This is a genomic window from Spirosoma aureum (assembly GCF_011604685.1).
GTDB lineage: Bacteria > Bacteroidota > Bacteroidia > Cytophagales > Spirosomataceae > Spirosoma > Spirosoma aureum.
In genome coordinates this window covers 3410735-3526077 of the sequence record NZ_CP050063.1, presented here as the reverse complement: position 1 = coordinate 3526077, position 115343 = coordinate 3410735, and the positions used below count along the sequence as shown (strand labels likewise).

The window sequence follows — 115343 nt, the reverse complement described above, 5'->3', positions numbered from 1 at the left end:
ACGTCCTGCACTTTATCGAAAATGACATAGTGGTTCTCCCACTGATAGAGCGCATTGGGATTTACTTTAGCCCGAATCAGCACTTCTCTGAGCCGTTGTTTGTCAATTGGCTTATCGGGGTTGGCAACCAACTCAACGATGACCGGATTTTCCTTATTGATACCCCACTTCGAATCTGGCTTAACCCTGTCCTTTAGCAAGTGCTGATAGAGTGGCTGAATACCCGCTTTTGTCTTTAGGCTATCGGCTACCTGCGGGCCATTGTGCTCCCAGACGTTGTTCGGGCCATTGGCGTTTTGCAGATATTTTTCGGAGGGTGTCCAGTTATCCTTTATCGTAAAATACGACGAACCTTCGTCGGTATACAGGTAAAACCAGTGGGCGGGAAGGTGCGCATAGGGCGCTTTGTAGACACTGTCAATGTAGTTTTCTGCAATGGTCGAACCCGGTTGCGCCGACAACGTATAAATGGCCGCAGCATCGTACATGTGTTTGGCGAAGTGATGAATTCTGTTCCCTATCACTTTATTATTCCGCATGGCATTAATGGTTTTAGTCCACCCCCATCCCATGCTGATGCCACTGTAAGAGACATCACTGATTTCGTTATGTTCGATAGAGATTCCCCGAACATAGCCAGCTCCAATGCCGACGCAACCCCAGTCTTCATTCGTTACATTGGTAATCAGGTTGTTGCTAATGAGCATATTGCTACACACTTCCCGCTCATCAGCTGGATTATAAGGAAGATGGATCTCCGTCGATTCGTCGGCAAAAACACCGGCCATAATGCCAGTGCCGCCAATGTCTCTGAACAGATTCCCACGAATGGTATTGTCCTGTACGCCTTTATTGTAATCCAGTCCGGTTGCCGCCAGATGCTCAAACCGGCAATTGTCGAAACCGGTATGGTTGGCAAATGACACCTCCACAGCCGCTGCCGGACGGCCCACCCAGGCTTGATTTTCCAGCGATTTTTTATCGGGTGTACCCGGAATTTTCAGCTTGTAGGCGTCCAGCATATACAACCCTGCCTGGTGCGGAACGTGCCCATGCTGCGAGGGCCTGAGCCAGCCCGTATGCTGAAATGAGACTCCCTTAAAAATTACATTTGATACCGGACTATCGACCGTTCCTGCGATACGAACCAGCGTTTCGAGTACAGGCACCATGACCTGAGCAGTAGCCAGGTTGTCGGTCAGATGAGGAATATAGTAAACCTTTTCGGCTCTGGTATCTAAAAACCACTCCCCCGCCTGATCCAGAAACTGGATCGCATTGCTAAGGTAAAATGCCGAATTCCCGGTTTCTTTCGACATCCAGGGAGCGGGCCAGGGGTGCTCGGACTGAATGCGACTTTCGGGCTGATGAAAGCTTATCCTAGCACTATCGCCCTGTATATCAATTTGTTTGACGCGCAAATTGGCAACTGCCCACCATTGATGAATGAGCATTTCAAGGCCATAAGCTTTCGACAAATCACCAAATTTTGGAGTCGGAATCCAGCAGGTTTGCTCCTGTTTGTTCCATGACAAGATGCGATTCATCAATGGGTAAGGTGTGTCTTTTGCCCGAGTTGCTTTCTCCCCGTTTACCCAGAGCTGTCGGAATTCGACCAATCGCCCTCCTACCCTCGGCGCATCGGCTACCCATACCTTTCCAACAGCCTCCTTCGGCAAACCAGTTACGTTACCCTTAACCTTCTGCCAGTTAGTAATTGGTATTCCACCACTTAAAATTGGGGTTTCATTCGGAGCGGCTTCAATGATCGTAGGACTAGCAGTTGTACCAGAATCTTCCGGACGAACAAAAACAGGCTCGACCAGCGAATACAGGCCGTTTTTCAAATAGATATGCGCTCCATTCGCAATACCCGGATCGGCCAGCCGACGTAGTTCACGAACCTTACGAAGCGCCATCGGCAAACTGGCCAGCGGCTTTTCTTTCGTTCCGGCGTTGGCATCCGACCCATCCGGCGCAACCCAGATTTCGGTCTGTTGTGCGAAAACGAGTGGAGACAGGCAGGAAAGTAAAAACGTAATTAAGGCTCGATTCATGCAGGAATTATTTGTCAGGATTTTCGCCTGGAGGTGTGCCACGGTTGCTGCCCACAAATAGAAACCGCGATCCGCCATACGGTGGCACAACTCCAGGTGAGAAGTTTGCATTAACTAGTGGCAGTTGTGCACATTTTTGTCATCCTGCCAAAAGATAGCTATCAAAAACGGCTTCATCGACCCGAAAAATCAAAAAACAACGTCAGCTCTTTGGCGCGAGCGGGTTCTTTTTCATAGTCGTAAAAAATGTTTTTCATGCCCATTGGGCCAGTCGTTTCGTTGCGCTGCGTTTTGGTGCCAATACTACTGATTCCCTGCATGAAGGAAATGTCGCCGGATGGAAAAATTGGTTCGTAATTGTGCCACTGATCGGTTTTCCAGGCGGGGGTGAACAGGCGAAAGAAAACGTCTTCATTTTCGGTTACAACGGCAAACGGATTACCTGTTGCCTCAAACCGGCACCAGTACATGTTGGCGTGGTAACCTTTAAATTCGGGGTAAACAAAGGGAGTCTCGCCCGTTTCTGTGTTGTTATAGGCTTTGCTCCAAACCCCTAAAGCGCCCCCTTTCATCCGGTTTTTCCAGACCCGATACGGGCCTTTTCCCATCCATTTTACGCCCTTCATACTCGCTTCCGGAAACGAAAAATTAACGCCATCCATCATGGTAAAATAACCGTCGGGGAAATAGCGAACCCGCATCTTGACCCAGCCCGACGGATAAATAGTCCATTGCAATGTATTATAGCTCGTTTTTCGGTCGAAGGTCGATTCGAGGATGATAGCCTTACCGTCTTTACGGTGCGTGAAGTTTTTGAAATTGTTGACACCTTCCTGTAAAACGGGGCCATTCGTAAACGGAATTGTTCCAGCGCTGTTCGCGACCTGTTTTAAGATGCCGGTTTGCTTGTTGAATGACAGGTGAATGTTATTCGCCGTTATGGTATAGAGCGAATCGGCTTCGGTTAAAACTACCTCATTGCCGCCCTCTGTTTTGATGATCGACGACGCAATTTTGTTTGGTAACGAAATCGGAAAACTCCACGTAAACAGCTCCCGTTTATGCGGATCGGTGGCCGTGATGTACAGAAAATCGTAGTCTTTCCAATCGGCGGGGAGGGCTGCTTTCAAGGCCCCTTTTTCGAACGGTTTCAGATTCGGTGCCGACACGGTGAACGTCTTTTCGAGCGGTTTTTCAAGGGTATAGGGTCCGTTAACTCGGGTCAGTTTTCCCGTAAAAGAGCATTGGCCGGTGTTGGTAAAATAATATCGGTTTTCAACCGGGAAATTTCCGTCGAAGGTTGGCGTAATTTCGCGACGTTCCAGCTTAATCGGCGACCATACTTCCTTGACGGTAAAAAAACTCCCTTCCTTTTCGCGGTATGGCCCTACAATACCATCGGCTCCGCGATTGCCATCGGTATCGATAGCCCCGTTTCGATCCGTACGGACCACGCCTTCGTCGGAGAAATCCCACAGAAAGCCGCCTGCCGCCAGTGGATCATGCCACATGGCTTCCCAATAATCTTCCAGACCGGCACCATGCCCGCCGTCGTAAAGACCATGCAGGAATTCAGTTGGCAGTGTCATCGAATGGCCGTGATTGTAGTTGCCGATGCCGTAGTTGTACTCCCGGTAATGCTGTGTATCGAAACCGCCGAAATCTTCCCAGGCATGAATCACGTGTCGTTTCTGAATGTCTTCTTTGGCAAACAGCGGGTCGAGGTCGTAGTTATGACCACCCTCGTTGCCATTGATCCAGAAAATGACCGACGGATGATTTACGTCGTGCGTGATGAGTTCCTTAAGCCGTTTAGTGCCTGTTGGCGTATCGTAGTGGCCGTGCCAGCCTGCCAGTTCATCGAATACATACAGTCCCAGCGAATCGCAGACGTCCAGAAAATGATCGTCAGGCGGGTAGTGCGACATTCGAACTGCATTCATGTTCATGTCTTTCATCAGGTTCACATCGAGCACACTTAGCTTTTTGCTGAGCGCCCGGCCCGATGAAGGCCAGAATGAATGACGATTGACGCCCTTGAGCTTAATCTTGGTGCCATTGACGTAGATACCATCCCGTTGTTTCACCTCAACGGTTCGGAAACCGAAATACCGGCTTAGTACATGAACGGGTTTCCCTGCCTGCAATAATCTGAACTCTACTTTGTATCGATTGGGTGTTTCCGACGTCCAGAGCAACGGGTTCGGAATCGATTTCGTCAATGTAACGAACTGGTTTTCGTTCCCAGTTTTTGCCGTAAATGGCGCACCAACTTTTTGACCGGAGAGGGTATATATCTGCGCTAAAACGTTAGTTGCTTTTACCTTCGTATTAAGCTGAACCTGAGCCGAAAACGTACCGTTTGCTTTCGCATCAATTGCAATGTGGGCAATATGTTCAGCGGGGAGAATTTCCAGATAAACAGGGCGAAAAATGCCGCCAAAAATCCAGAAATCACCTTTACGCTCGGCTTCATTTACGGATGCATTCGCTGAATGTTTCGATACGGTAGCTTCCAGCAAATTACCCGAACCGTATTTGAGCAAAGCCGAAATGTCGTATTTGAAGGCGTAGTACGAGCCCTGGTGTGTTTCTCCTGCCGATTGGCCGTTTATCTTGACATCCGTATCGGTCATGGCCCCCTCAAACACAAGATTTATTCGTTTGCCTTTCCACGACGCCGGAACCTGAAATTCGTGCTTGTATAATCCCTGCTCTTTCCCTCGGGCGCTATCTTTAGCAAAGCCATAATTGTATTTCCCAAAACCCTGTAATTCCCAGTTCGAGGGTACCGGAATAGTCGTCCATTTGCCCGAATTCTGGCCTGCGGTGCAGTAAAACTGCCAGTTTACAGTGTTGTCATTTCCTGTACCCGACAGATAGCGCTTTTCGGTTTGCTGCGCTACTACGGGTAGCGCAGGTAAAACCAACAACAGGAATGCAGTCAAAAATCTATACTTCATTGTATTCAAATTCTGGAACTCAGGCCGTTCGCCAAATTTCGTGGCACGGAGTTTGGCGAACGGCCTGACACTATTCTGCCCAGGCTGGAGACAACAGCCAACAGCTTACGAATGCATAACCCAATTCTAGGCAACCCGCAACGCCAGTTGCTCCTGCAAGCGCGTATAAGCCGCAAATAAGCCGTCGACCTGTTTGGCTATATCCGGCGTAAACGTGCCCACATTCCGCCGGGTAAAAGTCGAAATATCGAATCCCCGGAGTTGCAAAAAGTATTTTGAAACAATCGGATAGACATTGTGCATGACATCCATATGATCGACCAGAAACTGCTGAACCATAGCGACTTCCTCCTGCTGATCGGCATTATCGTAGTTTTGACAGATCCAGACGATGAGTTCCGGAAAGTAATTACCCTGAATGCAGGAAAGGCCAGCCGAACCCGCTTTAAGTGATTCGACAGCATGAACCATATACGCATCATAAAGCCCGAAACCGGGGCCCGATGCCAGTCGCAGTTTCTCCCTGATCTGTTGTAGGTCCAGACAGGTATCCTTATGGTAAATTACACGTCCGGTCGCCACAAATTGCTGAAGCTGCCGGGGTGAAAGCAGGCGCTTGTAGGGAACGGGGCATTCATAAAAACCAACCGGAATGCTGTCAGTCTGGTCCAATAGCTGATAAACCCGCTCATTGAATACGTCGTCGGAATCGGTTTCATCGGCCAGCAGGCCCGTGATCAGAATGACCGCGTCAGTACCCTTATCGTTTACCCGTTTCACAAAATCAGCCTGTTGCTGAATCGGTCCACCGAAAGTGCCCGTAGCCACAACGGGCACCGCGCCATTCGTGGTTTTTATTACATGAGCAATGATCGCCAGCCGCTCGGCTTCGGTCAATTCAAACATTTCGCTCGACAGGCAATTGGCAAAAAGCCCAGCCGCCCCCGCTTCCAGATAAAACTCAGTCAGCCGGGTAAGTGTATCGAAATCAATAGCGCCACTGTCGGTAAATGGCGTAAGCATAACAGGAATAAAGCCTTTCGAAGTTGTTTTCACGATGGTATTGGTCATTGGGTTACAGACGAAATTTTGCGGGTTGATTCGGGCCGATGGCCTTTACGTTTTGTCAATACTAATCCCGTCAGAAATATGGTAAGCGTACCCACCACAATAATCATATTACTGTGAAGCGGATTGCGGAGGTAGCTGTATTCATCGGGGAGATTACTCGAAAAGGTCATCCAGAGAATCACCAGAACGCCAATAGCGGTGGCCGTCAGGGCTTCATGACTTTTGGTTTGTCGGCTGATCAGCCCCAGCAAAAAGAGGCCAAGCATACCAGCCGCAAAAATGCCGGATAAGGTCCACCAGGCGTCCAGAATGCTTTTGACACCGATCATGGCCAAGCCCGTTCCCAGGCCCAGTAGACCAACCACTACCGTTGTCAGGTGCAACAGGGTGAGCAGTTTCCGATCCGATACGTGAGCATTGACGTACCGCTTGTAAATATCTTCGGTAAATACAGTGGCTGATGCGTTCATTCCCGAGCTGATCGTGCTCATGGCTGCCGACAGAATTGCCGACACGATCAGTCCCATCAGGCCCGGTGGAACTTTGGTCACCATAAAATGAGGCATCACTTTATCGCCATAATCAGCGGGTTGTAAGGTCGCTATCAATCGGGAAACTTCGGCCGCCGACGCCGTTGCGGGCAAGCGATCCAGCGCGACTTTTTGCTTAATGGCTTCAATAAATTCGGGGTGCAGCTGGTAATAGGCAAACAGACAGGAGCCAATCACAAAAAACAGCAACGAGGCCGGTACATACAACCACACGCAGAGCCACAGCGACTTCGATGCTTCTTTCTCGGAAGCCGTTGTATGATAACGCTGGATATAATTCTGATCCATACCAAAATTATTCAGGTTGATGAAGAAGCCATAGAGCAACACGACCCAGAACGTCGATTGGGTAAAATCGAGGGAATAACTACCCAGGCTGAATTTGTCGTTGGCTTTGCCGATGGTTACGATCTCAGATACACCTCCCGGCATTTCCTCAACAATCAGGTAAAGGATCAGGAGGGCGCCAAAGGTTTTAATGACCGCCTGCACAACCTCCGTCCAGATCACGGCTTCCATGCCGCCTAAAACGGTGTAGAAGATAATACAAACGCCCATCACGATCATGATCATTTGCATCGAATAACCCGTCAGGGCCTGTAAACTCAGGGCAATTCCCAGAAAAATCGACCCCATCCGGGCCAGTTGGGTGAGCAGGAAACAAACAACGGCGTAGGTTCTGGCCCAGGGACCAAACCGATGTTCAAGGTGTGTATAGGCCGAAATTTCGCCGGTACGACGATAGAACGGCACAAAAAAGCGGGCGGCCATGTATGCGGCCAATGGCATCGATAAACTAAAGACAAAAGAATTCCAGTTGCCACCAAATGCTTTGCCCGGAACGCCAAGAAACGTATTGCTGCTCAGGAACGTAGCATAGATGGACAGGCCCGTCGCCCAACCCGGAATCAGGCCCGATGCTTTTGTGAATTGAGCGGCACTATGGTTTTTCCGGGCGAAATAAAGCCCAACTAAAACCATCGCTACGAGGTAAGCGGCAATAATGGCAAGATCAAATAAGGGCAGGTTTTTCATGGGTTTATTTTTTTACCATTCCAATCAGGACACGGGGTCGAATGGCAAACGCACGGGCGTTCTCTAGAACTTTCGAATCGTTACTGGCGCTGGCTTTTCTCTCTTTAGTACTGGTTTCCCATCAGAAAAGACTATGAAGCCCTTCCCTTTTCCGTAATGGGTCCCGGTTTTATCGAACAGAACGGTTAGAATTTTTCCGTGATACAGAACATTGTCGAGGCAAAACCAATCCCATTTACCCTCAGGAATTAGTGGATGGATTTCCAGCGTATTGTCGGCGTGTGGTTTAAGGCCGATCAGGTCACTGATAATTAAATCGGCAAAGCCCGAATGATTGTAAAATTTACTCCTTGGGTTATCGCCTTTGAGCCATTCGCCCGTTTTTTCGTCCTGATATTCGCCCAGATACAACTGGCCGTTCATGGTATGTGACCGGGCGTATTTCTGCAACTCATCGTAAAAAACGGTCTTCGTCATGCGGCCCTGGTTTTTGTAATCCGTGAGCAGGTTAGCCAGTCCTTTCAGGGTTTGCGTGGTGGCAAACGGCCAGACAGGCCCATCCCACTCGCACCCATGCCCAGATCCATGCGTACGGAAAAGCGGGTGCCTTCGTTCGGCCGTCGTGATACCCCAGGGAGCGTCGAAACCCGTGGTATCGGTCAGTTGATCCCATTGACGGGCATACTCCGCTTTGTCGTCGGGAAGGTTAAAATACCAGGGAATAAATCCAATGGCTTCGCGGGCTTTGGCAAAGCTCCCATTTTCATGCTTTACCTCAAAAAAGAGGTCGTCCTTGTTCCACAAACTATCGAGTGTCAGCTTTTTCAGTTCAGCAGCCTGCCGTTGATACAGCCGTTGAAGCGTATCGTTCTTTACCAACGCAGCCATTTCCGCTAACGCTTTTGCATTGCCGTACATGTAGCTGTTAATGGTAGGCCGGCGGTTTTTCTCTTTCCGCGATCCGCTGATGGACTCTTCCATCGCATCGCGGACGTCAAATTGCCAGAACAGGCCATCAGGTAGTTGTTTTTCCTGCTGCCACTTGCGGTAGTCGGCATCTAAAGCCAGCAGGTTTTTCTGAATAAACGGTTTGTCCAGATTGACGAGGTAACGGTTATAGACTGCATCGTCTACCCAGCTGCTGAACGCATGAAATCTCTGGACCGTATGTTTCGGATCGACATAGAGCCAGAATGAAATGTAGTCGTCGATATACTGCGGATTGTGTAGCCAGCGACCTTCATAAATGTGATGACCCAATGCGCTGCTGATAGCATTGTATTTTCCCGCATGGTTCATTTTCGTAATAAATTCCGTAAAGATATACCCCTCCGGCGTTTCTTTCAGATGCTTCCGAAAAGCCCACCAACGGTAGTAGTAGATCTCCCGCAAGGCCGAATCGGGGCAGTCGAACAGCGGGATATTTTTGGCAAGCCACTCAAATGACTGGTCATTAGGCACGTAGTTTTTGACGGCTTCTTCCTGATCGATGGTGTTAAACAGGCTTACGTATTGCCTGAGTTTATCAGTAGACAGCACATTGGCCGACTGTGCCCGGCAACGGGTTGTTTGCAGGAGGCATAGGGTCAGGATGACTATATAATGCTGAATTGACTTCATTGGTGACTGTAAGTTCCCGAAATCAACAAGCCATTGGCGGTCGTTTCGGGAAGCTGATTAATGCTAAATTGGAAATTAACCCATAAACTCCCTACCGAATCAACGGAATCCAGACCGACATTTCGGAGCGCCCACGATTACTCCAGGCATAATATGGAATCAGCCGAACGTTCGTTGAAGCCGGCGTTTTGTCCGATACTTCGCGGTAAAGCTGGTTCGACCAGGTTCCATTCTCGACCTGCTGGGCTTCGCCTTCCAGCGCCATCACCTCACTATTTTCGATCACGATGCGGGTTGGCTTCAACTTGTTTCTGGGCGACAAAGCAAGCCCGGTTATCTTTTTATTCTGATTGTCGATCGATTCCAGGCAATACACAACCGGCCCCCGTTTGACCGCCACCTGATTGCGGGTCTCTTCGACCAGTGGATTCGCTTCGATCAGTTTTACTGGCATCGGCAGGTTGATTTCTACTTTATCGCCTGCCTTCCAGCTCCGGTTAAGCTCAGCATAGTCGCCCGATTTGATCACTGCTGCTACTGGCGAACCATTTATTTTTATTGTTGCGCCCTGACACCAGCCCGGTATACGAACAAACAGCGAAAACGATTTAGCGGGTACTTGCTCCAGACTGAGTTTAATGGCTCCATCCCAGGGGTAAGCCGTTTCCTGCGTCAACCGAATGGGTGAACCATCTTCGAGGGTAGTAGACAACTGGTTAGCACCGAATAAATTCAGCCATAGTCCCTTGTCCGACACGCTGTAGGCATAGTTGCTCACTTCGGCAAGGGTACGCACGGTGTTGGGCGGACAACAGTTCGACAATCGGATGTATTTCTGCCGCCCTCCCATCCAGCGCATATGGTACGGATAATCGTCCGATGCACTCAATGGATTGGTATAGAAGAACTTGTTCCCATCCAGGCTTATACCCGACAAAATGCTGTTGTAGAGCGCCAACTCCATCACGTCAGCGTATTTGGCATTGCCGGTAATTTGCAACATCCGGTAATTCCAGAGCAGATTGCCAATGTTGGCACAGGTTTCGTTATGGGCCGAGTGATTCGGCAGCTGATAGGCTTTACCATAAGCCTGGTGAATTTTCTGCACGGTATCGGGTTTATACGAAGTGCCTTCCGGCGAAACGCCATCGTACAAAGCACCGCATCCGCCTGTTACGTACATTTTGTGATTGACCACATCGTCCCACATCAGATCGAGCGTAGACAGCAGCGTACTATCACCCGTTTCGGCAAACACATCGGCAGCGCCCGCAAATAGGTAATTTGCCCGAACCGCGTGACCGATCACTTTTGTCATTTTACGGAATGGCACCCGGTCGGAATTATCATCGGTACCTTCCGAAAGTCCACGAATATCGATCAGCTTTTGAGCCAGCGCCAGGTAAGCGGGATCGCGGGTGGTGCGATACATTTCAATAACGCCCATGTAGTGTGACGGACAAATCGCATTCCGAGCCTGCTCAGGGCTTGCATTGTTGTAAAAGCCAATCAGAAAATTCGTTGCCTTCTTGGCAATATCCAGCAATGACGTTTTACCCGTTGCCCGGTAGTGAACACAGGCGGCTGTCATCAGATGGCCGAAATTATAGGCTTCGAAACTAAGCTTATCATCGAACATCTTTTTCTCGCCCGTTTTCTTTTGCTGGATAATGGCTTTTGTATAAATGTAGCCATCGGGCGTTTGTGCCTTACCGATAACGGCAATGGCCTCGTCCATCATCGCATCGAGTTTTTTGTCTCGGGTCAGGGCATACATGCCCGCCAGCGATTCCAGTGTTTTATAAAAATCGCCATCGTGAAACGACGGTCCTTTAAAATTTCCCGCGCTAAGGCCAGCCGCTACTTTAAAGTTCTCGAACGAATGACTAAGATTCGGATCGGTATAGGTTTGCCACAGATGCGGCACCATCGAGTCACGACAAACCTTAAAACGATCCGCCCAAAAGCCTGTTGTCCAGGTCACATCGCTCATGTTCACCCCCTGCAACCGGGCAAACTTACTCTGCGATGTATTCACCAATCCCTTGGGTTGAGCGCAGACGGTCAGACTGCCGAGCATTGAAGTCAGCCCCACGCATGCGTTTATCAGAAATTTTCTTTTCAGGTTCATTGGGCCTATTAGTTCAAACTTCCTGTTAGTGTAGAACGATCAGGAAGTGGAGTCCTGGATGTTCTATGAACGTCTTTGATCTTCCTGGCTATTGCGCCCGGTTCTTCTTTCGGTTTCGTAAGCGGTAGCAGGTAAAAACGATACTGATAGGGTTTTGCCTTAATCTGATACTGATCGAGTGGGGCAGCCACATCGCTCCAGCTATCATTACCGCCTACGCCCATCTGCATCAAATCGATATTCAGGGTGATATACCCCGCATCCTGTAGTTTGTTGGTATGCTTTGCCGACTGAATGCTGGCTTCTGTGTATGGCCACGCACTCATGCTCAGCAGACTATCCGCTACCACCAGTAAGCCGCTTTTAGTACCTGAATTACTCAAATACATCCATCTTACGTCGGTTCGGTTCCCATTTTCCTGGGGTACAACATAGGGTTCCATGAAGTCAGTCAGCGTTTTCGAATAAACACCCGCATCAAAACCATACCGCCGGTCCACATAATTTTCCAGTGGCCCACGCCCATACCACGTAATGGATTCATAGCTCCGTTCGATACCACCCTGCATACCGACTTTAGGCATATTTGGCAGTGGGAACGTTGGTTTTATCGCAAAATCAACGCCAACAACACCATCGCCCCGAACCAGATAATTGACCTCGACACGGGCACTGTCGTTAATGAGCGAGTACGTACTGGTCAATTTAATCGAGCTCTTGTCGATTGTCTGCACGGTGAGTGTTTTTAGCGCTAACTGAGGATCATACCAGGGTTTCAGCTTTCGCTGGGGTTTCCAGCCGCGTTTGTCATTATCGGTCAATGGGCGGGAGAAATGGGGCAATAAAGGCGAAAAAATCTGTTCTTTCCCGGCGAGTTTATAGGAACTTAATGCCCCGTTTGTTTTATTGATTTCAACGGCGAAACCATCTCCCTTTACGGTATAAATTTTACCATCTTCGCTCAGCGAAACAGCAGCGCCCGATATCTTTCGAATGGGTTCTGTGCTGGTTTGAGGAATGGGTAACTGATTGGAAGCAGCGTCAAAACCTTTTAGAGCCCAGGGAGCATCGGCCGCCAGCGAAAACTGAATATCAGCCAGGTATTCAGAACCGTTTTTCTGCTTCGGCAAGAAGGCTGAAATATTGAGGACCGTGTCGTGACCCGCAGCCAGATTCAGGATGGGCAGCGGCTGCGTTGCGGTAACACGACCATCCTCACGGATACTGATCTGGCCAGAATAGACGCTGGCATTTTTCACCGCATGACGATTCGTGATGTGTATCAAGCCCTTTTGCGCATCCTTCCATTCGGATTCGATACCCTGAAAAACGCGTTTGCATTCGTACATGGCCGCTTTAGGGCGACCATCGGCCGCCACAACGCCCTTGATGGTGAAGTTGTCGAAATACTTCTCTCCATAATCGCCACCATAGGCAAAAAAGGGCGTTCCCTGCTCATCTTTTTTCAACAAACCCTGATCTTTGAACTCCCAGATACAGCCGCCAATAACGCGTTTTGTCCGACGGAATAAATCCCAGAACTCACGGATATTTCCAACGGAGTTACCCATTGCGTGGGCGTACTCACAAAAGAAAATCGGTCGTGTATCGCCATTGGCCTGACTGGCCAGCAATTCGGGCGTATACATTGCCGGATACATGCGGCTTACCATATCCACATAATACTGATCCTGAGGATTTTGAATGCGATGTGAATGATCGTTTGGCTTCAGATAACGCGGATCTTTGTTATCCATATATCCGGCCATAGCCGGGCTTCCCATTGCCGGTTCGTAATGAACGGGGCGGGTGATATCAAAATCATGAATCCAGGCCGCCATAGCCGCGTGATTGGGGCCCCGGCCCGCTTCATTACCTAAACTCCAGAAAATGATCGACGGATGGTTTTTGTCGCGCAATGCCATACGGCTGCTTCGTTCCAGATACGCGCCCGTCCACATGGCATCGTTGCTGAGTTTGGAGCCCAGTCCGTGCGTTTCGAGATTAGCCTCATCGATGACCAGAATGCCAAATTCATCGCAGAGATCGTAGAGATAGGGATCGCTGGGGTAATGGCTGGTGCGAATACAGTTGAAATTGAAGCGCTTGATGGTCAGCACATCCTGCAAGAGATCCTCACGAGTCAGGGCTTTACCTTTTGTGGGGTGATGATCGGGACGATTGACCCCGTAGAGGTAGGTCTTTTTCCCATTGATCAATAGCTTACTGTCTTCTTTGGAGAACTCGATCGATCGAAAGCCAAGCTTGCAGCTTTTTGCTTCCAGCAGTTTTCCGGTACTGTCTTCCAGCGACAAAACCAGCGTGTATAAGTTCGGCTCCTCATCGCTCCATTTGGCCGGATTTTTAACGGTGGTTTCCAGAATTCCGAACTTGGCGTTGTCGAGACGTGGATAAATTTCGTTGATAATCGACTCAACACTAGTCTGTAGCGGCTTCTCAAAAACAGGTTCGTTTTGTCTGGTGTACAACTGAGCTTTGAGTTGGTAACCAGGCACTTCTTTCCCGGTCATATTCTCGATACGGGGGCGAATGCTGAGCAACGCGTCTTTGTATTCACCGTCCAGTTTGGTCTGATAAAAGAAGTCGGCAATGCGCAGTTTAGGTTCAGCCATCAGCATCACTTCCCGGTGGATACCACTCATTCGCCATTGATCCTGATCTTCCAGAAACGACCCGTCACTCCAGCGAATGACCCAAACAGACAACACGTTTTCGCCTTTCTGTAAATAGGGAGTAATATTAAATTCAGACGACAGAAAGCTATCTTCAGCATAGCCGACGAACTTCCCGTTCAGCCACACTTTGTAAGCCGAGCTGACACCCCCGAAATGAAGCGTAACATTCATGTTGCTCCAGTCGGTGGGGACCGTAAAGGTGCGCTGGTAACAGCCGACGCCGTTGTAATCCTGCGGTACGTGTGGCGGGTTGACGGGGCGAAACGGATATACGGCGCTTTTGTAAATGGGTTTATCGTATCCCTGCATTTCCCAACTCGACGGCACCGGTATTTTCTTCCAGCCGCTAACCCGTTTTGTATAAAAATCAGATGGAGCATCGGCAGGTTTTAGCGAAAACGCAAAATCCCATTCACCGTTCAGGGAAAGGTTTCGGGATGTTTTATCCCGGTTGACGCTGAGCGCATCGTTTACAGTAGCAAACGAATAAGCTGTGGCTCTTGAGGCATCCCGATTGATACCACTAACCAGTGGATCTTCGTAAGGCTCAGACTGATAGATACGCGGTTGGTTGGGTATAGCCGCCGGAGTCTTGTCAACTAACTGGGCATTGCCAATGACCGGAATAAGCAGACAAAAAGCGATTACCTTATAAAGCATATCGGATCGGAGGGTTCAACGGAAAGCTCAAAATTAATAGCAATAAACCGCTACAAAATATGCTATTTTCCCAAGCCATTGTAGGATCTTAGCCTATTTATGGGATTGATCAGGAGCGTCCACTAAAATCTGAACTGGCCCCAGCAAGCCCGCTTTCAGTAGTGGTTTCCCCTGTAATCGGAACGGCGCCGTAGTTCGGGTGATGCGCCTGGATTCGGGCCGCAACTGATCGCCAATCAGGCGATTGGCCCAGGTATTGCTAACGTCGATGGTTAGCCGGTTTTCGCCGGTTTTGAGTACGTGCGTGATCTCAATCCGATACGGAGCCGTCCATGCAACACCACAGGAAACGCCATTTAGTTTGACATCGGCGATGTTGGCGATGTTGCCTAAATCGAGCCAGAAACGCTGTGGCGAAGTAGCGGATGGAGGAGCCCAGTTAACGATTTTCGAGTACGTTGCCGTACCTGAATAATAACGAATGGACGAGTCAGCTGATTGGCTCCAGTCGGTGAGTTGAGCAAAGGTTTGGGGTTGTTTGGGGCCGCCATATGCCGTATCAAACTGCACTTCCCACGAACCTTCCAGCGTTTTTACTGGCCGAAAATCGGTCCAATTCTTACCCGAATAGGCAGTTAGTTGAGCCGGTTTGCGAAAGAGTACGAATAGCGATGAGTTGGGTTCTAACCGTACCGATAATTGCGTTCGGCCCTGTTGATTGCTCCACTGTTTCGCTTCGGTTAATTCATCCGTAACGGCGTTGTAAAGCTCTGGTGCTCTTCCCATTTGCCGAAACGAAACTGTAATGTCGCGTTGGATGGCCTCCTGATTGGCAATGAAATAAAGATCCATCTGCCCATCTGTCCGATGTGTCCAGGCAATGTTGCGGGCGTACTCGCCAGTCGTTTCGGTGAAATCTACATCCCGTGAAAGGCCAAGCTTTTCAAAGGAACCAACCTGATAAGGTGTTTGAATAACCCTACCTTTCCCAAGGCGCTTCATCCGGAAGGAAGTCTCCCCGTCAGATACCTGGTCAAATGACCCGCCCCACAGCTGATCGGTCAGCGTAGTAATTTGCTTATCAGCGCCTTTACCCGCCGAGAAAATGGGCTTTTCACCAACCAGAACCATAGCTCCTTCATTGACCAGTTTGAGAAACCTGGCGGCCGTTTCGGGAGTCATGAACCGGTTATTCATGTTTAGCGGGTGCTTATCTGGTAACACGAGCAACGAATAGGCCGTGCCCGGTGCAAATGACACCCTGCCCCCTTGCATATTCGCCAGCGTGTTCAGCGCATCAGGGCTGAATGAATCATAGGCATACCCTCGTAGCGGATCTACCCAATTTTCAGGATCGGCCATGTTAGCCGAATGCGTTACGCCTGCTGGCTTCTGCCGCAACGGTTCACCTGCATTGGCCAGTCGCTTTGCCTCTTTTTTAACTACTTCTTTGCCGAAAATACCGGGCAGAGTCGAAACCAGCCGATCCGGTAGAACAGCCCGTCGGGGAATGTCTTCGCCCGTAAAAACGGCAATATCCGCTACTGGCTTTCCGATTTGCAGAAGGGTCTGACATCGACGGGCATAATCGACCCAGGCGCTGACCGATTTCCACCAGGTCTGATCCCGTTGAAAATAAAGTCCAACACCGTCGAGTGTCATGCCCGGTTTTCGGTCGAGCCAGGGGTTATGGGTGAAAACATGATACACTAACTTGTTTATGCCCAACGCGTAGTTACGATCCTGAAGCGTTTTCAACATACCCGGATGCTCGTCCCAGGCCATCCGAACGGTGGTAAATCCCTCGGCCTGTACGATATTTTTCCCGTAGATATGAGCCGCCGACACCGCATCGAGCATGTCGTTTGGTTTGTCGTGCGTTGGGCTGTTCAGCCAGAATTCACCCATCGGCACATCGACCCGTTTGTAATGCGCCAGTCCATCGCTGGTCATGGTTGGGGCTACACTTTCGGCGGTAAACGTAACTCCGTTTTCATGAGCCAAATCCGCCAGTGTTTTATAAAATACATCGACAATCAGATCGGCCACCGTTCGGCGAATATCATATAACACCTGTTCCGATACCTCAACGCTCTCGATGGGAATACCCGCTATAACCGGCAGATAAGGTGTTAATTCATAGCCCCGCCGTTTTTTGAATTCGCTGGCAAAGTTGGATGACCAGTTCTGACTACCACACTCCCAACTGTCGACATGGAAGACTTTCAGGACGTTTTTGCTCAGTTCGGGGCCGATTTGTCGCTGCGCTTCACCAAACCAGCTTGTAAACTGAAGGGATATGGCTTCAGAGTTAAACTTGTCGCATTCCAGTCCTTTACCCGCCCCGGCCGTTGCATTTGTGTGTCCCGTAGAGGTATGACCGATGCGCATGATGGTCCATGAGCCAGCGGGCGCATTCCAGTTCAGGTGGCCGTCTGCCGTCAGTTTGTCAGTCAGATTGATCACTTTGCTGAGGGGAATGGCTAGCTTATCAATGCTTTGATCTGCCAAATTCGCGGGGTCGCCCTGCTTAGGGTCGTTCACAGCAGGAATCGCTCGTTTACCGACCCGCCAGACAATCGCCGATTTTCCTTCAAACTGATTAATTCGGGGTTCAGCCGAGAGTTCCAGACCGATGAGTTTCAGCCCCGGTTTCCACTTGGCGGCATCCAGATCTTCGGCTCCCGGTTCTGATCCGGCTTTATCATACACAAATCGGAAATAGCGGGCCGTAGTTGGTGTAATGGCGTGAGTGACATCGGCATCGGTATCCTGCCAGCCATGCCGGGGTGGTTCAAGGCGCTCAATCGGCCGAAAGGTTTTGCCATCATTGCTGACCTCGATCTGTAATCGCTGCGCCTGGTAGTTATTACCCCCCGTCCGGATGAGAACTGAACGGCAGGTAAATGGCTGATCAAACGCATATTGAATCCAGCAGGCAGTGTCACTTTTAAAGCTTTCCTTACTGGTCCGATCAATCAAAAACTGCGGATTTACGCCAGGTTTGCTGGATGTGATTTTGGGTTGAACGCTTTCGTTCGAGCCATCGGGCGACCCCCTAAACGATGGGAATGCCAGTACGGCAATGTCTTTGTAATAGCCTTCATTAGCCGGTGGTTGCGGGAGCTTAACCGAAATGGCTTGATTACCCTGAACCTGCATCGATGCATACACTACTTTCTGCATCGATAAGGCGGGCGTTATCCAGGGACCACCAGCCAGCGCGAAGCCATCGCTCACGTGCATGCCCATCTCCAGCCCCAGCCGTTTAGCCTCCTGCATCGTAAATCGCACCATGTCCCACCAACGCGGGCTAAGTTGCGCGGTTGCGGGCGTATATAGTGGCGGGTCTGTTACACCCTTTATGGGCATCAGGTAAGCGCCACCGATACCAGTCTCTTTCATCGCTTCCAGATCGGCCGTGATGCCTTCTTTCGAGACGCCACCCTGCATCCAGTACCAGAATACCCATGGTTTGGCATTAGCCGACTGTTTAGCCGGAGGAACGATCTTTGCCAATCCACCCGGCAACTGAGCCAATGATTTTCCATCAGCCAGCCATAGAGAAAGTGAAATGAAGAAAGCAAAAAATCGTAAGCAATAGTTAGCGTTTATCATGCCCAAACCGGAGTACGCAGGTTATGTATCGCGGAGCGACGAGTTATAGATAGACCTCAATTTATTTGCTAATCAACTCAACAACAGCACTTTGCAACCCTTCAGCAGTAGCTTTCAGGCTAATCGTCCCGGCTTTGTTTGTGGTCTGAATAATGGCCAGGCATTTTCCATTATACGCCTTTCGGTAATTGGCTTTAAACGGCTCAAGGCTAGCCTGATAGCCATTATCAACACCGGCCAGCGTTCCGGGGCCTGTCAAACTAAACGTGATCAGATGATTAGCGTCGGGTACCTGATTTCCCTGTTCATCCAGCACATTTACCGTTACAAAAGACAGATCCGTTCCATCTGCCTTTAGCGTGCTTCTATCTGCGATCAGTTGAATTTTAGCAGGTTTACCTGCCGTCGAAACGGAGCGGGTAAGTACTGATTTACTTCCCTTTCGGGATACTATCCTGAGCGTACCGGGTTCGTAACTGACGCGCCACATCACGTGCAGATCATCGCCGTTTTTCCGGCGGATTCCCAGCGATTTATCGTTCAGAAACAGCTCAACTTCATCGGCCTGGCTGTAATAGGCCCAAACATCGACGGTTTTTCCCTGGAGCCAGTTCCAGTGCGGGAACAGATGTAGCACGGGCTTGTCTGTCCACTCGGACTGATACAGATAATACACATCTTTCGGGAAACCGGCCAGATCGAGAATGCCAAAATAAGAGCTTCGGGCAGGCCACGGATAAGGATGGGGTTCACCAAGATAGTCGAAACCCGTCCAGATAAACAGCCCTGCCATATGCGGGTATTTCCTGATAACTTTCCAGGTCTGTTCGTGCGTTGAACCCCAATAAGCGGCTTCATTGTCATAGGCCGAAGCAGTCCAGTCGGGGTTGCCATCCCTGAATTTGGCAGGCCCACCTTTGCCCCACATCCGCACCGAGTCAGAAGGCATGTCATAATGCCCGCGTGTTTGCAGTGACGAGCCTGTTTCGGAGGCAATCACGGACTGATTCGGGAACGTTTTGGGAAAATCGGAATACGCTTCGTGTTTATAATTGAACCCTAATAAATCCAGAGCACCCGACCGATAGATGAAGTTTTTCTCCGGAATATTCTCGGTGAGTGCCGAGGTAACAGGCCGTGTTGAATCCAGTTTTTTAACGATAGCGGCTAACTCTTTTGTGATCGTAATTCCCGTTGAATCAAACTGTTCGCGAATTTCATTGCCGATGCTCCACATAAAAATGGACGGGTGATTCCGGTCGCGACGAACCATGTCTTCAAGGTCGGTTTTGTGCCAGGCATCCCAGTTGAGGCCGTAATCCTGCTTCGTCTTCTTTTTTTTCCACATGTCGAACGCTTCATCCATTACGATGAAACCCATCTCGTCGCACAAGTCCAGAAATTCAGGAGCGGGCGGGTTGTGGGCCGTACGGATTGCGTTACAACCCATGGCCTTCAGCAGTTCAAGCTGACGCTGCATGGCCCGTCTGTTGACGGAAGCGCCTAAAGCACCCAGATCGTGGTGCAGACAAACCCCGAGAATCTTCATCGGCTGCCCATTCAGCGAGAATCCAGTGGCAGGATCGAACTTAAAATTGCGGACACCCAGTGGCGTTTCATAGCTGTCTTCCAGATGGTTCTGGCTGTAAATCCGGGTTACAATTTTATAGAGGTAGGGTTTTTCAATCGACCAGAGTATTGGGTTCTGAAGATCGAATTGCTGAGCGATCGTAGTCAGTGTATCCGTTAATCGGACCGACGATGACGTTTGCGTGGCTACTTTATTTCCAGCCGCATCCAGGATCGTACTGATCACATCGACTGTTTCCGGTTTGCCATCGGAGCGCCGACCTGGTGCATTCTGGATGCTTATCTGGGCTAAAACCTGCGCTTTCTGGTTCGTTATAGTGGGTGTCGTCACGAAAGTGCCCCATTGGGCGACCGCCAGTTTTGACGTCGTTACTAACCGTACATTCCGATAAATACCCGATCCCGTATACCAGCGCGAATTGGGCTGGGCCGCATTATCGACTCGTACGGCAATGTTATTTTTTTCACTCCCGAACTTCAGATGCCCTGTAAGTTCATACCGAAACGAACTATATCCATACGGCCGAATACCCAGCCGGTGGCCGTTGATCCAGACTTCGCTGTTTCGATAAACACCATCGAATTCAATAAAAACACGTTTAGTTTTTGATGAAACCGGGATCAGGAATGCTTTGCGATACCAGCCAATTCCGGTAGGCAAGGCCCCCTCCTGGGTTGTACTTAAGTGCTGTTCACTAAACTGCCCTTCAATGCTCCAGTCGTGCGGCAAATTGAGTGTTCGCCAGTCGGCATCAGCAAAATCGGGGTCTTTTGCCGTCGGTTCATCGCCCTGAAAGAATTTCCAGTTGTGGTTAAAATCAGCTGTTGTTCGCGGTTCATTTTGCGCGAAAATGGGCGAGGCTACTACTGCCAGCAGCAAGCTGATGTACTTACATATACTCCTCATTGCTTCTTGCTGATGGCGACAAAATTCTTCTTACTTTTTCCTAAATCGACCGACGTAGCCACCGCAATCCCCCGTTGATCCTGCTTATTAACGGCGCAATAGAAGTGGTAAACGACTCCTTTATGCTTGACAACGAATGATTTATGCGCATACAGTTCATCGTATGGCTCCGATGGTTCGATCAGGTTTTCGCCTGTCCAGTCGGTCCAGTTGACCAGATCGGTCGATGCGGCAAATCGATTGAAGGCCCCTTTTCGATCCTGCCAGAAAGCACCAAAATAGAACATCACCCAGGTGTCGCCTATTTTCTGAACCACGGCGTCGCCCGTAATGCCAACCGGATGTTGCAGAATCGGCTCTTTTCCAAAGCGCTTCCAGTTCAGCATATCGTCTGACACCGCCATGCCAATCCGCTCGAACCAACGTGTCTTATTCACGCCCGTCGTATCGCCATTGGCATTGTAGTACATCACAAACGGATGACCGGTTAATTTTTTCGGGTCGTGGATGACCGAGCTTTTAAAAAGCTTTCGATTTTCCCACCATCGGGTATCGGCGTCTCCGGCCGTTAGCACGGGCGTTGCTTTACGTTGCCATTCGTGCACGTTCGTGGGGTTCTGTGCCGAAAAAGCAATGCCAATCGATAGATCACCGGCTTCGTAGCCACGAGCAGCCCCGCCGATATACGACATCCAGTACTTATTCTGATATTTTTTCAGTTCATAACCCCCACCCCACTGAAAATCCTGCAAAGCATTATAGCCCGCTTTCTGATTGCCATCCCACTGTGTTGTATCAGAGAAGGACATAATGCGACCCTGCGTTTCCCAGTGCAACAAATCATTGCTATTGGCCAGCCAGGTTTCGTAGCCCCGGCCACCATACATGATGTAGGTCATGTACCATTTTTTGCCTTTCCGAAACACGGTCGGGCAGTCCAGCTTCTGCGAGTTATCAGCCGGCGTTATGACCAGACCATACTTAAAAGGCGTTTTCACTTCCTCATAAATCTGATTCATCCGTGCGTCAGAAACACGGACGGATTGAGCAAAGAGGGGTGAAACCAGAAGACAAAAGAATACAATTCGAACGATCGGGGAAATCATTACACGGGTTAATTAATGCATCTGGAAACATAGAGTGCAAATCTATCCGTGATAAAGCCTATGCCTATCTATTATTTTTCCTAAAGTTTGTATGATGTTAGCGTGAGCCATTTATCACGGATAGATGGCCGAAATAGCTTCCCGACCTCAGTATCCTGAAGATTTCGCCAGAAGCTGACCAGAATGGAACATCTAGTACTGTACCGTAAATCGATATGTTCCTGAGCCAACCAGAATCCGGACTCTATCCTTCTCAAAACCAAGCACTTTTATTGCTTTGTTCTTACCGATTGACTGCCCTCTTTCGGTAATCTGGCTGCTTTTCGACGCAGGCAGGTAGATCTCCGACGACGTATTCGCGGGAATCTGAACGGTTAAGTCAAAACGGGTTCCTATCTTTTTCCAATCACTCGAAATCAGGCCGTAGGGCGAAGTGTAAGAAGCTTTTGCCTGCGTAACATCGCCAACGGGTTGCGGGTAAATGAGGCTGTTCCGGAACGCAATTGACGTGTCGGCCTGCTTGATACCCGCCAGACCCGCATAAAGCCACTCAAGCAAATGCCCCAGCATGAAATGGTTGTTCGACACCGATGGCAACGCCTGCCACGATTCAGTCAGGGCCGTCGCCCCTTTCGCCAGTTGGTAACCATAACCCGGCACGTCGGAGCGGCTATTCATATCAAAAATCACATCCGACCGTCCTGCATCTTCCAACGCCCGAAGCAGATACCGATACCCAATATCACCGGCGGTCAGGCTGTTGTTCCGGCTGCGAATATCCTGAACGATGTTCTCGACAACGGCTTCCCGGTATTGCGGTTCGACCAAATTCATGTAGAGCGCCATGGCATTGGCAGTCTGGCTATTGGTCGCGTATTGCTTTGTTTGCTGGTTGAAAAACACCTGATTAAAAGCGACTTTGACTTCACCAGCGAGTTTATCGTAACGCAAGGCGTCATCAGACTTGTTTAGCATCCGGGCAATTTTTGCCAAAATGGTCAGGTCATAGTAATACATTGCCGTACCCGTAACGCCCATCGGCGTCAACTGCGATACGCCCGGCGGTTTCGGCCCCAAATCATACCAATCGCCCAGGCCCTGCGCCAGGATATGGTTCTTTGCTTTTGTCCCCAGATAAGTAATATAACGCTGCATCATGGGGTAACTATTGGCCAGTTCCTCTTTCTCGCCATACCATTGATACAGATACCAGGGCACAATAATCGCACTACTCCCCCACTCGGGCGAATCACGAAAGATACCTCCTCCCCAGTCAAATTTCACGTATTCAGGTGCAATCTCAGGAACCAGTCCCGCATCGGCAGATTGATCGTCGAGTTGCGAGTCTTTCATATCCTGAATTACTTTTTTGAGCAGACTGGCTACATCGTACTGGTAGCGAACAGAACCACCCATCAGGTGCAACTCTTCCAGCCATCCGAGCTTTTCGCGGTGCGGACAGTCGGTGAACACACTCGCCATGTTGCTTTTGATTCCCCAGTCGATGAGTGTACTCGCCTTATTGAACAGTTCATTCGAGCACGAAAACTGGCCAGCACCTGCAGCCGCATTGCGCGTGTGAAGGCCCTTCAGGTCAATGACCTGTGGCTTTTGGGCTGGATTTTGTTCACCCTGAGGCATCCCACCTTTTAGCTGCAGATAGCGGAAACCATAATACGTGAACCGGGGTTGCCAGGTTTCGACTCCACCTCCCTTCAGAACATATTCAAAATAAAACGGACTTCCGGATGCCTTCTGATTTACCGATCCATCAGCCTTAAGCAATTCTGCCGGGTAAACCCGAATGGTATCGCCCTTCTTTCCGGTTACAGTCAGGCTAATTATCCCCGACGCATTTTGCCCTAAATCATACACCCAATCGCCCGAATCGAGTCGTTTTTTGCTGATCGGCGAAAACGTATCAAACACCTTCAGTGGCTCCTGCATTTGCGACGTTAAAACGGGCGGACCATCGACAACCAGTGCATTTTTCCAGACTTTGTCCGTAAAATGTGGGTTGTCCCAACCCGGTTGTTCGCGGGTAGCGTTGTAATTTTCACCCCCGTAAATGCTCGAAAACGTAATTGGAGAAGGGGCCGTTTTCCAGGATGCGTCACTGACAATATTATCCGTTGAGCCGTCGGTATAGGTAATAGCTAACCGGCAAATCATCTTCGGATAGCCAAACATGACTTTCAGTTTACGGTATCGCTCCTTAACGGGTGGCACGTAATAAAAGCCATTACCCAGCATTATGCCGACGACATTTTCACCCGGCTTTAGTTTATCCGTCAAATCGAAGGTGACGTATTGCGCCTGTTTGTCGTACTTGGTCCAGCCGGGGTCGAGAAAATGGTCGCCTATTTTTTGCCCATTCAGATGGGCATCGAATTGACCAAGGCCCGATATAAACAGGGTAGCCTGCTGCACCGATTTTGTGATCGTCAGGCTCTTTCGAAGTAATGGCAACACATTACCACCCTGCACTTTATCTTTTTTTCCATCGGTCGGCAGCGTATTGACCAATGAATCGGGCAGCTCTTCGCAGCCAACCCAGTTGGCACCTTTCCAGTCGGCTTTGGTCAATAAACCCATTTGCCAGAAGGCGACCGGGCTCCAGGGCGACTCGTTATTTTTTGTATCCCAGACTTTTATTTTCCAGTAATAGGATTTGGTCGGCTCCAGCCCTTTACCCTGATAGCTGACCTGAATAGAGGAATCGGAATTAACTCTGCCTGAATTCCAGATGTTGCCTTTGTTCTGACCAAGTGCTCCGGGCGAATCGGCAACCAGAATCTGATAGGATTTCTGAAGCGCATTACGCTGCTGAGCAACCAGCTGCCAGCTCAAGGCGGGCTTCGCGGTCTTTACACCCAGTGGATTGGAACGGTATTCACATCGCAGGTTCGTAACCGTCAGCGCCTGCGAAAATCCCGTTGCCGAAATGAGTAGAATGAAAAGAATGTAACAGTATCTCGTATTCATCTGAGCCAGGAAACAGGTTTCGCTCAATGCAGTCGGTTAGAGCCGTGCCACGGTTACTGATTCTACTTGGCATAACCGTGGCACGGCTCTAACCGACTGCATTGAGCGAGTCAATCATATTATAATTTCCCCATTGCATCGAATTTCCGGGAAGTGGATGTTTCCTCTTTGGACGATGATCTGGATGCATTTCGCCACCCGCTGTACAACAGATTGGTATCCAGCACCGGTTTTGGGAAGAACAGGCTGGCTATGTAGCCGACGCCAATAACGATCAGGTGGCTATACACGCCAAGCATCAGCTTGTGGTGGGTGAAATTGTAGATGCCCATGTCCAGCAGCAGCCTTTTGTTATCGCCGTACCCGATTTTGGTAGACGTCAGAAACGCATAGGCCGTAAACAGAATACAGACTACAATGGCAATATTTACCCCTTCTTTATTGGCTCGGGCACTGAAAATACCCAACAGAAAAATTCCGACAATCCCACCCGAAAAAATGGCGTATAAAGTGAATACGATTCCTAAAACCCCTTCATTTCCTGCCTGGAGGTAGATGGCTCCAATCAGGATGGCAATAACACCTGAAAAAACAACAATCAGTTTACTGACGGTCAGGTATTCTTTATCGGTTCTTGCCGGGCGCGCTTTTTTGTAGAAATCTTCTAAACCCACAGCAGCCAGCGAGTTCAGATCGGCGCTCAGGCTACAGATAGCCGCCGAGATCATGGCTGCCAGAATGAATCCAACAACGCCCGTTGGGAATCGGGTCATGATGAAATACGGGAAAACCGCATCCGGCCGTAGTGTTGGCGGTAAAGGCTGTTGTTTGTAGTAGACAAACAGGGCCGTACCAATAAACATGAATAGTGCCCATACCGGCACCGTTAGCGAGATGCCCAGAATTGAGGCTTTGATAGCTGCTTTATCTGTTTTGGCGGTCAGATAACGCTGCACAACGGTCTGGTCGGTACCATATTTCTGAATGGCGTAGAATGCCCCATTGATGACCATCACAATGAACGTAAGTTTGGTAAAATCCAGGTCATATGGGCCAAATCCGGTTCGACCATTGGCAGAAGCAATGTCCAGGATCTCCGGCAGACCACCCTTAACCGAAAAAATGATGACCGTAACGCAGAGAATGCCACTGGCAAACAGCATGAATCCCTGAAAAACATCTAACCAGATAACAGCTTCAATACCCCCTAACAGGTTGACCGTGATGATGATCAGTCCAACGATAACAATGATGTAGAAGGTATCAGCGCCCGTCATGTTGGTCAATGCCACCGCCAGCAGGAAAAAGACAGTTCCCATGGACGAAAATTGCCGGAGAACGAACGCGATTGAGCTATAATAGCGGGCAAAGCGGCCAAAGCGTTTTTCAAAATATTCGTAGGTACTCAGGCCAATTACTTTGCGGTACAGCGGGACGATAAACCAGATCGTTCCCAGCAAAATAATGGGTACCATTAAACCCTGTACCAGCAAAATCCAGTTCGAAGAATACCCTTCACTTGGATACCCTAAAAAGGTAACGCTACTGATTAGTGTCGCCAGTAATGACATGCCGATGGCCCAGGCAGGTACCCGACCTTTAGCGGCAAAATATAATTCTGTGGTTTGCTGTTTTCGGGCGTACCGCAACCCAAAATACAGGTTGATGAATAAAACCGTACCAATTATCAGGTAATCGAGTACGCTCAGGGTTGGGTTTGGCATTAGGTTTAGAAATTATTCAACATGTCCATAAGTCCGCTGGCCATCGATAGCTTCCCGGTTTCACAGTGATATGCAGGCTGTCTTTTTCAATGGCATCGCTCCTGACGACGCCGGGCCCCAATTCCTGAACCGGAACCAGCCGCGTGACACCAATGGCCCGAAGCACAGCCGAAGCGGTTGACCCTCCTTCAATAATCAGCTCATCGGTTTTTGTTTGTGACAGCACCCGGCTCACGGCCATTGCCATTACCGTTCGCAGGTGAACAGCCGCCTGCTTATCGTCATCAATCAGGCCTGGCTCAATAGCGATAATGACCTGACTGTGGTGCTGAAAACAGCCGACGATTTCGGCCACCCAACCATCCAGATCGGACTCATTAAATCGGAAAACGTGCGTCAGCGCGTTCGGCATATAACTCACGGCCTGGCCAGCATCGGCCGCTTTCTTTACCAACGCGACTCGCTCACCAAATGCACTTCCACATACATAAAGTCTGACTTCACCCAATTTCGCAGGCTCTTTGCCAACTAACTCTGGCAGTTGCAATGAATCGAGTATGGCCGTAAAAAATCCGGAACCTCCCCCAATCAGGGTCTGCGTATTGATCCGTTTTGCCCATGCCCGTAAATCGTCCGTTGTTGCAACTTCACCGATAACGATTCCCTGCTTCGGTAACGCTGTGGTATGCGACTGCACGGTTAATTGGACAAAATTAACGCTGAGCCGTCTTAATACATCCGAATCGGTTATCGGAAATTCCGGATCTTCGGAAAAATGCGTCTGGGCAATCGGTTGGCCATTTACGTAATACGTACCGTTGATCAATGTTCTGCCCAGCGCCGGATTCGCCGGAACAATCAGGGCTTTTTCTACTCCAAAAACTGCCTGTTGTGCCTGTGTTTCAGCAATAACATGCCCTCGCAGCACCGAATCGACTTTCTTGAAAATCAATCGCGGCTTCATCTGAAGTAACGCTTTGCTGGCACAGGTCATTTCCTGCACAGCTTCCGGCTCCGAAACCGACCGGGCATCGGTAGCGATTACCAGCAAATCGGCGGTAGATTGTGGATTGACCGACATGGCAATTTCGACCCGAAGCCCATACGTTAGGCCAATGCCTCCAAGCTCAGCGGCTCCCGTTAAATCGTCTGCAATAACCGCGATCATTTCGTTCTATAGCTTCCCGAAAGAGTTGAACCGCATCCGCGGAGGGGTGGTTCAAAACTGCAACGCCGGACGGGCCCGCTTTAGGAAGTTGATTAACCATTCATTTACACTGTCAGCAAGCTTTTCCGCCTGTATTTCGCCAACTGGACTGCCGACTCAATCGCCAATACCATCGCGTCGGCGCTGGCAACCCCTTTACCCGCAATTTCAAAGGCTGTTCCGTGGTCAACAGACGTGCGAATGATTGGCAGGCCCATAGTAATGTTCACGCCCTTCACACTATCCATCTGTTTCTTTTCAGCATTCCATTTAAAACCGGTCAGCTTAAACGGAATGTGTCCCTGATCGTGATACATCGCCACAATACCTCCGTAATAGCCCGTAGCCGCTTTCGCAAATAGTGTGTCGGCCGGTACTGGTCCTTCAACGTCGAAACCCCGCCGTTTAGCCTCGTCAACAGCGGGCAAAATTTCCTGATCGTCTTCGGTGCCAAACAGCCCGGAATCGCCCGCGTGCGGATTCAGGCCCGCCACCCCAATTTTCAGATTGGTTTCTCCCAGAGAAATCAGGCCATTATGCAGCAGTTCAATCACTTCCAGAATCCGGTCTTTCTTGACCAGATCGCAGGCCTGCCGAAGCGACACATGCGTCGATACATGAATGACCTTCATCTGATCTTCAACCAGCAACATACCGTACTTTTTGGTATTGGTATAATGGGCGTAGATTTCGGTGTGTCCTGCGAAATGATGACCCGCTTCATTAATCGATTTCTTGTTGATCGGGCCGGTCACTGTAGCGTCAATCTCGTCGGCCAGGGCCAGCTCGATCACCGTCTTTACGGCTGCAAAAGCGGCTTCTCCGGCCATTGCCGATATTTCACCAAACCGTAACTGATCAATGTCTACATTGTTGAGGTCATACACATCAATTGTCCCCAATTGATATTGTGCGTCCTGAACTGATTTGACCGGCCTGATCACTGCGTTCAGATTCAGCCGGGCAACAATATCGGCAAAAACATGCGCATCGCCCACCAGAATAGGTTTACACAGTTCATAGATGGCCGGATTGAGCAGTGCTTTAACCGCTATTTCGGGGCCAATGCTTGCCGGATCACCCATCGTGATTCCAACAATTGGTTTATCATCCTTATACATCATCTGCTCGCTTACAGTTGTATTTCTTCTTTTTCGACCAGTTCGGCCAGGGTCGTTTTCAGTTCGGTGGCCTCACGCTCAGAAAGCGATTGCAGGGGAGGCATCATCGTTGGATCACAAAGGCCATATTCCTGCATCAACACTTTCAGTGCCCATAATGATTCGCCCAGTGTCCGACCCGATTGGTACAACTGGCCAAATACATCCGATTGGTTTTGGTACCCATAGGCTTTATCGGCATCGCCAGCCCGAACCGCCTTCATCATGTCCCGGTAGATACCCGGAAACAGATTGCCGGTACTGGGAACCAGCCCATCGGACCCATACAAAAGCGCCTGTGCCGACTTTGCTGCCCATCCCATAAAATGGCTAAAATCAGCACGATTTGCCCATAAAGACAGGGATTCGTTCAGTCGTTCACTGCTTCGCTCCGAGTCCTTCGTACCAACGATATTGGGGTGGTAACTTAATTCGTCAATTACCGCCAGCGGAATCGACATGTGGGTGGTAGCGAAGATGTTATAGATGATTAGCGGTCCGTTCAACTGATTAGCCAGTTGTTCGAAATACCGTTTCATCTGACTTTCTGAGAGGCTGTAGTAGGAAGGCAGTGTAGCGGCAACCGCATCGATACCCGAGTCGAAACAGTAGTTCGCAAAATCGATCGTTTCTTCCAGACAGTTTGACGAAATACCGGCGTATATCATCATATCGGCCGATTTTAGCCGCACCACCTCCTGCACATAATCCTTTTTTATCGGTGTAGGAAGCGAAGCCGATTCTCCTGTTGTTCCTAAAATAAACGGCATAGCCTCATTCGCCTGAAGATTGCTCACTATCTTCTCAACCGCTGGCCTATCCAATTGGTATGCTTCGGTCAGGGGCGTAACAAGCGGAACGACAACACCCTGATACTTCTTTTTTAGGTTCATAATTAGTAGGCGGCTGTATAAATGGCAATAGCATCCTCACGGGTAATTTCACGAGGATTATTTTTCAGTAACCGAGTAATCTTCATAGCATCATCTGCCATTTGTGGAATGGCTTCTCTGGGAATATTTACATCGCGCAGGCGGGACGGGATGCCACAATCGCGAATCAGTTCATTGATTTTCGCTACTCCGCGGGCTGCCGTTTCGGCATCAGTGCTACCCCGCTCGCACCCCAGCGCAACGGCCACCTGCGCATGTCGGCAAAGCGATGCCGACGCGTTGAATTCCATCACATATGGGAGCAATAAAGCATTGGAGAGTCCGTGAGCCAGATGAAACATACTGCCCAGTGGATATGACAGGGCATGTACACCGGCCGTGTTGACAGGCCCCAGACAAAACCCACCCAGCAGACTACCCATTGCGACCTGTGTACGCGCTTCTTCGTCCGATCCATCCCGAACGGCCTGCACGATATTGGCCGCAATCAGACGCATGCCTTCAAAGGCGTACATGTCGATGAACGGTTGGGCAAATTTGTTGGTGTAAGCCTCCAGGCAATGCGTTAGTGCATCAATGCCAGTAGCTGCGGTAATGGCCGGAGGAACACTCATGGTCAACAACGGATCGACATAAACGATGTCGGGTACCAGAAACGGACTGATGATCCCTTTCTTCTGGTTATCGGCCGTATCGACTAAAATGGCGTTCGGTGACGCTTCACTGCCCGTTCCCGATGTAGCAGGCACACAAATAAGTTTTTTACGCCTTCCGATCAGGTTTCCAATGCCAACGATTTCAGCGAGAGACTGGTCATTGTCGAGTTGGGCCGCTACCAGTTTGGCAATATCCAGCACGCTTCCTCCGCCAATGCCTGCCACGAGGTCGGGATTAAACGGAGCGACAGCTTGCAGTAATGCGTCGAAATCATCGAAGGTTGGTTCCTGAACAATACTGGTGTCAACCTTAACCGCAATTCCATTGCTTTCAAGCCTATCGATCAGGCTTTTCAACTGACCCAGAAGCGGGCTAATTGTTATGAGTAGTACCCGCTGGGGCAACAGTAGACCGATTTCATCGGCTAAGCTCCCCAGAGAGCCTTTACCAAAAACCAGTTTGCCGGGAAAATGTATTTTTAAAGCCTGAGTCATCGTTCTAAAGTGTTTTTGTCCTGCTGATGTAGCCTGGCCGCCGGAGCGACTGCATGACAAAAAACCGTTTCAATCCTTCGTTATTTCTTTTGCTATGGGTGCCGTATAGCCTGCCAGAGTGGGCCAAACGCCGTTTTCAATGGGTTTCAATTTCAGTTTCTTCGGATCAATGACCGCGTGTTTGATCTTTTGCCGACGCCATGTATAGATCACATGAATCAACCCATCGCTCGTTTGAATCACGGATGGATACGAATACTGACTGATGGGTGAATCTTCCAGAATTACCGCTGCCGACCAGTTTTTACCATCGTTCGACACGGCCAGATTCAGCGGTGTTCGCGGCCCTTTGGCCAGATCGCCCGGCGGTAGCACGTGATTGTAGACCAGCACCTGCCGACCATCGCTGAGCGTTACGGCATCGGTTCCTGAATTGTTATTGGGCAATGACGATTTGGCTAATGGCGACCACGTTTCCCCATTGTCTGTCGACCAGGATTCGACAATAGCGCGATCTTTACTACGTGCCAGAATCTGAAGTTTTCCCTTTCCGTATCTCAGAATGCTCGGTTGAATGGCATTGATCGTTTTGCCGTCATTGATCGGGCCGACCATCCGCCAGGTTTTTCCGAAATCCGGAGTCACTTCGAAATGAAGTTTCCACCCGTCACCTTCCGTGCTGGACGGGCAAACCAAATTCCCATTGGCCAGCAATACCGGTTTGTTTTTCACTGGCCCGATATACCCTTCGGGCAAGGCTTTAGCCGCAGACCATGTACGGCCACCATCTGAGGATGTTTTCAGCCAGCCTTTCCATTTGGACGGACTTGGGCCAACTTTGTAGAAAAGCATCAGATCTCCCTTCGGAATCTGGTATAAAACCGGATTCCAGCAGGCATAACGAAGCGTATCGTTGATAATCCCATTGGCTACGTTTTGTGGAGCCACCCATTTGCCGTTTTCCTGACGGCTTATCCAGATGCATACGTCTGGATTCCGTTCTTTGGTCCCGCCAAACCAGGCTGATACCAGCCCGGTCGGTGTTTCGGCAATGGTGGAGGCATGGCTTTCCGGAAATGGTGGTTTTTCAACCACAAACTCGTCTACTATCAATCCGGATTGCCATTTCGCTAACTGAGCGAATGTGGTACTGAAGAGTGTCAGACTGGTCAGCAGGGCCAGGTATAGGATTTTGTTTTTCATTCTTCGGGAGAATTTTCCGAAACGGAGCCGGTCAACGGTTTTACCCTTTCGAGAAGCAGATTCGTGAGCTATCAATTTGTCGCCTGTTTCTTCTCAGCGGCTTTTTTCGCTTTGATGGCAGCCGTATAGGTATTGTACATTTCTCGCCAATTGCGGCCATTGGCATTGAGATACTGCTCCGATTTGGTTTTGTAGATCTCGAAAATGGCCGAAATCTCTTTCATGCTTTTATAATCGACAGCCTGTTCCCGCGCCTGCTCCAGAAATCCCAGAATGGTTTCTTCTTCCTGAGCGGTTATGTTGGGAACGATGGCCCTGTAACCGTTCATCGTGAACGCGACTTTTCCAATCGTGTATTTATCCAGCACGGCGTCAACCTGCTTTTTATCGAGGTCTTTTTGCAGCCCGGTCATCAGCTCCTCGTGTACGGTTTTCGGAATGGCCGAGTCGGCTATGAGCTGCCGGTCCAGCTCTGATAATGGCTTGCCCGTTACGGGATTGATCCCTGCCGGAACTGTAGTAACGGGATGTTCATTGTGCCAGTCGCGTATGGCATTCAGGTGTGTAGCGACTACTCCAGTCAGGCGTTTTTCCTTATCCGGATCATTCAGGTTCAGTGAACTAATCCACTCGGCGGCTTTTTTCTCCTGCTCAGCATCGGCTTTCGCTTCGGCTGAGGCTACTGGCATGGCGGATTGAGTCTGGCTGAATACAGGCGCTGCCGACAGGACTCCAGCGATGAACAAACAGGTATTGACAATTTTTTTCATGGCTATTTTGAGCGTTCAGGAAGTTGTACTAATTCATACTGCTGATTCTTCAATGGATTATCGGTTCGAAACGGGCGGGCAGGCAAACCTTCGTTATTGAACAGATTCGGTTGGGCTGCTTCGTCCCAGGCGAAGCGCACAGCCACAGGGTTCGAAACGGAAGCCGCCGAAATGAGCACGTGCCTGCCGTCGATGTGTGCCTGAGCGGGCACAAAAACGCCATTGGTCCCGGCAACCGTAAAGCCAGTAAGTGGTTGCCCGTCTTTACTAACCAAACCACTTCCTATGTTCCGGAAGCTAAGTTCGGCCATGCCGTTTTTCACTCGCATACCCTCATAAACAGGGCCTTGCGAACTAACCGAACGCTTTCCGTAATCGGTAGCCAGAGCAAGTAAGGCCAGCCGTCGGCCAATTTCCCATTTGTAGGGTGGATGAATGTCGGATAGATCTTCGGCCAGGTCGGTCGTTACGATCATACCGGTTTTGGGCAGACTCAGTACCAATTCCTGCGCTTCCCTAAATTCAGGCAATGTTTCGCGCGTGAGCACAACTTTCCCTTTTGATTCCGAATACTTAAATGGGGCTAGCTGAACGTAGTAAAACGGCAGATTCGGGTTACTCCACGCACGTCGCCAGCTCATAATCAGCGTTTTCATCTTGTGCGAATACGTACTGGTTTCTTTCAGGAAACAGTTGGTTTCACCCTGATACCATAGAAAGCCCTTTACCGCAAACGGTGCCAGCGGCCGAATCATGGGTTCATAGAACTTTCCGGGTTCGCCGTCTACTTTCTGATCGCCATAATAAGCATCCTCCCGAAAAGCGGCTTCCGAAATCCACGGCTCAATCCGGCTGCCCGGTATGGCCGACGAAATGACGCCAATCGGCACATTCAGGTTTTTGTAGAGTTCTTTAGCGAAGAAATAAGCGGGTGCTGAAAATGACCGTAAGGCCGAATCCTGAGCTATATTCCAGCCACGATGCAGCGAATCAGGTTTACCAAGTTCTTTCCGGTTGACCAGAAAAATGCGGATCTGAGGATTCGTAGCGTACTCCAACTCATCGACTGGATTATGGCCATCAGTGTCCGTGGCCAATGCCCGATTCACCTTGCTATTCTTCCGCATGGTGTATTCCATATTCGACTGGCCCGAACATAGCCAGACTTCGCCCACCAGAATATTTTGCAGCCGGATGGTATTCGTGCCCGAAATAAGCAATTCCGATGGTATCGCCGAGGCTTTCAGTGGTTTCAGGGTAATCTTCCATTGGCCAGAGGCATCAGCAAACGTAGTCTGTTGTTGCCCGGCAAACTGAATCGTCACCGTCTCGCCAACCGCCCCTTTACCCCAGATCACCACCGGTTTCCCCTGTTGCAGTACCATATTGTGCCCAAAAACTCGGGGCAGTATGATTTCGGCTTTCAGTTGGAGCGAAAGCGAAACTGTAACAAGAAATATGACGATAAATCTGGGCATATGACCGAGCAACTTCCCGAAAGATTTAAGTCTTTCTGGAACTACATTTATTCTTGAAATTTGCTTAACGAACTCGTTTTAAATGACTTAATCACAAATACAGCTTCTTCGTCCTGTTCGCCTGCTTTGGGTAAATCATAACTTTGGTCGGTCGGTGTATCGGCATCCGGGAACCGGCGAACACCACCGGTTCGGAACACCACCCGCCGGAACGATGCTACAGGGGCAAAGAACAGTTTAGCCCCTTTCGATTGCCCATTCACAAACGTCGTAAACATCCGTTTGTCGCGATCCAGCTCGATTCGTACCTCGTATTGTTTACCCGCTTCGTATTTCTGAATGCCCGAATCCCGGTAGCCGACTTTGGCTTTAAAAAGACTATCCGAATCGAACATCAGCCGAACAGCCGCATTGCCTTTGGCATCCTGAAATTCGATCTGTAAAACACCTTTATTAACCTGTTGGGGCACGATTGTAAATTCGACCGCCACTTTCTTTGCGTCAGGGATAACGCGCTCGGCTTTGGCATAATCGAATTTGTCTTTATCCCGAAGAACCAGCGCTTTAGTGCCAGCAGCTGTTTCAATTTTTGCCGTAGCCTGAAGCGGGCTGTAGATGTTCCAGTATTTTAACTCTTCGCCCGCTGGTAGCTGGGCAAACACATCATTAACCTGATTTTTAACCTCGTCGGTGATCGGAACCGGAATGCTGGATACCCAGATATCTTCCTTATTCATGCTGTAGGTAACCCACAGATTGCCGTCGGGTGGTGTACCATTGCCTTCTTCAATGCCCCGTACGTATTGCGGCCCGTATGACTTGTAAGCCCCTCCGTAGCGCATGGAGGTAATTTCTCCATTTACGAGCAGCAGATTCGTGTAGGCCAGGCCATCTTTGCTGGTCGAAACAGCCAGGGGCCAGCGAAACTCCGATGGATTATATACCGTAGCGTATTGGCCATCCGACGTTTTCTGACCCCATATCTTGGCGTTGCTATTGACAAAACCCGGTGCCCGAAGCGGATTATACAGCCATGTTTTGCCTTCGTCTTTGCTGATTGTCGTTAAGGCATGTTTCCATAGACCGACAACGCGATTGTCGGGCAAATGATAATAGCTAAACGCTTTCACATCCTTCCTGAGCGAAATGAGCGGATCGTTGCGGTCGGCCTCTTCGATCCATTGCTGCATCATTAGCGGATTGCCGAGCAATTCATCGCAGGCTTCGACAAATCCTTTGTCTTTCGAACTGGTATAGAACGGATAGGTCGATTTAGTCCGGTCGGTGTTCCGTTTGTTCCAGGATGAGTTATTACGGATAAAGTAAATTGGCCCGAATTTGCCGTCCGGGTAGATTTCCCGAACCACGCGACCGATGCCGTTCCCATCGTTCGGGTCGTCTTTGGGCCCCATCACAATTCCGTAGAAAGCCAGCGTTAACAACCGTTTGTTTTTCGCGACAAAGAAGCCCATCCGCTGGTGCATGACTGCATACAGATCGTTGGCTACCTCTGGCCGACCTTCTTTCTTCAAGCCATCCGGTAGTTTGTATGGGGGGAAAATGATGGTCGGCTTCGACCAGTTATAGCCGTCTTTGGAGGTTAAAAGCAGCGTTTGCCCCGGTGGTACGTGTTCGCCAACCGGATTGCTGAGGTATTGCAGATAGAAGGTGTTGTTCCAGTAGGCGAGCATGGGAGCGTGATTGTACGTCCAGTTGGTGCCACCTGCCAGATCCGGATTTTCCCGATTGGCCCGAAATACCTGAATATTGTGTACGCCCACCGCCGGACTCAACTGACCGTGGTGATAATCGACATTGGACAACGTTTGCCCGACATAGTGCACGGTATCCTGCGTGTATGCGTAGTGGGTAAGGCAAAACAGGAGTACCGTTTGAAGAAATAGTTGACCTAACTTTTTTGTCATTGCGACCTGAATAGATTCTTGAGGGTTCGCTCGTGTTACGATTCTTCTTGCGTCGGAATGACAAGTCACTCCCGATCGTTTTGCCGGATTTGAGATCACCGCCCAACGACACATTCCGATAAGTTGATTAACGTACACGTTCATAATCCTTTACTTTTTTTAACCCAAATTACTTCCGCATCCGTCGACTGATTTTTCAGACTGACTATTCCTCCTCCTTTTACCACCTCCTTCGATTTCGTGATCTGGCCCGTTTTGGGATTTACATAACTGACCGAGAACGAACCCACGGCTTTTGTCAAATCAAGCTGAACAGGGTTTGGCGATTCGTTATAAAGGATATAGCCGGTTTTCTCCGCGCCCAAAATCCATTGATTTGGGGCTGTCTGAGCTAAATCGAGTGGCTGCATTTGAGCCGCATCCGTTAAAAATTGAGGATCGGCAATCAATGGGATAGCAGGCATAGATCCACCCGCCATCAACACGGCCCAGCCCATTGATTCGAAACTGTCGGCAGCATAGGTCACGGATTTTTCGGGGTACTTCTGGCGATACTCCCGCACCGCCCGATACACCTGTTCAAACGACGTTTTCTTTGGAACGACCAGACGAGCGTGCTGGCGCGGGGCCAGGTTCTGCCCACCGGCGGGTGCATAAGCCGTACCATTGGCCTGATAATGCCAGTAACGAATATCGACCAGGTTAATGACCGCAGCTCGTTTGGCATCAGCCAGAATGGCGTCCTGAACATCTTTGGTCGTACTCAGGCCAACAATAACTTTCTTGCCAGTTTCCTTCTCCCATTCGCTAATGGTATCGATCCAGAACTGTACAAAGTGCAGTGGTCCCGTAAATTCTGCTCCGATGAGTTGAATGACCCCCGAATTGGCTGCAAAATTATCCAGGCACTTCCGAATGTAGGCTTTGTGCAACGCCCGACGAACCGGGTGCGACACGTCGTAAAATTGTTCAGCCATGAAAATCCGTTTGTCGCCCGCATACGGAACCGGCTCCGGAAAGCCCGTATTATTGATGTTGTTAACGGGTCGCCACGGAAAATCGGCGTAATGAGCGCCTGCTTCAATGATGTTGTGCTGGAAATAATTCTCGTGGATCAGGGCAAGGCCTTTCCGGTCGGCGAGGTCAGCAAACTGTTTTAAGCGGCTCCAATACCAGTTATTATATTTTGTCAAATCATATTTGCTCAGTCCATCCCAGGCTGTTTCCCGACCGCTACGGGCAAAGGGCAACTCATAGAAAGGTGGCCACACTTCGCCATCCATCCGGCGAATACGCTCATGATCATCCCGCCGGCGCTCATACCAGAGTCCGTAGTTGTGATCGATCGCCAGCACATTCCGTGCTTTCATCGAATCGGTCAGTTCCTCCAGATTATCGGTCAAGCCCTGCCCGGTCTGGCCTGGCACAAAGCGGGTGATGTGTGGTTTGGCATTATCGAGCCCATACGGACGGGCACTACCATTCCACCAGGGCACTTCCTGCCGACGACCCGTCAGTAATTTTGCTCCCCGCACTAGTTTTCCATGCTGAATCTGCATGGGTTCGTTTTTGGAGAGAGTTGCTTCTCTGGGCAAGCCAATGGCGTCGATAGAGCGGGCAGTTGATATCGTTGGAATGGGCTGCCGACGGGAAGCAGCCGTGATAAAATCGTATAATGTCGGGGCAGGAGTAACAGCGAGTTTGGTCAACGCAGCTGCTACCTCTACTTTAGGACTGCTCGAAGCCTCCGAGTCGACTGGGAGAACACTAATTCGGTCGGTAACTTTGTCGCCCAGCCGGTCTTTCAATTGGGCATAATACAAACTACGCGGGTGAATATGTTCATTGGACATATCCCAGTACCCATCTCCTGAAAACTGCGCCCACAAACCAAACGCCCAGTTCTGGGCAGTGGGCGGTTGATAACAGTCAATTCGGGCGGCTGTACTTTGCCAGAGCACGCTATTGGCTGCACTCCAGCCTGCTCCCTGACCATCCTGGCCAAGATTGGCAAACCGCAGGGCGTTTCCATCAATGTTCACGACATCGAACAACACGCCCGATGCCCAACTGTCGATAGTCCCACTAAAGCTGAACGGCAAATGCGCTTCGCACTGCACAAATGCCGTAGGTCCGGTATTGCAAAAACCTACCGCGAAATCATGGTATCCATACTCTGAATAAAGCCGCTGAAAGAGCGTCTGTTGTCCTTTGGTAAAGAAGGTATAACGACGCTCTCCACCAATTTCCGATACCGGAGCCATCGACTGGCAATCTTCAACCGTAACCCGTTTTGCCGTTTCCTGCACGTATACGGCCGAGCCGGCAAAATGGCGAAAAACGACCTGCCTTACCCAGGCATCCTGTACATTTTCAAGCACAATGGCCATCCAGCGATGATCTTCATCTTTCGGATTATTTTTGTCGTAGGTCGATTCCAGAACCAGATTCTCTACGCCCGACTGCTCAATTCGACCCGACCAGGTATACCGGGCAATCGTGCCTCCTCCAAAAGCGGAATCTAAGGCGGTTGTTATGGGCGCATCGACTGTAAGCTCAGTCCCATTAACCGCCGTAATTTTACGATCCCAATAGAGATCACGTTGGCCCGGTTTCCAACCCAGGGCCGTAATTCCTCCACCAAAATGATCAGCCTGTAGTTTTTGAATCCATTCTTTTGTAGACGGACGGCGAATTTGCACCAAATTGCCAACGGCAAATCCTGTCGGTTGAGCGACCCGAATTTTAGTAGCATTTACCGGTACATAACCGTCCGAAATTGGCACCGCAGCGGTTAGCTGGCGGTCGTTTTTACCTGAAATTGTCAGGAGATTATCCCGGCTGAAACCCGTTCCCAGAATCGTCGTTCCACCAGCGCCCATTCCACTACCCCGAAGCACCACACCGGATGCCGTTATTTTTAAGCTACCGGCTACGTCATAAACGCCCTTTTCGAGCAGAACAGCTCCGCGAATTCCTTCTGAATTGGCAGGCAAAGAGGCAACGTAATCAATAGCAGTTTGTATCCGGAGGGTTGCATCACCTTTCCGAACGGGCACAACTACTTTTATATCGGCGTTCGGAATGGCCTGTTCACCAGCTTTATAGCCGCAATAAGAGAAGTCAGGGATTCGATTCTCCCGTTCGTCGGGTGCATAGATCAAATGCCCCTGCTTATCGAGCGAAACTGGTTGTTTCCTGACCGGTTTATTTCCCTGCGCATACACGTCTTCAACACGCCCCAAGGCGACCAGAAGATAAAGCAGAGCGATAAATAAGTAAGGTTTCGACACGATTCGAAGGAGGGATTAGGACTGGATTTATTCGATTTTATGATGGCTCTGACCATTCAGAGCCATCATAAAAGGGGACTACGTTCTCGGTCTTACCTGCTGAACGGATACGACACTGTTCAGGTAATCTTCAATGTTGGTATAGCCATCCTTGTTTTTATCCTGTCTGGCATCGGCCGCATCGTTTGGATTCAGGCCATTTTTCGTTTCCCAGGCATCGGGCATACCATCTTTATCCGAATCGACATAAGGTTTGCCGGTATACTCAGGGTAGCCACCTACCTGAATCGGATCAGTGATAATGCCGTTCTTATATGAATCCAGGGGTAAGCGACGATGCTTAAACTGCGATTCTGGCAATTTCACGCCTTCTTTATACGCAATTTTACCTGTACGCACTTGCTCGACTACCCGTGTATCGACCGGATCACGCTTTGGAAGTGTGGCTCCTGCGTTAACTAACACATAGTCATAGGCTTGTTTGGCTGGCAGGATGGTGATTTTGGGCATAGGTAACGGTTCATTCCATTTCATGTTAGCCGTGTATTTACCCGCATCAGGCATATCTTCAACCTGTACGCCCCCGTCCCAGTTATCTTTTGTCACTTTCTCATTGCCATCTACAATGTTGCCATTAACGTAGGCACGACCGTAAACCCGATAACTCAGTTTACTCCGCCCCGATTCAGGCTTCAAAATTCGGTAGCCGATTGGCGAATTCTTCGGTGTTTCAGGACCAGGCTTATAGTAGTTGTTGATAATATTGTACATAGCCGTATAATCACCCCCATCCGTTGACCGGTGCACCCAGTTGAAGATCACGTTATTGGCAAAATTGAAGATTCCATTCCAGCCAATCGACGGGTTCCGGCCTGCGTTATCGGCCCATAGATTGCGCATGAACGTACAGTTTTCGCCACCCAGCGTACTACCAAAGGCATGATTCCAGGTATCTAATGCTTCCGAGAAAATCGAGTTCTGAATCGTAATGTTTACCGTTGGTAATTTCTCTTCTACGGTCTTGCCCGTACTGTCGTTATACATGTGGCGGTACATCGACATATTCTCGTCGAGCCCCCAGCTCGCTGATACGTGATCGATCATGATGTTCCCGATCGGGTTTCCCCCAATCGAATCGTCGCGACGGCCCACGTTGGTTTCACCCCGCCGGAAACGCATGTAGCGAATAACGACATCGTGCGTATTGATCCAGACCGATTCACCCGCCACGCAAACGCCATCGCCCGGTGCTGTCTGACCGGCAATTGTAATATACGGAGCCCGAATGATGATTGGGGTTTTAATCCGGATAATACCCGCCACATTGAAAACCACCATGCGCGCTCCACCCTGCTCACAGGCTTCCCGTAATGTGCCGGGTCCGCGATCTTCCAGACTGGTCACGACGTATACTTTTCCACCCCGACCGCCAAATGTATATGCTCCACCGCCTTCGGCTCCAGGGAACGCCGGAATACTGGCCTGGGGTAAATCTACGGGTCGAGCGGCCCAGGGAATGTAGGGCTTACCTTCTTTGGCTTCTTTATCGATGATTGGTTTTGCCTTTTCCCAGGCAATATCAGACTGACGTCTGGATTCATTGAGCAGATCGTCACTTTCCTTCTGAACATCCGGTGGAATTGTCGGGTATTGCGCTAAAGCTGGTCGATATGCAAAAAGCAGAACAGCCGAAAGGAGTACAGGAATAAGTTGCTTCTTCATGTGACGGAATTTCTGTCAAGTGCCCGTATACTCCTAATAAACAACGATTTATCTGATCTGGAGAATACGAAACCACGGTTAATGGCTAGATTGTATATCAATCTCAAAATAAGGCTAAAAAAAGTGCCAATATCTATATCATTTTTTCGGCAATGTATAGGATATTATCATCCGCCTGGATCGGCTCATTCGCTTACTAAACGAGGCCGTTATCGTAGAAAGCATCGTAGATTTTGCCTACTATCTTCCAGGTAGTTTATAGACGCTCCTGTCTACTGTGCGGTGATGGCCAGATTTCAAAAAAACTTGACTGGATTCACCAATCAAGTACGCAGAACGGGTATGAATCCGGCCAAAATGCCTTGTTGTACCGGGAAATTGTCGAATCATTTTAAACTACGCTTCAGATAGGAAGCATGACTTGAACTGGTAAAGTTCTGAACCTATTCCGAAACCCTACTTTATGAAAAGCACAGGTTTTACGTTTAACCTGATCGCCCTACTCCTTGGGCTAACGCATCAGGTTGTGTCACAAAAAAAGACTGAGGAGCGGAGCCGTATTGCCACCGAAATGGAAAAATCCGTTCGTACTGAAATGCTCAACGATTGGTATCCTCAGGCGGTTGACAAGGAGTTTGGCGGCTACCTAAGCACCTTCACGTATGATTTCAAACCCACCGGACCACAGGACAAGATGATTGTTACCCAGGCCCGCCATACGTGGACGACTGCCAAAGCTGCCGAGCGGTATCCGGCTACAGCCTATTATAAGAGCAATTCTCAGCATGGCTTCCGATTCCTTCGGGATGTCATGTGGGATAAAGAATTCGGTGGTTTTTATACGCTGGTCGACCGAAAAGGCACGGTCAAAGGGGTTGGCAACAAAGAAGCTTATGGAAACGCCTTTGGGCTCTACGCCCTGAGCGCCTATTACCACATGTCGCACGATACGGCCGCGTTGAATCTGGCAAAAAAATCGTTCGGCTGGCTGGAAAAGCATAGCCACGATCCCGTTCACAAAGGTTATTTTCAGCACCTGCGCCGGGATGGTACACCCATCAAGCGCGATGCCTCCGTACCCTCTACCTCCGATCTCGGCTATAAAGATCAGAATAGCTCTATCCATCTGCTGGAAGCCTTAACTGAGCTGTACGGCGTTTGGCCTGATCCGCTGGTTCGGGAACGGCTTAACGAAATGCTGCTGCTAATCCGGGACAAAATTACGTCACCCAAGGGCAATCTGGTCCTGTTTTTCCAGCCCGACTGGACACCCGTATCCTACCGGGATTCATCGGAAGCGGTTGTTCTGAAGCATCGCAATCTCGACCACGTTTCGTTTGGCCATGATGTTGAAACCGCTTACCTGATGCTCGAAGCGTCGCATGTATTGGGTCTGAAAAATGACACCAAAACGCTGGAGGTGGGCAAACGAATGGTTGACCATGCGCTGGCGACGGGATTTGACAAAACCGTAGGCGGTTTCTACGACCAGGGCTACTACTTCAAAGACAAGCCCGGTATGTCAATTATCAAAGAGAGCAAAAACTGGTGGTCACAGGCCGAAGGGCTCAATACGCTCCTGCTCATGGCCAATAAATTCCCGAACGACCCTGCCCAATATTTCAACAACTACAAGCTGCTTTGGCAATACTGTCAGACGTACCTGATCGACCACGAACACGGCGACTGGTACGAAGAAGGGCTGGACAAAGATCCTCAGCGCAAAACGGGTCTAAAAGGCCATATCTGGAAAGCAACCTACCATACGTATCGCGCCCTGACGAGTTGTGTCGATCAGTCGCGAACCAAACCGTCAGACCATTGAGCCAACTACCCATTTGTCATGAAAACAACTTATTTATTAATCCTCATTATAACTATTGCACTGTCGGTCAGCTTTGCGCCTGCCAAAAAGATTGGCGTTTTTCAACAAAGTGTCGATGTCGGCAATCCTAAACTCTCTGGTTCGGCGCAATACAACACACAGACCAAAGAATATACGCTGAAAGGTTCTGGGTATAACATCTGGTTTGAGCGGGATGAATTTCAGTATCTGTTTAAGAACCTGACGGGCGACTTTACGGCCACTGCAGACTTTGAATTCGTTGGAGCCGGTACCGATCCACATCGTAAAGTGGGCTGGATGGTCCGCGAATCATTAGACGACAATGCTTCTCACATCAGTGCGGTCGATCACGGGGATGGCCTGACGGTGCTGCAATGGCGGGAAAAAAAAGGGATGGCCATGCGTGATCCGGAAGACGAAATTTTTAGCCCACAAAAGTCGATTCAGACCATTCAACTGGAACGTAAGAACGATGAATATACCATGCGGGTAGCAAAAAAAGGCGAGTCGTTACAGACTGTCGGTTCGCATACCATGAGCAACCTGTCTAAACAAGTGATGGTCGGGCTGTACATCTGTTCGCACAATCCAGCCAAAGTAGAGGAAGCGATTGTCAGGAACGTTCAAATTAAGCAGTAACCGTCTAAACGAAACCCTTTTTATGACCAGGACCCCACCTATTTACGAACACCTTGCCCTGTATCTGCTGATCGGATTAGTGCCTCACCTGCTGCAGGCACAGGCCACCCCCACGGAGGTTCCGCTTTGGGCCAATGGGGCGCCCGGTTTCGAAAACCGGCGAAATGAACCCGAAAAGGCGAAAGATTACTGGGTAAAAAACATTCATAATCCATCGATTACCGTCTATCTGCCGCCAAAGGAAAAAGCCACCGGCGCTGCCGTTGTGATTTGTCCAGGAGGTGGGCATCGGGAGCTTGTTTTCAATGCAGAAGGCAATCAGCCAGCGCTCTTTCTGAACAGTATTGGCGTAGCTGCTTTTGTGTTGAAATATCGGCTTGCCCGCGAAGAAAATTCACCCTACTCACTGGATAAACATCCTAGGGAAGATGCTTACCGGGCGATGCGGCTCGTTCGCAGTAAAGCAAAAGAATATGGTATCGACCCAGATCGGCTTGGAATGCTGGGTTTTTCGGCGGGTGGCGAAGTTGTCGAGATGGTCGCTTATGCACCCGGCAAAGGCCAGCCCGACGCGCCCGACCCCGTTGACCGGCTGGATGGCAAACCAAACTTTCAAATGCTGATTTATCCGGGTCCGCTGGGTGTTCCCGAAACAGTGCCAGCCGACGCACCACCCGCTTTTATGCTGGCCGCGAATGACGATGTGTGCTGCTCCGGGCCGATTGTCAGTTTGCTCCAGAAATACCGAGCCGCCAATGTTCCGATAGAGGTCCATATTTATACCCAGGGCAAGCACGGGTTCAACATGGGTGATCGGTCAAAACTGAATTCGATAAAAACCTGGCCTCAACGCATGGCCGACTGGATGGCCGACACGAACTTATTGACCCCTAGATCTGACCAAACCAATAAGGCATCCAGGTGAGCAAAACGGCGATTTACCCCAGCATTAACACGGATCTAACGCTGTAAATCGCCGTTTTCGACAATGCCCGGCTCGTCGAGCAGTTGAATGGCTGATGCAGGCCCCAGATCGGCAGGAGCCTGCCAGGAACTCAACGCCCAAACGATTTTTTTATCGGGCGTTACTTCAAAAACCTGAACAGAACCCGGCCAGTCTTTGGCGTCTTTTATACCATTGGCGCACCAACTGCAAATTACAGTGTTGCCATTGGCCAGCCGATTTACCTCCTGCACATTGAACAAGGGAATGCCGGGCAGGTCTTTCTGAGTAAACTCCCAAACCGTTTCGCCTTTGGGATTCACTTCCCGGGCATAGCGGCTCGCATCACCACTGATCATTGTGTTCCCATTTTTAAGCCGAACAGCGGCCCAGGGTGAAGGCACATCCACCGACCAGAGCACCTTACCCGTCGAATCATATTCCACGACTCTTCCCTCCATATGCGCCACCAGAAATGTACCTGCTCTAGTCATACGGACGTGGCGAAACTGTCCATGCGGACTGTCGGGTCTGCCGGTCGGAATGATCAGTTCTTTTTCGGTTTTATCCGTCACTTTATTGATGATCAATAGCTTTGCCGGATTGCCATTCTGCATCAACATAACCCGATCTTTACCAATGGGCTGCGATGTATGGATTTCACATTTTGGCGGTGCCTCGTAGTTCCAGACTATTTTTTTATCGGGCGTAATTTCGCTGGCTCCTACTTTTCGGGAGAAGAGGATGTTGCCATTCGAAAGCATATGTGCATCGCCCAGTTCCTGTAGCTCGCCATTAGGTGCCTTGATCGGGATACCATACGACCACGCAACTTTACCATCCCGCACAACCCAGAGCATTTGCATCGGATTGCGATAATCCCATTCTCCGGCGTATAAAAACGGATGCTGACTTAGTCCTTTGCCAGGCAGTTGGGCCACCTGTGCGCCGACTGCAAGGCTCATTAAGCAGAGAACCAAACACGTAAAGCAGGCTTTCATGGTCGTTGGAATAGGTTCGGGCTGACAACTTTGCTATGATTGATAAAGCATATCAAGGGCATGCACCTACTCCGTTCACGTTGTTAAAAAAACAGAGGGATTTACATAGGCTTTTCGAGCCGTGACACGGCAGCCACTTCTCCACGCTGAAAGCCGGATCGTTGATCAGTAAATAACGCAGATTGTATACTTCAGTAACTGACTACTGTTTTCAGGAAGTGTAAACGCTCAATAGCGAAAATTTCCATTCAGTTCGTCAGTAAGCCCTTCAATAACTCAATAAGGAAGGTAGCATATGGCTTATAAAAGGAACTGGATTTGGGGTATATACTTGTTGGAAATGCTTGTTAACATGTGACTACATCTACAGGCCATTCGCATCGAGCCGTGCCACGGTTATTTTAGATCGTTATGGCTAACCGTGGCTCAGCTCACTGCGAATGGCCTGATCTAGTCTGCTTACCAATATAATTATTACTTTTAGTATTTTAGTAAGGATAATTCCCTGACAGGTTATCAAACTTTCGTTGAAGCCTATACCATATGCAAACTGGACAATCACCCCAAAACAGGAACCGGATCGACGCCCGCTGGAAGTATCTGCTTCCTGTCACATCGAACCGGTTTCTGACCCTGCTCCTCATTTTACTTTTTCAGGTTGTCAATGGAGTACAGTCTTCTGCCCAATCACTTCCCAAAACGGAATCCTTATTTGACGGAAAAACCCTGGCTGGCTGGAAGACCGTTGATCCCGCTCACTCCAACCTGTGGTTTGTAAAAGATAGTGTGATCAGAAGTGGGGACGGTGTAAAAAAGATACCAGAGAATACATACCTGTATACCCTGAAAGAGTATGGTGATTTTGAATTTCGCTGCCTGTTTCGGCTGTCAGGCAACCCGTCAACGGGGATGATCAACAGCGGAATTCAATACCGATCGGTCCTTGAAGGTGGTAAAATAGTGGGTTATCAGGCTGACATCGGCAATGGGTATTGGGGCGATATTTATGATGAACACCGGCGGGGTAAACTGGTTGGTGGCGATTTGAAAACCCTTAAGCGTATCCTTAAAGAAGATGGCTGGAATAGTTACATCATCCGCTGTAAAGGCAATCGGCACGAACTGTATATCAATGGCATAAAAACCTGTGATTATACGGAGCAGGATAGCAAAATTCCATCCAAGGGTGTTATCGCCGTTCAGATTCACAGCGGGGGTGTTGCCCAGGTTGAATTCAGAGACCTGACCATATCCGAGCTTTAACCTTCAGCCCTGCAATGCCCAAATTCTGCTCAGAAAACCCCTTATCCTTACATGCAAGTTATACGACCTATTCCTATGAACAAGTTCTGGTTGCTCATGCCCTTCCTAATTAGTACCCTTATACTACCTGTAATGGATAGTGTAGCCCAATCTTCCCAAACCAAAGTCGTTCAGGACACGGCGAAAGTTGATCGTGATTATACTCTTGAAGCGACCATGCTGGGCTTTTTTGCCAAAGATGGCTCCCGTAACCCTATCTTAAAAGCCAATAAAGGCGATCTGGTCCGCATTACGATCATCAACGGCGAACTGATGACGCATGATATTGCGCTGGAAAAACTCGGACTTAAAAGTAAGACCCTTCAGGAAAAAGGAACGCGAACCAGCATCTCGTTCAAGGCCGATAAAAGCGATACGTATTACTGTACTGTTCCCGGACACCGGGCAGCAGGCATGGTTGGAAATTTTGAGGTGGTCGAAGGGTCGATCACGGCGGCTACGGTTGCCGGTCAGACACCAATGAAAAATGGGCAACCCCTGAACCTGAATTTCGAAACGGGAACATTAAAGGATTGGACGGCCACCGGAGATGCCTTTACCAGTCCGCTTTTCGCTCAGGATGACCCATCCCCCGTTCATGAAAAAGACATGCACATCGGCTTTGACGGAAAATATTTCCTGAGCAGCGGAGGAACCACCAACTACAAACAGACTGGAACCTTAACGTCTGTTCCCTTCACCGTAACCCAGCCGTTTGCCGCTTTTAAAGTTTCGGGCGGTGCCTTGCAGGATACGCGGGTAGAACTCGTGCTGGCCGGGACAGATAAAGTCATTTTTCATAGCACCGGGCAAGGTCGAGCGACCCTTCAACCGGTCATTGCTGATCTGCAACCATATTTAAATCAGGATATCTTTATCCGCATCGTCGATAATGAGACGGGGATTTCGCAGATTCCGTACATTCCGAATGATAAATGGGCACACATCAATTTCGATGATTTTCAGTTTTACGCCACTCGCCCAAATTTTCCGAACGAGCTGAAACAAAAGGACATCATCATCTTGCCACCGCTGGACCCCGTCCTGAATGCAGGTCTTTCTGGAATCAAGGCGGCTCAGGCGATGACACCGCCCAAAGGGTTTAAAATCACACTGGCAGCCGCCGAACCCGATATTGTCAAACCGATTTGTTTCACGCTCGATGCACGGGGCAGGCTTTGGGTCGTTGAATCCCATACTTATCCAGTGCCGGCCCCGGAAGGTCAGGGGCGGGACCGTATTCTGATTTTTGAGGATACAAATGGCGACGGTACGCTCGACAGCCGGAAAGTCTTTGCGGAGGGGTTAAACCTCGTGAGCGGTATTGAGGTTGGCATGGGTGGTGTATGGCTCGGTGCGGCACCCTATCTGTTGTTTATTCCGGCCGATTTCAAAAATGATAAGCCGACTGGACCTCCTCAAAAACTTCTCGATGGCTGGGGCACTCAGGATACCCATGAAGTTCTGAATAGCCTGCGGTGGGGGCCAGATGGCTGGCTTTATGGCACACACGGCGTATTTACCCATTCAAACGTAGGTAAGCCGGGGGCTCCAGACTCCGAACGGTTGAAGCTGAACGCCGGGGTCTGGCGGTACCATCCAACGAACCACCAGTTCGAACTATTTGCGGAAGGTACCAGTAATCCCTGGGGGCTGGATTTCAACGACTATGGTCATGCGTTCGTCACGGCCTGCGTGATCCCGCACATGTACCACATGATTCAGGGAGGGCGTTATTTCCGGCAGGCAGGGAAACATTTCAATCCGTACACCTACGACGATATCAAAACCCATGCCGACCACGTACACTGGGTGGGCGAACGCGGCCCGCATGCGGGTAATTTCCGGTCGGCCTCTGCAGGCGGTGGCCATGCTCATTCCGGGGCTATGATCTATCTCGGCAATAGCTGGCCCCAGGAATACCGAAATGATATTTTCATGAATAACATCAACGGCTCCCGGTTCAATCAGGATCATCCGACCCGGTCCGGATCGGGTTATATGGTCACCCACAAACCGGATTTCATGGCGATGAATGACTCCTGGTCGCAGTGGCTGAATTTCAAGTACGACCCAAGCGGTTCGGTTTATGCCATCGACTGGTACGATAAGAACCAATGCCACAGCCCCAATCCTGATGTACATGACAAAACCATGGGCCGAATCTTCAAGATTACCCATGAGAATGATAAATGGGTACAGGTCGATTTAGCTAAGGCATCGGATATGGACCTGGTCAATTATCAGTTGAACCCCAACGAATGGTATGTACGACAAGCCCGAACGATTTTACAGGAACGCGGACCCAATAAAAAGGTACATAAAGCCCTGAAAGAAATCCTTACTAAAAATCCAGATGCTACCCGAAAACTACGAGCACTCTGGGCGCTGCATGTCACAAAGGGACTCACCGACAAGGAGTTGACCGATTTACTGGCGAATGAAAATGAATATGTCAGAAGCTGGGCCATTCAGCTACTGGCCGAAGACAAAAGCGTTTCTCCCGAAACGTTAAAACAGTTTGTTACCATGGCTCAGAACGATAATTCGGCACTGGTTCGGCTTTATCTGGCATCGGCCATGCTGAGGCTGGAACCAGCACAACGCTGGGATGTACTGGACGCGCTCGTTCAAAAAGCGGAAGACAAGGATGATCATAACCTGCCTTTGATGCTATGGTATGCCGCCGAACCACTGGCCGCTATCGATATGAAGCGAGCGCTGGAACTGGCGCAAAAATCCAAAATGCCGAAGCATCTTCCCTACACCATTCAGCGCGTTGCGGCAATCGGTACGGAGGATTCTAAAAAAGTCCTGAAAGAATTGAATAACCGGGTCGGCAAACTGGATCATTCACACGAAAGCCATGAAATTCAGGCGTTGATTGCCAAAGTACTGGAAGAGTAAAAACCTCTATACCATAGAATAAACAAGGGAGGATGTACAATGAATCGCGGTGGTAAGCACTGACAAGTAGGCCGCCCGTATGGTTTATTATTCAACCTTCATTGTTCATAAATCCCTTACTTGCCATGATGACAAGAATAGACCTGAATAGCCGACATTTGCTGAGCGGCCTACTCCTTTTCGGCTGGATTACAAACGCGTATAGTCAGGATAAATCCCTGTTTAAAGTACGCCAGCAGCAGGCCGCCAATACAACCGCAAACGCCCCTGATTCAAAGTCCATCGTGCTGTCTGATGACTTTAAAAAGACAGAAATAACGAGAGATTTCATTTCCGAAGGAGTAGCCGTCGCTGATCTGAACAAGGATGGGCGAATGGACATTGTTGCCGGTTATTATTGGTTTGAAGCGCCCAGCTGGAAACGCCACGAGATGGCGCCTTCCCGCGTCTATGACCCTCGAAAGGAGTATAGTGATTCGTTCCTGAATATGGGAATGGATGTGAATCAGGATGGATGGGATGACGTCGTCATTGTTGATTTCCCCGGAAAACCTGGCTTCTGGTTCGAGAATCCCAAAAACCAACCGGGCCAATGGAAAAAACACGCCCTCGACGATTCCGTTGGCATCGCCAATGAGTCGCCGGGCTTTATTGATATTGATGGCGATGGCCGACTCGATATTCTTTGCGGAGATAAGGCGAAGAAACAGATTGTATGGCTAAAAGCGCCCGAAAAACAAGGTGAAACCGCCTGGAAACGTTTCGCCCTAAGCCGGGAGAACGTACCCGGAACCGAGATCTTTTCGCATGGAATTGGGTATGGTGATGTGAATAAGGACGGGTTTAATGATGTAGTGGTTCGTGAAGGTTGGTTTGAAGGAACAGCTGATAAAAAATCTGGCAACTGGGTATTCCATCCGACAAACCTGGGCGAACCCTGTTCCCACATGCAGGTACTGGATGTGAATGGCGACGGGAAAAACGACGTCGTAAGTGCATCGGCCCATGCATTGGGTGTCTGGTGGCATGAGCAGGTAGTCGATGAGCAGGGTAAGCTTAATTTCAAAACCCACTTAATGAGTAACACTACGGCCCAGACTCATTCGTCGATCATGGCTGATCTGAACGGAGATGGTCGTAAGGATTACATAACCGGAAAGCGATTTCTGGCTCACCACGGTCGTGACCCCGGCGACAGTGACCCGGCCATTCTCATGTGGTTCGAGTTTATACCGGGTAGAGAGCCTTATTATAAAGAGCATGTGATCGACAACGATTCGGGTGCGGGGCTCAATATTGTTGCGCAGGACATGAACGGTGACAAGAAAACCGACATTGTTGTGGCCAATAAAAATGGCGTTTTCCTATTTGAGAATAAGATGAAGAAATAGGCGTTTTTCCAACGGTATTATTCGTATTTTCAGGTTGAAAACCTATCCAATTTATATCTGAAAGCCAGTGTAGTACACTCTGTTTCAGAGTGTACTACACTGGCTTTCATGTTTCCTATTTCATCCCACACAACTTCTGGATGTCTCCCAGGAAAGTACTTCCTCAAAATTGGACTTCACACCAATCAAACTTGATCCTTAGAACAATGTCTACCGAGCCGTGAGCCTGTAGTTTTGCCTTCATTCAGTATGATATTTCTATCGACAGGATAGCCGTTGAGAATAGAAAGTTCATGATTGCTAGCTCAAAGGCCACTAGAGTAAGCCAAAATAGATAGATCTTACGAATAACCGAAGCCTAGCTATATGGCCCAATAATGACGGAGCAAAAAACGGTTTAGCTTTAGAGTGCAGTTTATCAAATTACTTCCATTTTTATAATTATGGTCGCAAACACCAGTCGCTGGATTACCAAACTCCGGCCCAATGGTATATTGAGGGTGCAAAGGGGAAGAAAAATACAATTTCCCAGTCGGCAGGCAATATCTTAAATTAACTCGCTAAATGTCCAACAGAGCACCATCCTCCAATACGTTAACTACCCCTTTTAATAGATTATTAGGGATAGTCAACATTCCTTACGGAATGTCCCATGAACATTATCACATGGATATATCTAACATTGTAGGAATTACGAAAGCTACGAACGATTTCCTTATCTCACCTCGTAAGAAGCTGATTATCTATGTCAATCGTCTTTGATGGAGTATTTCGTACGAATGTGAATGACTCTCCTATTTAGGTGGAATGAAATTGACAAAGAAGAAGACAGTACTTTCTACTAATTGATTGTTTTTGGAGGCAGGAAGCCATTTGGGCATTGAAGCGATTAGCCGATGAATTTCGTCGTCGAAATCTTTTCGTAGATTAGGAGGGGTAATAATGCTTCTAATCGCGCCATTCTCGCTAATTGTCATTTGGACGCCCACTTTCTGCTTGTGCTTTTCAGCTAAAGCACTGGGGGGATAATGAATTGATTGTTTAATAAAATCATATAGCCCACCAATCCCACCTGGAAACTGGGCTGATCGGTCCGATTCATAGAGAATACTATCTCTGGATGATTGGGCATTAGATAAGTAGTTGGCAAAGCATAGAAGAGAAATAATTGCCAATCTAAATACAGTAGAATTCATAAAGTGATTCATATGGCTTGGCTTTAACAGATTCAATCCGTTAGCTACGTCTTATTTAAAACGTAACTAACGGGTTATAATTTATACATACTCAGGGCCGCCTGGGGGTTGGGGATTAGTAGGAGTAGGTTCAGGCGTAGGGGCAGGTGTGGGGGTCGGAGTAGGGTCCGGGCCAAAAATTATAATAATTGGATTTCCAGGAGTGGGAGCCGGTGAGGGATTTTCGCCACCACCAGCCCAACCATCGCCACCAGCATCGCCGTTATTACCAGTATTAGGTGGATTACATGAAGAACCATCCGCAACTGTTGGAATTTCTTGTGAGCTAATTAGGTCTAAAAATGAGTACTCAACGTCAGTAACATTAAAATCATAGCCCATTATCTGAATTTTGTAAGCTATTTTTCCTCGTAGATCTAGCTCTATTTTATCGGGGTAGACCCACCCGAAAAAAGAGCCTTCTTCCCAAGTACACAAGGTTGCTGCCGCTGATTGTCTAACACCTTGAGAAGTATGCGAGATAACGCTATTGAATGTATTCCATCCTGTGCAATAGTCATAAACAACTGACAAGTTGATAGATAATAATAAAGTTTTTAGTCCATACTGGTTTGTATTGTCCAGATATTACGTTCCAGACGAATAATAAACACCTTGGGCTAATCGGGCCTTTTCCAAAGTTTTATCTTTAAATGGCATTTTTCGAAGGTTAAGACGTAAGCCATTAGGATTAGTCTTAAAATAAGCTTTCGCTGCTTGTGGAGATGCAAACGACAACAAAGGTTTAGTGGACAAATCTTGCTTTGCCAATTTCATGTGATGAGCCACAGCAAATTTCAATAGTTCCGAGTCAATTGCGGTAGTCGGCTCCAAACCCACACTAGGCGGTGAACATTGACTAAGTAATAAAGAAGAACCGGCTATCACAACGCTAATGCATAACGTTCTGACTAAAATGGATAGATTTTGCATTACATTTGACTGTTTAATGGTGAAACATTAGACTCCTGTAAAGCCCCGCGTCCGGTCGCCAAACTGTCGTGGGGCTTTCGCCGTAAAAAACGGGATTCACTGGCTTATTGACTAAGGTCAGGAAGCTCTTTACGTCTGAAATCACCATTTTACCGGACGAAATCACCAAAAAAGTCACCAATATTGAATCTAAATAGATTTAATATTTTTAAGTATGTATATAAAAATTATAAGACACATTATATGGGTTTATTTTAAAAATAAAATTTACTTATATATATAAAAAATTATCAATAGTATTAAAAAAGCTATTTGCATTATTTTCACTGCGGGCTGTAAGTTGTTCTTGTAATGAAGCCATAGACTGGCCGTATACACACCGTAAATGCTCGAAATAGTACCAAAAATGATAAAAAGTTAAGACCCTATAGTAGCCATATCTAGTTAATCAGGAGGTTGGCTTTAAAGATTACTCTCATTTTTCGGTTGCTTAAAAGCAGTTTTTTGGCCAAAGCCCTTCATCAAGGTAGCTTTTACCAACGACTCATACGTCGCCCCCAGAAAACGAACAGGGCGAGCCCCAGCATGACAAAATTGAACGGCGTGTTGGCTGCCTCTCCCCGAGACAAATGAAAGACAATGGCGCACACCATAAGCGTCACTAAACCCGATGCTGCCCATACAATCAATCCTGGTTTACGGATAAAGGCGGGCAAAATGACGCCGATCCCACCACACAGATCGAGGGTACCCGTGAAACGAAGCAGGTTCGGGTATTCTCCCGCCCAGGGCCACATGTCGGCAAGCGTAGAAACAGGCGTAACCAATTTAAAAAGCCCCGATCCAATAAAGGAAAGTGCAAGAAGTATCTGAGCGGCCCATAAGGCCATTTGCAGTTTTGTTGACTTTTTTTGTTGACTTACCATACTGGTCAAGCAGGAGTTGATTAGTCTGTCAAAGGTCTCTACTTTTACTTTCAAAAAGTAAGCAGTTACCTGAACGTAAGCAGCATGATTTTAACAGAGGGCAAAACGAAACAAATCGATTGTATAGAACAGATGCTTCCGATCCGTGATGCGCTGGATGTTATAAGTGGCAAGTGGAAAGTATTGATTTTAACGTCGATTATGCATGGCAATCGGCGTTTTACGGAAATACAGACAAGCATTCCCAAAATCAATCCCAAGGTTCTATCCAAAGAATTGAAAGACATGGAAGAACATCAGCTGATCAAGCGAATCGTTCATGACGATCACCCTGTTTTAATTGAATATATCGCTACGGATTATTCCCGTTCGCTGAAGAAGGTCATGATGGAACTGCATAGCTGGGGTGTTAATCACCGCAAACAATTGCTGGGGAAATAATTAGTCCACCTGCCCGTGCCATATCGCCAGGAGAATGGAGTAAGAATAGGTGCTTTCAATGGCTGCCATCACCTCACAAAACACCAATACGTTTGGTTAATTAAAAGAATTTCGGAATTCCAACGGCGAACAATTGGTTTTGCTCTTGAATAAGCTGCTAAAAGACTGCGAATGTTCAAAGCCTAATTCATAAGCGATTTCACTTACGGTCAGGTCGGTAGTCGACAGTTTTTCTTTCGCCTTTTCGATCAATTTATCGTGTATATGCTGCTGGGTGCTTTGGCCCGTCAATACTTTTAATAATACGCTCAAATAATTAGGCGATACATTTAACAAGTCGGCAATGTATTGAACCGTTGGTAATCCTTTTTCCGCTAAATCATTACTATTAAAATAGTCGGCAAGAATAACTTCCAATCGATTTAGGAGCTTATGGTTCGTAATTTTTCGGGTTATGAACTGGCGATGGTAAAATCGATCAGCATAGGTCAGTAATAATTCAAGCTGTGCAATAATTACGGCCTGACTAAATCCATCGATGGGTGAATGATATTCCTGTTCAATATTTTTTATTATTCCCGTAATTATTGCTTCTTCTTTTTCTGAAAGATGCAGGGCTTCATGTACCGAATAACTAAAATATTCGTATTGTTTTATTAGTTTGGCTAAAGGCGTATTCCACAAAAAATCAGGATTAACGAGTAACAACCAGCCCGAATGTTGCAGTTCTTCATTTGCCTCGATGGTAAAAACCTGACCGGGCGAAATGAAAATTAGTACTCCCTCATCAAAATCATATTCCTGCTGACCATATTTCATCTTGCCGTTAAAATTTCGTTTAAGCGCGATGGAATAAAAATCATGAATAATGCTTGTTGGCTTACCGTCCGATAAACGCTTTATCGCTTCAAAATTCAGTACGCTAATTAATGGATGCTCCGGCTTCGGCAAAGCCATGAGTTTATGATATTCTGTTATAGTCTTAATTCTGAGGGGTTGTATGCTTTTCATTAGTAAATGAATGATTATACGAAAATAGCTGAAACAATTGCTGTTTTGAACCCGTAATGGCTGTCAGACAGCCATTACGGGTTCAAAACAATTATCTATTTCCTATAAATGCAGCCGCAAACTCTCGGGCGAAATCATCGAGCTTTACGTTGCCCATAGCCGTTGGTTTGTTCAGGTCATAATCAAGTCGCATGGCGCCACTATGAATGCTGGCTCCCAAATCAATAAAGTTTGCGGCCAGATAGGCAGATATTCCTCGAGCTTCGAAGCCACTTTTTGCCTGCTCATCGGTAAAGGTGACCCACTTCAGATCTGGCTTACCAATGGCAACGCCTAAACGATGCGCTACTTCGCTGGCAGTAAGGTCATCGCTGGCAATATAGCGTATGGCCTGGACAGCATCCAATATCACCAGTTCTTCGGCAGCGACGGTAGCAATATCGACTGGGGCAACCATAACAAGCTTGTCATTGCCCCCGTAATTCGCGCCAATGAAACCCATTTCTTTTATCATATCGACAAAACTGTACAGGTTGTAATAAAAATAAGTAGGGCGAAGGTGCGTAATGGCAACGTCCGACAATTCATTTAGTATGCCTTCTACATCGTAAGCACCGAGGATGAATCCAGTGCCCTTATCTAAATCTGCGCCGTAACTACTGAGATTAACCACACGCTTTATACCTACCTGCCTGATAGCCTGCGCATAGCTATTGCCAATTTTCCGGTAATACGCTCTCATGTCAGGCACGGCATAATTGGGCGGCACCATCGTATAAACGGCCTCGGCACCCGTAAAGGCAGATACCAGGAAATCAACATCGTCCAGGGAGCCAATGGCTGCGGTGGCTCCTATTGCTTCAATGTCTTTTTGCTTTTCTGGTTTGCTGCTTATAACCGTAACTGCATGCCCTTTTTCTACTAACTCCCTAGCCAGTGGCTTGCTGATGTTTCCTAACGAACCTGTTACTACAACTTTCATCTTTCTATTTTTTTACAAAGTTCTGCAGCCACGAAGAACGACTTGTAATCAAATCTTTTGTTGTTGTAGTCAAAACATGAATTTATAAAGAAGTTAATACGTCTCAAAAATGCACCCGGCTTTAGCCATGGCCAGTAGTTCTGTCAACTCATAAGACCTCACCAGGAGTCAGTACAGGGCGGGGATGCCATGAGCGAAGAGTGCCACTGGAACATGAATGTATAATCTGAAAATCAACGGATTAAAATTAATTTATGACCAGTATCAGTCGATTTTCGTCAGGAGTTGGTTGTGTTTTTTTCTGCCTTCATCAACGATGATAGCTATAATTTCCTCTATATCTTTCTTTGATGTTCTGAAATTAACAATACAGGCTCTTAAGCAATACGCGCCATTGACAATAGCATTCGATAAAAATACCTGGCCTCCCTGTTGCAGTTCGTTCAGCAGGGATTCATTTAATCGATTCAAATAATCCGTCTCCTCTTCAGTGGCAGGTCTGTAATCTAGCGGAATGTATCTAAACGTTGCAATACTTAAGTTCTGCGTAATGGCTTCGAGTTCTGAATGTTTGTTGGCCAGATCGAATAATAACTTAGATAAGGCGATATCTTCACCAATCATTTTGATATAACCCCTTTGCCCCACCTGTTGTAAAGTAAGCCAGACTTTTAACGCCCGGAAACCCCGCGAATTCTGAAAGCCGTATTCATAATAATTTAGTGCTGGTACTTCGTCGGTAGTACTGAAATTATAATAGACTGGATGAGAGCTGTAAGTCTCCAGTAAGTGGTTGGGGTTTTTCACTAACGTACAGCCTGCTTCCAATGGGCTATAGAGCCATTTGTGAGGGTCGAGGGCAATCGAATCGGCGGCCTGAATGCCTTCAAATACATCATTCAGTTCTGGTATTACAGCCGCCGGTATACCATAAGCCCCATCTATATGAAACCACAAGTCATACGCCTGGCAGATTGACGCAATCCCCTTCAGATTATCCACCGCACCGGTGCTAACATCTCCGGCTGTTCCGATGACCATAATGGGTTGACACTCATTGGCAAGATCCGCCTTAATGGTTTGTTCCAAAACGTTATTGTCCATTTTATTCTGGCTATCAGTCGGAATCCAGCGAATGGCATTTGTACCAAGGCCAAATAAAACAGCCGCTTTGTCGATCCAGGTATGCGTTGTTTTTGAGCAATAGACTGTCAATTGTTGAGCGACAGTAGCCATTCCCTCTTCTTTTATTGTTTTAGGCGCTTTTGCCGTTCGAGCCGCTAAAAAAGCGGTGAAATTGGCCATATTACCACCGCTAACCAACAGGCCCCCATAATTGGGAGAAACGCCAATTAATTCAGCCAGCCATTTCACGGTTTGTTTTTCAATTTCAGTGGCAATGGGGCTTAAACTGTTGGCACCGACATTGGGATTAACAGCGGCAGCTAATAAATCAGCCAATGCACCAATTGGAGCGGGAGAGGACGTGATATAGCCAAAAAATTTGGGATGGCCATTAAAGAGCGAATGGTTGAATAGTAAGTCTGTGGCTTTAGTAAGAATTTCTTCAACAGACTTTCCCTCTTCGGGTATGGATTGTGTGCCAATAATTGTTTGCAGCTGCCTGGGAGACTCTCCAGTGGTCACGGGTTTTTCCTCAATGGTGTCAAAAAAATCGGCAACGGCATCAATTAACTGATAGCCAATTTTTTTAAATTCTTCTTTCCTGATTTGGATTGGAGTTTCGCGATTCGTTGCCATACCATTGTTTCGCCAAATGTGGGAAAGTTACCTAAGCACATGAAACCCTGGGGTTTCGCTTGCTTAAATAAACGAAACAATTTCTTGCAGACCCGGCACTTGTTTAGTTATCGGTATAAACAAATTACAGGCTGATGGTCGTTGGTTCGGCATCCTGGAACGCATGACGAAGTTTAGTGAGACGGCGTGTAGTATACCGAACAATTTAAAAACAGAAAAGCCCTGAATAACAACGTATTCAGGGCTTTTTGTACAACAACAGTTGTGATTGTTAGTGACCGATACGGGAATCGAACCCGTGTTACCGCCGTGAAAGGGCGATGTCCTAACCGCTAGACGAATCGGCCGTCTTGTGACCAAGACCCAACGTTTTAGCTTGTTTGCCGCTGCGTTGGCGAATCGTGGTGCAAAGGTAAGGCGATGTTTTTATAATGCAATAGGTACCCTCAAAATTTTTTCAAAAAAAGCGTTCTTGACCGATTTACTGCTATTTTTGAAGGTGTTAGCTTTTATATTTTTTTCACCTGATTCATGAAACACCTTTTGCTGCTGGCGGGCCTTATGGTCGCGTCGCTGTCGGCTTCATCGCAAACGACCAACTCCTCATCCACCCGACTGGATTCACCCGCTCAATTCCTCGGCTATAAAATTGGCGAACGATTTACACCCCATCATCGCGTTCTGGCTTATGCTGAGCAGGTTGCCCGACAGATGCCTTCCCGGGTCAAACTCCTCCCCTATGGAACTACCTATGAAGGCCGCCAGTTAATGGCCGTTGCCATCGCTTCGGAAGCGAACCTGGCTCGTCTCGACGAGATTCGAACCAACAACCTCAAACGCATTGGCATGATCGATGGCCAGCCCACAACAGCAGCCCAACCGCCCATTGCGTGGCTCAGCTATAACGTTCACGGTAACGAAGCGGTTAGTTCTGAAGCCTTCATGGAAGTGTTGTATCGGCTGTTGAATACAACAGATCCGATTTCCCAGAAAATCATGAACACGACGGTTGTTATTCTGGACCCCGGCCTGAATCCGGATGGGCATGACCGGTATGTAAACTGGTACAATCAGATGATGGGTCAGAACGCCGATCCGACACCGTTCGCCCGTGAACACGTTGAGCCCTGGCCAGGTGGTCGATACACGCACTACCTGTTCGATCCAAACCGCGACTGGGCCTGGCAAACACAGGAAATTACTCAGCATCGCATGGCGCTTTATCAGCAATGGATGCCCCACCTCCACGGCGATTTTCACGAAATGGGTGTTGAAAGCCCGTATTATTTCGCGCCTTCAGCTAAACCTTATCACGAAGATATTACGCCGTTTCAGCGGCAGTTTCAGCAAACCATTGGGCAGTATTGCAGCCGCTATTTTGATCAGAAGGGCTGGCTCTACTACACCCGCGAGCGTTTTGATCTCTTTTATCCCAGCTACGGCGACACCTACCCAACCTATAATGGGGCCATCGGCATGACCTACGAACAGGGTGGTAATTCACGAGCTGGTCTGGCCATTGAAAAAAACGATGGCGATACGCTGACTCTTCGCCAACGGATCGACCACCATTATGTAGCCAGTATTGCCACGCTCGAATCGGTCGCCGACCGTCCGGCGGAGGTTGTGAAAGAATTTGGTCAGTTTTTCGACAAATCGCGGAACACACCTATCGGGCCTTACAAAAGCTACCTCATTAAATCCAATGGGGATGCCGGGCGCCTAAAATCACTGCAACAGCTTCTGGATCGCAATAAAATTACGTATGGCTATGCGGGCAAAGCACAGACAGTAGCCGGATTCAATTACACAAGCCAGAAAAGCGAAAAATCGGTTGCTATTGCTGCCGAAGACATGCTTATCAGCGCCTACCAGTCAAAGTCGACGTTGCTCAAAATCCTGTTTGAACCCAATTCAGCGCTGGAAGACTCCGCAACGTATGACATTACGGCCTGGTCGCTGCCCTATGCTTTCGGCCTGCAAACTTATGGCCTGACAACCCGATTGACACCCGTCGCTTCGCAACCTGCAACGAGTGCGCCCGCTTCGACAACGATCACGAAACCATATGCCTATATTGCGCGCTGGCAGTCACTTCCGGCCGTGCAACTACTCGCTGGTTTGCTGAAGCAAAAAGTCAGAGTGAGAGCAGCCGAGAAACCGTTTGAATTAGAAAACAAGACGTACCCATCAGGAACGCTCATTGTGACGCGCGCCGGAAATGAACGCTTCGGCGATCGTTTCGATGCCCTCGTTCGGGCCGAAGCAACCAAGGCAGGGGCCGATCTTACACCCGTACAGACCGGTTTCGTAGCAAAAGGGTCTGACTTCGGGTCTGATTTTGTGACAGGATTAAAAGCACCCCGTGTGGGTCTCGTTGTAGGCGAAGGTACACCACCACCGGCAGCGGGCGAGGTTTGGCATTTTTTCGATCAAGAGTTGGGCTACCCCATTTCGCTTATCGATGGGAACACGCTCGGTAACGTTGAGTGGAGCAAACTGGATGTGTTAATTCTGCCAACGAACTACAATTATGCTCGTTTTCTGAACGATAAGAACCTGTCTTCCATCAGAGAGTGGATTCGGGCTGGAGGTAAACTCATTGCTCTGGAACGTGCTACATCGTTTCTGGCGGGAAAAGATGGGTTTGATCTGAAAGAGAAAGAAGATAAAAGCGTTAAGGACAAAGCCAAAGAGAAAAGCCTTCCGGCCGATTCGCTCAAACTCTATGGCAACCGCGAACGGGCAACTATTTCGGATGAAACACCGGGCAGCATTTACCGCGTGAACATCGACACAACGCACCCGCTCGGTTTCGGACTGACAGGTGGCTATTACACCCTTGTGCAGAACACGTTCAATTACGACTTCCTGAAAGATGGCTGGAACGTTGGTTACCTGAAGGCCGATAATTACGTAGCTGGCTTCTCGGGTAAAAATGCCAAGGATAAGCTAAAAAATACGTTGCTGATGGGTGTTCAGAATTACGGTCGGGGAAGTATTGTCTATCTGGCCGATGATCCGCTTTTCCGGGGATTCTGGTACAACGGCAAGCTGCTCTTTGGCAATGCCGTATTCATGGTTGGCAACTAGCAGATTACTTTCTGAACACACAAGAATGTCGGGCAATCCAGCGATTTAATCTATTTAAATCGCTGGATTGCCCGACATTCTTGTGTCTAAACTTTTTATTTAACCCGCATTGGTTTCTCCAGATCAGTCTTCATCTCGGCGGGGAGCTGAAAAACCTGACCATCCTGATTGCAGAAATAGAGATAGGAAGCTGAGGGCTTTCGGGCGTTTCCATCGGCCCAGAACGCGTAGAAACCAGGCTGTGCTGCCACCGGCCGCCGTGGGTAGGTCTGATTGCGAACCGTGTTTTTAGTGATTGCTTTCAATGCTGTCCAGTTCTTTCCCTGATCTGTGCTTTTCAGCATGATTAGGTTGCCTCCCGTACCATATGGTTGTGGCCCCGCTTCGACTGGCCCAATAATTTGCCAGGTTTTGCCCTGTACATAAAGTGAGCCCATATCGTAATTATGGTCGGATTGGGCCACGCGATGAATGGCCCATTCTTTACCGGTCCAATGGGCAACATGCCATTCATGTGGTCCGTTGGCAGGGCCGGGGTCGGGGCCTTTGCTGGTGATATACAAAATAATAGGACGACCAACATCATCATAATTCACATCGCTGATGTACGCGTTTAATCCCAGACTTTTATAATCTTTCACCAGGGCCGGATTGGCTATTTCTGTCAACGGCAGACGAAGCGGCTTCCCGTCAGCGGTGTGCCAGCTTTTCCCAAAATCATCGGTTTCCACGTAATAGATGTTGGTACGGTAGTCCAGACCCGCTCCAACTTTTGTATTTGGGTGATAATTAAACGCACTGCCCACTTTATTTCGCCATTGCCCACTGGATTGATAGTGACCTTCTTCAATTGTCGCGATATCCTGCCAGGCCGACCAGTTCACGCCATCGGGACTGGTAATGAACGAGATTGTACGGCGGGGCTTGTTTGCTCCATAAATCAGAACGCCACGATCATAATGCGTCATCAGGTTGAAGAAACCCCGACCCGGCTGATAATAGGTTTGCAGGTACGAAAAGTTGTCGAACGGAATGCGTTTCCCGGCTTCATCCTGACGCGTTGCGCTGATTGGCTCAAACGAACTAATATCGTATGGTTTACGACTCCGGTGAATGAAAGATGGTCGTTCGGTGCCGTGTGAGGTAGAAAACACCCAGATGTATCCCTGAGCATCCAGTTGAATCACCGGATTATCGTGGGCGTCATCGGTCTTTTTATTGAGCAGGAGCGTTGGCCGGGATACCATGCCCGTTTTATGGTCGAAGTAGCCGATCATATGGCACAGATCACGGGAAGTAGAATCTGTCACACCTCCATAACAGAAAAACGTCCGCTGAACAGTCGGGGCATAGACCGAAAACGGGTAATGATTCGCGGGGTAGGTGCCTAAACCACCACTGTATTTATAAGCGAACTCATTGTTGGTAGGCCCAATGAAATACCAGATTCCGCGATAACCAGCGGCTTTCTGATCAAGCGTCTGTGCCTGCCCCGTAAAAGTTACGGTCAGACACAGCACAGCGACAAGGATACGGAACATTCGTAGCGTCGGGTTAAAACGTCTATAGTATCTTTAAAACTGGCGAATGGAACGTTTCTACCCGAAAAATAGCCATCAGTCAGAACTAAAGTCATTCAAAATGGCGATGGAAAAAGTTTAAATTTTTCTCATAAAGCAAACTAGTTAATTCAAATCAACACCAATCAACATCTTCTGGTAAACATTTCACAATTTGTTTAAGCAGAAAAAACCACAGTCGACTCCCCAAAATATACGCTTCAGGCGGATCATACTCCTTTAGGTTGGCAGTCTACTCTACTTTGCTGGCTCATTTTTTAACTAAAACAGTAAAGTGTATGAAAAAAGCAAAACGGTTTTTCCGTTTAGGTGTAGGCTTCTGCCTGAGTTGGATTTTGGCAGGCTGGTTAAGTCCGCCAGCCGTCAGGGCTCAGTCGGTCAGTAAACAGATTATTGTCGATCAGTTCGGGTGGCGACTGTCGGCAAAGAAAGTTGTTGTCTTTGCGAATCCTATAACGGGCCAGAACGCCGGAACGCCCTACATACCGGGTGGGCAGTTTCAGGTGCGTCGATCGGCCGATCATGTGGCTGTGTTTACGGGCGCAGTGGTCCAGTGGAATGGCGGCAGCACGCACGAAGATTCGGGCGATAAAGCATGGCATGGCGATTTTTCGAGCCTGACAACGCCGGGGACCTATTACGTTTATGACCCAACGAATAACCTTCGGTCGTATGACTTCGAACTGCGAGACGATATTTACGCAGCGGCCCTGAAAGCATCGACACGAACGTTCTATTACCAGCGTTCCGGCACATCAATTCCGGCGCAATACGGTGGCAACTGGACCCATGGCCCAGCTCACATGCAGGATGCGAATGCGTTGCTCTATACGGGTTCTGCCCAGGCAGGTACGCAGCGTAACGTAACAGGTGGCTGGTATGATGCGGGTGATTACAACAAGTATATCCCGTTTCTGAACCACACGCTCTGGAATCTGATGGTGGGTTATGAACTCCGCCCATCGGCATTCGCAGACAACACCAGCATTCCGGAATCGGGCAATGGCGTGCCGGATCTGCTCGATGAACTCAAGTGGGAGCTCGACTGGATGCTGCGAATGCAGGCTACCAATGGCGGAGTCCATAATCGTGTTACCGTTACCAGTTATGAAAACGGTACAGACGATCCTTCAACCGATACACAGCCACGTTACTACACGCCCATAACCACCTGGTCGACAGCCACCTTCGCGGCCGTCATGGCACATGCCGCCCGTATTTACAGTGGGTATGCCGGTCAGTATCCAGCCTACGCCAGCACACTCCGTACAGCCGCCGAAAATGCCTGGGCCTACCTAGAAGCCAATGCGACCATGCAACCCGCATCAGGAAAAGACGGTGCCAGCACAGCTGCGGCTGATGCCGGTTCTGACTTAAATGACGACAAACGACGGCGGATTGCCGCAGCGGCCGAACTATTCGCCACAACAGGTACGGCTAAATACAAATCGTTTTTTGAGGCTACTTACAACGACATTAGCGGCACCAGTGAAAACGGATTTCATCCGTTCTCGGCGGGCCATCTGGATGCGTCGCTGTGCTGGGAGTTGAACCGAGCCTACTACGTCTATGCCAAAGCCAGCGGCTCTACGCCAGCCATCGTTTCGGCCATTAAAGACAAGTTCAAGAATACAATGGACTGGCCTGTGGAAGCGTATTACACCCAGAAGAACGACCCCTATCTGGGCTTTATGTGGACCGGACATTATTCGTGGGGGTCAAATCTACAAAAAGCACTCTGGGCGATGCTGCCGATTCTGGCCGTCGATCTAAATGTCAATCCCACCAAGAACGCTCTGTACAAAGAGATTGCCGAAGAGTATCTTCACTACTTTCATGGCCGGAATCCATTGTCATGGATTTATCTCAGTAATATGGGAAGCCGGGGAGCCAACGCCGGGGGCGACAACAGCGTCGATGAGTTCTACCACAGTTGGTTTCGGGATGGGTCGACCCGTTATGATGGTGCCGGATCTCAGTTTGGGCCACCACCAGGTTATGTGGTTGGTGGACCGAATGTCTATTATGGCGGTACGGCTTCTCCACCAAAAGGTCAACCCGCGATGAAAGCCTATCGGAACTGGAATACATCTTACCCGGAACCCTCGTGGGAAATCACCGAACCGGCCATTTATAATCAGGCTGGCTATACGTTCCTGGTCGCGTATTTCACAACGCCCTCCGATACGCCCCCACCAGCCACGCTGACAATATCGAGCAACAGTCCAGTCTGTGCCGGACAAACGCTGAACCTGGTAGCTAATGGCGCTCCTGCCGGAGCCACTTTTCAGTGGAGTGGCCCGAACGGGTTTACCTCGACGGTGGCTAATCCGGGCATCCCGAACGCAACGACGGCAGCTTCCGGCACCTACTCGCTCACCGTGACCAGCAGCACAGAAGCGCCCAAAACAGCTGGTATTGTTGTCACGGTTAATGCCTTGCCAATCGCTTCGGCGTCGAGCAATAGCCCCGTCGCGGCTGGGCAAACCTTAACATTGACGGCTGGCAACGCAGGTGCCGGAGCAACGTATAGTTGGCAAGGCCCAAACAGCTATGCTGGAAACGGCCAGACCGTTTCAGTGGCAAACGTAACAGCATCCGCGTCAGGCACCTACACGGTAACGGTCGGATTAAATGGTTGCACCAGCCCGGCTACGACAGTTGTATCTGTTACGGGCACAACACCCGGACCCGGTGCTGGTTCGCAGATTATTTACGAAGACGCCCTGCAAACGGGCTGGGCCGACTGGTCGTGGAGCACAACGCGCAACTACAACAATACATCGCCGGTTTATAGTCAGGCTAAATCGCTGGCCGTACAGCATACTGCCGGTTGGGGCGCATTGTATCTTCATTCGGAGACGCCAATTACGTTAAGCACTTATCCATATCTGAAATTCTCGGTGCATGGCGGAACCAGCGGAACCCAGCGAATGCAGGTTGTGATTAACAGCAGTGGCTCGTATGAGTTCAGCGCCAAAGCCAACCAATGGACATTAATCACCGTTCCGTTCTCGGCTTTCGGCAATCCGGCAACGCTCCGGGATATATTCATTCAGGATGTAACGAATCAGGCTCAGCCTGCCTACTACATCGACCAGTTGCAGTTAGCCTCCGGGCAGGGCGACAATCCACCACCTTCGGTCATCGTCAGCGCATCAAGCAATAGCCCCATCTGTGTAGCCCAACCGTTGAATTTATCGGCAACGGTAACGAATGCTCAGGTCGGCGCAACGTACCAATGGAGTGGTCCGAATGGTTTTACGTCATCGGCCCCCAGCCCAACGATTCCTGCTGCGACCTCACTGGCTTCGGGAACGTATAAGCTAACCGTAGTAAGCAATGCCGTTTCCTATACGGCAACCACCACGGTTACAGTTAAGCCCTTGCCAATAGCTCAGGCTTCCAGCAACAGCCCGGTAGTGGCAGGACAGACACTGAATCTAACGGCGGCCAACGCGGGTTCGGGAGCCAGTTATCAATGGAATGGACCAAACGGTTTTACATCTACCAATCAGAATCCGGCTATTTCTTCGGTAACGACGGCGGCATCAGGCCAATACACATTGACCGTCAATCTGGCCGGATGTGCCAGTACGGCCACAACCAGCGTTACCATAACAGGCGGCACGACCGATCCTGACCCTGTTCCAACCGGTTATCTGATTTACGATGACGCACTCAAAGCGCAGTGGTATGACTGGTCATGGAGCACGACACGCAATTATGCCAACGGAACGCCCGTAAAAGTTGGCTCGAAGTCTCTGTCCGTACAATACACGGCAGGCTGGGGTGGTTTGTATCTGCATCCGGAAACAGCGATCAATCTGTCAGCCTACACGCACCTCCAGTTCTGGGTACACGGTGGTAATGCAACTGGCAAGCGGTTCGACGTTATGATTAACGACAACTACAAAACTTACACGGTTCAACCCACGGCCAACACCTGGACTCTGGTTTCGATTCCGTTATCGACGCTCAACAGTCCGGCAACATTGAAAGATCTGTATATTCAGGACACGGGTGGTTCGATCAGTACACCGTATTACATCGATAACCTGCAACTGGTCAAGTTATCGTCGGCGCGGGTGATTGCGGAACAAACGGAAGAGAAAGCAACGATACTGATTTCGCCAAACCCGGTTTCGGGCAATCAGGGAGTTGTCCGTTTGTCGTTCAGTAACTTCCCGGTCAACGAGACAGTAACTGTTCAGCTTGTCAATGAGCAGGGCCGAGCAGTCCATCAGCAGAATCATATACTCGCTGGTCGTGAGCAGTCGATAACGCTCGACAAACTACGTACGGGCATTTATTTGCTTACCGTTTATGGTCAGACAACGCAGATTACGCAACGTCTGGTTGTCGACTAAATTCTGCGATTCGCCGGGTGTACATTCTACCCGGCGAATCATTAGTTTTGGCGAGCTAACTACCTGCTTACCGCTTATGTCGCGCCTGATCGACCTGTCAAAACCCATCCGTTACAATCCCAACGATCCGTGGTTTATGCGGGTCAGGATCAAGCATAAACCGCATAGCCGTGCTAAATGGCTCATTCGGTTGCTGGGTCTTCCCTTCCGGTTATTTCCTAAAGATTTCACGGGCTGGGCCGATGACACCATTCAGTCTATGGGTGTTCATTCAACGACCCACCTCGATGCGCCCTGGCATTATGCACCAATTGTGGCCGGGCAACCAGCCAAAACAATCGATCAGATTCCACTTGACTGGTGCTATGGTGACGGTTTGGTGATTGATATGAGTCATAAAGCGGATTTTGATCCCATTACGGTAGACGATCTACAGAATGCGCTTCAGAAAACAGGGGTTGAGCTAAAACCGACCATGATTGTTCTCATCCGAACCGGGCGTGATAAGCTCAATGGGACAAAAGAGTTTGCCGAAAAAGGCACGGGAATGAGTCCGGAAGCAACGCGCTGGTTAATAAATCAGGGTATTAACGTAATGGGAATTGATCAGTGGGGCTGGGATTTGCCATTTCCTTACATGATCAAACAGGCTAAAATCAGCCAGAATCGTGAATTATTCTGGCAAGCCCATCTGGTTGGCCGCGAGCTGGAATACTGCCACATGGAACAACTCGTCAATCTGGACGCCTTACCGGCATCTGGCTTTAAGGTCTGCGTTTTTCCACTCAAGATTATAGGTGCCTCTGCCGCACCGGCCCGAGTCGTTGCAATCCTGGATTCCTAGTCCATAGGTAAAAACAATTTCGTTTCTTCATAAAAAAACGGGCAGGTACAAGATGACCCGCCCGTTTATAAACTTCGCTTCTATTGTGTTCTTAAGGCTTTAGAATTTTGAGCGTGACTGAGCTGTTGGCCCTTCGTTGATCAGCTTCGGCTTGCCAGTATTGTTGGTCGCCTTACCGTTATTGCCCTCCTGATACTGAACTTTCAGCGTAATTGGCAGTCGCCAGTCAGGAAGTTCATCCCGCGTAATCACGTCCTTATCCGTAAATACGGCTTTCAGTAGGTCGATCGGTTGCTTTTTGATATAATCAGCGCCTGTCCAGACGGTAAACCAGGACCACCACGTTCCGAACCCACGAATCTTGTCAGGATTTGGCAGGTTACCCGTTTCGGAAAGAGCTACGAGTTTTTTTCCATTCAGCTGATTTTGTGCGCTGGCCCAGTTTCCGCTCATGTTCGCGGTCGAATCAGCGTAGATATCCTCGCCCACAATATCGACATACTGATCGCCGGGATACCAGTCCGGGTTAAACGTATCCGTGGCTGTATACACCCAGATCAGGTTATGTAATTGGTGGTAGTTCGTTAGCCGGTCGTATAAAATATGCCAGAGTTCTTTGAATGCGCCAGAACCCTTTGCTCCCCACCAGAACCAGCCGCCCGATGCTTCGTGAAGGGGTCGCCAGAGCACAGGTACATCGGCTGCCTGGAATTTTTTGAGCTGCGATGCAATCGCGTCCATGTCCCGCAGAATGAGTCGATACTGTTCGCTATTCCTATCGGCCAGCACGGCGTCAATGTCGAACGTTGTCGCATCTGTATAAAAACCACGCCACCATAGTTTGTCTGGCGACTGATTGATCAGGTCGGCAGGCGCATTCCAGTGCCACATCAGGCTAATGATTCCCCGCCCTTCACCTTTCTTTGCCCACTTGATAATGGCTTCGCTGGTTCGCTGCGGATTGGCCCCAAACTGAACGCGGGTCGGGGAATAATCGATTAGATCGAATGAACCGATGGCGGGCTCTTTCCCGGTTTTTTCCAGCACGTACTCCACGTCGTCCTGTTGTCCCGAAATTACCTTGCTTCCATATTGATCAACCAGATACGAGAACAATCCCCTGGTCGAGCGGGTAGCCTGGGCATCGACAAGCAGTTTGGGTGGTCTGACTGGCAGTGGTGCGGTTGTGGGTGTCAGTTGAATATAATCAATGTCATAGTACCCCCAACCCCGATAAATTATCAGGGTATTCAGGCCTTCCTGCAACAGAAACTTGCCTGCGTTGGCGCTACTAAACCCGGTGATCGTTTGTTTTAACGTACCACTCCCCTTTTCATTATTAACCTGAAAATCAACTCTTTTATCACCATATGGCGATGCATAGCCAAGGCTAAGCTCATACAAGCCTGCTGGTGCATTGAACGTCAGACTTAGTTTATCCGTCGCATTATCAAAGCCTGTCACATAGCCAGTTCCCGAAAAACCCGGATTGATCGTGGCTATATCGACACCGGTCAGATCGCCCAGTTCGGCCTCAGCGCGGCCATTCACCAGGGGAACAATGGCAGGCGGTTTGGGAGCAGCCGGTGTCAGCATAATGTAGTCGATTCCGTAGTAACCCCAATTTTTCGTCAGGGAAATGGTGTTTTGACCGTCATTGAGTTGAAATGTACCAACCATAACCGCGCTGAACTTTTCGCCGGTCGCCTTTAAATCCTGCTCACTAACGGCTCCATTTACGGCTAGTAAAGTCTTTTTATCCCCGTAGGGCGAATAATAGCCAATGGTTAATTCATAGGCTCCCGCTGCGGCAGGCACGGCAAAAACAATATTGTCGCCCCCATTGCTATCATCGTCAAAGCCCCAGGCATAGCCGGTCCCTGAAAACCCGAGTTTCTCATTCGTAACCTGAACGCCATTTCGCGTAACGCCCTCACTGGCCTCGGCTTCAATCCGTATGGGATCAGCGGCAAATCCTGTAATGCCATACCCTAAGCCAATTGCTAAAGAAAGAGCTCGTACGTGCCCATACAATGGGAGAAAGCATTGTAACGAACTGAATAAACCCAAAAGCATAGGTCAGGAAACTAAGGGTAAAGGAATAGCCGGAAAGCAGGTTCGCTGCTTTTAAAAGGATAGTCGCGAAGGAAAATGAAGCGGAAAGACTACCTTCCCGAAAGCGCTGACTATTCGGGAAGGTAGTCTTTCCAGCTGCAACTACTTAACCAGCATCACGTCGTCGAAATAGAATGTCTCGTCCTGTTTATCGGGGCCCTGAATTCGGAAGCCAAGCTGAGTAAGCGATTTGCCGGGTACCCAGAAGTCGATGTCGGAAAGCTTGAGCTTGAAATAAGTCCACGTTCCGGCTTTTACATCAATCTTGTTTTTGTCGGAAAAGTCGCCAAATCCACCCTTACCGGCATCCGTTGTTAGATAGAGTGAATAATCGGCAGAAGCCCCTTTGATCCAGCCTGTTACGTAGGCATAATCGGCAGAATACGGAATGGCTGACCCCGACCAGTTGGCAAAAGCGATCAGATGCCAGTTGCCTTTCTGGAAGTTCTTTCCAATCGACGCGGTTCCTGATTTGAACTCCTTGGTCGATACAGCAGCGGCCTCCCCCATGAGCCATCCTGAAAACCCGTTCCGTAGGCATCGGTAAAGACCTGGTACGCCTTGTCGGTATTAATAAACTCCTGCTTAGTGCGGATACGCCCGGTACCGTTTGTAATGCTCAGCGTACCCCGGCTCAGTGTAGTAGCTGGCATCTGAACAACCAGTTGCTTTTTATCCTTCGAAACAATGGTCACGGCATCCGAAATGCCCTTTACTGAGTCAGCAACGGCAACCGTCGTAACGTCATCGAGGTTATTTCCCGTAATCGTAATGACCGTACCTTTTGTGAAGTTGTAATTGGATACATCAGAAACAGTAGGGTACGCCAGGGCTTTAAATGGTACAGTCAGTGTTCTGCCGGCACTATTGGTGAACACAATGTTCTGCGACCCGCCTGCAACTTCGGATGGCACTCGAAAAATGAGCGCGTTATCGGTATTTAGCGTAGGCTGAAAACCGGCTGGCACGTTTCCTTTGTCGAACACAATACTGCGTATATCGCCTAAACCAGAACCGGTCAGCGTAATGGTTGTTCCGCCGGCCGCCGAATCGGGCGAGAGGGCTTTAGCTACTGGATTACCAGTCCCAATTTGTGGGCTTCCATCGGTATCTTTTTCGCAGGAGCTGATCACAAACGCGGTCAGAACCGTCAGTACTGATAATCCTGCTATTCGATTGAATCTATTGAATTTCATCTGAATGTTTCGTTGGTGTTGGTGCTTTATTCTCTACTTGTAATAAGGCACTGGATCTTTGCCCAATTCGGGGTCCTGCACGATCTCTCCGGCCGGTATCGGCAGATACATCTTGTCTTCGGTGAAATTGGTTATGTAGTTCGCTCCAGTGACCGTTCCCCGGTTTTGCTTTTCAATTATTGCTTTCGCTTTTGCAAAACCCTGACGCTGAATATCGTACCAGTAGTCGCCTTCAAAGGCAAATTCCACACGCCGTTCGTGCAGAATGTCGTCGAGCGTAAACGATGTTTTGGGCGATAAACCAGCACGCGTCCGTACTTTATTCAAAGCTTCGAGTGCTTTGGCATCATTTGTCGATGCGCCACCGGCCAGCGTAGCCTCGGCATAAATCAGCAGGATGTCGGCATAGCGAAGCAGCACCACGTTATTTCCCGAGTTCTGACCGAGAACCGATTCGCCACCAAAACTCTTGCCGGGACCGGCAAAGTACTTGGCAATATTGGAGCGGGTCGCGTTGAGAATTCCACCATCTTCGGTTGGTTGCAGCGTATCGTATTTATATCCGTTGGCCATAAACGCATTGTATTTGGGCGCATTGACACGTTGCGGTTTCCAGTTCGGATTGGTCCATCCGTGTTCCATCACCGACCATTTTCGGCGCAGATCGCCAAATTCATACTCTTTCAGCATATCGAGCGACGGAATGTACATTTCCCAGGCATCGGCTTCGGCGGTACGAAGGTTACCCGCTCCCCGATCCGGATTTTTCAGGTTACCCGTTCCCCAGGGGTCCTGCGCCAGTTGATGCTGAATCGAGAATAACGACTCCACGTTGTTGTTCATGCTCATTTTCGTGAACATGCCGTTGTAATCAGCAACCAGACTGTATTTGCCCGAATTGATCACTTCTTCGGCCTTCGCTTTGGCGTTTGCGTAGTCTTTGCTGTACAGATACAGCTTCGACATCATTCCTTTAGCCGAATACTTCGTCAATCGTCCGGCCACGTCCGATTCTGGGAGGCCGGCTTCGGCCAGTTTCAACTCCTCCAACGCAAAACGCAGTACATCTTTTTGCAGATACCGTGGGATATTGAAGTTGCCCGACAGCGCCGTTTCGCCCGGATCGGTAATAATCGGTGCCGCTCCCCAGGTGCGGGCAATGTATAAGTAAAGCGTACCGCGAATAAAATGACATTCAGCAATTGCCGGGTCCAGATAAGCAGCACCACCCCCAGCGGCCTTCTTTTCCTCAAAGGTTTTAATCATCACATTGGCATAGCCGATGATCTTATAAAACGCTCCCCAGGCAGCGCCAATTCGCTCGGAGGCAGATGATACGGTGAAGTTCAGGTATTCTACATCGGTATACGTAAACATGTTTCCCGCCATCACATCGCCAATGGCATCCTGCGCCCTGCTCTCGTAGTTTCGCCAGGGTAAACCGCTATAAAGCGTACTGGTTGCAGACCGTACTTCGTCCGCATTGTTGTAATAGTTGCCGGTCGTTGTACCCGAAAGTGAGGGCCGTTCAATGAAGTCTTTCGAACAGGACGATAACACCATTGCCGGAAACAGCAGAGTATATAGTGGCTTAAATTTCATGGCTTGTATTTAATGAGTGAAAGAGCGAAAGAATGAGTGAGTCCTATCATCTTTCAGAATAAAGAGCCTTCGGAACGCTTTGCATCAGCAATTCGCTCTTTCACTCATTTATGCTTTCGCTCTTTAATTTAGAATTGCAGATTCGCGCCTACAGTAAACGTACGTGGGTTTGGGTAGTGACCCGTATCCACATTCATGAGCTTGATGCTGTTGTTAAAAGCGCCGATTTCGGGATCATAGCCTGAATAATTCGTGAAAGTTTTCAGGTTCTGAATCGATCCGTAAATCCGGAGATTTGTGACTTTAACCTTACCTATTAAGTTTTTGGGGAGCCGATAGCCAAGGGTAACGTTCTGAATTCGGGCGTAGGAGGCATCTTCTACATACCGATCCGACATAGCCGTGTTATTCTTGTTCGTGTTCGTGAAACGAGGTAGTGCACCGTTCAGATTCGTTTCTGTATACCGATCCGTTACCGATTTCATCTGGTTCGTATAGGCATTATTTAGCCCTTCCAGTTGCCAGCGGAGGAAGTTATACGCTTTGGCACCCTGACTGCCCTGGAGGAATAACGAAAAGTCGAAATCGCCGTAGTTGAGCGTATTCGTGAATCCCCAACTGAATTTGGGCAACGGGCTACCAATGAAGGTCAGGTCCTGCGCGTCGATCTTCTTATCGCCGTTAATGTCTTTATAGCGAATGTCGCCCAGCCAGGTTTCATTCCTGTTGACCTTGTAGCCAAACTGGGGAAGACTGGCGTCCAGATCGGCCTGGGTACGGAACAATCCATCGGTTACCAATCCCCAGAACGAGCCAACAGGACGGCCGGGTGTCGTGTGCGTGATGAGGTAGTTGTTGTAATATACCTTCCCATCCAGCGCCGAAGCCGCACTGGCCGCCCGGTCGTAGCTGTTGGTAAATTGCGTAAATACGAGGTTGGTCTTCCAGCTAAAGTTACCCTTCCGGATGTTGGTCGTTGTCAGGCCGATATCGATCCCGGTATTGGTCATCTGACCGGCATTTCCCAGCGGTGCCTTCAGATCATCCCACTGGTCGCCTACCCCAATCAGGTTTGGACCTGTCAGGAAGATGATCATATCGGAAGTCACTTTCTTATAGACATCAATCGTAGCATCGATCCGACCGTTAAAGAACCCTAAATCAACCCCTGCATTGGACGTTTTGACGGACTCCCATTTCAGGTTCGGATTCGGAATGCCATTGATCATGTTTGAGGAACCAAAGCCTACCGGACCCGAGAAAAACTGGACAGCACCCACATAGGCCGGATTAGGTGCCCCGCTGGGGAAGTTCTGATTACCAACGATTCCGTAACCCAGACGTACTTTTGCATAACTCAGCACTTTCGAAATATCGCCCTTCATAAATTTCTCGTTCGACACTGTCCAGCCCGCCGATACGCCAGGGAAATAACCCCAACGGTTATTGGGCCCGAAGTTCGACGATCCATCGGCCCGGAAGCTGGCCGAAAGCGAATACCGATCATCGTAGGTATAGTTGGCGCGGGCGAAATAGGACTCCATAGCCCACTGCCCTTTACCGCCACTCAAACCCCAGGTTGTCTGGTCGGAGCTACCCGTGTTGAGGTCAAAAATATTGGCCTGTAAGTCGACCTTTGTACCCGAGATCGACTCGTAGTAGGAGTGCTGGGCCTGGTGGCCCAACGTTGCCTGAATCCCGTGTTTCTTGATGTATTTATTGTAATTCAGGTAGTTGGTAATCGAATAGTAGTAACTGTCGGACCGGGAATCGATCAGTTTACTACGGAACGACGTACCGCCAACGTTACCGGCTTTCTGAAACGCAACGTTGTTATCCTGCCCTAACGAGTAGGATAGTTCATTGCGTAACGACAGGTCTTTCATCAGTTGAAACTCAGCGTACAGGCTACCAAATATATTGTTCGACGTTTTGGTATTGCCCCGATACTGGCTATTTCCGACCAGGTTTGAGTTGTTGTATTGTACACCACCAATGGTTTGGCCACCACCCCATGAACCGTCAAGATTCTTAACGGGAGTCAGCGGACTGGTCGATGCACCCCACCAGATCGTACCCTCGGCGGCATCGGCCAGCGACACGTTCTGAATGCTGCGGGAGACGTTGGCACTGATACCCACTTTGGCCCAGCTCTTTAATTGGCTATCGAGGCTAAACCGGGAGGCATACCGCTTAAAGTCGGAACCCAGCAGAATTCCTTTGTTGTCGAAATAATTGAGCGACAGGTAATACGTCGTTTTTTCACGTCCACCCGAAAAGCTCAACTGGTGGTTATTGATGGCTCCCCGCTGAAACATAGCTTCCTGCCAGTCGGTCCCATTGCCGAGCAGATCCGGATTTTTGAACTCATCGGCAACAGGATTACCAATGATTGGCAGCACTTCATTCTGGTATTTGGCAAAATCGCGCAGATTCATCAGATCGAGTCGGCGGGTCACTTCCGATACGCCCGTATACATCTCGTAATTGATCTTCCCTTCGCCCTGTTTGCCTTTTTTGGTTGTGATCAGAATCACTCCGTTTGCCGCCTGCGAACCGTAGATGGCCTGTGCCGATGCATCTTTCAACACATCGATCGACTCAATGTCATTGGGATTCAGCATGGCCATAACCGAGTTGCCGGTCTGACCATCGCCACCGCCCAAGCCAGCATAACCCGTACTCGATGAGGTATTTCCGCCAACAAACGGAACACCATCGATTACAAACAGTGGGTCATTGCTATTGATGGACGTTACCCCACGCACTTTAACCGACACACCACCGCCCGGCTGGCCACCATTGCTGGTGACCGTTACACCGGCTGCCTTGCCCTGAAGCAATTGGTCAACACCAGCTGCCGGAATATCTTTCAGGTCGGCGGCTTTCACGGTCGTGATCGACGATGTTACGTCTGACCGCTTTGCCGTACCGTAGCCAATCACGACCACTTCGTCCAGCGATTGATCGCCGGTTTGAAGCGTAATATTGAGGGTGGTACGCGTACCGACTTCCACTTCCTGGGTCTTCATGCCAATGAACGAGATAACCAGCACCTTCGCCCCGGCAGGCATATTGATCGAAAAACGGCCTTCCACATCCGTGGTTGTACCAAGCTGCGTACCCTTCACCGATACTGTTGCTCCGGGTAACGTATTTCCTTTTTCGTCGGACACAATGCCTTTGATAAGGTCTTTTACATCGGATATGATGTCGATGCCAGCTTTAGCATCTTTGGTAGTCGCCAGAACAGCCCGGTTTTTATCGAAGGCCATTCTGGTGAGGGTTCGGTCCTGAGCAGAGACAGTAAGCCAGCTACTCAGGACGAACACGCCTGAAAGCATATGTTTAATCATAAGGGGAAATTTAAAGTCAACTTAGAATATAGAAATAGTAGGCGTTTTTGACTATCCCATGTCTAATGAGCAGCCAGTTAGCCTGACGATCTAGCTAATTGCGGTTGTTGTTTGGAGTTGTTTTTGCATTGGCAGCGAGATCATGACAGAGGTTCCTTTCCCGGCTTCGCTCTGCCACATAACCTGCCCACCGAGGTAAGCAATTCGTGAGTTGATGTTGGCAATACCATTGCCTTTTGATGGCTTTTTTTCAAAATCGGCTCCCTGTCCGTCGTCATCGACACTGATCAAGGTGGTTTCGTCACTGGCCATAATCTGCACAGTAACCACCTGAGCATGAGCATGTTTCAACGCATTATTCAGTAACTCCTGAACAACCCTGTAGATCATCACAGAAGCCTCATCGCCCAGAGCCGGAACCTCGCCGTAATGTTCCAGAATCAGTTTCGTCTGATTGACAAGGTTTAACTTTTGAACCAGATCTTCCAGGGCAGGAATGAATCCAAAGGTGGATAATGCATAGGGCCGGAGATCATTGGAAATCAGGCGGGTTTCGGTACAGGCTTCATCTAAAAACTGGTTTAACGGTTCTTTTACGGATAAGGGTAATTGTTCCTGATGCGCTTCAACAAATAACTTTATACGCGACAACTGAATTCCCAGGCCATCGTGCAGGTCGCGGGCAATTCGGCTCCGTTCGCCCTCCTGTCCTTCGATCATGGCCCGCAATGACTTTAGTTCGAGCTGACGAATCTGCTGCTGGGCAATAACGGTTTGTTGATGCGCAATCAACTTCTGCTGACGGCGAAGGTAGACCAACGCACAAACACCTAATACACTAATAACCAAACCAATAGCCAACATTGAATTAAGTACATGCTGGTTGCGGCTCTTCTCCTCGACCAGTTGTTTTTCTACCGCCAATGTTTTGATCTGGTTGTCGAGTTCCTGCAATCGAATACTTTTCGTTTGTTCGGACGAATAGAACTGATTCGTGAAGTCGAGTGTCTTTAATGATGCGGCATAGGCATTTTTATAATCACCCATCCGGAAGTAACTATCGGCGGTATGCCTGGATAACTCCCGCACCATCGACAGGTTATTTTCAGCTTCTGCGAGTTTAAAACTCTGCTGGTATTCGTCAATCGCTTCTTTCGACTGATTTTTGAACTGCTTGACAAGGCCTAAATAGAAGTGATTCAGGGCAATCAGCCAGTTCGTTTTTAGATTCCGGGCTATAGACAGGCTCTTATTGGCAAAGTAGTAAGCAGAATCTGGCTTCTTAACCCGTGAATACGTATTTGCCAGCAGATTCAGCGCATAGGCCTGCGAATACGCCTGCTTATACTGGGCGCTCAACCGTTCGGTTTCCCGTAATTGCGTGAACAAGTCATTCGGCAGTGGGTCTTTTTTCTGAGCAATATTGGCAAATCCCAATCGACACTCGATGACTTTGGGTATGTTATGCGTTCGTTCAAAAAACTGTTGCGCTTTTTGCAGGTATTTTTCCGCATAGGCCTGCATGAAATAATCGTGCGTGTAATAATCACCGATAACAATATACTCGTTGTAGTACCCTACCGAATCACCCATCAGGCCGTAATAGTTTAGCCCGCTGAAATAGGAGTCCATCGTGTATTTGTTATAGCCATACCGCTGATGATAAAGCCAGCCCAGATGATCGTATGATTTGGCGACCTGATCGTATTTTTTATCCTGAACCAGTTGCCTGATCTGCCTTTTCAGGCTATCGATCGACGCTGGTTCCGATACAGCCATCACCGGCTGGAACCAGCCAGTTACCCCAAGGAGCAACAGGACTGAAATCCACCAGGCAGGCAATACAGAATACGTAGAATATGACCTCATCAGGGAAAACAGTTTAACCAGGCGTCTATCAATCAATATATTGCATTTCCATAGCGGTCTTGATCAACAAGGCCGTATTAGGAACGCCAAACTTCATCAGCAGGCTGCTTCGATGAAATTCAACAGCCTTTGCACTCACAAATAACTGGGTAGCCATTTGCTGGGTTGTCAGGCCTTGTGCAATCAGGATAAGTACTTCCGATTCACGGGGTGTCAGGTTTGGTTTAACGCCCACACCCGCAGTCGACTTTCGGTTTTTAGGTCCTTCGTTCAGCAGAATATGCATAATGGTTTCATTAAAATATTGCTTCTCGTGATGAACCGTCTGGATTGCCTGTAGTAACTCTGTTTTGGTTGTATTCTTCAATAAGTAGCCTTTTGCCCCCTTCTTTACGACCCGTTTGATCAGGCTGGCATCGTCGTGCATGGTTAGTGCTACAACTTTCGTTTTTGGGTAGGTGCGCGTTATATGTTCACATAGGCCAAGACCATCTTCAATCTGCGGAAAGGAAATATCCAGTAAAACAACATCGATTGACACCTGGGCCAACCGCTCAACAACCGACTGGACTGTGTAGCACCGTTCAGTCACTTTGATATCCGGCGATCCTGAAATAAGCGACTCGATCCCTTCGACAAAGACATTGTGGTCGTCAGCTATTAGAACTCGTATCATGTAATCTTTATCAGCAAGAAGGTGCAGCAAAACAGTTATCGGTTAAGGCTTTATAAATAGCCAATCGGCTAAAAGTTCAATTGGATGCTTGCCTCTCGCTACAAATAGAATTTTGTTTAGCAAAAGTAGGACTAAGTAGGCCAGCTATAGAATAGTGAAAACCCAATTTTATAGAAAATTAGGGAAAACCCTAGACAAACCTATGCATCATTAAATTCACAATATTCGCTCTGTATGTATATCCGCGGACCAGAAGGACTTCGCATCGGGCTGGCAAAACTACTTGACACTAAATAAGTAGTGGATGTTTTCTAAATTATTTTCGCCACTACTATCGTTGACAAAAGCGGCTTTACTTTGGACTTGTTTAATCGTTCTATTCGGAAGAGATTCGGTGGATTCAATGTCAGGCCGAAACAAGTTCGGCCTGACGACAGCACGAGACTTGTATGGAAAGTTAAAACAGCCTCATCAGTTTTTCGGGTAGGTATAATCGTCCAGCATCGGCTTTTTAGTACGTAAACCGTTTCACAAAAAGACTAGCTTTAGCTGTGCCAGTTCCTGAGCACGACTAGCGATTACTGAACCCTTTATGAACCTTAATCTTAAAGCACAACTCAATAATACGTTCGATGCCATTGTGGTTGGTTCGGGCATTAGTGGTGGCTGGGCCGCGAAAGAACTCACCCAGAAAGGGTTGCGGGTACTGATGCTCGAACGAGGGCGCGACCTTCAGCACATTACGGGCTACGATACCGCCCTGAAGGCTCCCTGGGAGTTTGCCCATCGCGATCGTACGATTTTACCAAAAGACAACCCAGCTCCTGATTTTCGGGTTCTTGGCTATAATGAACAAAATGGCCATTTTGTATTCGATAATCGAAACGCACCATACAAAGAAATACACCCTTTTCTCTGGTATCGTCCTGACACACTGGGTGGTAAGTCGATTATGTGGGGGCGGCAGAGCTATCGGTTTAGCGAGATGGATTTCGAGGCTAACGCCCGCGATGGCTACGGTACCGACTGGCCAATTCGGTATAAGGATCTGGCTCCCTGGTATAGCTACGTCGAACCATTCGCCGGTATTTCAGGCAATAAGGAGGGGTTGGCACAATTGCCCGACGGTGAGTTTTTGCCGCCTATGGATTTGAACTGCGTAGAGGAGCACGTTCGCGGGAAATTGAAAACCAAAATGAATCGCGTGATGACGATTGGCCGAACCGCCAATCTGTCGAAAGCCAATCCGATCCATACCTCGGTCGGCCGCGCTCCCTGCCAGTACCGAAATCAGTGCGCCAGAGGCTGCCCGTATGGTGGCTATTTCAGTTCACTTTCTGCAACGTTGCCAGCCGCCCGCAAAACCGATCGGCTCACGGTTCGGACGGATAGTATTGTATCGGAAGTGTTGTTTGACGAGAAAAAAGGGAAAGCTACCGGCGTTCGGGTTATCGACTCCAAAACGAATCAGACAACCGAGTATTACGCCCGGATTATCTTTCTGAATGCGTCGGCCATGGCCACGAATTTCATTCTACTTAACTCGGTTTCAGGCCGTTTTCCAAATGGATTCGGCAATGATAGCGGCACCTTAGGTAAATACATCATGGACCACCATTTTCAGGTAGGGGCTAATGCACAGGCCGATGGTTTGGGGTTCGATGACAAATACTACTATGGACGTCGGGCGAATGGCATCTACATCCCCCGCTATCGGAATATCGGAACCGACAAGCGTACGTACCTGCGAGGCTTTGGCTATCAGGGCGGAGCTTCCCGTTCCGGCTGGCAGCGACTGATTGCGGAAGCATCCAGTGTTGAGGGTAATTTCGGAGCAGCACTGAAGGAAAGGGCGACTCAGCCGGGTCCGTGGACAATGGGCATCATGGGCTTCGGTGAATGTTTACCCTATGAAGACAACACGATTACGCTGAATCATAATCGGCCTGACAAGTGGGGGTTACCTACGATCATATTCGACGTGAAATTCCGTGAAAATGAAGAGCGTATGCGTCAGGACATGATGAACGATGCCGCCGAAATGCTCGAAGCGTCTGGGCTGAAAAATATCACGACGTACGATAACCATTCGATACCCGGCCTGGCTGTTCATGAAACGGGTGGCGTTCGAATGGGCCGCGATCCCATAACGTCGATGCTTAACGCCCACAATCAGCTTTGGGCAGCTAAGAATGTGTTCGTTACCGACGGAGCTTCGTTTGCTTCTGTAGCCTGTCAAAACCCATCGCTCACGTTTATGGCCCTAACAGCCCGAGCGGCCAATTTTGCCGTCAGCGAATTGAAAAGGCAGAATTTATAAATTGAAGCTGTTTAAACGTTTCTTTTTGTGTCAACATTAAGCTAATCCAGTCGCCACTATTTTAAAAAGTTTAAACAGCTTTAGCCTTTTAACAGCTTGCGAAATCAACCATTTCATGATTTGACAATGAAATGGTTGATTTCACCTAGCCAATACCTAAATCAAATTACGTTAAAAACGAATGAAGTACTTTCTATTAAGTGGGTTTAGTACGCTTGTCTTTATAGGCATACTGACCTCATTTCGCCCCCAGTTTGACAATCCTCCCACCCGACCGAGCGCGGCCCGACCGAACGCGGCCCGACCCAAAAATATTATTTACATTCTGGCCGATGACCATCGCTACGATTTCATGGGGTTTACGGGTAAAGTTGCCGGATTGAAAACGCCGAACCTCGATCGGCTGGCCAGCGAAGGGGCTCATGTTCGGAATGCGTTTGTAAGTACCGCCCTTTGTTCGCCCAGCCGGGCCAGTATTCTGACAGGACAGTATGCGCATACACACAAGGTGGTCGACAACTTTGCGGCATTAACGCCGGGCCTGAAATTCTTCCCGCACTACCTGAAACAGGCAGGTTATAAAACGGCATTTCTGGGTAAATGGCATATGGGCAATACCGACGATGCTCCCCAGCCCGGTTTCGATTATTGGCTCAGCTTTAAAGGGCAGGGCGTTTATTATAACCCGACCTTCAACATCAATGGAAAACAGGTCAGTTATGCCGACAGCAGCTACACCAGCGATTTACTGACCGATTATGCCCTGAAGTGGCTCAGTTCGCTCGACAAGAACAAACCGTTCTGCCTCTATCTTTCGCATAAAGCGGTTCATGCCGAATTTCAGCCCGCCAAACGTCACCGGGGTATGTACCGCAACATTCCTATCAACTACCCGCAGAGCATGTATTTTACGGCCACAGATACCAGTAAAATCTGGGGGCCGAAACCGCTGACTCAAAGTCCGGAAACGGGTGCATTAAAAGTTAACATGGCCGACATGCCTGCCTGGGTGAAAAATCAACGGTATAGCTGGCATGGGGTCGATTATATGTACGACGGGCAAATTGGCTTCAATGATTTTTACCGGCAATATTGTGAAACACTTATGGGCGTAGACGACAGCGTTGGACGCGTACTAAAGTGGCTGGAAGCGAACAATCAGTTAGAAAATACCCTGATCGTTTACATGGGTGACAACGGTTTCAGTTTCGGCGAACACGGCCTGATCGACAAGCGACACATGTATGAAGAATCGATGCGGGTGCCGCTGCTGATACGTTGTACCGACATCATCAAACCCGGCACAAAACTGGATCAGGTCATTCAGAATGTAGATATTGCCCCTACTTTAATGGCGTATGCAGGTCTTGCTAAACCAGCGCAGATGCAGGGGAATTCATTTTTGCCATTGCTTAAAGGCCAAACTATTCCCTGGCGCGACCGGGCTTTCTACGAGTATTATTGGGAAGCAGATTTTCCGCAAACACCCACCATGTTCGGTGTCAGAACGGGCCGGTATAAGTACATTTTCAACCACGGTGTCTGGGATGCGAATGAACTATATGATTTACAGAGCGACCCGCAGGAAGTTAACAACCTGATTCGTAGTTCAGAGCATCAAAAAATTGCCCAGGACATGCGCAATCAGGTATTCGACTGGCTCGAATCGACGGGCGGGTTGCAAATTCCGCTTCACCCTATCCGGCAAAAGCGCAACGATCACCGGTATAAGGGAACGTATTGATTGTAAAGATGAGTCCGCCGGTGCATTAGCATGACCGGGTATTTTTTGCTGGCGCACCGACGGACCCATTTCTATTTTTTCATCTGCTTCTGTAGCAATTTAATGTAGTATCCCCCCACGACCGACCGAGCCTGAAAACCAACCTGTTTGGCGTTTGTAGTTTCGTGCCAGTCGGTGAGCGGCACACGGCTTGGCGTTTCGTTGGCAAACTTCCAGACTGGCTTAATTAAGGCTTGAAAATCGGCATCTGAATCGGCCAGGGTTGCGGTCCACATGATCCAGTCCGATTTTGTGTAGGTTTTCCGACTGTCCAGCGGCAGTCCGTATGTATTCTGATGGTTGAGATAAAACGCAATCTCTTTTTTGGCTACCTCCTCCGGAAATACGTTCAAATCAAGCAATCTATCCCAGACAATGTTATACTTCTGGCTCCAGCTTCCGGCAGTTTTGTCGAACGTAAGCGCATAATGATCGCCATCCGCATCGAGTTGCATCCACTTTCGAGCCAACTCGCGAGCCAGTGCAAAATGCTCATCGGCCGTTTTCTGATCACCCATCATCCGGGCAAGTTTACCATAACAGGCAATGCCGACAATGGCCTTTGCGGATAAGTTGGCATTACGGGCCAGGTGACCGGCAAAATCATCGGTACAGAGCTGATTGGTCGGATCGAATCCATCGCGTTTCAAAAAACCAACCCATTTGGTCAGGGTTGGCCAGTGCTCACGAGCGAAATCAGGCTTGCCGTCGACATGGGCAACGGCAGCCGTCAAAATCATCATATTTCCGGCTTCCTCTACGGGCATATCTTCGCCATACGTTTGCCCATTTGCCAGCGGATAGGTGCCTACGTCATGAGCCGGAAAATCCTTTTTCCACCGGCCTGACTCACTATAATCGAAGATAAAACGGAGCAGACCCTTAGCCAACTCATTGTTGTAGAGGAGAAATAAAGGAGCCGACGGATAGGTTACGTCTACTGTTCCGATTGACCCATTCGAAAAGTTCTCTTTCGAGAAGAACAGGACAGGTGCATCCTTTCCTGCACTTTTTGGGCCAGCTACAATTTTATGGGCAGAAATGGCCTGCCGGTACGCCAGAACGCACAAATCGGCATATTCTTTACCACCCGCTTTTTCAGCATCAGCACGTACTTTGGCATCAAAGGACGTACACTTTTGCCGAAGCCGCGTATAGTCCTTCTCCGCCGTTTGCAGTAAATCGGGCATTGTTGTTTTGCCATCGCGATTCCACCATGCCCGCAGATTCTGCTGAAAGTACTGAACCGAGTATAGATCATCGTAAGCCAGCATCAAATGTCGGGCAACCGGTTTGGTCACGCTACCCAAATCAAGCACGGCAGCAACGGCCATTGTCTGCGCCGGTTCGGCGGCAGTCTTTACGGCTGCCGAAAGCTGGCCTTTGTCGAAGAAAAACTGCTTGAGATCGGCTACTTTCCCCGATCCGGTACGGCTGCCAGCCGATGGCTGCGGCACTGCCAGATAGGCATAGCCCCAATCAATACGAACGTTATCACCTTTTTTGACCAGTACCTGCTGATCCTGTGTGCCTACTGTTTGATACGATAACCCTGGAGCCTGGCCAGCTTTTGCCAGAACATTCTGTCCAGCAGTGTTGGTAGCCATTGTAGCCGATTCAGTAAACAAAATCTGCACTGAATGCGGTTTATCGTCGCTCGATTGCGCATTGAATGTTACGTACGTTACGGGCCGGGAAGCTACATCGAGTTCGTCGAGCAGTAGTGGCGACAAAAAATTAACGGTCAGCCCGACTGGCCCGGCAGTAAAGGTGTATTCGGTTTGGGTAGCCGAGACCGTTACCGCCGTTTGCGTGGCCGCCGATACGGCAGAAGATTTAATGGGATTGACAATGCCTACATCAATAAACGACCCACCCCGTGGACTGACGCAGTGAATGGCCAGCACGTTTTTACCAGTATGTAAAGCCTTTTGTCCTTCAGCCGAGAGGGGCAGGTTTACGTATTCGTTGATATAGCCCGGTTTGGCTAAAATTTTGGTGCCATTCAGATACACCTCCACATCGTCATCGTGGTTGATCGACAACAGCAAATTGGCCGGATCAGCCTTGCCATCATAGGTAAACTCGCGCCGGATGTAGATTCCATCTTTCATGGATTCGCTGTTTGTCCAGCGGGTTCTCGCTTCGGGTGTATCGCCGAAAGGACCCGGTGCCGAAGTCCAGTTGCTGGCATTGAAGCCGGGCTTTTCCCAACCGTCGCCGGGTTTCGTCGTTGTGTATAAAGCGGTATAAGGCTTCAGTTCGGCAGTCGGCAGAATTGGCGCGTAGGTGGTTGGAACAGCTCCCAGAAACTGGTATACTTTTCCATCGACCCGAATCATTCCTTCGAGCGACTGTGGTTTACCAGTCCAGTGACGCGTTGGCGAATCCGTAAGTTTATCGGTGGTACTCCAGACGCTAAAGTAGGGATCGTGCGTCACGAGCGGGTAAGCAGGTGGTCGCAGTGACTGAGCGTGTATTCCCTGTATCAGCAGGGAAACGATTAGAAGGAAGAGTAAACGGGTTGATTTTTTGTCTTGCATTGACAGGTACTGATTTTTACTTCAACTGAAGGCTTTCTACCTATAAATCAATTTACCGGAAACCTTTACTCTCTAACCCATAAAATCGCCACAAATTCCTGCTCATCAATCCCCGTCAACGAACCATAAATCTAGTGCTCGCTCGGCCCATTTAAACCGATACGGTTTAAATGGGCCGAGCGAGCACTAGTAGGTATAAACTAGAATTTGGAAAAGCCTTAGTTTAGTTGGGTGTTAGCCAGGTTACGGAATCCAGACACGTGATGCAATTGTCTATATAGCAACAACGGACTGGCCTATTAGTACTTTCTCCAGATGAGCCCTATAAAGCAGTTTATCCCGAGCGATATTCACATTTTTTTCAACGTCGTGAAAGTGAATACTTTCCAGCGGCTCCATACCCGTGAACGCATTCATTCGATGAAAACCGAACATGACTCCTTCATCCACACTTTTTTGATTAAAAAATTCGCCTGGTAGTGTAAATGCTTCTTTAGGAGCATTCCAGCTTGTGGTAAGCATGTAGTGCCGACCATGAAGTGTACCACCAGTACCATAGTTTACAGCTGGGTTTTTACGCGACCGTCCATCACTGGTATAAATTCCCTGCTGATGGCCAGCCGTAAATACACGGTCAAGATATTCTTTCATCCGGTAAGGTAACTGGAACCACCAGACCGGTGTATGATAAATCACAATATCAGCCCAGACATATTTTTTGACTTCCTCAAATGGATCGTATTCATCGTTGATGTTGGTAACTTTTACGTCAAATTCAGGGTGTTGCCGCAGGAAATCCAGTGTCCAGCCTGTTAGTGTTTCATTAAATGCCCCACCCGAGTGAGCAAACTTTTGACCGCCGTTGATGACAAAAACCGTTTTCATATCCTTCTTCTTTACTAAGTTTTTTGCTCCGGGTAACTAAGTTAAAAACCTGCTACCGGAATTCTGGCTACAAAATTAAAGGCGCAAAAAGTATCATAAAAATAACACAACTAGTAGCTTTGCATCATAATACTAATAGATATGGTGATCAACCTGGAATGGTTTCGTACGTTTAAGGCTATCTATGAAACCGGCTCACTGACAGCCGCGGCTCAGGTTCTGTATATTTCGCAACCTGGAGTAAGCTTGCATCTAAATTCGCTCGAAGCCCATACGGGCTATAAGTTATTTGACCGGGCCGCGCGAAAAATGGTCCCCACAGAGCGGGGAAAGGTGATGTATAATTATATTGTAGAACCTATAAATAAGTTGGAAGCCGCTGAACAGCAGTTTCAAAAAAGCTCAAAAACCGATAAGGCAACCATTAGCATCGGTATGTGCTTTGAAACCTTTCAGTTTACACTGGAACCGCATTTGGCCACCCTGCCTTTTAATGTTATTATCAAGTTTGGCGACTACCCTGCTATGCAACAGGACCTCGACAAAGGGTTACTCGACTTAATTATCACTCCACAAAAAGGCATACAGGCCAATCTGGATTATCGTCCTTTTTCTAAAGAGCGAATTGTCCTGATCGGAGGAGCGAAATCGAATACCGACGCGTTGAGTGATCTTCTCGAAAAAAAAGCATTTGGTGAAGCCGAAGCCTGGTTAAAAAAGCAGGTGTGGTATAGTACAGCTGCCGATATGGACAACCTGAAAAAATTCTGGCATCAGAATTTTTTCAAACACCCCGATTTTAAACCCAACTACATTGTTCCTAATATATGCTCCATTGTACGGTGCCTGAGCGATGGCGTAGGCTTTTCAATTATTCCTGATTTTTTATGCCGGGATGAAATTGAGGCTGGTAAAGTTAAACTGGTTTGGGCGGGGCAGAACGTAATTGAAAACACGCTTTACTTCGGTACACGGAAGAAAACGATCTATGCCCATGAAATTAGCCGGATTCAAGAGATTTTCGAAACACAGAATCTTTAATCCATTGTCTGTTCAGAAGTCATACCCTCACTAGAAGCCTATCAGAATAACCCTTCGTTTCCCAGTTATGACTCTATCGTTTCCAGTGAATCGGGCGAATTCGCAATGGTCACGTTATCCCCAAAAACGTCTTCTTAACTAGCTATCAGACCCGCCAGTCGATGGTTATTTTTCGGCCGGTATCGGCAGCTTGTAATATAGCACCGATTAGCTTGATATCTTTCCAACCTTCTTCGCCCGATGCTTCCGGTTTTGTTTTGTTCTGAATTGACTGAATAAAGGCATCCATTTGGGCTGTTTGCTGGAAACGGGGTGAGGGTACATCCATCGCCCCTTTGCTGGTGATTCCCTGCGCCCCCGTTGCATTGAAAGACGGTTCAAGTTTAAACCAGCCACGTTCGCAGGTAACGTAAAGTCTATCTACGTACGACGAATAGGTCGTGCTGGAATGGGCTACCGTGCCATTCGGAAATTCAAACTGCCAGAACACAGTCTCGTAAATATCCTTGAAATGCTCCTTATCGAATGTAAATGCCTGAGCTGTCACGCTGATTGGGTCGGCATTGAGTGTTCGGCGAGCACCCTGGATCGCATAAACGCCCAGGTCCATAATAGCTCCACCCCCACCGATTTTCTTGTCAAGTCGCCAGGAATTTGGTCCCGGTACAGTAAACCCCAGTCCCGATTCAATCACCTTTACACGACCAAATGTTTTCTCGGTTGCCAACCGGCGCATCTCCAGATGGTGCGGTTCAAAATAAAGCCGATAACCGACCGATAGCTGAACCCCGGCTTTCTCACAGGCCGTAATCATCTGCCTGGCTTCGGCCGCGTTCATGGCCATTGGTTTCTCACAAATGACATGTTTACCCGCCTGGGCAGCCCGAATCGTATATTCGGCATGCAGAAAATTAGGCAAAACGACATAGACAATATCGATGGCTGGATTATCCCGAATCTGATCGAATGTCTGGTAGTTGTAGATGTTCTTTTCCGGAATGTTGTAGGTAGCCGCCCACGATTTAGCCTTTTCGGGCGACCCCGTTACAATACCGGCAAGGTAACAATTCTGGGTTTCGAGCAGGGCCGGAGCCAGCTGATTCGTGGCATAATTACCGAGCCCTACGAGTGCAATACCCAGTTTTTTTGCTTTAGGCGCACGATCGGCAACCAATTCTGCTGGTTGAACGAGTGCTCCGCCAACGGCCAAAGAAAGTGCTTGCAGGGAGGTTCTACGAGAAATAAGGGCCGCCATTTAATATCGATTTTTCGTTAAACGAACAAAAGATACTAAAAGAAAAACAGCCCTGCTTACCTATATCAGCTTTGTTGCATTTTATTCACCAACGGGCACTGAAGCTGTGGGCTGCCCCTGACGAGATCCGGCGTCACTCCCTTCCCGTTTTTCGCCCTTTGGCCCGCGACGACGTTTTTTCCGGCGCTTTGGTTTATCCGTTACCTGCCCTTCGGCAAGAACAGGGCGAGGCTCGCCATCGACTGCGAAATTCGTTACAGATTCGGTTGGCGTCGCTGATCCTTCCGGGCGAGGTTTTCGCTTTTCCCGCGATCGGCGATCAGTCTGGCCTTCTGCGGTTGGTACACCTCCGCTCTCAGGTCGTTTCTGACCATCCCGTCCTTTGCCCCGACTTTTCCCCCGGCCAAAACCGGCTTTTCCGCGCAATCCGCTAAAGCGCCGGGGATCGAACACAGGCGATTTACCCATGCCTAACTCTTCCGTGATAGACTGTTTTTCGACTTCGCGCTCAATGAGTTTTTCGATACTTACTATTCGATTCTGGTCCTGATCGCTGATGAATGTAATGGCAGTACCGGTCGTTGCCGCCCGAGCTGTCCGGCCAATACGGTGTACGTAATCTTCGGCATCGCGTGGAATGTCGTAGTTCACCACATGCGTCAGATTATCGATATCAATCCCCCGCGAAAGAACGTCGGTAGCGACAAGTATCGGAAAAGCCTTGTTCTTGAAATCACGTAGCACGACTTCACGATCGTCCTGATCGAGGTCGGAGCTAATACCACGAGCTTCGTATCCTAGTTTACTCAACGCCCGCACGATCCCATTCACTTCCGATTTTCGTGAAGTAAACAGCACCATGCTCTGCACTGGCGTTGGGCTATTTTGAATTAAATGAGCCAATAAAGGCAATTTTTGATTATCGAATGCCAGGTAAAACTGCTGATCGATACCTGCGGCTGGTTTCGAAACGGCCAGCCGTATTTCTTCGGGTTCAATCAGAATCCGACTTGAAAACTCCCGGATTTTGTTGGGCATCGTTGCCGAAAACAGCAGTGTTTGACGCTTTGATGGTAACTTGTTTACGATATTGAGAATATCATCCGAGAAGCCCATATCAAGCATTTTATCGGCTTCATCGAGGACTAAATAATCAATCTTATCGAAATTGACGTAACCCAGTTGCATGTGAGCAATGAGTCGGCCGGGCGTTGCGATAATAATGTCGGCACCTGTTTCGAGGGCTTTACGTTGCTTATCCCAATCGTCACCTTTCCCTCCGCCATAAATTGCGATGCTATTGGCCTGAACAAAATATCCGAATCCTTCAACCTGTTCGTCTATTTGCTTGGCCAGTTCACGCGTTGGCACCAGAATGAGCGTACTGGTATGATCATGATCAGCGTGAGAGATACGGTCGAGCAGTGGAATCAGGTAGGCTGCCGTCTTGCCGGTGCCCGTCTGCGCACTGGCGATAAGATCACGTCCGGCGAGGATTTTGGGAATGGCCAGCTCCTGGATGGGCGTGGCCTTTAAGTAGTTCATGGCGTCCACGCCGGCCAGCAGGTCGTCGTGAAGATTAAATTCCTGAAATGTCAAGGTAACAGCTAGTGAGGGTGAAAAACCGCTGACCTTGATTTCCCGGTCAGCAAACCGCTTGATTTGGAAACAAATATAACGAAATTTCGACTTAATTACCACATATCTCCTGAGCTTTTCCAGGCATCCCTATACTACTTACCCAATTTATTTTCTACCTTTGTGTCCATGATTTCCCAACTGGCACTCCTTTCTTCATTTCGACATCGTCGCCATCATCACGGCTGCTAAGCCGCTGCTGGTCAATTCTGCGACCTATCGCCTGTTGGTCCACGGTTTTCCTTACTTTTGCCCCTTAATTCAAACATAGCCCGACACTAAAGCCGTCGGTTGCTGGTTTTAATCCTACAATCAACGAGTTACGGATCGTATTCAGTCAATTATACTTCCTAAATCGTACATCATCCATTCAGTAATGTCTTCTGTATTACGCATTGCCTTACAAAAATCCGGTCGGCTGAGCGAAGATTCGTACCAGCTTTTTAAAGAATGCGGTATCCGTTTCGACTACGGTACTGGCAAACTCAAATCCGTTTCATCGAACTTTCCCGCAGAATTTCTATTCCTTCGCGACGATGACATTCCCGGCTATGTCGAAGATGGTGTTGCTGACCTCGGCATCGTGGGCGAAAACGTAGCCGTTGAAACGGGCCGCCCGGTGCAGACCGTTCATAAACTGGGCTTTTCAAAGTGTCGGCTGTCGATCGCGATTCCGCGTGGTAGCGATTGGACGGGCATTCAGAGTCTGGACGGTAAAAACATTGCAACCTCATACCCTAACCTGCTCGGCAATTACCTGGCGGGTCAGGGGGTTCGGGCGGAAATTCATGAAATTAGCGGTTCGGTCGAGATCGCGCCGAGTATTGGCCTGGCCGAAGCGGTTTGTGATATTGTTAGTTCAGGCAGTACGCTCATGAGCAACGGCCTTAAGGAAGTCGAAACCATTTTTCGATCAGAAGCCATTCTTATTTCCCGTTCCGAATTGGATGCCGACAAACAGGCGTTGGTCGATAAACTTCTGTTCCGGATTAAGTCGGTACAGGCTGCCAAGAATAACAAATATATTGTGCTGAATGCACCCAACCACGCCCTCGACCAGATTACGTCTTTATTGCCGGGTATGAAAAGCCCAACCGTGACACCTCTGGCAACGGAAGGCTGGAGTTCGGTTCATTCGGTGCTGAATGAAAATGAATTCTGGGAAAATATCGAAGCCATTCGGGCCGCGGGTGCCGAAGGGATTCTGGTGATTCCAATTGAGAAAATGATCTATTAAATAGCCTTAAGGGTGAGGGGTGAACATACGCCACGGCAAGTCAACGAAGCTACGGCGTATTGTCACTACTCACTCCCTGCTTCCAGAAAATGAACATTATTCCTTTTCCCAATCGCACCGAATGGCCTGAGTTACTGGCCCGCCCTGTGCAGTCAACGCAGCAGATCGAAGCGGCCGTTGCTCCGATTCTGGAACAGGTACGCACCGGGGGCGATGTTGCACTGATCGAACTGGCTCAGAAGTTCGACAAGATTGACTTGTCGGCCACTGGCCTCGAAATTCCCGTTACTGAACTTGATGCCGCTGAAGCGGAATTGAGCGATGAGCTGAAAGCCGCCATTCGTCAGGCGTACCAGAACATTCGTACGTTTCATGAGCGCCAAAAGCAACCCGTTGAAAAAATCGAAACCATGCCGGGTGTCGTATGCTGGCGTCGGAGCGTCGGCATTGAGAAAGTGGGGCTGTATATTCCGGGAGGAACTGCCCCCCTGTTCAGCACGGTTCTGATGCTGGGTGTTCCGGCACAACTGGCCGGTTGCCGTGACGTTGTACTCTGCACACCCAGCAATCACCCTGCTATTTATTTTGCAGCCAAACTGGTCGGCGTTACGAGGGTATTCCGCATTGGTGGTGCACAAGCCATTGCAGCCATGGCCTATGGAACAGAAACCGTTCCGCAGGTTTACAAAATTTTCGGACCGGGCAATCAATATGTTACAGCCGCCAAAATGCTGGTCGCCAAAGAAGGGATGGCTATTGATATGCCCGCCGGACCAAGTGAAGTAGCGGTTTATGCCGACGATTCGGCAGTTCCGGCATTCGTGGCGGCTGACCTGTTATCCCAGGCTGAACATGGTGCCGATAGCCAGGTGCTGTTGGTTTCAACCAGCAAACGCCTTATTGAACTCGTCAATCTGGTACTTCCTACCCAATTGAGCCGACTCTCCCGTCGCGATCTGGCGGCCAGAGCATTAGCAAACAGCAAGGCAATTCTGGTCGAAACTCAGGAAGAAGCCATTGATTTACTGAATGCTTACGCGGCTGAACACCTGATTTTAAGCATCAAAAATGCCGAGACGGTGGCGGAGCAGATTGTCAATGCCGGTTCGATCTTTCTGGGAAACTATACGCCCGAATCAGCGGGAGACTATGCATCGGGAACGAACCACACCCTGCCCACCAACGGTTTCGCGCGGGCATACAGTGGGGTTTCACTGGATAGTTTTGTCAAGAAAATCACGGTTCAGCACATTACTCCCGAAGGATTACAGAATCTGGGGCCAGTTGTGGAGGCCATGGCCGAAGCAGAATCGCTTGATGCTCATAAGCGGGCCGTAAGTTTGCGGTTGGCTAGCCTGGCAGAAATAAATCCGGCCAGATTTTAATTCATACGACCCGCTCATGCTTGATCTTTCCACCCTGCGCGCCGATACGCCCGGCGTTCAGCATGTAATTCACGTTAATAATGCCGGAGCAGCGCTCATGCCAAAGCCGGTTATCGACGCCATTACTGGCCACATCATGCTGGAAGCTGAACGAGGTGGGTATGAAGCGGCTGAGCAGCGAAAAGAGGCCATTCAGGGATTTTACCAGTCTACAGCTGACCTACTGAACACAACTGCCGATCACATTGCGGCCACGGCGAATGCAACTGATGCTTACTCCCGGGCATTGTCTTCGATTCCGTTCGAGCGGGGCGATGTGATATTGACCACGATCAACGATTACGTCTCAAACCAGCTTGCGTTTCTGTCGTTACAGAAGCGATTCGGCGTTAAAGTTGTTCGGGCTATTGACGATCCTCTGGGCGGGGTTTCGGTCAATGACATGGCACAGAAAATAAAGACGCTTCGCCCTAAACTGGTTGCGGTTACACACATTCCGACCAATTCGGGCCTGATCCAGCCCGTAGAAGCCATTGGGCAGCTGTGCCAGGAATTCGATGTGTTGTATCTGGTCGATGCCTGTCAATCAGTTGGGCAACTGCCTGTAGATGTGACCCAGATTCATTGCGATTTTCTCACCGCTACCTACCGAAAGTTCCTGCGTGGTCCGCGTGGAATGGGATTTCTATACGTTTCCGACAACGTATTGATCAGTAAGCTTGCCCCTTTATTTATCGATCTGCGCGGGGCTTCCTGGGAGTCTGCGGACAAATTTACGCCTGTCTCAACCGCTCAACGCTTTGAGGATTGGGAGTTTCCGTATGCGCTGGTTCTGGGGGCAGCCGAAGCCAATCGGTATGCCCTGAACATCGGGCTTGAAAACATTGCCCGGCGTAATACCGAACTAATTGAACTCTTGTCAACTCAACTGGCTGAACTACCAGGAGTACGACTACTCGATCAGGGGGAACGGCTGGCTAGTATCCTTACGCTGGTCACGGAGCGACGATCGGCAGTTGAGATAAAAAATGCGTTGCAGGCCGAACGTATCAACACCTCGCTCAGCCCTCGTGAAGCGGCTATTCTGGACTTCGATCACAAAGGAATGACAACAACTGCCCTGCGTATTTCGCCCCATTATTATAACACCGAAGACGAAATTCATACGCTGGTCGAAACCTTGAAACGAATTCTTAAATGAAACACCTTGCTGACCTTTTGCTGTTAGGTGACCCGCGTCTGTATGAAACCTGCGAACCCGTTCTGGAGTCAGAATTGCCGCTGGTTTCAGGCTGGGTGGCTGATTTACATTCGGTGATGGAAGAGATTCGGGCTAAATATCAGTTCGGACGGGGAATTGCCGCTCCGCAGTTAGGTATTATGAAGCGGTTGATTTACCTGAATGTCGATCGGCCCCAAGTCATCATTAATCCCGAATTTGTTTCAGTTAGCGACGAAACCGATGAACTTTGGGACGATTGCATGAGTTTTCCAAACTTACTGGTTCGTGTACGCCGACACCGCAATCTAACGTTGTCGTATCGGGATGAGAACTGGCAATCGCATATATGGAACATAACGGATTGGGGATTATCAGAGTTAGTTCAGCACGAATACGACCATCTGAACGGTGTCCTGTGCACAATGCGAGCCATCGACGCCCATTCATTCCGGTGGCGACCAACACCCGATACGAATTAATTACCAGCTAGTAACTACTCTTCATGTTTACTCTCAATACAATCCTTCGGCCTCATATCCTGACAATTACGCCTTACTCATCGGCCCGCGACGAGTATACGGGAAAAGAGGGAGTATTTCTGGATGCAAACGAAAATCCGCTGGGTTCAGCCACGCCACAGGGCGATTACAATCGGTATCCAGACCCGCACCAGTGGGCCATCAAACAGAAACTGGCCCCCATTAAGGGCGTACGGCCCAGTCAGATTTTTCTGGGTAATGGCTCTGATGAACCCATCGACCTGCTCGTTCGGGCAACCTGCACACCCGGTACAGATTCGATTCTGATCATGCCGCCAACCTACGGCATGTATGAAGTTTCGGCCAATATTAATGACGTTGAGCTTATCAAAGTCCCATTGACGCCCGATTTTCAGGTAGATTTAGATGCCGTGATTGGGTCAATTACCCCAAAAACGAAGCTCATCTGGCTATGTTCACCAAATAATCCGTCGGGCAATCTGCTCCAGGCCGATGCGATCCGAACAATTCTCGACATTGCTGACCACTCGCTGGTGATTGTCGACGAAGCCTATATTGACTTTGCCAGCACCCCTTCCTGGACAAGTGAACTGGATAGGTACCCCAATCTGGTTGTTCTTCAAACATTCTCAAAAGCCTGGGGCTTGGCGGCACTACGATTAGGCATGTGCTTCGCGTCGGAAGAGCTGATCGGTGTGATGAACAAAATTAAACCGCCTTACAACATATCCGCTCCCACACAGGCGTTAGCGCTCGAAGCTCTAAGCCGTGAAGCTGAAAAGGACAATATGGTTACTAAGATTTTAGCCGAACGAGCGGTTTTGGCCGAAAATCTGCGTTCTTTGCCATTTGTGGAGGTTATTCACCCATCGGATGCGAACTTTTTGCTGGTTCAATTCGACGATGCGAAAGCAACATTCGACTATCTGATTAATCAGCAGGTGATTGTTCGCGATCGCTCGAAGGTGAAGCTGTGTGATGGTTGCCTACGGATCTCAGTGGGAACAGCTGCTGAAAATGAGCGCCTTATAGAAACACTTCGTCACATGACTACCGAAGATCCGGCCACCCAATCGACATTAGTATCAAATTCGTAGCTTGCTATCATTTCTATGGGAAAATCGATTCTGCTTGTAACACTCGCTCTAATAGGCTGGTTAATGGTGCCAAATCAGGCACAGGCACAGTATAACAATTGGTCGGTGGGTTTTCGGATCGGAGAGCCGTCGGGCGTCAATGTTCGGAAATACTTCGGCAACAACCATGCATTCGATCTCAATATTGGCACCTATGGCGGCCTGTACGGAACCAAACGCAGCTATCGTTCGGGCGACTACAAGAGCGTTGGGCTGGCCATACAGGGGCATTACCTGTGGCACACGGCCCTGAGCAAAAGTGAAAGTATTCGAGCCTATTATGGCTTTGGTGGCCAAATCAACACGCGTCGTTATTACCCACCCCGGCTCAATGGCGAATATGAAAATGCACTGTCGTTAGGCGGATCAGGTATTGGCGGTCTGGAGTTTTTTCCGGCAAGTAAACCGTACTCTTTCTTTCTGGAAACAGGCGTTTACGTCGAACTTCTCCAGGCTCCATTTTTCCTGAACCTCAATACGGGTTTGGGGTTGCGGTATAACTTTTAGACGTTAGGAATCAGGTGTTAGGAGCGAGAAGACCCGTCAGAATTCTCCATACTCCTAACTCTTTGCTCGTATGTTCAAGATTTATAGTTCTTCGGCCGGGTCGGGCAAAACGTACACGCTCACCAAAGAATACCTCAAGCTGGCCCTACGGCCAAATGAGCAGGACGGGTATTTCCGGCATATTCTGGCAGTAACATTCACGAATGCGGCTGCCAATGAAATGAAGAACCGAATTCTTGAACGACTGGCCGACATTGCCGGAGGCAAGGAATTACCGCTCTTAGACGAGTTAGTCATTGAGCTATATGGCGTTCATGCAGCCAGCGAGTCTGCTTTTGACATTGCCAAGGCTGATCTTCGTCGAAAAGCAGACTCGGTTTTCAAGACTATTCTGCACCGATACGCCGATTTCAGCGTCACCACAATCGATTCGTTCACGCAGCGCGTCGTTATGGCGTTTACGGATGAGCTAGGCTTCCCCTATTCGTTTGAGGTAGAATTAGACACCGACGAAGTGCTCGAACTGGCCATCGATAATCTCATCGAGAAGGCAGGCACCGACGAAATGGACGAGATTACGACCATTTTGAGTGAGTATTATACCCATACGGCAGCCGAAGGCAAAAGCTGGAACCAACTTCCTGAGTTGCTGAAAGAGTTTGGCAAAAACCTGACCTCCGACCAGTTCTACGAAGCCGTTAATGCCGCTCAGGAATTATCGCCGGGCGCTTTACGAAACATCCGAATCCAGTTACTGAACCACAACCAGGAGGTTGAAGCCGCAATTATCGGGCAAGGGCAACGTGCCTGGAAATTAATTACCGACGCGGGACTCGACGAAACCGACTTCAGTTATGGAGCCAGCGGTGTAGGTGGCTATTTAAAAGCCATCGCCGAAGGCAACGCCAAAAAAGAAGCCGGAACACGCGTCTACAATGCCCTCAACAATGGTGACTGGTACGGCAAGAAAACGCCGTTGCCAATTCAGGCGATGATTGATGGTATGGCCGCAGAACTGTGCGACTGCATTTCGCAAATCAATACCATACGGGATACAAACGGGCGGCAGGTAATTCTGTTCGACTGCCTGTTGCCACACCTCCAGAAGCTCGCCCTCCTGAAACAGATGCGGATTGAGTTCGATGATCTGTTACGTAAAGACGGGCGGGTACATATTTCAGAGTTCAACAAGAAAATTCTTAGCATTGTCGCATCGGAACCAGTGCCGTTTCTTTACGAACGGCTTGGCACCAAATACAATCATATTCTGATCGACGAGTTTCAGGATACATCGCGCTTGCAATTTGCGAATCTTCTGCCATTGATCGAAAATTCTCTGGGTGCCGAACATTTCAACCTGGCCGTTGGCGATGGGAAACAAGCCATTTATCGCTTCCGGGGTGGTGATATGGATCAAATTGTAGCCCTGCACCGGAAAGACCTTGAGGGACTCAGACTGGCTCATAATCCGGGGTCGTGGACGGCCGATCGGATCGATATGCTCGATGGGCACTTACAGGATGAAATGCTCGATACAAATTGGCGCAGTGCCGAGCCGATCGTCCGATTCAACAATGACTTTTTTGAGTTTACAGCCCGCAAATTCGAACACCAGTACCCAAAACTCGCCGACGTTTTCGATACTGAACAGCAGTTTCACCAGAAAGCACAACCCGACGCCCGCAAGGCTGGTCATGTACAGATTGATTTCGTCGCAAAACATGAGGACAACGAGGCCGACCTTACAGCACTCATGCTTGATCAGACAATCACCCATCTGGAACAGGCGCTGGCAGATGGGTACGGATACGGCGATATTGCTATCCTCTGCCGCAAAAAAGCACATGCCAAAGCATTAGCCAATGAGCTGAATGCCAGACGAATTCCGCTGGTTTCAGCGGATTCGCTCTCGCTGGAATTCTCGGAGCCGGTCAAATGGATCGTTACGCTGATGCAGTTGCTTCAGCAACCTGACCAGAAAATGTTGCGCTACGAGCTCCTGTATCTCTTCCATCGGGTTGTTCGGGGTGTTTTTCCGGACGATGCCCTGACCGAAGAGCTTCAACGGGTGGCCGAAGGTGATTCACTGGGGGTATATGCCTATCTAACTACACAGGGGTATCCGCTCGACCCCTATGTGCTGGGGCAACTTAATCCCTATGAACTGGCCGAGCGATTAACCGCTCAGTTCAATTTATTCAGTCAGGCTGAACACAACCCTTTTTTATTCCGGTTTCTGGATGAAGTCCTGACGTTCAATCAGAAGCGCAGCGGGCATCTTAGCGATTTTCTGGTTTACTGGGACAGCGTCCGTCAGAAAGTATCCGTTGAGGGAAACGCCCTCAACGCCGTTAGCATCCAGACCATCCACCGTTCCAAAGGACTTGAGTTTCCCGTCGTTATCATTCCGTTTGCCAACTGGAAAGTCGAACCCATCAACGACAGTACTATCTGGCTTGATCTGACGGAAATTCGAACCGACATGCTCACCCACGAAAATGGTTTGGGCAAACTTATACGACTTACATCGGCCCCCGCCAATACAACCAGTAAATTACGTGGAGCGCCCGAATCGATTGCTGCTCAATACGAAGAAGAACTGACACGTACGTTTCTGGAAAACATGAACCTGCTCTACGTAGCGTTCACCCGGCCAACCGACCGGCTTTATATTATCAGTGAAGCCAAAGATTTCAGTAAAGGTCAGCAAAATACGATTAGTCACTGGTTGCACGCTTTCCTGCGCGATAGTGAAGTTGCCCGTACCTGCGGCTGTGCCTGGCAGGATGGTCAATTGAGTTATGAAATCAGCCTGTGTGCCGATGCATTTCCGCATCAGAAGGTTGAGGAAGATATTGATGAAATTTTTTTAGATGACGTCATTAGCGGCCATCGCGGACAGGATTTACAACTTCGCCGACAGGCAGAACGCGTTTTCGATGTCGCCACGTTTGAACGCACGCGCGAACGGGATCGAAAACTCTGTGCCGCATTGAGCCTGATCAAAGGTTCTGAAAGTATTGATCGAACACTCCGTCAGCTCGTCAGTGAAGGGCTGGTCCGCAACGCCGAATGTGCCGATTTAAAACAGGCGTTAACCGCCATTATCTCGCATCCCTCCTTAGCGCCCCTCTTCGACCCGACCCTGCGAATTGATACGGATCGCAGTATTTTGAGCAACAAACGTATTCACGGAGCCCCTCACCGCGTTGTTTATTACCCGGACGGTAGTGTTGTGCTTGTACAGTATGAATCACTACCCGGACTTTCGTCGGACTCTGCCCTCGCCCAAACTCCTAACCCGACGGATTCATTAAAGTATTTTACAAGTTTATACCGTGACATGGGCTTCCCTGAAGTTGAAGGTCGGTTGGTTTATTTAGCTGATGAACCAACCGTTGTCCGAATCACTTAACAGTTTATAGTTTTTCGTTTATGATCTATGGTTTTCGGTTGACTCGCTCAACACCCGTTTTATTGGTTTGGCTGACGCTTCAATCGTTGATTGGCACGGCACAAACGATCAGTCCTCAGCGGCTTACGGCCCAGTCGTCCGACTCTCCTTATCAACTCAAAAAAGGAGTGGAAATTAGTCTTCTTGGAGCTGGTGTAGCCACTTATGGCGCATCGATACTGCTTAACCAATCGGTTGATCCACTCACACCAGACCAGGTAAATGCGTTAAATCGGGACGAAATTAATGCCTTTGATCGAGGTGCCACAAAACACTGGGACCCATCTATCGCTCGGGTCAGCGACTTTACTTTGTACACCAATGTGGCTCTGCCTGTTTTGCTAACGCTCGGCACTAAACCGATGCGCCAGGACATTAAAACAGTGGGTATTATGTATCTGGAGACATTGCTACTGGCCAATGGGGTTGAAAGTACTGTGAAAGCCCTTTCGCAGCGGCCCCGGCCTTTCGTGTTTAATCCCGATGTTCCGATGGAGAACAAACTCACCCGTGATGCCCGACAATCATTTTTTTCGGGACATGCCACTACAGCTTTTGCTTCGGCAGTTTTTACAAGCGAGGTGTTCCGGCATTATTTTCCTGACTCGAAGTTAAAAGCAGTTGTCTGGATCGGCACCCTGGGCCTGGCCAGTGCAACCTGTGTCATGCGCTACGAGAGCGGCCGGCACTACCAAAGCGATTTGCTGGTGGGAGCTGCCTTTGGGTCACTGGTGGGCTGGGGCGTCCCCAAATTGCACGAAGTCAAAAACCGGAGCGATTTGGGCCGTCGACTCGATATTCAGCCGTGGAGCAGTGGTTCCGCAACAGGACTCTATGCCCGCCTTCGACTTCACTAAAGGTTTCGGGTTTATCCGTAAATTAGCGACATAAACACCGTTCCCTTTGAGAGCCAACCGCACAATTTTCCCCTTCCTGTTATTGCTGCAACTGTCAGTTGCGCAGGGGCAGGATACACTTTCACAACCAACCACTCATCAACGACCGAATCCGTATCGGCTTAGCTGGAAAACAGAGGCTACCTTACTGGGGCTGGTGGCGGTTTCCGGTGTATCTTCCCTCCTGCTTGAACAACAGGTTCAGCCATTTACAGTAAATGACCTTAGCCGCTTTGATCGGAGCCAGGTCAATGCCTTCGACCGAAGCGCCACGTATAAATGGTCGCCCGATGCGTTTCGCGTGAGTGATCAGACCCTGACCGCCAATTTTGTCGCGACTGGATTGATTGCCCTCCCAACGTTATTTCGGCATAAAAACTGGGCAACGGTGCCGTTGATGTACATCGAAGTATTGGCTTTACCCACGCTGATTCAACAGACCGTTAAAAATATTGTTCTGCGAACGCGGCCATATGTATACAATCCTGATGCGCCATTAGACCCCAAATTAGCTCCCAATGGCCGTCAATCATTCTTTTCGGGGCACGCAGGAACCGCTTTTGCTTCGGCAGTTTTTGCCTCCGAAATGTTTCGGCATTTCTATCCAAATTCAAAACTAAAGCCCGTAGTCTGGGTCGTCATGCTTGGCTTGGCGTCAACAACCAGCCTGATGCGGTATGAAGCTGGCTACCATTTTCCGAGCGATATTTTGGTAGGAGCAGCATTCGGTTCGTTGGCGGGCTGGTGGATTCCGAAATTACACGAAGTCAAAAAGCAGACAGGCATTAGCCAGCGGCTCACGATTCAACCCTGGAACAATGGCTCAGCTACTGGAATCAACGCACGGCTATTGGTGTTTTCGCGGTAGCAACCATTTTGTAGGCGATGAGCACGATCTTCTTCAGTATTGGCCTTTTTATCGCCCTGTTGGGGATGATTATCGGGCGCTTTGAGCGAACAGATTTGCTATCCAATGTTGATAAGGCGGCTATTATTGATAAAAAGGGTCTGGCTCGCTGGGCCCGTAACTGCCTGTTCGTTTTAGCCACGTGTGCTTTTAGCGTTGGTGGTATTTCACGCCTTGTTTCAACAGAACGCGGTCAGCTGATCATTTGTATAGCGTTCATTTTATCGTCGCAACTGCTGGTAGTCATTTATCTGGCTGGTCTTCAACGATTCACGAAATAAGGGTTAAGCAATTTATTGAATGACTAAAATTACCGATCACATTAAAGCCGCCAATGGCAAACCTATTTTTTCGATTGAAGTAATTCCGCCCATCAAAGGCGACAATCTGAAAAACCTGCTCGATAACATTGAGCCCCTGATGGAGTTCAAGCCCCCATTTGTCGACGTTACCTATCATCGCGAAGAATACATTGAGCGCCCTTTACCCGATGGAACGATCCAGAAAATCGTAACGCGCAAACGGCCCGGTACGGTTGGTATCTGCTCAGCCATTATGCATCGGTTTGGTGTCGATCCGGTGCCGCATGTTCTGTGCGGAGGTTTCTCGCGGGAAGAAACCGAAGATTTTCTGATCGATCTGCATTACCTTGGCATCGATAATGCCCTGGTTTTACGGGGCGATCCAGCCAAGCCTTTTTCGACATTTAAGGCGAAAGAAAACGGCTACACTTACGCCAGCGAACTGGTAGAGCAAGTCGCCAATATGAACCGGGGTATTTACCTCCATGAGGAAGATACACCACTGGCTTCCAGCAATTTCTGCATCGGCGTAGCGGCTTATCCCGAAAAACACTTTGAAGCCGCCGACCACGATATTGATTTTCACTACCTCAGGCATAAAATCGACAAAGGGGCCGACTACATCGTCACGCAGATGTTTTTCGATAATCAAAAATATTTTGATTTTGTCGAACGCTGTCGACATGCCGGTATTACGGTTCCGATTATCCCAGGTCTGAAACCCATAAGCACCCGAAAACAACTCCAGATCTTGCCCAAGCTCTTCCATTTACATCTTCCGGACGATCTTGTAAAAGCGATTGAGGCCTGTGAAAATGACCAGCAGGCACGGCAGGTAGGTATAGAGTGGAGTATTCAGCAATGCCGGGAATTAATCGCACATGAGGCTCCTGTCCTGCATTTTTACACGATGGGGAAAGCTGATAACATCATGAAAATTGCCCGCGAAGTATTTTAACCAAAATAACTCACCAGTTGATAAGTTCGTCAGTAATTAGACGAAAAATATCACCAACTTGCCGAGTTAGTACACCAAATTACTTCGGTGTCTTTGCTTCGAGTCGTGCCACAGTTTCCACTAGTGACTGCACGAACCGAGGCACGGCCCGATGTAAAAACACTACTTATTGACTTAAACTATTTATGACTCGTACCCTTGTGGTATTGCTTGTGTTTGGCTTGATAACTCCTGACTTGTTCGCGCAACGAACAACCGGCGATACAACCTACAAACAGCCCCACCGCCCGCAATATCACTTTTCGCCCCGTGCGAACTGGATCAATGACCCAAACGGTCTGGTTTATTACGATGGTGAATATCATCTTTTCTACCAATACAATCCATCAGGTATTCGCTGGGGCCACATGACATGGGGACATGCGATCAGCCGCGATCTGGTTCACTGGCAGGAACTTCCGCCAGCCATACCCGAAGAAGGGGAAACCATGATTTATTCGGGGAGTTGTGTCATCGATAAAACCAACACAAGTGGTTTCGGGCAGGACGGTCGCGTGCCAATGGTGGCAATTTATACGGGCGCTCGTCCGGATAACCAGAGTCAGCATCTTGCCTATAGTCTCGACAAAGGCCGCACCTGGACTAAATATGCCAGCAATCCGATTATTGATTTAAAACAGAAAGATTTCCGTGATCCAAAGGTTTTCTGGTATGAACCCAGTCAGCACTGGGTGATGATCGTTTTACTGCCAACCGACCGGAAAGCTTTGTTTTATAAGTCTCCCAATTTGAAAGTATGGACCAAAACCGGTGAGTTTACGGCTGCTGATAGCCCTGCTACCGTTTGGGAATGTCCTGATCTGGTTGAAGTTCCGGTCGATGGTACGATCGAGCGGAAATGGGTGCTGTTGCTGTCGATGGGCAATAATGCCCCTGCTGGCGGTTCAGGTATGCAATATTACGTGGGCCGGTTCAACGGGGCAACATTTATCAATGAATCGAAGCCCGGCGAGCAGCGTTATGTCGATTGGGGAAAAGATTATTATGCCGCCATTACGTTCAATAATCTGCCAAGGCGCGGTAACCGGGGAGCTATCAGCATCGGTTGGATGAACAATTTACAGTATGCCAGCGAGATTCCAACCACACCTTTTCGGGGAACAATGACCTTACCACGCGAACTCAGGCTCGCTAAAATGCCCGCCCCTATTGCCCGTTATGAGTTACGCCAGCAGCCCATACAGGAATTGAAACCGTTACTGGGTGCCAGTTTCCAGTGGACTGGAACGGACGTTGCTCAACTGAACCAAAGCCTAGCCAGCAATAGCCTGGCCGGTGATACGTACTGGCTCCAGCTCGAATTAGAAGCGGCCAAAACCGGCGTGGGTGTTCGTGTAAAAAAAGAGGAAGCAGCACAGGGAAAAGGCGAAGAAACCGTTATTGGCTATGATCCGGCGAAACAACTGGTTTATGTTGATCGAAGCCGATCGGGTCAGGTTGCGTTTAAAAAGGAATTTACAGGCCGATTTACGGCTCCGCTTAAACCACAAAACGGCCGAATTTCGTTACAGATATGGGTAGATCGGTCATCGGTCGAAGTCTTTGGCAACAATGGCGAAATAACCTTGACGAATCAGATCTTTCCGAAGCCTGAAAGTCGAGGGATAGAATTTTTTGGGGATGGGCTCCGTTCGGTGCTTATCCGCTCCGTTGAGCCGATCTGGAAATGATAAGCTGGACACTGGATGTCAGATAATGGATGCCGGACTTGCTCCCGCACCTGGTCTAATAGCCATTATCCCTTAAATTTTCTTAAATTAGGCGATTCGCCCGTCGAAATCATTATTTTTGTCTCTATTAACACGAACCCCTGAATGGCTCGTACAAAGAAAAAAGTTGGTGCGTACCCCAGCGGCATGATTCTGTTTAGTCTGACGCTGGCTCTGTTTTTGATTGGGTTCTGCGGAATGCTGGCTATCCAGTCGAAGCGGGTGGTGACCTATATTCGTGAAAATTACGAAATGCGGGCTTTTCTGGATAAAGGGCTCAGCGATGTAAAACTGACAAAACTGTCGAAGACCATCGCCGAAAAGCCTTATATTCTAAAAACCAAAGGAGCCGCCCAGGTCACTTTTGTTCCGAAAGACGTAGCTGCAAAAGAATTTATTGCCGAAACCAAAGAGGATTTCTCGAAGTTTCTAGGCGAAAATCCCTTACGTGACAGTTACCGGATCAAACTAACGGAAGAGTATTTTGAAGAAGCGAAACTTCAACAGGTAAAACAGGATCTGGAAGAGGTTGATGGCGTTTTTGAGGTAGTTTATCAGGAAAATCTGGTTGACAACATCAACCGTAACATCACGAAAATTTATGCCGTGATGTCAGCTTTTGCGCTAATATTGCTGTTGATTATTGTTGTTTTGATGAATAACACCATCCGGTTAGCACTCCATTCGCAGCGAATGCTGATCCGGAGTATGCAACTGGTCGGGGCAACAAACGGGTTCATAACGCGGCCTTTTCTGGGGCGAGGCATGTGGCAAGGGCTCCTGGCGGGTGTCATTGCGGTTGTCTTATTGCTGGTTGGCCTACAGGTAGCAATTCATAATCTGCCTGAACTGGCTATGTTTCAGGACCCTCAGAAGCTCACGTTCCTGTTGGCAGGAATTGTTGGACTGGGTGTTCTGATTGGTTTTTTAAGCACGTTCCAGGCTGTGAACCGGTATCTGGGCATGACACTGGATGAACTGTACTAATTTATAGTTTGCGGTTTTTGATTATACATTTCCAGTAGTGTGTAACCACGAACAGTAAACCAATTTTAAGGTTACACAAAGAGTATAACTGACTTACGAACATGGCAAAAGACAAACAATATAGCTCGGCTACGTTGACTCGCGACGAACCAGCCAAGAAGGTACCGGCCAGTACGGCACCGGTCGCAAAACCGGCACCGCTACGAACGTCGGCTTCTGAACCTACCCGTCGGGAAACAGCAGCCGCAGCGCTACCATTTGGTCGTCAGAACTATGTATTGATGCTGGCGGGCATTGCTACCATTCTGGCCGGCTTCTTTATCATGAGCCTCGATAAAGAAGAATTCGGCTTTGGTTTTCTGGGCCTCACCCTCGGTCCTATTGTGGTTATGAGTGGTTTCGTTATTGAATTTTTTGCTATTCTCGCCCGGCCCAAGGCATAACTGTTTATGGCTTAAGGTATTCGCTTTACGGTTGGCTGATGAGCGCATGTTTGCGTCAACCACCTATAAACCGAATACCTTAAACTGTATAACCACTATATGGACCTGATTCACGCTATTGCGCTGGCCATCATTGAGGGATTGACCGAGTTTCTGCCGGTTTCCTCAACGGGCCACATGATTATTTACTCCTCACTGGCTGGCATTGCCGGTAATGAATTCACTAAACTTTACACCGTCGACGTTCAATTCGGTTGCATTCTGTCAGTATTAGTGCTTTATCATCGCCGTTTCATGACGAATGTCCAAACGGGTACATTTACGGTTCCCGGCTATCTGAAGTCCTTTCCACCGAAGTTGCAGCCAATGCTGGATTTTTACAGCAAAATCCTGATTGCTTTCCTGCCTGCCGCTGTTATTGGTTTTTTACTGAATGACTTTATCGACTCGCTGCTCGAAAACGTGGTTGTTGTGGCCATAATGCTGCTTTTAGGTGGTATTATTCTGGTCTTCATCGATCGTATCGTTACCCGTCAGCCAAAAGACGGCGACGTGACTGTTGCTGACGCTATTCGCATCGGCTTTTTCCAGTGTATTGCTATGGTTCCGGGCGTATCACGGTCGGCGGCAACGATCATTGGTGGTATGTTTCAGGGACTAACACGGACGCAGGCAGCCGAATTCTCGTTCTTTCTGGCCGTTCCCACAATGGCCGCTGCGTCGGGTTATAAACTGCTAAAAACCTACAAACTCCTCCAGCCCGCCGATTATCAGACATTGCTTATCGGTAATGTGATTGCCTTTATCGTAGGCATGCTGGCCATTCGGGGATTCGTTGGTTTCCTGACACGGTACGGTTTCAAAGTGTTCGGATATTATCGTATTGTACTTGGCTTATTGCTATTAGGTTTAGTGGCCGCTGGTGTTAAACTGGACGTCATTTAATTCCTACTCCCGGTCAATAAAGAAGCATAGAGGTTCGCAGAGACTCAACTCCGTGTATCTTTGTGCTTCTTTTCTATTTTTCGTGTCGCAAGAAAAAGCACCACCACACGTTCCCGGGCAGGCAGATCCGGGACAGGTCATACTCATTGACAAGCCACTTACCTGGACATCGTTCGATGTGGCTAACAAGCTCAAATATGCCTGCAAATTCAAGAAAATCGGCCATGCTGGTACACTCGACCCCCTTGCAACCGGTTTATTGATTCTGTGCACGGGTAAAATGACGAAGCAGATTGATCAATATCAGGCACAGGAAAAAGAGTATACAGGCACGCTCGTTTTAGGAAAAACCACCCCATCGGTCGATCTCGAAACAGCCTTCGATGCTGAGTTTGATACAATTGGCATCACAACGGAACAAATCCAGAATGCGGCCCATCAACTTACGGGCGACATCCTGCAGGTACCGCCCATTTACTCGGCTGTTCGTGTCAATGGGGAGCGTCTTTATGAGAAAGCCCGCCGTGGAGAAACGGCAGACGGAATCGAGGGCGGTATCAAATCAAGACAGGTCACAGTATCTGTATTTGAGGTAAATACCAATCGATTTCCAGAAGTTGATTTCCGCATCGTATGTTCCAAAGGCACGTATATTCGCAGTCTGGTACGCGACCTTGGCCTATTACTCAACAATGGTGCCTACATGAGCGCCCTTCGCCGGACGCGCATTGGTAACTTCCGGATTGCCGATGCCGATACGCTCGAACATTTTATTGCCAAGTGCCGCCCAGAAACAGGCCCCCCAATGCTATGATAGTTCACCGTGGTTTAGATGATATTTCTCCGCTTTCTAACGCCGTAGTTACCAGCGGCACTTTCGATGGGGTCCATCGCGGTCATCAGACAATTCTGACCCGGCTAACGGAAGTTGCGCAAACCAGCGAGGGTGAATCTGTTCTGATAACCTATTGGCCGCACCCGCGCACGGTCGTTTCTAACGATAGCCAGGATCTTAAGTTATTGACGACGCTGGACGAAAAAATCGAGTTGATCGAGCAGGCCGGTGTCAATCATCTGATTGTTATTCCATTTACACGATCATTTTCCGAACTAACGTCGGAACAATATATCCGTCAGATTCTTATTGATAAGATCGGGACGAAAAAACTCGTGATCGGTTATGACCACCGCTTCGGCCGCGACCGCGAAGGAGGTTTCGACTACATTCAGGCACACCAGAGCGAATATGGTTTTGAAGTCGAAGAAATTCCCCGCCAGGACGTAGAAGCAGTGGGCGTCAGTTCGTCGAAAATCCGGACGGCTTTACAGGAAGGCAATATTCATACGGCCAACTTATTTTTAGGGCGTCAGTACAATCTGACCGGAACCATTGTAAAAGGCCAGCAACTCGGTCGAACCATTGGCTTTCCAACGGCCAATCTCCAGGTAGATGACCCCATTAAGCTCGTTCCGGCCAACGGCGTTTACGCGGTTGATGTCGTTCAGGCGGGTCAGGTATACGGCGGAATGCTTAATATAGGCTTTCGGCCAACCGTTGCCGGAACCCATCAGACCATCGAGACCTATATTTTTGACTTCGATAAGGATATTTACGGCGAACACATGACCCTCCGGTTCAGGGAGTTTCTACGCCCCGAGCAGAAGTTCGAGGGCCTGCCTGCTCTGGTAGCCCAGCTAAAGCGTGACGAAGAAAAGGCACGGGCTATCCTACAGAGCTGACCGGCTAGTTATAATCTGTTGAGGCCCATCGATTCATAGTCTTTTCTGGTCAATTCGGGGATTAATGCCGACAAGTCATTTAGTGCTGGCAATAAGCCTGTCAGGTCATTATTTTTAGCCAGACTAGACGACAAATTAGTGAATAGCGCATTCGAACACAGCCCGACCAGCAAATCGATTTCAGCAAATGAAAGTTTAGCATAATGGCCTGTAATCTGAACCAGGGCGCTTTTCTTACCCGGAATGATCGTACTGAACAACCGATTCCCTTCAGCGGCATACATGACCGGGTCAATATTAACAGAAAGCCAGAATGGGAGCGCATCTTCGGCAAAACGGGTATGGTTCATCATAACCCTGTACATCAGACTACGGCCTATGTCGGACTGAAGTTGTCGATGAAGACAGGCTATTATTAAACCAGTGATCAGTCGGTTAGCCTGTTTAATACGTCCAGGCTGGCTGGCAAATTGATCAATTTTAGATAAATAAGCATCGGAATTCAGTAATTCTTCAATAAAAATAGATGTGTTTTCCATGGATTGTTACGGTTATTCTCGCCTGCAATGTAGTTTGTTTTCTATACTTACGAAAAACATAGTACCCGGTTTCTTAAACATCAAATAAATCCCGTTTACCTATTTTACGTACCTTCGCGCTCCGAACCGTACCCTAAACGATCATCAACCAAACTGTTATGCAACAGAAAATCCGGCGCGAAGATGCCCTTGATTACCACGCCAAGGGGCGTCCGGGTAAACTCGAAGTCATCCCGACGAAAGAATACAGTACCCAACGCGATCTCTCTCTTGCTTACTCTCCGGGTGTGGCCGAACCGTGTCTGGCCATTGAAGCCAACCCCGATGATGCCTACAAATACACCGCAAAAGGTAACCTCGTTGCTGTTATCAGTAACGGAACAGCCGTTTTAGGCTTAGGCGATATCGGCGCTGCAGCCAGCAAACCCGTCATGGAGGGTAAAGGATTACTCTTCAAAATTTATGCCGACATCGATGTTTTTGATATTGAACTCAATACAAAAGACATTGATGAGTTTGCACGAACCGTTAAAATTCTTGAGCCAACCTTTGGCGGTGTAAACCTTGAGGACATCAAGGCCCCTGAATGCTTTGAAATTGAGGAGCGCATTAAGCGAGAACTGAATATTCCGGTCATGCACGATGATCAGCATGGTACGGCTATTGTCAGTGGAGCAGCTTTACTCAACGCTCTTGAACTGGTTGGCAAACAGATCGATACGGCTCAGTTCGTATTTATGGGAGCCGGAGCTGCGGCTATTTCCTGTGCACGACAGTATGTGGCCTTAGGTGCCAAGCTTGAGAACATCGTTATGTTCGATGTAAATGGGCCACTTCGCACCGACCGCACCGACCTGAGCGAGATTATGCGGCCTTTTGCCACCTCCCGCAATATTCAGTCACTGGCCGATGCATTTACCGGAGCGGATGTATTTGTGGGTTTGTCGAAAGGCAACATTATTGGTCAGGACCTGATTCGTTCGATGGCCAACGATGCAATTGTGTTTGCCATGGCCAATCCCACGCCCGAAATCAGTTATGAGGATGCCATGGCTGCCCGACCCGATATCATCATGGCTACGGGTCGTTCAGACTACCCCAACCAGGTCAACAATGTGCTTGGGTTTCCGTATATTTTTCGGGGTGCGCTCGACGTTCGGGCTACCGAAATCAATGAGGCCATGAAGCTGGCGGCAACTTACGCTCTGGCAGAATTGGCCAAAAAGCCTGTGCCCGATATCGTTAATCTGGCGTATGGCGAAGACAACATGGTATTCAGCCGGACGTATATCCTGCCGAAGCCAGTTGATCCACGTCTACTGGCTACCGTTGCGCCCGCTGTAGCGAAAGCGGCTATTGAATCAGGTGTAGCCCGAATGCCCATTACCGACTGGGACGCTTATGAACAGCAACTCGCCCGGCGACTTGGCCAGGACAATCAGATTTCGCGGGTTATTCTGACCAAAGCCAAGACAAATCCCAAGCGCGTTGTCTTTGCCGATGCAGAAAACTTAAAAGTACTCAAAGCAGCTCAACAGGTTCGGGATGAGGGCATTGCGTTCCCGATTCTACTGGGCGAAACCGATAAGATCCAGCAAATCATTAAAGACAATAGTCTGGACCTGGGTCAAATTCCAATCATTGACCCACGCGCACCCGAGCAGAACGTATTGATTGAACGCTTTGCCGACATCTATTTTGAGAAACGAAAGCGAAAGGGCGTCAATGCCACCGAAGCGCGCAAAATGATGTATTACCGCAATTACTTCGGTGCCATGATGGTCGAAACGGGCGAGGCCGACGCGCTCATTTCTGGTCTGACGCGCAGTTACCCGGATACGATCCGACCCGCTTTGCAGATAATTGGGAAAGAACCGGGTGTGCAAAAAGTGGCCGGTATGTATATTCTGCTGACCAAACGCGGTCCGCTGTTTTTCTCTGACACAACGGTCAATTTTAACCCAACGGCCGAAGAGATCGTTGAGATCACAGAAATGACCGCCCGCACCGTTGAGCGCTTCAACATTAAGCCCCGTATTGCTTTAGTGACCTATTCAAACTTCGGGAGTGCGAAGGGAGAAGATGCGGAAAAGATGAATCGGGCAGTCGAGATTCTACAAAAGAAACACCCTGACCTCATTGTAGACGGCGAAATTCAGGCACACCTTGCCTTTAATACGGAGTTGCTTCAACAGAATCATCCGTTCAGTAAGTTAGTAGGCGAAGGCGCGAATACGTTGATTTTCCCGAACCTATCGGCCGCAAACATTGCCTACAACCTGATGTCGGAAACTGCTGGTTTCGACGCCATCGGGCCAATTCTACTGGGTATCCGTAAACCAGTTTATGTTTTACAACTGGGCTCATCGGAACGCGAAATTGTCAACATGGTTGCCATTTCGGTAGTGGAAGCACAGGGGAAATAAGTAGTAGACGTGAGGAGTGGGGAGTGAGGAGTCGTGATGAGTTACCAGCAAAAGTAGCTCCACAATCTTCACTCCCCACTTCTAATACTCAAAATTATGGCACGCATATTAACTGGTATTCAAAGCAGCGGACGACCGCATTTAGGCAATATTCTGGGGGCCATCAAACCCGCCATCGACTTATCCAAACATCCAGATAACGAGTCATTTCTGTTCATCGCTGATTTACACTCCCTGACAACGATTAAGGATGGGCCAACACGCCGGGAGTTTACAAAATCGGTAGCCGCAACCTGGCTGGCGTTTGGTCTGGATACCAGCAAAAATACATTCTGGAGACAATCGCGGGTAGCCGAACATACCGAGTTATGCTGGTATCTGAACTGCTTTACACCGATTCCGATGCTCAACAACGCGACCTCGTTCAAGGAGAAATCAGATCGGGCTACGGGTGCTGTGAATACTGGTCTGTTTGTTTATCCGGTTTTACAGGCTGCCGATATTCTTCTCTATGACGCCGAAATTATTCCCGTCGGGAAAGATCAGCGGCAACACATCGAAATGACACGAGACATTGCCAGTACGATTAACCGGCACTACGACGATGAGGTATTTGTTCTACCCGAACCGCGGATCGACGATCGGTTAATGACTATTCCCGGCATCGACGGCGCTAAGATGAGTAAGTCATACAACAATTACATCGATATTTTTCTGCCGGAAAATGAGTTGTGGAAAGTGATCAAGAAGATCAAATCCGATTCGACACCTCTCGAAGACCCAAAGAACCCGGATACCGACATTACCTTCCAGTTGTATTCGCTATTGGCATCGAGTGAACAGACCGCAGCATTGCGTGGCCTATATGAAGGTGGCAATTACGGCTACGGAACAGCTAAAAAAGCGCTCTACGAACTCATTCTTAGCCAGTTTGCTATAGAGCGTGAACGATATAATTACTACATAATCGACAATCCGGATGCCCTCGAAGCCGAACTTCAGGCTGGAGAAGAAAAAGCCCGCGCTGTGGCCGGGAAAACCATTGCGCGGGTTCGGGAAAAATTAGGCTTTACTTAAAACGTGACGTGGTCAGATTCAGACAGGCCACGTTATTTTTTCAGCAACTCAGCCGCTTTTTCATCCACTATCCAGACGAGTTCACCATCTGTTGGTTTAATCTCCTGTGATGGGTATTTATCCGGATTATAGGTTCCTTCCAGTACCTCTTTCAGGGGTTCGGCTTTCTTGGGGCCAGCGACCAGAAACGCTACACAGGACGCTCGATTGACGATGGGAGCAGTCAGCGTCAGGCGATACATATTCTGTTGCTCCAGAAAATAGGCCTTTGTCCAGGCCGTTTGTTCATGGACAACCTCAGTGCCAGGAAACAGGGAAAGCGTGTGACCATCGTCGCCCATACCGAGCAGAACGAGATCGAAAGACGGGCCCGTTTCGCCGAAATACTCGTGTAAAATCCGGTCATAATCGGCGGCAGCGGCTTCGGGTTCAAGCTCCGTGCGCCAGACGTGAATCTGATCTTCGGGCGTGTAGACATGACCCAGCAGCGTGTCGTAAGCCATTCCTGCGTTACTCTGCTCATCGTCAATGGGCACATAACGCTCGTCGCCCCAGAAAACATGCAACTGTGCCCACGGAATCTGTTCCCGATAAGGCGATTTGGCCAGTAGTTCGTGTAACGCTTTGGGTGTACTCCCACCCGATAAGGCAATCGTAAACCGATCCTGCCCATTAGGCCCCGGCTTCTTCAGAACGTCTTTAATTCGCTTCGCGATAAAATCAGCCGCAGCTTTGGCCAGATCAGTCGGATTCTTTTTAATAATGAGTTGCATCAGGGAGAATTTTCAGTTTTCAGTCAATAGTTTTTCGTTTCAGTAGGCCGATAGGCTCTCAAATACAACGGCAGATCGTTGAAAACGACAAACTGAAAACTTTTGCAAACGTTATTTAGTCATCCACTTAAACCCGTCTTTCTCGATCAGGTCCATAGCGGCCTGAGGGCCCCAGGAACCGGGCGTATAATTCGGGAAGTCAGTTGGTGCTTCGTGGCCCCAGGCTTCGATGATTGGCGTTACAACTTTCCAGGCTGCTTCAACCTGATCGGCACGCATAAATAACGTCGCATCACCTGTCAGGGCATCCAGCAAGAGCGTTTCGTAGGCTTCTGGCTCCTGACCATCATAGGCTGTTTTATAACTAAACACCATTTCAACAGGGTCGATAGCCAGCGTCTGACCGGGCCGCTTTGCCTGGAACCGCAGCCGGATATCCATAGCAGGCTGAATGCTTATAACCAGCCGGTTAGCCTCCCAACTGCCCGTAGCTTCGCCGGGGAACGCATAACTGGGAGCGGGTTTAAACTGAACGGTGATAACCGTCGTTTTTTCGGGCATCGACTTGCCCGTCCGCAAATAGAACGGTACATCTTCCCAGCGCCAGTTATCTACGAATAGTTTAATAGCAGCAAAGGTTTCAGTAGCCGAATTCGGGTCTACACCTTCTTCTTCCCGATAGCCGGGCATTTCCTTATCCTTCACTTTGCCGGGGCCATATTGTCCCCGAACAGCAACATCTTTAACCTGATCAGGCTGAATCCGACGGATGGCGTTCAGCACGTCGACTTTTTTGTTACGGACTTCGTTGGCATCAAAACTAATTGGTGCTTCCGTTGCGACCATGCACAACACCTGCAACAGGTGATTCTGGATCATATCGCGCAAAGCTCCCGACCCTTCGTAGTAACCACCACGGCCTTCCAGACCAACCGTTTCGGCGGCAGTGATCTGAATATGCTCGACATAACGGCGGTTCCAGATCGGCTCAAAGAGCGAGTTCGCAAAGCGTAAAGCCAGAATATTTTGTACGGTCTCTTTGCCGAGATAATGGTCGATTCGGTAAATCTGCTCTTCGGCAAACAACCCGCCCAGAAGCGTGTTCAACTCCTGTGCCGTTTTCAGATCATGACCAAATGG

General features: G+C 48.9%; 77 protein-coding genes and 1 tRNA gene (2 of these 78 running past the window's edge). 32 read left to right on the top strand and 46 right to left on the bottom strand.

What is annotated here, in order from left to right; genetic code table 11:
• The 22 genes from G8759_RS13780 to G8759_RS13675 form a co-directional block, all read right to left on the bottom strand.
• Positions 1-2168, bottom strand: partial view of an L-rhamnose mutarotase gene (locus G8759_RS13780; protein ID WP_197933131.1) — the 5' portion only. It extends 454 nt beyond the left edge of the window; only the first 2168 of its 2622 coding nucleotides appear in the window; the start codon lies at positions 2166-2168; the stop codon falls past the left edge of the window.
• A 62-nt stretch (positions 2169-2230) separates the two neighbouring features.
• The gene (locus G8759_RS13775; RefSeq protein WP_167208856.1) at positions 2231-5020 is read right to left on the bottom strand and encodes a glycoside hydrolase family 2 TIM barrel-domain containing protein; all 2790 of its coding nucleotides are present in this window, start codon (positions 5018-5020) and stop codon (positions 2231-2233) included.
• A 126-nt stretch (positions 5021-5146) separates the two neighbouring features.
• On the bottom strand, positions 5147-6091 hold the full coding sequence (locus G8759_RS13770) for a dihydrodipicolinate synthase family protein (protein WP_167208855.1): 945 nt from the start codon (positions 6089-6091) through the stop codon (positions 5147-5149).
• Positions 6088-7677: a sodium:solute symporter gene (locus G8759_RS13765; protein WP_167208853.1), complete on the bottom strand. Its 1590-nt coding sequence runs from the start codon at positions 7675-7677 to the stop codon at positions 6088-6090. The genes G8759_RS13770 and G8759_RS13765 overlap by 4 nt, the downstream gene beginning before the upstream one ends.
• Before the next feature lie 63 nt (positions 7678-7740).
• Positions 7741-9297: an MGH1-like glycoside hydrolase domain-containing protein gene (locus G8759_RS13760; RefSeq protein WP_167208850.1), complete on the bottom strand. Its 1557-nt coding sequence runs from the start codon at positions 9295-9297 to the stop codon at positions 7741-7743.
• 91 nt (positions 9298-9388) lie between these two features.
• Complete coding sequence (locus G8759_RS13755) at positions 9389-11428, bottom strand: aceric acid hydrolase (protein WP_167208848.1); 2040 nt, start codon at positions 11426-11428, stop codon at positions 9389-9391.
• Between the two features lie 8 nt (positions 11429-11436).
• Positions 11437-14784: a glycoside hydrolase family 2 TIM barrel-domain containing protein gene (locus G8759_RS13750; protein ID WP_167208847.1), complete on the bottom strand. Its 3348-nt coding sequence runs from the start codon at positions 14782-14784 to the stop codon at positions 11437-11439.
• 93 nt (positions 14785-14877) lie between these two features.
• Positions 14878-18402 (bottom strand): glycosyl hydrolase, encoded by a 3525-nt coding sequence (locus G8759_RS13745; RefSeq protein ID WP_167208845.1) that lies wholly within the window; start codon positions 18400-18402, stop codon positions 14878-14880.
• A gap of 61 nt (positions 18403-18463) precedes the next feature.
• On the bottom strand, positions 18464-20899 hold the full coding sequence (galB, locus tag G8759_RS13740) for a beta-galactosidase GalB (protein ID WP_167208843.1): 2436 nt from the start codon (positions 20897-20899) through the stop codon (positions 18464-18466).
• A complete protein-coding gene (locus G8759_RS13735) occupies positions 20896-22005 on the bottom strand; it encodes a glycoside hydrolase family protein (protein ID WP_167208840.1) in 1110 nt (369 codons plus the stop codon). The genes galB and G8759_RS13735 overlap by 4 nt, the downstream gene beginning before the upstream one ends.
• Before the next feature lie 192 nt (positions 22006-22197).
• Positions 22198-24990: a family 78 glycoside hydrolase catalytic domain gene (locus G8759_RS13730; protein ID WP_167208838.1), complete on the bottom strand. Its 2793-nt coding sequence runs from the start codon at positions 24988-24990 to the stop codon at positions 22198-22200.
• 119 nt (positions 24991-25109) lie between these two features.
• On the bottom strand, positions 25110-26714 hold the full coding sequence (locus G8759_RS13725) for a sodium:solute symporter (protein WP_167208836.1): 1605 nt from the start codon (positions 26712-26714) through the stop codon (positions 25110-25112).
• 16 nt (positions 26715-26730) lie between these two features.
• The gene (locus G8759_RS13720; protein WP_167208834.1) at positions 26731-27882 is read right to left on the bottom strand and encodes a four-carbon acid sugar kinase family protein; all 1152 of its coding nucleotides are present in this window, start codon (positions 27880-27882) and stop codon (positions 26731-26733) included.
• 104 nt (positions 27883-27986) lie between these two features.
• Positions 27987-29045, bottom strand: a complete 1059-nt coding sequence (gene pdxA / locus G8759_RS13715; RefSeq protein WP_167208832.1) for a 4-hydroxythreonine-4-phosphate dehydrogenase PdxA — start codon at positions 29043-29045, stop codon at positions 27987-27989.
• A gap of 8 nt (positions 29046-29053) precedes the next feature.
• Positions 29054-29974 carry a dihydrodipicolinate synthase family protein gene (locus G8759_RS13710; protein ID WP_167208830.1) on the bottom strand — a complete coding sequence of 307 codons (921 nt, stop codon included), beginning with the start codon at positions 29972-29974 and terminating at the stop codon, positions 29054-29056.
• 2 nt (positions 29975-29976) lie between these two features.
• Positions 29977-31125, bottom strand: coding sequence for an iron-containing alcohol dehydrogenase (locus G8759_RS13705; RefSeq protein ID WP_167208829.1), 1149 nt, complete (start codon positions 31123-31125; stop codon positions 29977-29979).
• Positions 31126-31194: 69 nt separating this feature from the next.
• Complete coding sequence (locus tag G8759_RS13700; protein WP_167208828.1) at positions 31195-32328, bottom strand: sialidase family protein; 1134 nt, start codon at positions 32326-32328, stop codon at positions 31195-31197.
• Between the two features lie 71 nt (positions 32329-32399).
• Positions 32400-33098: a DUF3826 domain-containing protein gene (locus tag G8759_RS13695; protein WP_167208827.1), complete on the bottom strand. Its 699-nt coding sequence runs from the start codon at positions 33096-33098 to the stop codon at positions 32400-32402.
• Positions 33099-33100: 2 nt separating this feature from the next.
• Positions 33101-34576 (bottom strand): sialate O-acetylesterase, encoded by a 1476-nt coding sequence (locus G8759_RS13690; protein WP_197933130.1) that lies wholly within the window; start codon positions 34574-34576, stop codon positions 33101-33103.
• 47 nt (positions 34577-34623) lie between these two features.
• Entirely contained in the window at positions 34624-36501 is a 1878-nt protein-coding gene (locus G8759_RS13685; protein WP_167208826.1) for a sialidase/neuraminidase family protein, read from the bottom strand.
• A 140-nt stretch (positions 36502-36641) separates the two neighbouring features.
• Complete coding sequence (locus tag G8759_RS13680; protein WP_197933129.1) at positions 36642-39794, bottom strand: DUF6298 domain-containing protein; 3153 nt, start codon at positions 39792-39794, stop codon at positions 36642-36644.
• Positions 39795-39872: 78 nt separating this feature from the next.
• Positions 39873-41516 carry a pectate lyase family protein gene (locus G8759_RS13675; protein WP_167208825.1) on the bottom strand — a complete coding sequence of 548 codons (1644 nt, stop codon included), beginning with the start codon at positions 41514-41516 and terminating at the stop codon, positions 39873-39875.
• Between the two features lie 463 nt (positions 41517-41979).
• On the opposite strand from G8759_RS13675, the gene G8759_RS13670 reads away from it, so the two are divergent.
• The 3 genes from G8759_RS13670 to G8759_RS13660 are packed head-to-tail and all read left to right on the top strand — an operon-like array spanning position 41980 to position 44926.
• A complete protein-coding gene (locus G8759_RS13670; protein ID WP_167208824.1) occupies positions 41980-43341 on the top strand; it encodes an AGE family epimerase/isomerase in 1362 nt (453 codons plus the stop codon).
• Positions 43342-43359: 18 nt separating this feature from the next.
• Positions 43360-44001 (top strand): hypothetical protein, encoded by a 642-nt coding sequence (locus G8759_RS13665; protein WP_167208823.1) that lies wholly within the window; start codon positions 43360-43362, stop codon positions 43999-44001.
• 22 nt (positions 44002-44023) lie between these two features.
• Positions 44024-44926, top strand: coding sequence for an alpha/beta hydrolase (locus G8759_RS13660; RefSeq protein ID WP_167208822.1), 903 nt, complete (start codon positions 44024-44026; stop codon positions 44924-44926).
• A gap of 35 nt (positions 44927-44961) precedes the next feature.
• On the opposite strand, the gene G8759_RS13655 is transcribed toward G8759_RS13660, so the two are convergent.
• Positions 44962-45909 carry a beta-propeller domain-containing protein gene (locus G8759_RS13655; protein WP_167208821.1) on the bottom strand — a complete coding sequence of 316 codons (948 nt, stop codon included), beginning with the start codon at positions 45907-45909 and terminating at the stop codon, positions 44962-44964.
• Positions 45910-46488: 579 nt separating this feature from the next.
• Between G8759_RS13655 and G8759_RS13650 the strand changes: the two genes are divergently transcribed.
• From G8759_RS13650 to G8759_RS13640, 3 genes are all read left to right on the top strand, one after another.
• Positions 46489-47208: a 3-keto-disaccharide hydrolase gene (locus G8759_RS13650; RefSeq protein WP_167208820.1), complete on the top strand. Its 720-nt coding sequence runs from the start codon at positions 46489-46491 to the stop codon at positions 47206-47208.
• A 75-nt stretch (positions 47209-47283) separates the two neighbouring features.
• On the top strand, positions 47284-50154 hold the full coding sequence (locus G8759_RS13645) for a PVC-type heme-binding CxxCH protein (protein WP_167208819.1): 2871 nt from the start codon (positions 47284-47286) through the stop codon (positions 50152-50154).
• Positions 50155-50282: 128 nt separating this feature from the next.
• Complete coding sequence (locus G8759_RS13640; protein WP_167218938.1) at positions 50283-51545, top strand: FG-GAP repeat domain-containing protein; 1263 nt, start codon at positions 50283-50285, stop codon at positions 51543-51545.
• Positions 51546-52339: 794 nt separating this feature from the next.
• Here the strand turns inward: G8759_RS13640 and G8759_RS13635 are convergent.
• The 4 genes from G8759_RS13635 to G8759_RS13620 form a co-directional block, all read right to left on the bottom strand.
• Complete coding sequence (locus G8759_RS13635; RefSeq protein ID WP_167208818.1) at positions 52340-52741, bottom strand: hypothetical protein; 402 nt, start codon at positions 52739-52741, stop codon at positions 52340-52342.
• 81 nt (positions 52742-52822) lie between these two features.
• Positions 52823-53314 (bottom strand): hypothetical protein, encoded by a 492-nt coding sequence (locus G8759_RS13630; RefSeq protein ID WP_167208817.1) that lies wholly within the window; start codon positions 53312-53314, stop codon positions 52823-52825.
• Between the two features lie 54 nt (positions 53315-53368).
• Positions 53369-53713, bottom strand: coding sequence for a hypothetical protein (locus tag G8759_RS13625; RefSeq protein ID WP_167208816.1), 345 nt, complete (start codon positions 53711-53713; stop codon positions 53369-53371).
• A 533-nt stretch (positions 53714-54246) separates the two neighbouring features.
• Positions 54247-54639 carry a DoxX family protein gene (locus G8759_RS13620; protein WP_167208815.1) on the bottom strand — a complete coding sequence of 131 codons (393 nt, stop codon included), beginning with the start codon at positions 54637-54639 and terminating at the stop codon, positions 54247-54249.
• An 84-nt stretch (positions 54640-54723) separates the two neighbouring features.
• Here G8759_RS13620 and G8759_RS13615 point away from each other — a divergent pair, with 84 nt between their 5' ends.
• Positions 54724-55080: a winged helix-turn-helix transcriptional regulator gene (locus G8759_RS13615; RefSeq protein WP_197933128.1), complete on the top strand. Its 357-nt coding sequence runs from the start codon at positions 54724-54726 to the stop codon at positions 55078-55080.
• A 96-nt stretch (positions 55081-55176) separates the two neighbouring features.
• Here G8759_RS13615 and G8759_RS13610 read toward each other — a convergent pair whose 3' ends face one another.
• From G8759_RS13610 to G8759_RS13595, 4 genes are all read right to left on the bottom strand, one after another.
• On the bottom strand, positions 55177-56037 hold the full coding sequence (locus G8759_RS13610) for a helix-turn-helix domain-containing protein (RefSeq protein WP_232074246.1): 861 nt from the start codon (positions 56035-56037) through the stop codon (positions 55177-55179).
• Positions 56038-56182: 145 nt separating this feature from the next.
• A complete protein-coding gene (locus tag G8759_RS13605) occupies positions 56183-57073 on the bottom strand; it encodes an NmrA family NAD(P)-binding protein (RefSeq protein ID WP_167208811.1) in 891 nt (296 codons plus the stop codon).
• A 264-nt stretch (positions 57074-57337) separates the two neighbouring features.
• Positions 57338-58834 carry a pyridoxal phosphate-dependent decarboxylase family protein gene (locus G8759_RS13600; RefSeq protein ID WP_167208809.1) on the bottom strand — a complete coding sequence of 499 codons (1497 nt, stop codon included), beginning with the start codon at positions 58832-58834 and terminating at the stop codon, positions 57338-57340.
• 275 nt (positions 58835-59109) lie between these two features.
• A tRNA-Glu gene (locus G8759_RS13595) sits at positions 59110-59181 on the bottom strand.
• Between the two features lie 184 nt (positions 59182-59365).
• Between G8759_RS13595 and G8759_RS13590 the strand changes: the two genes are divergently transcribed.
• The gene (locus tag G8759_RS13590; protein WP_167208807.1) at positions 59366-61927 is read left to right on the top strand and encodes a M14 metallopeptidase family protein; all 2562 of its coding nucleotides are present in this window, start codon (positions 59366-59368) and stop codon (positions 61925-61927) included.
• A gap of 95 nt (positions 61928-62022) precedes the next feature.
• Here the strand turns inward: G8759_RS13590 and G8759_RS13585 are convergent, their stop codons facing one another.
• Entirely contained in the window at positions 62023-63468 is a 1446-nt protein-coding gene (locus G8759_RS13585) for a BNR-4 repeat-containing protein (protein ID WP_167208805.1), read from the bottom strand.
• A 317-nt stretch (positions 63469-63785) separates the two neighbouring features.
• Here G8759_RS13585 and G8759_RS13580 point away from each other — a divergent pair, with 317 nt between their 5' ends.
• Together G8759_RS13580 and G8759_RS13575 are read left to right on the top strand one after the other, a co-directional pair.
• Entirely contained in the window at positions 63786-67877 is a 4092-nt protein-coding gene (locus tag G8759_RS13580) for a glycoside hydrolase family 9 protein (RefSeq protein ID WP_167208803.1), read from the top strand.
• Positions 67834-68721: a cyclase family protein gene (locus tag G8759_RS13575; RefSeq protein ID WP_232074245.1), complete on the top strand. Its 888-nt coding sequence runs from the start codon at positions 67834-67836 to the stop codon at positions 68719-68721. The genes G8759_RS13580 and G8759_RS13575 overlap by 44 nt, the downstream gene beginning before the upstream one ends.
• Before the next feature lie 99 nt (positions 68722-68820).
• Here the strand turns inward: G8759_RS13575 and G8759_RS13570 are convergent, their stop codons facing one another.
• The 7 genes from G8759_RS13570 to G8759_RS13545 all read right to left on the bottom strand — a co-directional run bounded on the left by G8759_RS13570 (position 68821) and on the right by G8759_RS13545 (position 79535).
• Positions 68821-70797, bottom strand: coding sequence for a glycosyl hydrolase (locus G8759_RS13570; RefSeq protein WP_167208801.1), 1977 nt, complete (start codon positions 70795-70797; stop codon positions 68821-68823).
• Between the two features lie 141 nt (positions 70798-70938).
• Entirely contained in the window at positions 70939-71346 is a 408-nt protein-coding gene (locus G8759_RS35885; protein WP_232074244.1) for a hypothetical protein, read from the bottom strand.
• On the bottom strand, positions 71256-72032 hold the full coding sequence (locus tag G8759_RS13565; protein WP_232074243.1) for an IPT/TIG domain-containing protein: 777 nt from the start codon (positions 72030-72032) through the stop codon (positions 71256-71258). The genes G8759_RS35885 and G8759_RS13565 overlap by 91 nt, the downstream gene beginning before the upstream one ends.
• A 33-nt stretch (positions 72033-72065) precedes the next feature.
• Entirely contained in the window at positions 72066-73634 is a 1569-nt protein-coding gene (locus G8759_RS13560; protein ID WP_167208799.1) for a RagB/SusD family nutrient uptake outer membrane protein, read from the bottom strand.
• A gap of 128 nt (positions 73635-73762) precedes the next feature.
• Positions 73763-76990, bottom strand: a complete 3228-nt coding sequence (locus G8759_RS13555; RefSeq protein WP_167208797.1) for a SusC/RagA family TonB-linked outer membrane protein — start codon at positions 76988-76990, stop codon at positions 73763-73765.
• A gap of 90 nt (positions 76991-77080) precedes the next feature.
• Entirely contained in the window at positions 77081-78859 is a 1779-nt protein-coding gene (locus G8759_RS13550; RefSeq protein ID WP_167208795.1) for a tetratricopeptide repeat-containing sensor histidine kinase, read from the bottom strand.
• Between the two features lie 28 nt (positions 78860-78887).
• Positions 78888-79535, bottom strand: coding sequence for a response regulator transcription factor (locus G8759_RS13545; RefSeq protein WP_167208793.1), 648 nt, complete (start codon positions 79533-79535; stop codon positions 78888-78890).
• A gap of 592 nt (positions 79536-80127) precedes the next feature.
• On the opposite strand from G8759_RS13545, the gene G8759_RS13540 reads away from it, so the two are divergent.
• Both G8759_RS13540 and G8759_RS13535 read left to right on the top strand, forming a co-directional pair.
• The gene (locus G8759_RS13540) at positions 80128-81855 is read left to right on the top strand and encodes a GMC oxidoreductase (protein WP_167208791.1); all 1728 of its coding nucleotides are present in this window, start codon (positions 80128-80130) and stop codon (positions 81853-81855) included.
• A gap of 181 nt (positions 81856-82036) precedes the next feature.
• Positions 82037-83599 carry a sulfatase family protein gene (locus G8759_RS13535; RefSeq protein WP_167208789.1) on the top strand — a complete coding sequence of 521 codons (1563 nt, stop codon included), beginning with the start codon at positions 82037-82039 and terminating at the stop codon, positions 83597-83599.
• 71 nt (positions 83600-83670) lie between these two features.
• On the opposite strand, the gene G8759_RS13530 is transcribed toward G8759_RS13535, so the two are convergent.
• Together G8759_RS13530 and G8759_RS13525 are read right to left on the bottom strand one after the other, a co-directional pair.
• The gene (locus G8759_RS13530) at positions 83671-86181 is read right to left on the bottom strand and encodes a glutaminase family protein (protein WP_167208787.1); all 2511 of its coding nucleotides are present in this window, start codon (positions 86179-86181) and stop codon (positions 83671-83673) included.
• A gap of 273 nt (positions 86182-86454) precedes the next feature.
• Positions 86455-87066 (bottom strand): NAD(P)H-dependent oxidoreductase, encoded by a 612-nt coding sequence (locus tag G8759_RS13525; protein WP_167208785.1) that lies wholly within the window; start codon positions 87064-87066, stop codon positions 86455-86457.
• A 141-nt stretch (positions 87067-87207) separates the two neighbouring features.
• On the opposite strand from G8759_RS13525, the gene G8759_RS13520 reads away from it, so the two are divergent.
• Positions 87208-88107 carry a LysR family transcriptional regulator gene (locus G8759_RS13520; RefSeq protein ID WP_167208783.1) on the top strand — a complete coding sequence of 300 codons (900 nt, stop codon included), beginning with the start codon at positions 87208-87210 and terminating at the stop codon, positions 88105-88107.
• 145 nt (positions 88108-88252) lie between these two features.
• Here G8759_RS13520 and G8759_RS13515 read toward each other — a convergent pair whose 3' ends face one another.
• Both G8759_RS13515 and G8759_RS13510 read right to left on the bottom strand, forming a co-directional pair.
• On the bottom strand, positions 88253-89362 hold the full coding sequence (locus G8759_RS13515; protein ID WP_167208781.1) for a Gfo/Idh/MocA family protein: 1110 nt from the start codon (positions 89360-89362) through the stop codon (positions 88253-88255).
• Positions 89363-89443: 81 nt separating this feature from the next.
• Positions 89444-90907, bottom strand: a complete 1464-nt coding sequence (locus G8759_RS13510; RefSeq protein WP_167218931.1) for a DEAD/DEAH box helicase — start codon at positions 90905-90907, stop codon at positions 89444-89446.
• A 469-nt stretch (positions 90908-91376) separates the two neighbouring features.
• On the opposite strand from G8759_RS13510, the gene hisG reads away from it, so the two are divergent.
• From hisG to G8759_RS13425, 17 genes are all read left to right on the top strand, one after another.
• Entirely contained in the window at positions 91377-92237 is an 861-nt protein-coding gene (gene hisG, locus G8759_RS13505) for an ATP phosphoribosyltransferase (protein WP_167208779.1), read from the top strand.
• Between the two features lie 89 nt (positions 92238-92326).
• Positions 92327-93622, top strand: coding sequence for a histidinol dehydrogenase (gene hisD, locus G8759_RS13500; RefSeq protein ID WP_167208777.1), 1296 nt, complete (start codon positions 92327-92329; stop codon positions 93620-93622).
• A 16-nt stretch (positions 93623-93638) separates the two neighbouring features.
• Positions 93639-94823 (top strand): aminotransferase class V-fold PLP-dependent enzyme, encoded by a 1185-nt coding sequence (locus tag G8759_RS13495; protein ID WP_167208775.1) that lies wholly within the window; start codon positions 93639-93641, stop codon positions 94821-94823.
• On the top strand, positions 94820-95323 hold the full coding sequence (locus tag G8759_RS13490; RefSeq protein ID WP_167208773.1) for a peptide deformylase: 504 nt from the start codon (positions 94820-94822) through the stop codon (positions 95321-95323). The genes G8759_RS13495 and G8759_RS13490 overlap by 4 nt, the downstream gene beginning before the upstream one ends.
• Positions 95324-95346: 23 nt before the next feature.
• The gene (gene hisC, locus G8759_RS13485; RefSeq protein WP_167208771.1) at positions 95347-96441 is read left to right on the top strand and encodes a histidinol-phosphate transaminase; all 1095 of its coding nucleotides are present in this window, start codon (positions 95347-95349) and stop codon (positions 96439-96441) included.
• Positions 96442-96456: 15 nt separating this feature from the next.
• Positions 96457-96987, top strand: coding sequence for a hypothetical protein (locus G8759_RS13480; protein ID WP_167208769.1), 531 nt, complete (start codon positions 96457-96459; stop codon positions 96985-96987).
• Between the two features lie 70 nt (positions 96988-97057).
• Positions 97058-100402: a UvrD-helicase domain-containing protein gene (locus tag G8759_RS13475; RefSeq protein WP_167208767.1), complete on the top strand. Its 3345-nt coding sequence runs from the start codon at positions 97058-97060 to the stop codon at positions 100400-100402.
• Positions 100403-100422: 20 nt separating this feature from the next.
• Positions 100423-101298 carry a phosphatase PAP2 family protein gene (locus G8759_RS13470; RefSeq protein WP_167208765.1) on the top strand — a complete coding sequence of 292 codons (876 nt, stop codon included), beginning with the start codon at positions 100423-100425 and terminating at the stop codon, positions 101296-101298.
• A gap of 46 nt (positions 101299-101344) precedes the next feature.
• Positions 101345-102205 carry a phosphatase PAP2 family protein gene (locus tag G8759_RS13465; RefSeq protein WP_167208763.1) on the top strand — a complete coding sequence of 287 codons (861 nt, stop codon included), beginning with the start codon at positions 101345-101347 and terminating at the stop codon, positions 102203-102205.
• A 17-nt stretch (positions 102206-102222) separates the two neighbouring features.
• Positions 102223-102525, top strand: coding sequence for a hypothetical protein (locus G8759_RS13460; protein WP_167208761.1), 303 nt, complete (start codon positions 102223-102225; stop codon positions 102523-102525).
• Between the two features lie 19 nt (positions 102526-102544).
• Positions 102545-103504: a methylenetetrahydrofolate reductase [NAD(P)H] gene (gene metF, locus G8759_RS13455; RefSeq protein WP_167208758.1), complete on the top strand. Its 960-nt coding sequence runs from the start codon at positions 102545-102547 to the stop codon at positions 103502-103504.
• A gap of 185 nt (positions 103505-103689) precedes the next feature.
• Positions 103690-105234: a glycoside hydrolase family 32 protein gene (locus G8759_RS13450; RefSeq protein WP_167208756.1), complete on the top strand. Its 1545-nt coding sequence runs from the start codon at positions 103690-103692 to the stop codon at positions 105232-105234.
• Positions 105235-105378: 144 nt separating this feature from the next.
• Positions 105379-106260 (top strand): cell division protein FtsX, encoded by an 882-nt coding sequence (locus tag G8759_RS13445; protein ID WP_167208754.1) that lies wholly within the window; start codon positions 105379-105381, stop codon positions 106258-106260.
• 101 nt (positions 106261-106361) lie between these two features.
• Complete coding sequence (locus tag G8759_RS13440; protein ID WP_167208752.1) at positions 106362-106703, top strand: DUF3098 domain-containing protein; 342 nt, start codon at positions 106362-106364, stop codon at positions 106701-106703.
• Between the two features lie 99 nt (positions 106704-106802).
• Entirely contained in the window at positions 106803-107648 is an 846-nt protein-coding gene (locus tag G8759_RS13435; protein ID WP_167208750.1) for an undecaprenyl-diphosphate phosphatase, read from the top strand.
• Between the two features lie 82 nt (positions 107649-107730).
• Complete coding sequence (gene truB / locus G8759_RS13430; protein ID WP_167208748.1) at positions 107731-108462, top strand: tRNA pseudouridine(55) synthase TruB; 732 nt, start codon at positions 107731-107733, stop codon at positions 108460-108462.
• Positions 108459-109388: a bifunctional riboflavin kinase/FAD synthetase gene (locus G8759_RS13425; protein WP_167208746.1), complete on the top strand. Its 930-nt coding sequence runs from the start codon at positions 108459-108461 to the stop codon at positions 109386-109388. The genes truB and G8759_RS13425 overlap by 4 nt, the downstream gene beginning before the upstream one ends.
• 8 nt (positions 109389-109396) lie before the next feature.
• Here the strand turns inward: G8759_RS13425 and G8759_RS13420 are convergent, their stop codons facing one another.
• The gene (locus G8759_RS13420) at positions 109397-109927 is read right to left on the bottom strand and encodes a hypothetical protein (protein WP_167208744.1); all 531 of its coding nucleotides are present in this window, start codon (positions 109925-109927) and stop codon (positions 109397-109399) included.
• A 158-nt stretch (positions 109928-110085) separates the two neighbouring features.
• Between G8759_RS13420 and G8759_RS13415 the strand changes: the two genes are divergently transcribed.
• Positions 110086-112353, top strand: coding sequence for an NADP-dependent malic enzyme (locus tag G8759_RS13415; protein WP_167208742.1), 2268 nt, complete (start codon positions 110086-110088; stop codon positions 112351-112353).
• A 96-nt stretch (positions 112354-112449) separates the two neighbouring features.
• Positions 112450-113430, top strand: coding sequence for a tryptophan--tRNA ligase (trpS, locus tag G8759_RS13410; RefSeq protein ID WP_167208741.1), 981 nt, complete (start codon positions 112450-112452; stop codon positions 113428-113430).
• A 32-nt stretch (positions 113431-113462) separates the two neighbouring features.
• On the opposite strand, the gene pgl is transcribed toward trpS, so the two are convergent.
• Both pgl and zwf read right to left on the bottom strand, forming a co-directional pair.
• Positions 113463-114203 (bottom strand): 6-phosphogluconolactonase, encoded by a 741-nt coding sequence (gene pgl / locus G8759_RS13405; RefSeq protein ID WP_167208739.1) that lies wholly within the window; start codon positions 114201-114203, stop codon positions 113463-113465.
• Positions 114204-114314: 111 nt separating this feature from the next.
• A protein-coding gene (gene zwf, locus G8759_RS13400; RefSeq protein ID WP_167208737.1) for a glucose-6-phosphate dehydrogenase crosses the window boundary here: on the bottom strand, positions 114315-115343 show its 3' portion. 465 nt of this gene lie beyond the right edge of the window; only the last 1029 of its 1494 coding nucleotides appear in the window; its start codon lies beyond the right edge, outside the window; its stop codon occupies positions 114315-114317.

What these genes read in the sequence shown, in the direction of transcription:
- G8759_RS13475 (WP_167208767.1), top strand. Translation starts at nt 97,058, where the DNA reads ATGTTCAAGATTTATAGTTCTTCGGCCGGGTCGGGCAAAACGTACACG.
- G8759_RS13415 (WP_167208742.1), top strand. Translation starts at nt 110,086, where the DNA reads ATGCAACAGAAAATCCGGCGCGAAGATGCCCTTGATTACCACGCCAAG.
- G8759_RS13725 (WP_167208836.1), bottom strand. Translation starts at nt 26,714, where the DNA reads ATGCCAAACCCAACCCTGAGCGTACTCGATTACCTGATAATTGGTACG.
- G8759_RS13640 (WP_167218938.1), top strand. Translation starts at nt 50,283, where the DNA reads ATGACAAGAATAGACCTGAATAGCCGACATTTGCTGAGCGGCCTACTC.
- G8759_RS13710 (WP_167208830.1), bottom strand. Translation starts at nt 29,974, where the DNA reads ATGAACCTAAAAAAGAAGTATCAGGGTGTTGTCGTTCCGCTTGTTACG.
- G8759_RS13690 (WP_197933130.1), bottom strand. Translation starts at nt 34,576, where the DNA reads ATGCCCAGATTTATCGTCATATTTCTTGTTACAGTTTCGCTTTCGCTC.
- G8759_RS35885 (WP_232074244.1), bottom strand. Translation starts at nt 71,346, where the DNA reads ATGGGGGAGGCCGCTGCTGTATCGACCAAGGAGTTCAAATCAGGAACC.
- G8759_RS13480 (WP_167208769.1), top strand. Translation starts at nt 96,457, where the DNA reads ATGGGAAAATCGATTCTGCTTGTAACACTCGCTCTAATAGGCTGGTTA.
- G8759_RS13745 (WP_167208845.1), bottom strand. Translation starts at nt 18,402, where the DNA reads ATGATAAACGCTAACTATTGCTTACGATTTTTTGCTTTCTTCATTTCA.
- G8759_RS13625 (WP_167208816.1), bottom strand. Translation starts at nt 53,713, where the DNA reads ATGCAAAATCTATCCATTTTAGTCAGAACGTTATGCATTAGCGTTGTG.
- G8759_RS13675 (WP_167208825.1), bottom strand. Translation starts at nt 41,516, where the DNA reads ATGAAGAAGCAACTTATTCCTGTACTCCTTTCGGCTGTTCTGCTTTTT.
- pdxA (WP_167208832.1), bottom strand. Translation starts at nt 29,045, where the DNA reads ATGATGTATAAGGATGATAAACCAATTGTTGGAATCACGATGGGTGAT.
- hisC (WP_167208771.1), top strand. Translation starts at nt 95,347, where the DNA reads ATGTTTACTCTCAATACAATCCTTCGGCCTCATATCCTGACAATTACG.
- G8759_RS13665 (WP_167208823.1), top strand. Translation starts at nt 43,360, where the DNA reads ATGAAAACAACTTATTTATTAATCCTCATTATAACTATTGCACTGTCG.
- G8759_RS13565 (WP_232074243.1), bottom strand. Translation starts at nt 72,032, where the DNA reads ATGAAATTCAATAGATTCAATCGAATAGCAGGATTATCAGTACTGACG.
- G8759_RS13490 (WP_167208773.1), top strand. Translation starts at nt 94,820, where the DNA reads ATGAAACACCTTGCTGACCTTTTGCTGTTAGGTGACCCGCGTCTGTAT.
- G8759_RS13520 (WP_167208783.1), top strand. Translation starts at nt 87,208, where the DNA reads ATGGTGATCAACCTGGAATGGTTTCGTACGTTTAAGGCTATCTATGAA.
- G8759_RS13610 (WP_232074246.1), bottom strand. Translation starts at nt 56,037, where the DNA reads ATGGCTTTGCCGAAGCCGGAGCATCCATTAATTAGCGTACTGAATTTT.
- hisG (WP_167208779.1), top strand. Translation starts at nt 91,377, where the DNA reads ATGTCTTCTGTATTACGCATTGCCTTACAAAAATCCGGTCGGCTGAGC.
- G8759_RS13575 (WP_232074245.1), top strand. Translation starts at nt 67,834, where the DNA reads ATGGTCAGACAACGCAGATTACGCAACGTCTGGTTGTCGACTAAATTC.
- G8759_RS13615 (WP_197933128.1), top strand. Translation starts at nt 54,724, where the DNA reads ATGATTTTAACAGAGGGCAAAACGAAACAAATCGATTGTATAGAACAG.
- G8759_RS13650 (WP_167208820.1), top strand. Translation starts at nt 46,489, where the DNA reads ATGCAAACTGGACAATCACCCCAAAACAGGAACCGGATCGACGCCCGC.
- G8759_RS13620 (WP_167208815.1), bottom strand. Translation starts at nt 54,639, where the DNA reads ATGGTAAGTCAACAAAAAAAGTCAACAAAACTGCAAATGGCCTTATGG.
- G8759_RS13720 (WP_167208834.1), bottom strand. Translation starts at nt 27,882, where the DNA reads ATGATCGCGGTTATTGCAGACGATTTAACGGGAGCCGCTGAGCTTGGA.
- G8759_RS13645 (WP_167208819.1), top strand. Translation starts at nt 47,284, where the DNA reads ATGAACAAGTTCTGGTTGCTCATGCCCTTCCTAATTAGTACCCTTATA.
- G8759_RS13560 (WP_167208799.1), bottom strand. Translation starts at nt 73,634, where the DNA reads ATGAAATTTAAGCCACTATATACTCTGCTGTTTCCGGCAATGGTGTTA.
- G8759_RS13460 (WP_167208761.1), top strand. Translation starts at nt 102,223, where the DNA reads ATGAGCACGATCTTCTTCAGTATTGGCCTTTTTATCGCCCTGTTGGGG.
- metF (WP_167208758.1), top strand. Translation starts at nt 102,545, where the DNA reads ATGACTAAAATTACCGATCACATTAAAGCCGCCAATGGCAAACCTATT.
- G8759_RS13435 (WP_167208750.1), top strand. Translation starts at nt 106,803, where the DNA reads ATGGACCTGATTCACGCTATTGCGCTGGCCATCATTGAGGGATTGACC.
- G8759_RS13770 (WP_167208855.1), bottom strand. Translation starts at nt 6,091, where the DNA reads ATGACCAATACCATCGTGAAAACAACTTCGAAAGGCTTTATTCCTGTT.
- pgl (WP_167208739.1), bottom strand. Translation starts at nt 114,203, where the DNA reads ATGCAACTCATTATTAAAAAGAATCCGACTGATCTGGCCAAAGCTGCG.
- galB (WP_167208843.1), bottom strand. Translation starts at nt 20,899, where the DNA reads ATGAGGAGTATATGTAAGTACATCAGCTTGCTGCTGGCAGTAGTAGCC.
- G8759_RS13530 (WP_167208787.1), bottom strand. Translation starts at nt 86,181, where the DNA reads ATGCAAGACAAAAAATCAACCCGTTTACTCTTCCTTCTAATCGTTTCC.
- G8759_RS13545 (WP_167208793.1), bottom strand. Translation starts at nt 79,535, where the DNA reads ATGATACGAGTTCTAATAGCTGACGACCACAATGTCTTTGTCGAAGGG.
- G8759_RS13515 (WP_167208781.1), bottom strand. Translation starts at nt 89,362, where the DNA reads ATGGCGGCCCTTATTTCTCGTAGAACCTCCCTGCAAGCACTTTCTTTG.
- G8759_RS13425 (WP_167208746.1), top strand. Translation starts at nt 108,459, where the DNA reads ATGATAGTTCACCGTGGTTTAGATGATATTTCTCCGCTTTCTAACGCC.
- G8759_RS13470 (WP_167208765.1), top strand. Translation starts at nt 100,423, where the DNA reads ATGATCTATGGTTTTCGGTTGACTCGCTCAACACCCGTTTTATTGGTT.
- G8759_RS13440 (WP_167208752.1), top strand. Translation starts at nt 106,362, where the DNA reads ATGGCAAAAGACAAACAATATAGCTCGGCTACGTTGACTCGCGACGAA.
- G8759_RS13580 (WP_167208803.1), top strand. Translation starts at nt 63,786, where the DNA reads ATGAAAAAAGCAAAACGGTTTTTCCGTTTAGGTGTAGGCTTCTGCCTG.
- G8759_RS13775 (WP_167208856.1), bottom strand. Translation starts at nt 5,020, where the DNA reads ATGAAGTATAGATTTTTGACTGCATTCCTGTTGTTGGTTTTACCTGCG.
- G8759_RS13750 (WP_167208847.1), bottom strand. Translation starts at nt 14,784, where the DNA reads ATGCTTTATAAGGTAATCGCTTTTTGTCTGCTTATTCCGGTCATTGGC.
- G8759_RS13570 (WP_167208801.1), bottom strand. Translation starts at nt 70,797, where the DNA reads ATGCTTTTGGGTTTATTCAGTTCGTTACAATGCTTTCTCCCATTGTAT.
- G8759_RS13700 (WP_167208828.1), bottom strand. Translation starts at nt 32,328, where the DNA reads ATGAAAAACAAAATCCTATACCTGGCCCTGCTGACCAGTCTGACACTC.
- G8759_RS13535 (WP_167208789.1), top strand. Translation starts at nt 82,037, where the DNA reads ATGAAGTACTTTCTATTAAGTGGGTTTAGTACGCTTGTCTTTATAGGC.
- G8759_RS13445 (WP_167208754.1), top strand. Translation starts at nt 105,379, where the DNA reads ATGGCTCGTACAAAGAAAAAAGTTGGTGCGTACCCCAGCGGCATGATT.
- G8759_RS13585 (WP_167208805.1), bottom strand. Translation starts at nt 63,468, where the DNA reads ATGTTCCGTATCCTTGTCGCTGTGCTGTGTCTGACCGTAACTTTTACG.
- G8759_RS13730 (WP_167208838.1), bottom strand. Translation starts at nt 24,990, where the DNA reads ATGAATACGAGATACTGTTACATTCTTTTCATTCTACTCATTTCGGCA.
- trpS (WP_167208741.1), top strand. Translation starts at nt 112,450, where the DNA reads ATGGCACGCATATTAACTGGTATTCAAAGCAGCGGACGACCGCATTTA.
- G8759_RS13600 (WP_167208809.1), bottom strand. Translation starts at nt 58,834, where the DNA reads ATGGCAACGAATCGCGAAACTCCAATCCAAATCAGGAAAGAAGAATTT.
- G8759_RS13635 (WP_167208818.1), bottom strand. Translation starts at nt 52,741, where the DNA reads ATGAATTCTACTGTATTTAGATTGGCAATTATTTCTCTTCTATGCTTT.
- G8759_RS13495 (WP_167208775.1), top strand. Translation starts at nt 93,639, where the DNA reads ATGCTTGATCTTTCCACCCTGCGCGCCGATACGCCCGGCGTTCAGCAT.
- G8759_RS13450 (WP_167208756.1), top strand. Translation starts at nt 103,690, where the DNA reads ATGACTCGTACCCTTGTGGTATTGCTTGTGTTTGGCTTGATAACTCCT.
- G8759_RS13760 (WP_167208850.1), bottom strand. Translation starts at nt 9,297, where the DNA reads ATGAAGTCAATTCAGCATTATATAGTCATCCTGACCCTATGCCTCCTG.
- hisD (WP_167208777.1), top strand. Translation starts at nt 92,327, where the DNA reads ATGAACATTATTCCTTTTCCCAATCGCACCGAATGGCCTGAGTTACTG.
- G8759_RS13555 (WP_167208797.1), bottom strand. Translation starts at nt 76,990, where the DNA reads ATGATTAAACATATGCTTTCAGGCGTGTTCGTCCTGAGTAGCTGGCTT.
- G8759_RS13670 (WP_167208824.1), top strand. Translation starts at nt 41,980, where the DNA reads ATGAAAAGCACAGGTTTTACGTTTAACCTGATCGCCCTACTCCTTGGG.
- G8759_RS13590 (WP_167208807.1), top strand. Translation starts at nt 59,366, where the DNA reads ATGAAACACCTTTTGCTGCTGGCGGGCCTTATGGTCGCGTCGCTGTCG.
- G8759_RS13705 (WP_167208829.1), bottom strand. Translation starts at nt 31,125, where the DNA reads ATGACTCAGGCTTTAAAAATACATTTTCCCGGCAAACTGGTTTTTGGT.
- G8759_RS13605 (WP_167208811.1), bottom strand. Translation starts at nt 57,073, where the DNA reads ATGAAAGTTGTAGTAACAGGTTCGTTAGGAAACATCAGCAAGCCACTG.
- G8759_RS13525 (WP_167208785.1), bottom strand. Translation starts at nt 87,066, where the DNA reads ATGAAAACGGTTTTTGTCATCAACGGCGGTCAAAAGTTTGCTCACTCG.
- G8759_RS13695 (WP_167208827.1), bottom strand. Translation starts at nt 33,098, where the DNA reads ATGAAAAAAATTGTCAATACCTGTTTGTTCATCGCTGGAGTCCTGTCG.
- G8759_RS13550 (WP_167208795.1), bottom strand. Translation starts at nt 78,859, where the DNA reads ATGAGGTCATATTCTACGTATTCTGTATTGCCTGCCTGGTGGATTTCA.
- G8759_RS13660 (WP_167208822.1), top strand. Translation starts at nt 44,024, where the DNA reads ATGACCAGGACCCCACCTATTTACGAACACCTTGCCCTGTATCTGCTG.
- G8759_RS13540 (WP_167208791.1), top strand. Translation starts at nt 80,128, where the DNA reads ATGAACCTTAATCTTAAAGCACAACTCAATAATACGTTCGATGCCATT.
- G8759_RS13420 (WP_167208744.1), bottom strand. Translation starts at nt 109,927, where the DNA reads ATGGAAAACACATCTATTTTTATTGAAGAATTACTGAATTCCGATGCT.
- G8759_RS13755 (WP_167208848.1), bottom strand. Translation starts at nt 11,428, where the DNA reads ATGAACCTGAAAAGAAAATTTCTGATAAACGCATGCGTGGGGCTGACT.
- G8759_RS13735 (WP_167208840.1), bottom strand. Translation starts at nt 22,005, where the DNA reads ATGATTTCCCCGATCGTTCGAATTGTATTCTTTTGTCTTCTGGTTTCA.
- G8759_RS13655 (WP_167208821.1), bottom strand. Translation starts at nt 45,909, where the DNA reads ATGAGCCTTGCAGTCGGCGCACAGGTGGCCCAACTGCCTGGCAAAGGA.
- G8759_RS13765 (WP_167208853.1), bottom strand. Translation starts at nt 7,677, where the DNA reads ATGAAAAACCTGCCCTTATTTGATCTTGCCATTATTGCCGCTTACCTC.
- G8759_RS13510 (WP_167218931.1), bottom strand. Translation starts at nt 90,907, where the DNA reads ATGAACTACTTAAAGGCCACGCCCATCCAGGAGCTGGCCATTCCCAAA.
- G8759_RS13685 (WP_167208826.1), bottom strand. Translation starts at nt 36,501, where the DNA reads ATGACAAAAAAGTTAGGTCAACTATTTCTTCAAACGGTACTCCTGTTT.